This is a genomic window from Mycolicibacterium holsaticum DSM 44478 = JCM 12374, assembly GCF_019645835.1.
Taxonomy (GTDB): domain Bacteria; phylum Actinomycetota; class Actinomycetes; order Mycobacteriales; family Mycobacteriaceae; genus Mycobacterium; species Mycobacterium holsaticum.
In genome coordinates this window covers 4,160,758-4,276,100 of sequence record NZ_CP080998.1, presented here as the reverse complement: position 1 = coordinate 4,276,100, position 115,343 = coordinate 4,160,758, and the positions used below count along the sequence as shown (strand labels likewise).

Annotated in this window: 109 protein-coding genes and 1 riboswitch (2 of these 110 only partly in view); of the genes, 77 read left to right on the top strand and 32 right to left on the bottom strand. The window is 67.3% G+C overall.

Annotated elements, in window-relative coordinates; all coding sequences use genetic code 11:
- From eccCa to K3U96_RS20540, 10 genes are all read left to right on the top strand, one after another.
- Window positions 1-1,239 carry the 3' end of a type VII secretion protein EccCa gene (eccCa, locus tag K3U96_RS20585; protein WP_069406874.1) on the top strand. It extends 2,529 nt beyond the left edge of the window, so 1,239 of the gene's 3,768 nt are visible here — the last part of the coding sequence; the start codon falls outside the window, past its left edge; the stop codon is at window positions 1,237-1,239.
- Window positions 1,236-2,381, top strand: coding sequence for a type VII secretion-associated protein (locus tag K3U96_RS20580; protein ID WP_220690941.1), 1,146 nt, complete (start codon window positions 1,236-1,238; stop codon window positions 2,379-2,381). Before eccCa ends, K3U96_RS20580 begins: the two co-directional genes overlap by 4 nt.
- Before the next feature lie 76 nt (window positions 2,382-2,457).
- Window positions 2,458-2,781, top strand: coding sequence for a WXG100 family type VII secretion target (locus K3U96_RS20575; protein WP_069408256.1), 324 nt, complete (start codon window positions 2,458-2,460; stop codon window positions 2,779-2,781).
- Window positions 2,782-2,791: 10 nt separating this feature from the next.
- Window positions 2,792-3,088, top strand: coding sequence for a WXG100 family type VII secretion target (locus K3U96_RS20570; protein WP_220690940.1), 297 nt, complete (start codon window positions 2,792-2,794; stop codon window positions 3,086-3,088).
- 218 nt (window positions 3,089-3,306) lie between these two features.
- Window positions 3,307-3,750: a 50S ribosomal protein L13 gene (gene rplM / locus K3U96_RS20565; RefSeq protein WP_069407985.1), complete on the top strand. Its 444-nt coding sequence runs from the start codon at window positions 3,307-3,309 to the stop codon at window positions 3,748-3,750.
- On the top strand, window positions 3,747-4,223 hold the full coding sequence (gene rpsI / locus K3U96_RS20560; RefSeq protein ID WP_084223797.1) for a 30S ribosomal protein S9: 477 nt from the start codon (window positions 3,747-3,749) through the stop codon (window positions 4,221-4,223). Before rplM ends, rpsI begins: the two co-directional genes overlap by 4 nt.
- A gap of 535 nt (window positions 4,224-4,758) precedes the next feature.
- A complete protein-coding gene (locus K3U96_RS20555) occupies window positions 4,759-5,436 on the top strand; it encodes a hypothetical protein (RefSeq protein WP_220690939.1) in 678 nt (225 codons plus the stop codon).
- A gap of 148 nt (window positions 5,437-5,584) precedes the next feature.
- Entirely contained in the window at window positions 5,585-6,922 is a 1,338-nt protein-coding gene (gene glmM / locus K3U96_RS20550) for a phosphoglucosamine mutase (RefSeq protein ID WP_220690938.1), read from the top strand.
- Window positions 6,923-6,961: 39 nt separating this feature from the next.
- Window positions 6,962-7,267, top strand: a complete 306-nt coding sequence (locus K3U96_RS20545) for a DUF7162 family protein (RefSeq protein ID WP_220690937.1) — start codon at window positions 6,962-6,964, stop codon at window positions 7,265-7,267.
- 3 nt (window positions 7,268-7,270) lie between these two features.
- Window positions 7,271-8,662: a hypothetical protein gene (locus K3U96_RS20540; protein WP_220690936.1), complete on the top strand. Its 1,392-nt coding sequence runs from the start codon at window positions 7,271-7,273 to the stop codon at window positions 8,660-8,662.
- Window positions 8,663-8,746: 84 nt separating this feature from the next.
- Here K3U96_RS20540 and K3U96_RS20535 read toward each other — a convergent pair whose 3' ends face one another.
- The 5 genes from K3U96_RS20535 to K3U96_RS20515 all read right to left on the bottom strand — a co-directional run bounded on the left by K3U96_RS20535 (window position 8,747) and on the right by K3U96_RS20515 (window position 15,512).
- Window positions 8,747-10,342 (bottom strand): HNH endonuclease signature motif containing protein, encoded by a 1,596-nt coding sequence (locus K3U96_RS20535; protein WP_220690935.1) that lies wholly within the window; start codon window positions 10,340-10,342, stop codon window positions 8,747-8,749.
- Between the two features lie 104 nt (window positions 10,343-10,446).
- On the bottom strand, window positions 10,447-11,937 hold the full coding sequence (locus K3U96_RS20530; RefSeq protein WP_220690934.1) for a dihydrolipoyl dehydrogenase family protein: 1,491 nt from the start codon (window positions 11,935-11,937) through the stop codon (window positions 10,447-10,449).
- Window positions 11,938-11,939: 2 nt separating this feature from the next.
- Window positions 11,940-12,401: a VOC family protein gene (locus tag K3U96_RS20525; RefSeq protein WP_069405223.1), complete on the bottom strand. Its 462-nt coding sequence runs from the start codon at window positions 12,399-12,401 to the stop codon at window positions 11,940-11,942.
- Window positions 12,401-13,210: a DUF427 domain-containing protein gene (locus tag K3U96_RS20520; protein WP_230982223.1), complete on the bottom strand. Its 810-nt coding sequence runs from the start codon at window positions 13,208-13,210 to the stop codon at window positions 12,401-12,403. The genes K3U96_RS20525 and K3U96_RS20520 overlap by 1 nt, the downstream gene beginning before the upstream one ends.
- A gap of 613 nt (window positions 13,211-13,823) precedes the next feature.
- The gene (locus K3U96_RS20515) at window positions 13,824-15,512 is read right to left on the bottom strand and encodes an MOSC and FAD-binding oxidoreductase domain-containing protein (protein WP_220690932.1); all 1,689 of its coding nucleotides are present in this window, start codon (window positions 15,510-15,512) and stop codon (window positions 13,824-13,826) included.
- A 218-nt stretch (window positions 15,513-15,730) separates the two neighbouring features.
- On the opposite strand from K3U96_RS20515, the gene K3U96_RS20510 reads away from it, so the two are divergent.
- Window positions 15,731-16,627 (top strand): alpha/beta fold hydrolase, encoded by an 897-nt coding sequence (locus K3U96_RS20510; protein WP_220690931.1) that lies wholly within the window; start codon window positions 15,731-15,733, stop codon window positions 16,625-16,627.
- A 140-nt stretch (window positions 16,628-16,767) separates the two neighbouring features.
- On the top strand, window positions 16,768-18,126 hold the full coding sequence (locus K3U96_RS20505) for a TetR/AcrR family transcriptional regulator (protein WP_220690930.1): 1,359 nt from the start codon (window positions 16,768-16,770) through the stop codon (window positions 18,124-18,126).
- 39 nt (window positions 18,127-18,165) lie between these two features.
- On the opposite strand, the gene K3U96_RS20500 is transcribed toward K3U96_RS20505, so the two are convergent.
- The 5 genes from K3U96_RS20500 to K3U96_RS20480 all read right to left on the bottom strand — a co-directional run bounded on the left by K3U96_RS20500 (window position 18,166) and on the right by K3U96_RS20480 (window position 24,104).
- Complete coding sequence (locus K3U96_RS20500) at window positions 18,166-18,870, bottom strand: haloacid dehalogenase type II (RefSeq protein ID WP_220690929.1); 705 nt, start codon at window positions 18,868-18,870, stop codon at window positions 18,166-18,168.
- Window positions 18,871-18,976: 106 nt separating this feature from the next.
- A complete protein-coding gene (locus K3U96_RS20495) occupies window positions 18,977-20,248 on the bottom strand; it encodes a DEAD/DEAH box helicase (protein WP_069405228.1) in 1,272 nt (423 codons plus the stop codon).
- A gap of 180 nt (window positions 20,249-20,428) precedes the next feature.
- The gene (locus K3U96_RS20490; protein WP_220690928.1) at window positions 20,429-21,469 is read right to left on the bottom strand and encodes an LLM class F420-dependent oxidoreductase; all 1,041 of its coding nucleotides are present in this window, start codon (window positions 21,467-21,469) and stop codon (window positions 20,429-20,431) included.
- Between the two features lie 54 nt (window positions 21,470-21,523).
- The gene (locus K3U96_RS20485) at window positions 21,524-22,966 is read right to left on the bottom strand and encodes a carotenoid oxygenase family protein (protein ID WP_220690927.1); all 1,443 of its coding nucleotides are present in this window, start codon (window positions 22,964-22,966) and stop codon (window positions 21,524-21,526) included.
- A gap of 283 nt (window positions 22,967-23,249) precedes the next feature.
- Window positions 23,250-24,104 (bottom strand): dienelactone hydrolase family protein, encoded by an 855-nt coding sequence (locus K3U96_RS20480; protein ID WP_220690926.1) that lies wholly within the window; start codon window positions 24,102-24,104, stop codon window positions 23,250-23,252.
- A gap of 55 nt (window positions 24,105-24,159) precedes the next feature.
- Between K3U96_RS20480 and glmS the strand changes: the two genes are divergently transcribed.
- The 4 genes from glmS to gad all read left to right on the top strand — a co-directional run bounded on the left by glmS (window position 24,160) and on the right by gad (window position 29,806).
- Window positions 24,160-26,028 carry a glutamine--fructose-6-phosphate transaminase (isomerizing) gene (gene glmS, locus K3U96_RS20475; protein ID WP_069404767.1) on the top strand — a complete coding sequence of 623 codons (1,869 nt, stop codon included), beginning with the start codon at window positions 24,160-24,162 and terminating at the stop codon, window positions 26,026-26,028.
- Complete coding sequence (locus K3U96_RS20470; protein WP_220690925.1) at window positions 26,028-26,909, top strand: alpha/beta fold hydrolase; 882 nt, start codon at window positions 26,028-26,030, stop codon at window positions 26,907-26,909. The genes glmS and K3U96_RS20470 overlap by 1 nt, the downstream gene beginning before the upstream one ends.
- Before the next feature lie 77 nt (window positions 26,910-26,986).
- The gene (locus K3U96_RS20465; protein WP_220690924.1) at window positions 26,987-28,408 is read left to right on the top strand and encodes an NAD(P)H-hydrate dehydratase; all 1,422 of its coding nucleotides are present in this window, start codon (window positions 26,987-26,989) and stop codon (window positions 28,406-28,408) included.
- 15 nt (window positions 28,409-28,423) lie between these two features.
- A complete protein-coding gene (gene gad, locus K3U96_RS20460; protein WP_069404796.1) occupies window positions 28,424-29,806 on the top strand; it encodes a glutamate decarboxylase in 1,383 nt (460 codons plus the stop codon).
- A 5-nt stretch (window positions 29,807-29,811) separates the two neighbouring features.
- On the opposite strand, the gene K3U96_RS20455 is transcribed toward gad, so the two are convergent.
- Window positions 29,812-30,849, bottom strand: a complete 1,038-nt coding sequence (locus tag K3U96_RS20455) for a PucR family transcriptional regulator (RefSeq protein WP_220690923.1) — start codon at window positions 30,847-30,849, stop codon at window positions 29,812-29,814.
- Window positions 30,850-30,946: 97 nt separating this feature from the next.
- Here K3U96_RS20455 and K3U96_RS20450 point away from each other — a divergent pair, with 97 nt between their 5' ends.
- From K3U96_RS20450 to K3U96_RS20390, 13 genes are all read left to right on the top strand, one after another.
- Window positions 30,947-31,843, top strand: a complete 897-nt coding sequence (locus tag K3U96_RS20450; protein WP_220690922.1) for an alpha/beta hydrolase — start codon at window positions 30,947-30,949, stop codon at window positions 31,841-31,843.
- Window positions 31,844-31,871: 28 nt separating this feature from the next.
- Complete coding sequence (locus tag K3U96_RS20445) at window positions 31,872-32,258, top strand: cupin domain-containing protein (RefSeq protein WP_220693712.1); 387 nt, start codon at window positions 31,872-31,874, stop codon at window positions 32,256-32,258.
- A gap of 92 nt (window positions 32,259-32,350) precedes the next feature.
- Entirely contained in the window at window positions 32,351-33,520 is a 1,170-nt protein-coding gene (alr, locus tag K3U96_RS20440; RefSeq protein ID WP_220693615.1) for an alanine racemase, read from the top strand.
- Entirely contained in the window at window positions 33,520-34,635 is a 1,116-nt protein-coding gene (locus K3U96_RS20435; RefSeq protein ID WP_220690921.1) for an alpha/beta fold hydrolase, read from the top strand. Before alr ends, K3U96_RS20435 begins: the two co-directional genes overlap by 1 nt.
- A complete protein-coding gene (gene tsaE, locus K3U96_RS20430) occupies window positions 34,628-35,095 on the top strand; it encodes a tRNA (adenosine(37)-N6)-threonylcarbamoyltransferase complex ATPase subunit type 1 TsaE (RefSeq protein ID WP_220690920.1) in 468 nt (155 codons plus the stop codon). Before K3U96_RS20435 ends, tsaE begins: the two co-directional genes overlap by 8 nt.
- The gene (gene tsaB, locus K3U96_RS20425) at window positions 35,074-35,679 is read left to right on the top strand and encodes a tRNA (adenosine(37)-N6)-threonylcarbamoyltransferase complex dimerization subunit type 1 TsaB (RefSeq protein WP_220690919.1); all 606 of its coding nucleotides are present in this window, start codon (window positions 35,074-35,076) and stop codon (window positions 35,677-35,679) included. The genes tsaE and tsaB overlap by 22 nt, the downstream gene beginning before the upstream one ends.
- Window positions 35,676-36,128 carry a ribosomal protein S18-alanine N-acetyltransferase gene (gene rimI / locus K3U96_RS20420; protein WP_220690918.1) on the top strand — a complete coding sequence of 151 codons (453 nt, stop codon included), beginning with the start codon at window positions 35,676-35,678 and terminating at the stop codon, window positions 36,126-36,128. Before tsaB ends, rimI begins: the two co-directional genes overlap by 4 nt.
- Entirely contained in the window at window positions 36,125-37,150 is a 1,026-nt protein-coding gene (tsaD, locus tag K3U96_RS20415) for a tRNA (adenosine(37)-N6)-threonylcarbamoyltransferase complex transferase subunit TsaD (protein WP_220690917.1), read from the top strand. Before rimI ends, tsaD begins: the two co-directional genes overlap by 4 nt.
- A complete protein-coding gene (locus K3U96_RS20410) occupies window positions 37,151-37,615 on the top strand; it encodes a nuclear transport factor 2 family protein (RefSeq protein ID WP_220690916.1) in 465 nt (154 codons plus the stop codon).
- Between the two features lie 191 nt (window positions 37,616-37,806).
- Window positions 37,807-38,109 carry a co-chaperone GroES gene (gene groES, locus K3U96_RS20405; RefSeq protein ID WP_046754122.1) on the top strand — a complete coding sequence of 101 codons (303 nt, stop codon included), beginning with the start codon at window positions 37,807-37,809 and terminating at the stop codon, window positions 38,107-38,109.
- Between the two features lie 79 nt (window positions 38,110-38,188).
- A complete protein-coding gene (gene groL / locus K3U96_RS20400) occupies window positions 38,189-39,811 on the top strand; it encodes a chaperonin GroEL (protein WP_220690915.1) in 1,623 nt (540 codons plus the stop codon).
- A 233-nt stretch (window positions 39,812-40,044) separates the two neighbouring features.
- The gene (locus K3U96_RS20395) at window positions 40,045-40,404 is read left to right on the top strand and encodes an Rv1352/Rv1906c domain-containing protein (RefSeq protein WP_230982222.1); all 360 of its coding nucleotides are present in this window, start codon (window positions 40,045-40,047) and stop codon (window positions 40,402-40,404) included.
- Between the two features lie 28 nt (window positions 40,405-40,432).
- Window positions 40,433-41,017 carry an HD domain-containing protein gene (locus K3U96_RS20390; protein WP_069404777.1) on the top strand — a complete coding sequence of 195 codons (585 nt, stop codon included), beginning with the start codon at window positions 40,433-40,435 and terminating at the stop codon, window positions 41,015-41,017.
- A gap of 67 nt (window positions 41,018-41,084) precedes the next feature.
- Here K3U96_RS20390 and K3U96_RS20385 read toward each other — a convergent pair whose 3' ends face one another.
- Window positions 41,085-41,489, bottom strand: coding sequence for a hypothetical protein (locus K3U96_RS20385; protein ID WP_131815074.1), 405 nt, complete (start codon window positions 41,487-41,489; stop codon window positions 41,085-41,087).
- A 505-nt stretch (window positions 41,490-41,994) separates the two neighbouring features.
- Between K3U96_RS20385 and K3U96_RS20380 the strand changes: the two genes are divergently transcribed.
- On the top strand, window positions 41,995-43,050 hold the full coding sequence (locus tag K3U96_RS20380; protein ID WP_220690913.1) for a 3-deoxy-7-phosphoheptulonate synthase: 1,056 nt from the start codon (window positions 41,995-41,997) through the stop codon (window positions 43,048-43,050).
- 30 nt (window positions 43,051-43,080) lie between these two features.
- On the opposite strand, the gene K3U96_RS20375 is transcribed toward K3U96_RS20380, so the two are convergent.
- The gene (locus tag K3U96_RS20375; RefSeq protein ID WP_069404780.1) at window positions 43,081-43,371 is read right to left on the bottom strand and encodes a WhiB family transcriptional regulator; all 291 of its coding nucleotides are present in this window, start codon (window positions 43,369-43,371) and stop codon (window positions 43,081-43,083) included.
- A 425-nt stretch (window positions 43,372-43,796) separates the two neighbouring features.
- Here K3U96_RS20375 and K3U96_RS20370 point away from each other — a divergent pair, with 425 nt between their 5' ends.
- The 3 genes from K3U96_RS20370 (at window position 43,797) to K3U96_RS20360 (ending at window position 46,451) form a co-directional block, all read left to right on the top strand.
- On the top strand, window positions 43,797-44,615 hold the full coding sequence (locus K3U96_RS20370) for a hypothetical protein (protein WP_220690912.1): 819 nt from the start codon (window positions 43,797-43,799) through the stop codon (window positions 44,613-44,615).
- 71 nt (window positions 44,616-44,686) lie between these two features.
- Entirely contained in the window at window positions 44,687-45,268 is a 582-nt protein-coding gene (locus tag K3U96_RS20365) for a sigma-70 family RNA polymerase sigma factor (protein WP_220690911.1), read from the top strand.
- The gene (locus tag K3U96_RS20360; protein ID WP_220690910.1) at window positions 45,261-46,451 is read left to right on the top strand and encodes an anti-sigma-D factor RsdA; all 1,191 of its coding nucleotides are present in this window, start codon (window positions 45,261-45,263) and stop codon (window positions 46,449-46,451) included. The genes K3U96_RS20365 and K3U96_RS20360 overlap by 8 nt, the downstream gene beginning before the upstream one ends.
- A 6-nt stretch (window positions 46,452-46,457) precedes the next feature.
- Here K3U96_RS20360 and K3U96_RS20355 read toward each other — a convergent pair whose 3' ends face one another.
- On the bottom strand, window positions 46,458-46,862 hold the full coding sequence (locus K3U96_RS20355; protein WP_069404784.1) for a DUF5319 domain-containing protein: 405 nt from the start codon (window positions 46,860-46,862) through the stop codon (window positions 46,458-46,460).
- 156 nt (window positions 46,863-47,018) lie between these two features.
- Here K3U96_RS20355 and guaB point away from each other — a divergent pair, with 156 nt between their 5' ends.
- From guaB to K3U96_RS20325, 6 genes are all read left to right on the top strand, one after another.
- Window positions 47,019-48,560: an IMP dehydrogenase gene (guaB, locus tag K3U96_RS20350; protein WP_220690909.1), complete on the top strand. Its 1,542-nt coding sequence runs from the start codon at window positions 47,019-47,021 to the stop codon at window positions 48,558-48,560.
- Between the two features lie 24 nt (window positions 48,561-48,584).
- Window positions 48,585-49,712 (top strand): GuaB3 family IMP dehydrogenase-related protein, encoded by a 1,128-nt coding sequence (locus K3U96_RS20345; protein ID WP_205870998.1) that lies wholly within the window; start codon window positions 48,585-48,587, stop codon window positions 49,710-49,712.
- A gap of 261 nt (window positions 49,713-49,973) precedes the next feature.
- Window positions 49,974-51,320, top strand: coding sequence for a cytochrome P450 (locus K3U96_RS20340; protein WP_069404787.1), 1,347 nt, complete (start codon window positions 49,974-49,976; stop codon window positions 51,318-51,320).
- Window positions 51,317-51,505 (top strand): ferredoxin, encoded by a 189-nt coding sequence (locus tag K3U96_RS20335; protein ID WP_131815075.1) that lies wholly within the window; start codon window positions 51,317-51,319, stop codon window positions 51,503-51,505. The genes K3U96_RS20340 and K3U96_RS20335 overlap by 4 nt, the downstream gene beginning before the upstream one ends.
- Before the next feature lie 34 nt (window positions 51,506-51,539).
- Window positions 51,540-53,273 carry an N-acyl-D-amino-acid deacylase family protein gene (locus K3U96_RS20330; protein WP_069404788.1) on the top strand — a complete coding sequence of 578 codons (1,734 nt, stop codon included), beginning with the start codon at window positions 51,540-51,542 and terminating at the stop codon, window positions 53,271-53,273.
- A gap of 5 nt (window positions 53,274-53,278) precedes the next feature.
- A complete protein-coding gene (locus tag K3U96_RS20325) occupies window positions 53,279-54,502 on the top strand; it encodes an aminoglycoside phosphotransferase family protein (RefSeq protein WP_220690908.1) in 1,224 nt (407 codons plus the stop codon).
- A 37-nt stretch (window positions 54,503-54,539) separates the two neighbouring features.
- On the opposite strand, the gene K3U96_RS20320 is transcribed toward K3U96_RS20325, so the two are convergent.
- The 4 genes from K3U96_RS20320 to K3U96_RS20305 form a co-directional block, all read right to left on the bottom strand.
- Window positions 54,540-55,493, bottom strand: a complete 954-nt coding sequence (locus K3U96_RS20320) for an Lrp/AsnC family transcriptional regulator (RefSeq protein WP_220690907.1) — start codon at window positions 55,491-55,493, stop codon at window positions 54,540-54,542.
- A gap of 157 nt (window positions 55,494-55,650) precedes the next feature.
- Entirely contained in the window at window positions 55,651-56,166 is a 516-nt protein-coding gene (locus K3U96_RS20315) for a hypothetical protein (RefSeq protein ID WP_220690906.1), read from the bottom strand.
- A 7-nt stretch (window positions 56,167-56,173) separates the two neighbouring features.
- Complete coding sequence (locus K3U96_RS20310; protein ID WP_220690905.1) at window positions 56,174-56,767, bottom strand: hypothetical protein; 594 nt, start codon at window positions 56,765-56,767, stop codon at window positions 56,174-56,176.
- Window positions 56,768-56,837: 70 nt separating this feature from the next.
- On the bottom strand, window positions 56,838-57,290 hold the full coding sequence (locus K3U96_RS20305; protein ID WP_220690904.1) for a CAP domain-containing protein: 453 nt from the start codon (window positions 57,288-57,290) through the stop codon (window positions 56,838-56,840).
- Window positions 57,291-57,553: 263 nt separating this feature from the next.
- Here K3U96_RS20305 and K3U96_RS20300 point away from each other — a divergent pair, with 263 nt between their 5' ends.
- From K3U96_RS20300 to phoU, 13 genes are all read left to right on the top strand, one after another.
- A complete protein-coding gene (locus K3U96_RS20300) occupies window positions 57,554-58,150 on the top strand; it encodes a hypothetical protein (RefSeq protein WP_230982221.1) in 597 nt (198 codons plus the stop codon).
- The gene (locus tag K3U96_RS20295) at window positions 58,150-59,061 is read left to right on the top strand and encodes an ABC transporter permease (protein ID WP_271035618.1); all 912 of its coding nucleotides are present in this window, start codon (window positions 58,150-58,152) and stop codon (window positions 59,059-59,061) included. Before K3U96_RS20300 ends, K3U96_RS20295 begins: the two co-directional genes overlap by 1 nt.
- Window positions 59,062-59,165: 104 nt before the next feature.
- Window positions 59,166-59,930: an ABC transporter permease gene (locus K3U96_RS20290; protein WP_220693612.1), complete on the top strand. Its 765-nt coding sequence runs from the start codon at window positions 59,166-59,168 to the stop codon at window positions 59,928-59,930.
- A 10-nt stretch (window positions 59,931-59,940) separates the two neighbouring features.
- Entirely contained in the window at window positions 59,941-61,011 is a 1,071-nt protein-coding gene (locus tag K3U96_RS20285; protein ID WP_220690903.1) for an MlaD family protein, read from the top strand.
- Complete coding sequence (locus K3U96_RS20280; RefSeq protein WP_230982219.1) at window positions 61,008-62,009, top strand: MlaD family protein; 1,002 nt, start codon at window positions 61,008-61,010, stop codon at window positions 62,007-62,009. The genes K3U96_RS20285 and K3U96_RS20280 overlap by 4 nt, the downstream gene beginning before the upstream one ends.
- Complete coding sequence (locus tag K3U96_RS20275; RefSeq protein ID WP_220690902.1) at window positions 62,006-62,965, top strand: MlaD family protein; 960 nt, start codon at window positions 62,006-62,008, stop codon at window positions 62,963-62,965. The genes K3U96_RS20280 and K3U96_RS20275 overlap by 4 nt, the downstream gene beginning before the upstream one ends.
- Window positions 62,965-64,050: an MlaD family protein gene (locus K3U96_RS20270; protein ID WP_230982218.1), complete on the top strand. Its 1,086-nt coding sequence runs from the start codon at window positions 62,965-62,967 to the stop codon at window positions 64,048-64,050. The genes K3U96_RS20275 and K3U96_RS20270 overlap by 1 nt, the downstream gene beginning before the upstream one ends.
- Window positions 64,047-65,039 carry an MlaD family protein gene (locus K3U96_RS20265; RefSeq protein ID WP_220690900.1) on the top strand — a complete coding sequence of 331 codons (993 nt, stop codon included), beginning with the start codon at window positions 64,047-64,049 and terminating at the stop codon, window positions 65,037-65,039. The genes K3U96_RS20270 and K3U96_RS20265 overlap by 4 nt, the downstream gene beginning before the upstream one ends.
- The gene (locus tag K3U96_RS20260) at window positions 65,036-65,992 is read left to right on the top strand and encodes an MlaD family protein (protein ID WP_220690899.1); all 957 of its coding nucleotides are present in this window, start codon (window positions 65,036-65,038) and stop codon (window positions 65,990-65,992) included. The genes K3U96_RS20265 and K3U96_RS20260 overlap by 4 nt, the downstream gene beginning before the upstream one ends.
- A gap of 42 nt (window positions 65,993-66,034) precedes the next feature.
- Window positions 66,035-66,652, top strand: coding sequence for a hypothetical protein (locus tag K3U96_RS20255; protein WP_230982217.1), 618 nt, complete (start codon window positions 66,035-66,037; stop codon window positions 66,650-66,652).
- 41 nt (window positions 66,653-66,693) lie between these two features.
- Window positions 66,694-67,053, top strand: a complete 360-nt coding sequence (locus K3U96_RS20250) for a hypothetical protein (RefSeq protein WP_230982216.1) — start codon at window positions 66,694-66,696, stop codon at window positions 67,051-67,053.
- A gap of 83 nt (window positions 67,054-67,136) precedes the next feature.
- Entirely contained in the window at window positions 67,137-68,873 is a 1,737-nt protein-coding gene (locus K3U96_RS20245) for a GMC oxidoreductase (protein WP_220690897.1), read from the top strand.
- A gap of 68 nt (window positions 68,874-68,941) precedes the next feature.
- On the top strand, window positions 68,942-69,601 hold the full coding sequence (gene phoU, locus K3U96_RS20240) for a phosphate signaling complex protein PhoU (RefSeq protein ID WP_069408005.1): 660 nt from the start codon (window positions 68,942-68,944) through the stop codon (window positions 69,599-69,601).
- On the opposite strand, the gene K3U96_RS20235 is transcribed toward phoU, so the two are convergent.
- Window positions 69,598-71,955 (bottom strand): glycoside hydrolase family 65 protein, encoded by a 2,358-nt coding sequence (locus tag K3U96_RS20235; RefSeq protein ID WP_220690896.1) that lies wholly within the window; start codon window positions 71,953-71,955, stop codon window positions 69,598-69,600. The genes phoU and K3U96_RS20235 overlap by 4 nt on opposite strands.
- Window positions 71,952-72,692 (bottom strand): beta-phosphoglucomutase family hydrolase, encoded by a 741-nt coding sequence (locus K3U96_RS20230; RefSeq protein ID WP_220693609.1) that lies wholly within the window; start codon window positions 72,690-72,692, stop codon window positions 71,952-71,954. Before K3U96_RS20230 ends, K3U96_RS20235 begins: the two co-directional genes overlap by 4 nt.
- Window positions 72,693-72,827: 135 nt before the next feature.
- Here K3U96_RS20230 and guaA point away from each other — a divergent pair, with 135 nt between their 5' ends.
- The 3 genes from guaA to K3U96_RS20215 all read left to right on the top strand — a co-directional run bounded on the left by guaA (window position 72,828) and on the right by K3U96_RS20215 (window position 76,813).
- The gene (gene guaA, locus K3U96_RS20225; protein WP_220690895.1) at window positions 72,828-74,387 is read left to right on the top strand and encodes a glutamine-hydrolyzing GMP synthase; all 1,560 of its coding nucleotides are present in this window, start codon (window positions 72,828-72,830) and stop codon (window positions 74,385-74,387) included.
- Window positions 74,388-74,518: 131 nt separating this feature from the next.
- Window positions 74,519-75,211 (top strand): DnaE2-dependent mutagenesis accessory factor ImuA', encoded by a 693-nt coding sequence (gene imuA', locus K3U96_RS20220; protein WP_220690894.1) that lies wholly within the window; start codon window positions 74,519-74,521, stop codon window positions 75,209-75,211.
- 60 nt (window positions 75,212-75,271) lie between these two features.
- Window positions 75,272-76,813: a DNA polymerase Y family protein gene (locus tag K3U96_RS20215; protein WP_220690893.1), complete on the top strand. Its 1,542-nt coding sequence runs from the start codon at window positions 75,272-75,274 to the stop codon at window positions 76,811-76,813.
- On the opposite strand, the gene K3U96_RS20210 is transcribed toward K3U96_RS20215, so the two are convergent.
- Both K3U96_RS20210 and K3U96_RS20205 read right to left on the bottom strand, forming a co-directional pair.
- Window positions 76,804-77,790: a nucleoside hydrolase gene (locus K3U96_RS20210; RefSeq protein WP_220693608.1), complete on the bottom strand. Its 987-nt coding sequence runs from the start codon at window positions 77,788-77,790 to the stop codon at window positions 76,804-76,806. The genes K3U96_RS20215 and K3U96_RS20210 overlap by 10 nt on opposite strands.
- 33 nt (window positions 77,791-77,823) lie before the next feature.
- Entirely contained in the window at window positions 77,824-79,830 is a 2,007-nt protein-coding gene (locus K3U96_RS20205) for an SDR family oxidoreductase (protein ID WP_220690892.1), read from the bottom strand.
- Window positions 79,831-79,897: 67 nt separating this feature from the next.
- On the opposite strand from K3U96_RS20205, the gene K3U96_RS20200 reads away from it, so the two are divergent.
- The 4 genes from K3U96_RS20200 (at window position 79,898) to K3U96_RS20185 (ending at window position 85,994) form a co-directional block, all read left to right on the top strand.
- Window positions 79,898-80,767: a MaoC/PaaZ C-terminal domain-containing protein gene (locus K3U96_RS20200; RefSeq protein WP_069407815.1), complete on the top strand. Its 870-nt coding sequence runs from the start codon at window positions 79,898-79,900 to the stop codon at window positions 80,765-80,767.
- A gap of 114 nt (window positions 80,768-80,881) precedes the next feature.
- The gene (locus K3U96_RS20195; protein WP_220690891.1) at window positions 80,882-81,769 is read left to right on the top strand and encodes a universal stress protein; all 888 of its coding nucleotides are present in this window, start codon (window positions 80,882-80,884) and stop codon (window positions 81,767-81,769) included.
- 39 nt (window positions 81,770-81,808) lie between these two features.
- A complete protein-coding gene (locus K3U96_RS20190) occupies window positions 81,809-82,645 on the top strand; it encodes an EamA family transporter (RefSeq protein ID WP_220690890.1) in 837 nt (278 codons plus the stop codon).
- A 31-nt stretch (window positions 82,646-82,676) separates the two neighbouring features.
- Window positions 82,677-85,994: an error-prone DNA polymerase gene (locus K3U96_RS20185; RefSeq protein ID WP_220690889.1), complete on the top strand. Its 3,318-nt coding sequence runs from the start codon at window positions 82,677-82,679 to the stop codon at window positions 85,992-85,994.
- Here K3U96_RS20185 and K3U96_RS27060 read toward each other — a convergent pair.
- The gene (locus K3U96_RS27060; RefSeq protein ID WP_220690888.1) at window positions 85,991-87,997 is read right to left on the bottom strand and encodes a cellulase family glycosylhydrolase; all 2,007 of its coding nucleotides are present in this window, start codon (window positions 87,995-87,997) and stop codon (window positions 85,991-85,993) included. The two genes, K3U96_RS20185 and K3U96_RS27060, sit on opposite strands and share 4 nt — an antisense overlap.
- A 455-nt stretch (window positions 87,998-88,452) precedes the next feature.
- Entirely contained in the window at window positions 88,453-88,869 is a 417-nt protein-coding gene (locus K3U96_RS20175) for a TIGR03667 family PPOX class F420-dependent oxidoreductase (protein ID WP_220690887.1), read from the bottom strand.
- A gap of 24 nt (window positions 88,870-88,893) precedes the next feature.
- Between K3U96_RS20175 and K3U96_RS20170 the strand changes: the two genes are divergently transcribed.
- Entirely contained in the window at window positions 88,894-89,553 is a 660-nt protein-coding gene (locus K3U96_RS20170) for a nitroreductase family protein (RefSeq protein WP_220690886.1), read from the top strand.
- On the opposite strand, the gene K3U96_RS20165 is transcribed toward K3U96_RS20170, so the two are convergent.
- A complete protein-coding gene (locus K3U96_RS20165; protein WP_220690885.1) occupies window positions 89,554-90,018 on the bottom strand; it encodes a tRNA (cytidine(34)-2'-O)-methyltransferase in 465 nt (154 codons plus the stop codon).
- A gap of 316 nt (window positions 90,019-90,334) precedes the next feature.
- Here K3U96_RS20165 and K3U96_RS20160 point away from each other — a divergent pair, with 316 nt between their 5' ends.
- From K3U96_RS20160 to K3U96_RS20125, 8 genes are all read left to right on the top strand, one after another.
- Window positions 90,335-92,950: a HAMP domain-containing sensor histidine kinase gene (locus tag K3U96_RS20160; protein ID WP_220690884.1), complete on the top strand. Its 2,616-nt coding sequence runs from the start codon at window positions 90,335-90,337 to the stop codon at window positions 92,948-92,950.
- A complete protein-coding gene (locus K3U96_RS20155; protein ID WP_069406235.1) occupies window positions 92,947-93,357 on the top strand; it encodes a roadblock/LC7 domain-containing protein in 411 nt (136 codons plus the stop codon). Before K3U96_RS20160 ends, K3U96_RS20155 begins: the two co-directional genes overlap by 4 nt.
- 6 nt (window positions 93,358-93,363) lie before the next feature.
- A complete protein-coding gene (locus tag K3U96_RS20150) occupies window positions 93,364-93,735 on the top strand; it encodes a DUF742 domain-containing protein (protein ID WP_069406236.1) in 372 nt (123 codons plus the stop codon).
- Window positions 93,736-93,823: 88 nt separating this feature from the next.
- Window positions 93,824-94,360, top strand: coding sequence for a GTP-binding protein (locus K3U96_RS20145; RefSeq protein ID WP_230982540.1), 537 nt, complete (start codon window positions 93,824-93,826; stop codon window positions 94,358-94,360).
- On the top strand, window positions 94,361-94,924 hold the full coding sequence (locus K3U96_RS20140; RefSeq protein ID WP_220690882.1) for a pentapeptide repeat-containing protein: 564 nt from the start codon (window positions 94,361-94,363) through the stop codon (window positions 94,922-94,924).
- Between the two features lie 108 nt (window positions 94,925-95,032).
- Entirely contained in the window at window positions 95,033-95,515 is a 483-nt protein-coding gene (locus tag K3U96_RS20135; RefSeq protein ID WP_220690881.1) for an RrF2 family transcriptional regulator, read from the top strand.
- Complete coding sequence (locus tag K3U96_RS20130; protein ID WP_220690880.1) at window positions 95,512-96,738, top strand: globin domain-containing protein; 1,227 nt, start codon at window positions 95,512-95,514, stop codon at window positions 96,736-96,738. The genes K3U96_RS20135 and K3U96_RS20130 overlap by 4 nt, the downstream gene beginning before the upstream one ends.
- Window positions 96,739-96,788: 50 nt before the next feature.
- Window positions 96,789-98,069 carry an amidohydrolase family protein gene (locus K3U96_RS20125; RefSeq protein WP_220690879.1) on the top strand — a complete coding sequence of 427 codons (1,281 nt, stop codon included), beginning with the start codon at window positions 96,789-96,791 and terminating at the stop codon, window positions 98,067-98,069.
- Window positions 98,070-98,081: 12 nt separating this feature from the next.
- On the opposite strand, the gene K3U96_RS20120 is transcribed toward K3U96_RS20125, so the two are convergent.
- Together K3U96_RS20120 and K3U96_RS20115 are read right to left on the bottom strand one after the other, a co-directional pair.
- Complete coding sequence (locus tag K3U96_RS20120; protein ID WP_069406241.1) at window positions 98,082-98,426, bottom strand: hemophore-related protein; 345 nt, start codon at window positions 98,424-98,426, stop codon at window positions 98,082-98,084.
- A 73-nt stretch (window positions 98,427-98,499) separates the two neighbouring features.
- Window positions 98,500-101,166: an FHA domain-containing protein gene (locus K3U96_RS20115; protein WP_220690878.1), complete on the bottom strand. Its 2,667-nt coding sequence runs from the start codon at window positions 101,164-101,166 to the stop codon at window positions 98,500-98,502.
- A gap of 239 nt (window positions 101,167-101,405) precedes the next feature.
- On the opposite strand from K3U96_RS20115, the gene K3U96_RS20105 reads away from it, so the two are divergent.
- Window positions 101,406-101,969 (top strand): TetR/AcrR family transcriptional regulator, encoded by a 564-nt coding sequence (locus K3U96_RS20105; protein WP_069406243.1) that lies wholly within the window; start codon window positions 101,406-101,408, stop codon window positions 101,967-101,969.
- Window positions 101,970-102,024: 55 nt separating this feature from the next.
- On the top strand, window positions 102,025-102,456 hold the full coding sequence (locus K3U96_RS20100) for a hypothetical protein (protein ID WP_069406244.1): 432 nt from the start codon (window positions 102,025-102,027) through the stop codon (window positions 102,454-102,456).
- Window positions 102,457-102,463: 7 nt separating this feature from the next.
- On the opposite strand, the gene K3U96_RS20095 is transcribed toward K3U96_RS20100, so the two are convergent.
- On the bottom strand, window positions 102,464-103,684 hold the full coding sequence (locus K3U96_RS20095) for an NADH:flavin oxidoreductase (RefSeq protein ID WP_069406245.1): 1,221 nt from the start codon (window positions 103,682-103,684) through the stop codon (window positions 102,464-102,466).
- Between the two features lie 27 nt (window positions 103,685-103,711).
- Here K3U96_RS20095 and K3U96_RS20090 point away from each other — a divergent pair, with 27 nt between their 5' ends.
- Window positions 103,712-104,569: a bifunctional methylenetetrahydrofolate dehydrogenase/methenyltetrahydrofolate cyclohydrolase gene (locus K3U96_RS20090; protein ID WP_205871060.1), complete on the top strand. Its 858-nt coding sequence runs from the start codon at window positions 103,712-103,714 to the stop codon at window positions 104,567-104,569.
- Complete coding sequence (locus tag K3U96_RS20085; protein ID WP_220690877.1) at window positions 104,566-104,859, top strand: DUF3017 domain-containing protein; 294 nt, start codon at window positions 104,566-104,568, stop codon at window positions 104,857-104,859. The genes K3U96_RS20090 and K3U96_RS20085 overlap by 4 nt, the downstream gene beginning before the upstream one ends.
- A gap of 8 nt (window positions 104,860-104,867) precedes the next feature.
- Here K3U96_RS20085 and K3U96_RS20080 read toward each other — a convergent pair whose 3' ends face one another.
- From K3U96_RS20080 to K3U96_RS20070, 3 genes are read right to left on the bottom strand one after another with little or no spacing between them, the layout of a single operon-like run.
- Window positions 104,868-105,599, bottom strand: coding sequence for a class I SAM-dependent methyltransferase (locus K3U96_RS20080; RefSeq protein ID WP_220690876.1), 732 nt, complete (start codon window positions 105,597-105,599; stop codon window positions 104,868-104,870).
- Between the two features lie 7 nt (window positions 105,600-105,606).
- Window positions 105,607-106,728 carry a homoserine O-acetyltransferase MetX gene (metX, locus tag K3U96_RS20075; RefSeq protein WP_220690875.1) on the bottom strand — a complete coding sequence of 374 codons (1,122 nt, stop codon included), beginning with the start codon at window positions 106,726-106,728 and terminating at the stop codon, window positions 105,607-105,609.
- Window positions 106,728-108,083 carry a bifunctional o-acetylhomoserine/o-acetylserine sulfhydrylase gene (locus K3U96_RS20070; protein ID WP_220690874.1) on the bottom strand — a complete coding sequence of 452 codons (1,356 nt, stop codon included), beginning with the start codon at window positions 108,081-108,083 and terminating at the stop codon, window positions 106,728-106,730. Before K3U96_RS20070 ends, metX begins: the two co-directional genes overlap by 1 nt.
- A gap of 95 nt (window positions 108,084-108,178) precedes the next feature.
- A riboswitch (SAM riboswitch) is annotated at window positions 108,179-108,300 on the bottom strand.
- Window positions 108,301-108,447: 147 nt separating this feature from the next.
- On the opposite strand from K3U96_RS20070, the gene K3U96_RS20065 reads away from it, so the two are divergent.
- On the top strand, window positions 108,448-110,697 hold the full coding sequence (locus K3U96_RS20065) for an NADP-dependent isocitrate dehydrogenase (RefSeq protein WP_220690873.1): 2,250 nt from the start codon (window positions 108,448-108,450) through the stop codon (window positions 110,695-110,697).
- A 48-nt stretch (window positions 110,698-110,745) separates the two neighbouring features.
- Complete coding sequence (locus K3U96_RS20060; RefSeq protein WP_275085810.1) at window positions 110,746-111,966, top strand: NADP-dependent isocitrate dehydrogenase; 1,221 nt, start codon at window positions 110,746-110,748, stop codon at window positions 111,964-111,966.
- Here the strand turns inward: K3U96_RS20060 and K3U96_RS20055 are convergent.
- Window positions 111,963-112,796 carry an epoxide hydrolase EphH gene (locus K3U96_RS20055; RefSeq protein WP_069407502.1) on the bottom strand — a complete coding sequence of 278 codons (834 nt, stop codon included), beginning with the start codon at window positions 112,794-112,796 and terminating at the stop codon, window positions 111,963-111,965. The genes K3U96_RS20060 and K3U96_RS20055 overlap by 4 nt on opposite strands.
- A 59-nt stretch (window positions 112,797-112,855) precedes the next feature.
- Here K3U96_RS20055 and K3U96_RS20050 point away from each other — a divergent pair, with 59 nt between their 5' ends.
- From K3U96_RS20050 to yhjD, 3 genes are all read left to right on the top strand, one after another.
- On the top strand, window positions 112,856-113,650 hold the full coding sequence (locus K3U96_RS20050) for an exodeoxyribonuclease III (RefSeq protein WP_220690871.1): 795 nt from the start codon (window positions 112,856-112,858) through the stop codon (window positions 113,648-113,650).
- Window positions 113,651-113,740: 90 nt separating this feature from the next.
- Complete coding sequence (gene trpS / locus K3U96_RS20045) at window positions 113,741-114,769, top strand: tryptophan--tRNA ligase (protein WP_220690870.1); 1,029 nt, start codon at window positions 113,741-113,743, stop codon at window positions 114,767-114,769.
- Window positions 114,770-114,783: 14 nt separating this feature from the next.
- Window positions 114,784-115,343 carry the 5' portion of an inner membrane protein YhjD gene (gene yhjD / locus K3U96_RS20040; protein WP_220690869.1) on the top strand. 481 nt of this gene lie beyond the right edge of the window, so only the first 560 of its 1,041 coding nucleotides appear in the window; its start codon is at window positions 114,784-114,786; its stop codon lies off the right edge, out of view.

Sequence of the window (115,343 nt, the reverse complement as noted above, 5' to 3'; positions counted from 1 at the left end):
CGCCGGCTGGGCATCGATTCGGTGGTCGACTATCGGGCGCGACGGGCCGCCTGCGACCCGGGGGTGCGCGAAGACCCGTTCGGTGACGTCTTCCTGGTGGTCGACGGATGGGCCACCCTGCGCCAGGAGTTCGACGCGCTCGAAGCGCCGATCACCGCGCTTGCCGCACAAGGGCTTTCCTACGGCGTGCACGTGGTGTTGACCGCATCGCGGTGGGCGGAGCTGCGGCCCGCGCTGAAGGATCAGATCGCCACGCGCATCGAGTTGCGGCTCGGCGAACCGGCCGAGTCGGAGATGGACCGCAAACGCGCCCGCCAACTGGGCGCCGCGGGGCCCGGGCGCGGAATCACCGGGGACGGCCGCGAGATGCTGATTGCGTTGCCGCGGTGGGACGGTCACGCGACACCCAGCGGCCTCGGTGAAGCCGTGGCTGCCCGTGTCGCGCGGCTGCGCGACCGGTACGGCGGACGGTGCGCACCACCCGTCGAGCTGCTGCCCAGCCGCATCGAACTGTCCGACCTCGTAGCACGCACCAGACCCTCGGCCGCGCACCTTCTCATCGGCATGGGCGAACGTGAACTGCAACCCGTGACCGTCGATTTCGCGGCGCAGCCGCATCTCCTGGTACTCGGGGAGGCCGAGTCGGGTAAGACGGCCCTGCTGCGTCTGCTGTGTCACCAGATCGTCTGCGGCGCAAGTTCTGAGGAAGCGCAGGTCGAGATCATCGACTTCCGCCGTGCGCTGCTCGGCGTCGTGGAATCCGAACACCTCGCCGGTTACGCCGCATCGCCGGCGGCGCTGACGTCACGGGTGCCTTCACTGCTGTCCCGGTTGGAGGCGCGGATGCCGGGGGCGAACGTCACACAGCAGCAACTGCGCAGCAGATCGTGGTGGTCGGGCCCGCAGATCTACGTCGTCGTCGACGACTACGATCTGGTCGTCACGTCGACGGGAAACCCGTTGACGCCGCTTGCCGATCTGCTGCCGCACGCGAAAGACCTCGGCCTGCATCTCATCGTCGCGCGCCGGTCCAGCGGCGCCGCGCGGGCGATGTTCGACCCGCTGCTGACCCGACTGCGTGAGCCCGGTTGCACCGGGCTGATGTTGAGCGCGGATCCCGAGGAGGGTGTGCTGCTCGGAGCCGTCCGGCCGACGTCGCTGCCGCCGGGTCGGGGAACGTTGATCACCCGCGGCGACGCCCGTCAGCTCGTCCAGGTCGCCTGGGTCGACCCGCCGTGAGCCAAACCGTCATCGAAGTGGGCCCCACCATGATCAGCGGCCCCAACACCGCTCCCGCAGAATGGGTTTCAGTCGCGCTGGAGTGCATCGACGACGATCTCGCACTGCTCGACGAACAGCTGATATCGGTACAAGACCTGTGGCAGGACGTCATCCGGGTGGTCGGCGGTGACGAACCCGACACGCTGGTTGTCGTCTGCCCGACGTGGTGGCCGTCGTCGCGCACGGGCCGCATCCAAGCGGCCGCGCAGGCAGTGGCCGCGACCGTCATCATGCTGCAGCGCACCGCTCTGCTCTGTCAGGCCGCCGCGCCACGGGCCACGATCGTCGAGTCGGCAGGCGACCTCGTCGTCGTCACACACCCCGATGAGCAACCGCTCGTCCTCGCCCGACAGGGCGACGTGGCCACGACCTCACAAGCGGTGGCCGCGGCGATCGGCAGATCGACCGTTGTGCTCATCGACGCACCGGACCTCGACCCCCTTGCCGCACGGTTGACCCGCCTCTTGCGCGACAACGGGATCGAGGTTTCCGTCGCGAGCGAAGACGCGGTCCGTCGTGCGGGGTCGCGATCGCGGCAGAGCGCCGAGGACACCCCGCCCGTGGCCACGCGGCGCGAGCGGCGCCCTCGGACGGCGGCGACGCTCATCGGTGTGGTGTCGGCAGCCGCGGTGGCCGTCGGCGGGATCGCGGCGCACGACGAGGCGACACCGACCGCGCTGCTGGTGGAGGGTCGGGTGGGCATGGTCGTGCCAGCCGACTGGCCGGTGCGACGGGTGACGTCCGGACCCGGGTCGGCACGGGTGCAGATCGCGTCCCCGACGCACGGCGACGTCGCCCTTCACCTCACGCAGTCCGCCGGTGGGCCCGACCCCGGGCTCGCCGCGACGGCAGACGCGCTGCACGCGGCGCTCGACGAGGAAACCGACGGCGTCTTCGCCGACTTCCGGCCCGTCGATCACCGGGCGGGCCGAGACGCGGTGACGTACCGAGAGATACGACCGAACCACACCGTGATCTGGGTCGTGCTGGTCGACGGCTCCGTGCGCATCGCGATCGGCTGCCAGAGCCCGATCGGAGGCGAACACCTGGTGCGTGAGGTCTGTGACCAGGCGATCCGTTCCGCCCATGCGGTGCGCTGAAGAAAGTTCGGTGGGGATGGAACCGAACCGGCGGCACGTGCGTCGAACTTCATAACCGCACGATGAAAGGAAACCCATGACGACACCCGCAGGCGGCGCGCTCAACACCGACTTCGACCTGATGGCCGCCGTCGCCGACAAGACCGATGCCCGCAACGACGAGATCCGGGCGTTTCTGCAGTCGTTCATCGGGCAGATGAGCAGCGTGCCGCCGTCGGTGTGGGGCGGGGTGGCCGCCCTCCGGTTCAGGGACGTGGTGGACCGGTGGAACACCGAATCGCTGAAGCTGCACACCGCGCTGGCGCGGATCGCCGAGACCATCCGGCAGAACCGGCAGACGCTGGCCGAATCCGCCGACAGCCACGCGCAGCGCCTCGGCGCCGTCGGCACGGAACTGTGAGGGCTCGGACATGGAGCACACGCTTTCCTACAACTTCGGCGAGATCGAGTACACCGTGCGACAGGAAATCCACGCCACGTCGGCGCGGCTGAACGCGGCGCTGGACGATCTGCGCGCCCAGATCGCGCCGCTGCAGGAAATCTGGACGCGGCAGGCCGCACAGGCCTACCGCGTCGAGCAGGCCCGCTGGCAGCAGGCCGCCGGGGCGCTCAACGACATCCTGTTCCACCTGGGTAACGCGGTCCGCGACGGCGCCGACGACGTCGCCGCCACCGACCGCAGCGCCGCCAACGCCTGGGGCGCCTGACCCCGCTAGACTCTGTGCGGTCCCGCATTCGGAGGGGAGCCGAATCGGGACCGCACAGTGCCCCCCGGGGGCGTTTTGACCTGCGATGACGCTCGCGGGTAAGCTGCCTCGTTGGCGTGCGGAACGCCGGGCCTCGGGTCAACGTCGGTCGCCGAGGGCTTACCCACCGCAACCGCCGTGACCGGCATCAGGGAACCCGAGAAGAAGAGGTATGCGCTGTGCCTACGTACACGCCGAAGGCGGGTGACACCACGCGTTCGTGGTATGTCATCGACGCCACCGACGTGGTGCTCGGCCGGCTCGCCGTCGCGGCAGCAAATCTGTTGCGCGGCAAGCACAAGCCGACATTCACGCCGAATGTCGATGGTGGTGACTTCGTCATCGTCATCAACGCCGAGAAGGTCGCCATCAGCGGCGACAAACTGCAGAAGAAGTTCGCGTACCGCCACTCGGGTTACCCCGGCGGTCTGCGCAAGCGGTCGCTCGGTGACGAGATGGAAAAGCACGCCGACCGGGTCGTCGAGAAGGCGATCCTGGGCATGATTCCGCACACCAAGCTCGGCCGCCAGATCCAGAAGAAGCTGCGCGTGTATGTCGGGCCGGAGCATCCGCACACCGCCCAGCAGCCGATTCCGTACGAGATCAAGCAGGTGGCCCAGTGACTCAGCCCGTTGAGACGACCCCCGAAACCGACGCCACCTCGGCCGCGGCCGAGACCGAGGCCGCCCCGCGTGAGCCTGTGGTGATCGACCGCCCGATCCAGACTGTCGGCCGCCGCAAGGAGGCCGTGGTGCGGGTGCGCCTGGTGCCCGGCACCGGCCAGTTCCACCTCGACGGGCGCAGCCTCGAGGCCTACTTCCCGAACAAGGTGCACCAGCAGCTCATCAAGGCTCCGCTGGTGACCGTGGATCGGCTGGAGAGCTTCGACATCTATGCCCACCTCGACGGTGGCGGCCCGTCCGGTCAGGCCGGCGCGCTGCGGCTGGCGATTGCGCGGGCGCTGATCCTGGTGCAGCCCGAGGACCGGCCGGCGCTGAAGAAGGCCGGCTTCCTGACCCGTGATCCGCGGGAAATCGAGCGTAAGAAGTACGGCCTCAAGAAGGCCCGCAAGGCGCCTCAGTACAGCAAGCGCTGATCGACTGTTCGTCAAGCCGCCGGATACGCACTGCGTATCCGGCGGCTTGTTTTTGCGGTCGAACTGCAGAAACGGACGAAGCGTCGAGTTCGGTTCGAAGTCTGAGGCTCGGGCGGCGGAGGCGCGCGCCGCCGAGCAGCCGCTGAAGGCTCAGAACCAACCAGATAACGTCCACCGCTGGCGTCCGTACCCCGGACGCGGGCGGTGCGTCGTTTGGCGGACAGGCCATCGAAAACTTCTTTGCCGTCTCGGTAAACCGTGGAGCGAATGTGCAATCGCGCCTATTCGTGCGACGACGGCAGATCATCAGCCCTATCAGCTAATTAGGTCGTCTCCGCCTACTTACGGATACGAAAATTGATTCGCCGATTTCTGTTTAGCTCCCGCCCCCTGAGGAACCACCTCCGTGGAAGCACGGATGCTGCACGCAGGGCGGTCCATTGCCGCCACCGGCGGGACGTCAGTAGCCGTCGGGGGGCCGGGCCGCTGCTTTCGAAACGAGAATGGAGTGAACATGAAGAGTCACCTGACGCGCTTGCTGGCCGTTGTGGTCAGCGCCGCGATGTTGGTGCTGGTCGGGGGTGTGACTGGCGGAGGGACCGCAGCAGCACAGCCACCAGGCGTCGGCAAGAAGAATGTCGTCCAGGTGCAGGGAACGGGCCCGAACGGAGTGAAGTTCAACGGCCAGTTTGTTGCAACCGCCGCCAAGGAAGTAGCCCAGCAGTCCGGTCCGGCCACGGCCGATGCCAACGGTGCGACGTCGTCGAACACCGGCATCGCACTGACTGGCCAGCTCATCGGCAAGCTGGTCTCGCCGGGGCAGCCGCAACCCGGCAACCAGCCGGGTGACCGCGGCGCCGCCCGAGATGTGAACATCTCGAACTTCGCGATGCCGGTCAACGATATTTCGACGCCGGGTGAAGCCCAGTCGTCGTCGGCCACGACCAGCACGGGCCAGAATGGACAGGTCCAGCTGGCAAGCCAGCAGGCAGTATGCGACGTCCTCAACCTGGTGCTGGGGCCGTTGCATCTGGAGTTGCTCGGCCTGATCGTTGACCTGAATCAGGTGGTGCTGAATATCACCGCGGATCCAGCCGGCGGGCTGCTCGGCGGGCTGTTGTGCGCACTGGCAGGCGGGCTTCCGGTGCCGCCGAATCCGTTGCAGCCGATCATCGATCTGCTGAACCAGATTCTCGGCATCCTCGGAGGCTGACTTCATAAGCAGTGACATCAGCGACCTCACCGCCCGTATCAGTCCAGATGCGGGCGGTGAGTCGCGGTTGGGTACCGATTCGGCGGCGGCACGGGTGGCGCCTTCGCCAATTGGTTTTTCCGGCGGCGTCTGTGAGAAGTTTGTCGGCATGGCTCGACTGTTCGGCACCGATGGCGTGCGCGGCGTCGCCAACCTGGCTCTGACCGCGGAACTCGCGCTGGCCCTGGGGTCGGCGGCGGCGCGCAGGCTGGGCACCGTCGGCGGTCAGGCCCGTCGGGTGGCCGTCGTCGGCCGTGACCCACGGGCCAGCGGTGAGATGCTCGAGGCGGCGGTGATCGCCGGCCTGACCAGCGAGGGTGTCGACGCACTGCGGGTCGGCGTGCTGCCGACGCCGGCCGTGGCATATCTCACCGGGGCCTACGACGCCGACTTCGGGGTGATGATCAGCGCGTCGCACAACCCGATGCCCGACAACGGCATCAAGATCTTCGGACCGGGCGGCCACAAACTCGACGACGCCACCGAGGACCGGATCGAAGAGCTGGTCCACCAGGGCCCCGGCGACCGCCCCGTCGGCGCGGGTATCGGCCGCGTCGTCGACGCCGAAGATGCCCTCGACCGGTACCTGCGGCACGTCGGTAAGGCGGTCACCACCCGGCTGGACGGCCTGACCGTGGTTGTCGACTGCGCCCACGGTGCCGCCTCGACCGCCGCTCCGCAGGCCTACCGGGCTGCGGGCGCCGACGTCATCGCGATCAACGCCGCACCCGACGGCCTGAACATCAACGAACGCTGCGGCTCGACGCACATGGAAGCCGTGCAATCCGCGGTGGCGTCCCACGGCGCGGACCTGGGAATCGCGCATGACGGCGACGCCGACCGGTGCTTGGCCGTCGACGCCAGCGGCCGCATCGTCGACGGCGACGCGATCATGGTGATACTCGCGCTCGCGATGCAAGAAGCCGGTGAGCTGGCGTCCAACACGCTGGTGACGACGGTGATGAGCAATCTCGGATTGCACTTGGCGATGCGTGCGGCGGGCGTCAACGTGCTGACCACCAGCGTCGGCGATCGCTACGTGCTCGAGGAGCTGCGCGCCGGTGAGTTCTCGCTCGGCGGCGAACAGTCGGGCCACATCGTCATGCCGACGTTGGGCACCACCGGCGACGGGATCGTCACGGCGTTGCGGTTGATGTCACGGATGGCGCAGACCCGCAAGCCGCTCGCCGCGCTGGCCGAGCCGATGCAGACGCTGCCCCAGGTGCTGATCAACGTGGCGGTCACGGACAAGGCGACGGTCGCCGACGCGCCGTCGGTGCGCACCGCCGTCGCGCAGGCTGAAGCCGAACTGGGCGATACCGGCCGGATCCTCTTGCGGCCCTCAGGGACTGAGCAGGTTGTCCGGGTGATGGTGGAAGCGGCCGACGAGGACACCGCGCGGCAGCTGGCGGTGCGGGTGGCCGAGCAGGTCAGCGAAGCGCGCTGAGGATGGAACCGAACGCCCGGATGCCGCGTCCAAACCTGTATGGGACAACCTGACACCGCGAGTGTTGATGTAGCGGCGCTGCGCAGTGTGGCCGACGAGTACCAAACTGTCGCCGAACTCCTCGACGGCACTCTACGCACGCACCTGAGCGGGCTGACGTTCGACGGCGCGAGCGCGGGGCGGGCGTACGTCGCGCGGGGCGACGCGGTGCGCGAGGCGGTGGCGCGGACCGTCAATCAAATTCGGCAGTGGTCGCGGGCGTGCAGGGAGATCGCTGCCGTGCTGCGGGTATCTGCCAACCAGTACGCCGCGGCCGACGCCCGTGCCGGCGAGCGGGTGGGCTGAGCGATGGCCGAGAAGTTCGATGCGGCTTCGCGATTGGCTGAGGGCGTGCCGACCGTGGACGCGGTTCAGAACTATGTCTGGGCCTGCCGCATGCTCGGCTATGAACACCCGGATCTGACGACGCATGCGGCACAGGTGCGTGAACGGTACGCCAGCGAGGAGGGGCTGAACCTGGCTGCGCTGGACGAAGATTGCGCAGCACTGCAGGCGGTCGTGACGGCGACCGAAGAGGCGCTGGCCCGTCAAGACAGTCACCTGGTTGCGCTGACGGCGGCGTGGCACGGCCGCGGCGCGGACGCATCGCGGGAGTTCTTGCGCCGGCACGGTGAAGCGTCGGCGCGTGCGACGGCCGCCGTGCGCACCGCCGCGCACAGCCTGGCCGAGTTACGCGACAAGCTGTGGCAGAGCGTCGACGGGAAGGTCTCGACGGTGTTGGCCATCGACAATCGCGATTCGGCGCAGCGGGCCGATTGGTTGGCTGCGGCTCAGACCGTGACGACGGGCGCGGGCGACCGGGCGGTGGCCAGCGAACTGGTTGACCACGAGATAAAACCGTTTGTCGCCAACATTATCGGCGGAGAATGGGTGACGGCGATGCGCGCTGCCGTCGACGCGATCGAGGCGGCATACGATGCCGCGACGGCCGAGCTTGCGTCGGAGGCGGACGCGGTATTCGACGTGCCGGGAGATCTGGGCCCTACGTGGACGCCGCCTGTGGTTGACGGTGGCGTGGCATCGGCACCCGCCGTCGGGTCGCCGGCACCGAACGTGGTGCCCGTCGCGCCAACGGCGTGGAGCGGGCCAGCACCCGCCGCTGGAGTGCCACCCGTAGCGGCGCCGTACCCCGCTTCTGCACCGCCGCCGTTGCCCGCCGCCGCCCCGGCGGGAGATCCGGCAGCTATGGCGCCTGCGCTGGCGCCGCCGCCGATGCCGTCGCTGGGCGGTGGACTACCCGAGATGGGAAGTGGTCTATCGGGATTCGCCCAACAACTCGGCGAGACGTTGGGTGGTCTGTTGGGCGGATCAGACGGCGCGCTGGCCGAGCCGGTGGGCATCGAACCGCCTGAGCTGGACGAGCCGCCGGAATCCGGCGAACACGACGAAGAAGCGGTCGAGGATCCCGAGGACGAACTCGACGAAGATGCCGAAGCGGATGAAGAGGCTGGTGAGGCCGATGGAGCGTGCGAGGCGCCACCGGAAAACCCTGCGCCGCAAGAGGACGAGATGCTCGCCGAAGAGGCTGCGGCCGCGCCTGCGTCCGTGCCGACGCCACCGGAAGCAGTGCCGCCGCCGATCCCCGAGCCGCCGCCGGAGTCACCGCCGCTCGATCCGGGGGCCGACGCGGGTACGCCGTGTGAAATCGCCGCCGACGAACTGCCTCAGGTGGGGGAGTGACCGCGCGGGCGTTCGATTCTATGTTGGGTGTCGTCGTGGCATTGCTTGGTGAGGTCGTTGCCGGCCGACGGCATTCTGTGGCGGTTAGGGGTAGTGGCGTGGTGTTGTCGCGTTGAGTTGGCGTTCGGCGTGGATGCGTGTTTCGTTGTCGGCGGCGCGGGTGCGTCGCCGTCGCGGCATCTTCAGGGCGCGTTGCGCCGAGGGTGGTGGGGGTGGGTTGGCCGGGGGTGGTAGGTCGGCGGTGGTGGTGTTCCAGTCTGGGAAGTACAGCTTGCTGGTGGGGTGGGTTTTGTAGGTGTGGCCGCTGGGGGCGGTCCAGATGATGGTGCCGTCGGGGTGTTGTTGGTCCTGCCAGCCGCAGAACGTTTTCAGCAAGTGATGAAAACGACACAGACAAGCCAGGTTTGACGCGTGCGTGAGACCAACCGGATAGGGCACGGTGTGGTCGATGTCGCAGTATTGGGCTGGGCGGTCACAGCCGGGGAAGCGGCATGTCATATCGCGCAGGCGCACGAACCGTTCACAGGCGCGTGAGGGCCGATACCGCGGCTCGGGGTTCACCCCGGCGGGGCGATACACGCTGCGCACGGTGGCGCCGTTGGTGATCAATTCGGCCAGCAACGCCGGCGGGATCACCCCGCCGCCGACGATCACCGCCGCCGACCCCGCCAGCGGTGCCTCCGGTGCCGGCACCCATAGATTGGCCTTAGCCGCCGGTGTCGGCGCGGCGCTAGCCTCGGCTTCTGTCTCGCTTTCCGACTCGGCTTCCGGCGGCGCGGCTTCTGGCGCGGGTCCGGGTGCGTCGGCATCGGCCTGCAAGTCGGCATCGGTGTTGGTCTTGGCGTTGGGGCGTAGCCAGGCCGGCTTGGGGGCGGGGGCGGTGGTGTCGGTGAGGGCGTAGATGACGAATGCCGCCGCGCGCGGGTCAGCTGCCCCGCCGCGGGGGCATTGCGGGCTGCCGCATTGACAGGCCAGCCGGTCGGCGCCGGCGGACAACGCCCCCAGCGCCGCCGCGCGGAGCTGGCCCGGGTTGCGGGGATCGTCCGGGCATACCTCGGCGGTCATCTGCTCCAGACACCGTTTGAGCAGCGCCGCATCACTGGCCGATAGCCGCCCGTAAACCGAGGCGGTGCCGGTGGCGTCATCGGGTTTGCCGACCTGCACATCACATTGGCGTGCGGCTTCGTGAAAGCGTCGCCGTGCATCGGGATCGTGGGTCTCCACGACCGCATCGATGCCCAACTCCAACCGCTGCTGGCCCAACGCGCCCCAATTGGTCGCGCGTTGGGCGATCTCGGCATCCACCCGCGCCAGCGGCTCGTCGCCGAGCACCAAATGGGTGCGCCAGGTGATCGTGGAGATCACCTCGGCACTGATCTGCCCCTCGGCGAACAGCGCGGCCACCTTGGGCAACCGATCACGCAGCGCCAACCCGATCGCCATCTGCTGACCGGCCCGATACCGGCTGACGCCCATCGCCGTGGCCACCTCGGCTGCGGCGCAATCCCACAGATCGGCCACCCAGTGCTGGCGTTCCTCATCGTGTTCGGTGGCGCGCGCGGCCAACTCGCCGATGGCCGCCAAACGCCGCGCCGCGGTGCGCGCCTCGGCGCGCGTGCACTCCTGGATTTCGGCGACCAACACCGCGTCGTCGGCCGAACCAAACCCCGAAGCGAACATACGTTCGATACTATCGGCATCCACTGACATTGATTCTGCGGCAATCTAAGCCCGGGTCGACGAAGGTCAATTCCGTCCAACATCGGGAGCGAGGCACCGTTGAACTAAGCGGTCGTCTCCTGCATGTCGCGGTTGGCTTCCATCAAGCGCAACCAGACTTCGCTGATGGTCGGGAAGCATGGCACGGCGTGCCACAGCCGGTCGAGGGGAACCCGAGCGGCCACCGCGATAGTCGCTGAGTGCAGCAGATCGGCGACCCCGGGCCCGACGAACGTGGCACCCAGTAAACGACCCTCGTCGAGGTCGACAACCAGGCGGGCCCTGCCGGTGTATCCGTCGGCGTAGAAGTTCGCGCCCGGAACGCTTGCGCCGATGTCGACGTCGACGACCCGGATTCGGTACCCGGCTCGCTCAGCCTGACCGGCGGTGAGCCCGACGGCTGCGGCTTCAGGATCGGTGAAGAACACTTGCGGTACGGCGTGGATGTCCGCGGTGGCCATGTGCGGGCTCCAGGTCGTGCGGTCCAGTGGTTTGTCCGCGGCGGTCGCGGCGATAGCGGCGCCGGCGATGCGGGCCTGGTATTTGCCCTGGTGGGTCAACAGCGCCCGGTGGTTGACATCGCCAAGCGCGTAGAGCCAATCGTTGTGCGCGCCGGTGACGCGGCAGTTGTCGTCTACGGCTAACCATCGACCCGGTGTCAGGCCGACGGTGTGTAGGCCGATGTCGGCGGTATTGGGGGTACGGCCGGTCGCGAAAAGTATTTCATCGACCTCCAGTTCGTCCTCCTCGTCGAGGACAACGGTCACTGTGCGGCCCGATCGGCGTAGCTCGGTCACGGTCACACCGGTGCGCACGTCGACGCCGGCTTCGCTCAGCCCGCTCGCCACCAATTCGCCGACGAACGGTTCCATCTGGGGCAGCAGACCCTTGCCGCGGGCCAGCAGGGTGACGTGTGAGCCGAGGCCTTGCCATGCGGTGGCCATCTCGACACCGACACCTCCTGCGCCGACGATCGCCAGCCGCGCCGGGACCTCGCTGCTGTCGGTCGCCTTGCGGTTGGTCCAGGGCTGCGCCTCGGCGATCCCCGGGATATCAGGCAGCGCGGCGGTGCTACCCGTACATATCGCAACGGCGTGGCGGGCGGTCAAGACGATCAAGTCGTCATCGGCGGTGGCCACAGCCACGCGACGGGGCCCGTCCAGACGGGCCTGTCCGCGGATCAGCTCGGCGCCCATTTCCTTGACGGCGTTGGCTTGTCCGGTGTCGTCCCACAGCGTGACATAGCGGTCACGGCGACCGAAAACGCCCTGCGCCGAAACCGGGCCGGACACGGCTTCCCGCGCACCGTCGACCCTGCGCGAGTCAGCCACCGCAATCACCGGGCGTAGCAGGGCCTTGCTCGGAACGCACCCCCAGTACGAGCATTCGCCGCCGACGAGTTCGCGTTCGACCACCGCGACAGTGAGCCCCGCGGCGCGAGTGCGGGCCGAGATATTCTGTCCGACCGGTCCGGCGCCCAACACGATGACGTCATAGGTATGGTCGGCGACGCTACGTGCAACATCGGGCTGTTGGGGTGGGGTGGACGTGCTCATGTTCAGGTCCTTCCGTTGCTTGATGAAGTTCGTTGCAAGGCTTGGCATCCCCGCTCCTGCAGGGTCCATGTGTTGCCGTCGGGATCGGCGAAGTCGGCAAAGCTGGCGTAGTCGGCCCGGTGCGGGTCAAGGCCTGGAAGGAAACCGCCGCGCCAGCCGCCATCCGTGCACTTGTGCCGGATTTCGCCGACCGCAACGCCACGATCGATGAGGTCACTGCGGGCACCCTCGATGTCGTCGACGACCAGATACAGGCCGCGGGCGGGGCCGGGTGACGTCCCGGTCAGACCGATACCGAACTGGATTGAGGTGGTGCCACCAACGGGTGTCAGCTGTACGACGCGAAAGCCCGGTGCAGGTGCGTAGTCGACGTCGAGGTCGAATGCCACCTTGTCGCGGTAAAACCGCAGGGACGCATCGGGATCTGACACCGCGAGAATGACGACTTCGAGCCGGGCCTCCATCACCGGCTCCGGACTGGCTCGCGAGCGAGTATTTCGCCGGGATCGAGTCCGCGGTCAAGGCCGTGCGGAACCACATTCTGTCCGGGCGGCAGCTGCAGCTGCCGCCCATCGAGATACACGTCGATCTTGTCTGGCTCGAACGACACCAGGTTGCTCACCGATCCGACCTCGGGCCAGGCGTTGGTGTAGGACCAGGCGGCGCGCTTACGACCTCCGATGGTGTAGTAACTGGCCAGCCCCTTGTAGGGGCAGAACGTCTGTCCATCGACAGGTTCCAGCGCGCCCTGGTCGATGTCTCCGCGCGGCACATACCAGCGTGTGGCAAAGCCCGACTCGTAGAGCGCCAGCGGTCGCTGCGAATCGGCGATCACACGCTGGCAGTCGCGCACCACCAAATGCCTCGAGGTCGCACGAATGTCGATGCGGTGGTAGGGATCTGCGGCGTGACCGACGATGCGTTCATCTTCTTCGTAGAAAGCATCCATGGCACGCCACGCAAATGCCACCCTGCCCTGCAATACGGCGGCATGCGGTGGTAGTGCAGCGAGTTGCCAGGCGGCATGCTGGGCTTGGTGACCCGCGGCCTCGACAGTGAACCACTGGGTTTGGCCCAAGTCGCGATGTTGCGTGATGCGCTGTTCGGCGACCAGAGCGCCGTCCCGGACATCGCCGATAGCGAAGTAGGCGACCGGATAACGGCCCGGCTCGTGCAACAGCACGACATCTTCGCTGTCAACGATCCACTCACCGGCGTAGCGCACCCGCATGCGACGGCGTAGCGGTTCGGCGAACAACAGCCGGTCGGGCAAGGGTTGCGCTGTCAAGAACCGGCCCACTGACGCGCTGGCCAGTGGCCCTTGTTGCCATGCCAAGCCCATCGCAATATCCCTTCATGACGAAATACGGTCGAAACCACGAACTTCGGAGCGGAGCACGGAGATCTGACATCGCCGTCGACGAATCAATACCGCGGCGGCCGTGTCCACCGATGACCTGGATGGAAGTCCCCGAAGCTCGGATCGGCTAGCGCTGGTCGTCATGTCTGCTCCTTTGAGGCGTACTGCTTCTTGCAGAAAGACGTGCATGCCGACCTAGCGGTGAGACGGTCCCTCCGCCGATACATTCGGTCGGCCAACGGGAGGCATCGCCAAGCACCAGGACGATCATATTGGGCTGTTCGACCCAATATAGGCCGATCGAGTACCGATGCGCCAGCCTTTTGGCCGAGTAATATCCTCGACGATCTCATCCTTTGGGTCATGAGACCCAAAATTGCAGGTCATCCGACTGCCCGCCTCGCCGAGGTCCGACTTCGTCGACTGAAACCGCCGAGGTCGGCAGCTGGCCGTGGGTTCGACACACGTATTTTCATTTCGGCCAACGCGTTTGGCCTCACCCGGGCGTCGTGATGACGCAGGGCAGTTACAGGTCGAGCACAAGATCGCCGCGTGGCGCGGCACAGCAGATCAGCGCTTCCCCGTCGGCGGGCAGGTTCAACGGTGTGCTGACGTAATCCAGACCACCTGCCACGACAGCGGTCGCGCAGGTGTGGCAGACGCCGCTGCGGCAGGAGTACCGCGTCGCGATGTCGCATGCCTCGGACAACTCGAGCAGGGTGCGGAACCTCGGCGACCACGCCACCGTCAGGCCTGACCGCGCGAATGTCACGGTCGGGCCGATGCCGGCGGGCCCTGCAGGGGGATGGGGATGGGGATGGATCTGCGGTCCGGCGGTCACGGCGCCGGGGTTGATGGGTGAGCGCGCACCGAACAGCTCGGTGCGGATGGCGCGGGGCGAAGTCCCCGATGCGGTGAGTGCGTGTTGCATGTCCTGCATGAATCGGGCAGGGCCACAGAGATATACGGTCGCGTCACGCGGCAATCCCATGCCCGTGATCGTGGCCTGGTCCAGGCGATGCCCGGAACCGCCGGTGTAGAAGATGTGTTCTTCGGCAGCGGGCAGAGCGTCGATGAGCGTGCTCACTTCGTCGGCGAACGCATGCGTGGCGGCGCCACGGGTGGTGTGGATCCAGCAGACCTCTCGAGTGCTGCCGGTTGCTGCCAAGTGATGCAACATGGCCAAGAGGGGCGTGACGCCGATACCGGCAGACAGCAGGACGACGGGATTGTCGTCCTCGGTGAGATAGAAGTCGCCGCGCGGAGCGGCGGCCTCCACGCTGAGTGTGACCGTGGCGTTGTCGTGCAGCCATCGGCTCACCTGCCCGAGCCTGTCGCGTTTCACGCTGATCCGGTAGACCCCCGCGGTGGGCGCCCCGGACAGTGAATAGCTGCGCAGTGGAGCCGGGTCACCCGCCGCCGAGACCCGCAGCGTCAGGTACTGGCCGGGCAGTGCCGGTGCGAGTGGCTCGTCGGCGGCCAACTCCAGCGACATCACCTCGGCGGCCTCGCGCCGAGTCGCAGCGATGCGCAGAGGGCGAAAGCCTTGCCAGGAGATGGCATTGGCGCTGGGACGCGACGCCAGCAGATCTCGGAAAGACTCGACCCATCCTGGGCTCAGCGCCGGATTGTCGACTGCCTGCTCAAGGCACCGCCGATCCGGGTTTGGTAGATACAGCAGCGCGTCGACCTCGGCAACGGAGAGTTGGTGTGGACCACGACGGGTCTGCACGATCGGGTCGCCGGCACACACGTGACCTTCGGTCAGCACACGAAAGTAGAAGCCTGGCCGACGGTGGGCCACCAGCAGCTGGGCCATGTCGGGCACGCCCAAACGCAAGCCGACGCGAAAGCAGGTGACGCGCGGCTGAGTGACCTCGAACTCGGCCGCGCCGATTCGGTAGCGGTCCCCGATGCAGACGGTGTCGTCGGCCAGGCCCGTCACGGTGAAGTTCTCACCGAACTCACCCGGACGGAGGTCATCGCGGCCCAGCTTTGCGCGCCAGTAATCGTATGCCTCGGTCTGATACACCATCACGGCGCGGTTCACCCCACCGTGGCCGTTGAGGTCGCCCTGCGCATCGCCATCGACATTGAGCCGCCGCACCAGCACGGGGCCCTCCACCGGGGTTTTGAAGATTGCGGTACGCACAAGCCCGCCCTGCCAGGGAACATCCCGGGGTAGGCCGACGTTGGCTGAGACCAGCTTCGCCACCCGTTTCCCTTCGGTCTCGTCGGTTCGGGTTCGAGCGGGACACCGAGTTGCCCCGTTTTGGGTGATGCATCCCAATATTGCACCGCCAGGGCATGCGGTCAATACGAAAAACTCGGCCGTTCAGCCGATACGGACTAGCGCTTGGGGCAGATCGCGCGCATACTGGGCGCACCGACCCAAAATCTAGCGTTGGCATATTGCCGTTCTGGAGGTTTGTCATGGCCGTCGTTCACCACCGATATGTCACCGTCGATGGACACCGGTTGTTCTATCGAGAGGCCGGTGACGCTCACGCGCCGGCAATTGTTCTCTTACATGGATTTCCCACGAGCTCATACATGTTTCGCCATCTCATCCCTGTCTTGGCCGACCGGTATCACGTGATCGCACCGGACCATCTGGGCTTCGGCCTGTCGGACGCGCCGTCTGCTGACAGCTTCCAGTACACGTTCGATGCGTTGAGCGCTTTGACGGCAGGGCTGTTGAGAGCGTTGGGCGTGCAGACATACGCGATGTACGTCCAGGATTACGGCGCTCCGATCGGATGGCGGCTGGCGTTGGCCGACCCCGATGCCGTTACCGCCATCGTCAGCCAGAACGGCAATGCCTACGACGCCGGATTCGTAGAGGACTTCTGGAGGACGGTGTGGGACTACCAGTCTGACCCGAGCCCGGTAGCCGAAGCCGCCGTGCGCCAGTTCTTCAGCCTGGAGGCTACCCGTTGGCAATATCTCACGGGCGTCGACGACGCGAGCCTGGTCGACCCGGAAACGTGGGTTCACGACTATGCCTTGCTGTCACGGCCAGGCAACGACGAGGTGCAGTTGGCACTGTTTCGCGACTATGCGACGAATTCCCCTATGTACCCCAAGGTTCACGAATACTTTCGGCGGACCGGTGTGCCGCTGCTGGCGGTGTGGGGCCGTGGCGACCAGATTTTCGGCCCCGCGGGTGCTGAGGCGTTCAGGACAGACCTGCCCGACGCCGAAATCCATCTGATCGACGGCGGCCATTTCCTGCTTGAAACGGCACTCGATGACGTGACCGGCCACATCCGTGCATTTCTCGCCGATGCGCTGCGCACGCCCGTAGCGGCGAGTTCGGTCGGTCGGTGACACCCTGCGGTACGGTCCAAAGCCTGCGCGACAACATGCGCTAGACAGCAGCAACCGGGCCCGTCCAAGGGCGCCAGGGCGGAACTGGCTGGGCTAGCCAGCCCATTTTTTCGGAAGCGCCCCGGTAGACTGGTGGACAAATGGGCGCCGCGGACTCTTCTGGTACTCAGGCATTCACCACGAAAGGGCTTGCCACCCGAGAGCGAATCCTGCGCGCGGCCGCCGAGGTCATCCTGTCCGAGGGCCTCACCGGATTTAGCAACGAGAAGGTGCGCCAGGCGGCCTCGGTCAGCGGGTCGCAGCTCTCGCACTACTTTGACGACAGGCAGTCGCTGATCCGCGCGGTGTTGGAACGCCAGATCGAGGTGGTGCTCGACTTTCACCGCCAACCCGCGTTGCATGGCCTCGATACGTTCACCGACTGGGAACACTGGGCCGATCTGAACATGAGGTACCTCCGCAAGATCGGCTACCGGAGTACGCCCACCTATCACACGCTGGCCGGTCAACTGGCCAAGTCCGACGATGAGACACGTCGAACCTTCGCCAACGGGTACTGGCGTTGGGTCGATCTACTCACCGAGTCTTTTCAGCGGATGAAGGACCGCGGTGTCCTCGTCAGCGCCGCCGAACCGCGGCAGTTGGCGTTGGTGGTGGTGGCTGGTCACCAGGGTGCGGGCACCCTCGCCTTCGCATACCGCCAATCGTGGCCGCTGGCCGATATGACCCGGTTCATCGTCAACTACCTGCGCTTGTTCGCCGTCGACCCGGCCGAGCGAGTTCCCCGCCCCCCGCGTCGACGCCGCCGTCGACCCGTTGACCCAGCCGCCGATACTGAGCCCGGCGACGCGCGATACACCAGTAAAGGCATGGCTACCCGTGCCCGCATCGTCGACGGCGCGGCCGAATTGATACTCCAGCGCGGTGTGCGCGGCACGAGCTTGATCGACGTGCGCAGGCACGTCGGCGTGAGCGGATCGCAGCTGTCACACTATTTCACCGACAAGCACGACCTGACCCGCCAGGTCATCGCGGCGCGCAGAAGGTGTGTCGAGGAGTTTCACACCCAGCCCGAACTACGTCGCCTGGACACGTTGCCTGCCCTGCGCAGATGGGCCGAGTTGTGCTGGCAGGAGTCGGGATCTTGTTATCTCGAAAACGGTTGCGTTTACGGCTCGTTGGCCGGCGAACTGCTGGAAGCAGACGATCTGCTCCTCGACGATCTGGCAGTCGGCTATGACCGCTGGCTGCAGCTGTTCGAAGATGGCCTCACCGCGATGCGTGCAAGCGGAGAGTTGTGCCCCGATGCGCATCCACGGCATCTCGCGGTAGCGCTTGTCGGCGCCCATCAGGGCGGCACCATGTTGACCCACATGACGAAGTCGGCCGACCCCTTCCGAGCGGTGGTCGACGCGGCTGTCGACTACGTCGCCTCGTTTCAACCGGTGCCGCGAAAACGAGCCGTCCGCAAGGTATCTCGATCAAAAGCCAAGCGCTGACGGACACTTCGGCAGCAGCCGGCCTGCGCATGAAATCTGCTACACCGCGTCCGGTGCGTTCGAAGATTTCCGGCGATTGTCCAGTTCAATGGCTAGCTGCTCGATGTCCGACGCGATCAGCGTGGGCAGCGGTAAGCCGGGCGCCGGCAACGGCGCGTTGCCCGTTCGGGTGATCAGCGCGGCGCTGAAACCGGCGGCCCGGGCGCCGATGAGATCCCACATATGAGCGGCAACCATCATGCAATCCGAAACTCCGACGCCCAACTGCCGCGCCGCATCCCTGTACAGTTCGGGGCACGGCTTGAAGACACGCAACGCGTCCACGCTGAGTCGGCGCTCGAAATACGCTCCGAGGCCGGCAGTTTCCAGCGGCGATGGGCCCTGCTGCCGCGGCGGCGAATTGGTCAGCGTCGCGAGTCGGTACCCGAGGTCAAGCAGCCGCTGCAGACCCGGTGCGACGTCCGGATGCGCGGGCATCGTCTGCATGGCATCGACCAGCTCTTCGCGGTCGGCATCGGTGACGTCGATCCCACGGATATCGGCCAGCATGTCGAGAACGGCGCGCCCCAGGGTGAAGAAGTCGGTGTAATAGCCCGCCAACGTCGCCGCCATCGAGTACGTCACCAGTTCGCCGAACCAGGCGCGCTGCATCGATTCATCGCCGAACAGCCGCGCGAAATACGGCTTCAGCGTGTCCAGGTCGAGCAACGTCTCATTGACGTCGAACACGAGCACCGACGGCACCCGCTGGTCAACGGTCACCGTAGCGCCGAATCACTTACCGGTCGGGCGTGCACGAACCTAGTCTGAACCGCGGGACCCGTGATGTCCACGGGTGGGCGGAAGCGCCCTAGCCGGCAGCGGCTGCCGCGGGGCGCCGCTGTCGCGACGGCCGACGCCGACGTGGCCGCCGAGGCGCCGTGGGCTCTGGTCGACTCGCTGTCAGGGGCTGGGAGAACGTGCGCTCGCCCGGTGCGATTTCGTGCAACACCGGGTGCGATGCACCGCTGAACCGCGTGATCGTCGGTTTCACGCCCGCCTTACGGACGAGCTGGCGCACGTCTGACACCTGGTCGTCGAGCATCAGCGTCACCACCGTGCCGTCGGCTCCGGCGCGTGCGGTACGGCCCGATCGGTGCAGATACGCCTTGTGCTCAACCGGGGGATCGGCGTGTACGACCAGGTTCACGTCGTCGACGTGGATTCCCCGCGCCGCGATATCCGTCGCCACCATCACCGTCGCCGAACCATCGGAGAACGCCGCGAGGTTGCGGGTGCGGGCGTTCTGAGACAGGTTGCCGTGCAACTCGACGGCGGGAACACCGCGCGAATTCAGCTGACGGGTAAGAGCTTTGGCGCCATGTTTGGTCCGGGCGAACACGATGGTCCGACCGGGCGACGCGGCAAGATCGGTCAGCACGTTGACGCGCGCCGCCTTGTCGACGTGCAGCACATGATGTTCCATGGCCGTGACGGGCGCCTCCACTGAATCCACGCTGTGCACCACCGGGTTGTTCAGGTACCGCTTGACCAGCACGTCCACCCCGCCATCGAGGGTGGCGGAGAACAACATCCGCTGCCCGTCGCGCGGGGTCTTGTCGAGCAGTCGCTTCACCGGGGGCAGGAACCCCAGATCGGCCATGTGGTCGGCCTCGTCGAGTATCGAGATCTCGACGGCGGACAGATCGGCGTGGCCGGATTTGACGTGGTCCTCCAGGCGGCCCGGGCAAGCGATAACGACGTCGACGCCCGCACGCAGCTTGGAAATCTGCGGTTGCGGTCCGACACCGCCGAAAATGGTCACGGTGCGCAGGTCCGTCGCGGCGGCCAACGGCGCCAGCGACGCAGCGATCTGCGCGACGAGTTCGCGGGTGGGCGCGAGGATGAGCGCCCGCGGACGACCGGAAACCCGCTGGGCACGTTGCGCAGTGAGCCTCGTCACCATCGGCAGCAGGAACGCGTAGGTCTTACCGGATCCGGTGCGACCGCGGCCGAGGACGTCACGGCCGGCCAGTGAGTCGGGCAGCGTCGCCGCCTGGATCGGGAACGGGGTCTCGGCGCCGTTGGCGGCGAGAACGCTGACGACGGCTTCAGAAAGGCCAAGGTCGGCGAAAGTGGGCACGCTTGTGCCACAGGTGTTTTGAGCAGACAAGTAAGAACTCCAGAAAGTTAGAATGGTCGTCCTGCCCGGCGCGGAAAATTCCGCGGCGCTCGGTATGACGATCGAGAAGCGGCAAAAGGCAGAACAGAAGATGCCGCTGGACACCACTCTACAGGGAGGTCGCCCGATTCGGTTAATCGGTTACGGCAGCAGCGAGCGCAATTCCTCGACGAACCGCACCGTTTCGCGCGCGTCGGTGGCCAGCGGATGGACCAGCATCGTCGTGACGCCGGCCTCGGCAAATGCCGCGAGCCGTTCCTTGACGAACCCGCGCGGCCCGACCAGTGACACGTGACGCACCAACTCGTCGGGCACCGCGTTGATCGCTTCGGTCTTCTTGCCCGCGAGGTAGAGGTCCTGAATGTGGTCGGCCACTTCGCCGAACCCGTAACGGGTCGCCAGGTTGTGGTAGAAGTTGCGGCCACGTGCACCCATGCCGCCGATATAGAGCGCCAATTGTGGTTTCGCCCAAGCCAATCGGTCGTCGACATCATCGCCGATCGCCAGCGTCGCGCTGACCATCACATCCAGCGGCCCCAGCGAGGGGTCCCGTTTGGCGAAACCCGCGCGCAGCGACGAGCCCCAGACGTCGTCGGCCTTCTCCGGATAGAAGAACACCGGTTGCCAACCCTCGGCGATTTCCGCGGTCAGCTCTACGTTCTTGGGGCCCAGTGCGGCGATGGTCACTGGAATGCGGTCGCGCACGGGGTGATTGATCAAATGTAACGGCTTACCCAACCCGGTGCCCTGCTCGGCGGGCAACGGGATCTGGTAGTGCTTACCGTCGTACTGCACGTCCTCGCGGCGCCAGACCTGCCTGCAGATCTCCACCACCTCGCGGGTGCGGCCCAGCGGGGCGTCGAACGGCACCCCGTGGAAGCCCTCCATCACCTGCGGACCCGAGGTGCCGATGCCCAGGCGGAACCGGCCACCGGAGACGTAATCGAGGCCCGCTGCCGTCATCGCTAGCAGCGTGGGCGTGCGGATGTAGATCGGGACGACGCCGGTGCCCAGCTCGATCCGGGATGTCCTCGCGGCCAGAAAACCCAGCTGGCTGATCGCGTCATATGAGTAGGCCTCGGCCACCAGGGCCAGGTCGACGCCCACTTTCTCGAGTTCGACGACCTGGTCGACCGCGTCTAGGAAGCCGTCCGTGTAACCCAAGAAGATGCCTGTGCGCATAACCAAACGTTATAGCGCCAACGGCATGATCCACGGGATCCGGGGCCGACGCGCTCAGTGTGGTTGCGCCACCCGGGTGGTGTAGTGGCCGTGAAACGTCAGCGGCAGATGGTGGCGCAGTGCGCCGACATAGACCGGCCCGGCTTCGAGGTCCTTGGCGTCGAACACCATCAGCTTGGCGATGTCCTCGATCCCGTCGAGGACCGGCGCCAGCAGCCAGCCGTCGTCCTCCTCGGTTGCTCCCGGCCGGGCGGCGAACACCGCCTCGTGCGGCAGGAAACCGTCCGGGTACCGGAACACCGTCTCAGTGCCGGTGTGGTTGTCGATTTTGGCGAGCGCGTTGGGGTACAGGTTCCCGTCCAGGCCTGCCGACATGTAGAAGTACCGGTTCGGTTGAGCCATGTGGGCCACGTTGATGCTGGGGAACTCACCGTTGAGCCCGGAGAACTCCGCGATGTCGACCGCCCCGGATGGGGAGATGCGCACCCTTGTCGGCACACCGCCGTACGGCGTCGTCGAGGTTTCCAGCAGGGTCTCCACCGAAGAGAGCTGACCGTTGAGTTGCTCCCAGGTCAGGTGATAGTTGAGCACATCCACCACCACGTCATCGCCGTCGTCGTAGGAGTTGCACAGGTGCAGGTGCATCAGCGGACTGGTGTAGATCACCCGGGTCTCGCCGCCGTCGCGCGGGACCAGCGCGATCATGGTGCCCAGCGAGGCCTCGTAAGTGATGGCGTCGATGTAGTTGCACAGTCCAAATGCGGCGCCGACGAACTTCTTGAGCGGAAACACCAGCGGTGGGATGACGAACACCATGTAGCGATCGGTAAGTCCGACGTCATGGTTGAACATCGGTCTGGGCAGCCGAACGCTGCCGAGCCGCTTCATCTTTCCGGTGCGGTCGACCCGATAGCAGATCAGCTTCGGCACCGGCATCATCGCCAGCCCGAAGTTGAACATCTCGCCGGTGTCCGAGTCCCATTTGGGATGGGCCGAGAATGCGCCCAGCCACTTGAGCTCGCCGTCGAAGTCGTATTCGCCCTTGGTGCGCAACGTGTCCGGATCGAGTTGGGTCGGGCGGCCACCCTCCCACAACGCCAGCAGCTTGCCTGCGTGCATGGTCACACCGGTGTTCGCGACGTTGGCGGGAAGCTGCAGTGCGTTGGCCATCACCCCGCCGGGCCGCATGGTGCCCAGCGCCCGGTACGGTGCGGCGTCGGACACGATGGATTTCTGGTAGTGCTTGGTCTGGATGAACCGGTTGCGGAACCGCACCACGCCGTCGGACATCGAGAACATCGACATCATGCCGTCGCCGTCGAAGAGGTGCTCCAACCGAGTTCCGCCAGCCTCCAATTTGCCCGGACCGTTGCGGTACAAGGTCCCGCGCAGATCAGCGGGTAGCGCACCTTCCACGGTGTCGACGGTGTAGGTGTGCTCGTCGTAAAGCGGTGCGTAGGTGGTGAACTTGCGGCCGGCGGCATGCTGATTGCTCATCGCGAACTCCGATCTGGGTCAAGAGGCTCTGCGGACGCGCAAGGTGCACGAAGGGCATCGCAGAGTGCGCGTGGAAGACTTTCTCGCAGGCGGCTTTACACCCCATCCGACAGATCGAACGCAGCCATTCGTCACGCACGGGGGCGATCGGTCCCACCTGACCGGCCGGTGACGCGGTGCGGGCAAAGTGCATGAAGGATATGCCTTTCGGCTCCGGGCAATCCGACCTTAGCGGCCTTCCAGCGGCCGCCCGCTGTTTTCCATGATCTTGATACGACAGTTCCTAGGGCTTCAAGAGCGCGATGACCTTGTTCTCCAAATCCACCGGATCTTCGGCGAACGGGTCGACCGCCGCGGCCTTGGGCAGCACGACCTCTGGGTCGGCGAAGTCGCGGTAGGTCTTGTCCCCGGTCAGCAGGTGCAGCAGATAGCCCGTCATCAACGCCCGCACCACCTTCTGGGTGCTGCGGTCGGCGCCCGGCAGCCCGACCGCACGGGCCAGCCGGCGCCCCTCGATCAGCCCGCCCGCCTTGGCCTTGTTCACAGTGCGCAGCGTGGCGCCCTTCCACACCCGGCTCAGTTCCACCGCGTTGGACCGCAAGGTCATCGGGTCGCCCGGGGCGGTCAGCACGAGGCCGGGCACCGCAAGCGTCGCCGCCGGCTCCTCGGCCGCCGGCCTGGTGACGCTGGGAAACGCCGCGACGACGGCCTTCGGGGCGGTCGGCCCTGCCGGTATCCCGGCCGCGGTGAACACCGCCGCCGAACCGCCGAAACCGTGCCCGACGACCCCCAGCTTGGTCGGATGCACGCTGATCTTGCCTGGACCCAGCCGTACGCCGCTGATGATGTCCAACGCCGTGCCCAGGTCGAAGGCGAAATTGAGGACCGACGGCGCCAATCCCGTCTCGGTGTCGGGTGCCGCCGCGACGATGCCCCAGGACGCCAGATGCTCCAATGTGCCGTGGTAGCGGTCGGCCTTGGCCACCCAATCGTGACCAAACGCCACCCCCGCGAGGTTCATCCCCGACTCCGGGGTGAACACGACGCCGGGAAGGCCGGCAAATGCCAGGTCACCGCGCAAAACGCGGTGCGGGCCGCGGCGGGTCAACGCGGTGAAGAGCTTCTTCGTGCTGGCCACCACCGAACCGTAGCGCAGCGGGTGTGGCCCAGCTCTTGCACTACCCTTTAAGGCTATGTGCGGAATCGTCGGCTACGTGGGGCAACGTCCTGCCTGCGAGATCGTCGTCGACGCGCTCCGCCGGATGGAGTACCGCGGTTACGACTCCTCGGGGGTCGCGCTGCTCGACGGCCACGGCGGGCTGACCGTGCGCCGGCGGGCCGGGCGGCTGGCCAACCTGGAAAACGAGCTCAGCGCCACCGATGCGCAAGCCCTTGCGGGCAGCACCGGGCTCGGCCACACCCGCTGGGCCACCCACGGCCGGCCCACCGACCGCAACGCCCACCCGCACCGCGACCGCACCGGCAAGTTCGCCATCGTGCACAACGGCATCATCGAGAACTACGCCGCGCTGCGATCCGAACTCGAGCACACCGGGGTGGAGTTCGCCAGCGACACCGACACCGAGGTCGCCGTGCACCTGGTGTCCTGGCAGTACCAGCACGGCCCGACCGCAGGCGACTTCGCCGCGTCCGCGCTCGCCGTGTTACGCCGCCTGGAGGGCCACTTCACGTTGGTGTTCGCCAACGCCGACGAGCCAGGCACGATCGTCGCCGCGCGACGCTCCACACCGCTGGTGCTGGGCGTGGGTGACGGCGAGATGTTTCTGGGTTCGGATGTGGCGGCGTTCATCGACCACACCCGCGACGCCGTCGAACTCGGCCAGGACCAGGCGGTGGTCGTCACCGCCGACGGGTATCGCATCACCGACTTCAACGGCGTCGACGACGGCGCGAGTGCGCGTCCATTTCATATCGACTGGGACATGTCGGCCGCCGAGAAGGGCGGCTACGAGTACTTCATGCTCAAGGAGATCGCCGAGCAACCCGCCGCCGTCTCCGACACGCTGCTCGGTCATTTCGCCGACGGCCGCGTCGTGCTCGACGAGCAACGGCTGTCTGATCAGGAGCTCCGCGAGATCGACAAGGTCTTCGTGGTGGCCTGCGGCACCGCTTTCCACTCCGGGCTGCTCGCCAAATACGCGATCGAGCACTGGACCCGGCTGCCCGTCGAGGCCGAACTGGCCAGCGAGTTCCGTTACCGCGACCCGGTTTTGGACCGCCACACCCTGGTCGTCGCGATCTCGCAGTCCGGTGAGACCGCCGACACGCTGGAGGCGGTGCGGCACGCCAAGGAGCAGAAGGCCAAGGTGCTGGCCATCTGCAACACCAATGGCAGCCAGATCCCCCGGGAATGCGACGCGGTGCTCTACACCCGCGCCGGACCGGAGATCGGGGTCGCGTCCACCAAGACGTTCCTCGCCCAGATCGCCGCGAATTACCTTGTCGGCCTGGCCCTTGCCCAGGCCCGCGGCACCAAGTACCCCGATGAGGTCGAGCGCGAGTACCGCGAGCTGGAGGCCATGCCCGACCTGGTGGCCAGGGTGCTAAACGTCATGGAGCCGGTCCGTGAACTGGCGCACCGGTTCGCGAAGTCGCATACCGTGCTGTTCCTCGGCCGCCACGTCGGCTACCCGGTGGCGCTCGAAGGCGCGCTGAAGCTCAAGGAACTGGCGTACATGCACGCCGAGGGATTTGCCGCCGGCGAGCTCAAACACGGCCCCATCGCGCTGATCGAAGACGGACTGCCCGTCATCGTGGTGATGCCCTCACCGAAGAACGCGCCGATGCTGCACGCCAAGCTGCTGTCCAACATTCGCGAGATCCAGGCCCGCGGCGCGATCACGATCGTCATCGCCGAGGAGGGCGACGAGACGGTCCAGCCCTTTGCCGACCACCTGATCGAGATCCCGGCGGTCTCGACGCTGTTCCAGCCGCTGCTGTCGACGATCCCGCTGCAGGTGTTCGCCGCAGGCGTCGCGCAGGCCCGCGGCTACGACGTCGACAAGCCGCGCAACCTGGCCAAGTCGGTCACCGTCGAATAGTGCAGGGCAAGGTCGGGGGCTTCAAGAACGACCGGGCGCGGACACACTTTCTCGCCGTCTATGACAAGGCGATGGCCGAGTTGCCGCCCGCAAGCGAAACTCGCGATGTGCCAACGCGGTTCGGCACCGTACGGGTCTACCGGTTCGGCGGTGCCGCCGACAAGACGCCGGTCATGGTGCTGCCCGGGCGCAACGCGTCGACACCGATGTGGCGGGCCAACCTGCCGGCGCTGCTGGAGCACCGTCCCGTCCTGGGAGTCGACCTGCTGGGTGAGGCCGGAATGTCCGTGCAGCGCAGGCCGATCACCGGGCCCGCCGACGAGGCGCAATGGCTCGACGACACGGTGGCCGCGCTGAACCTGGCCCGGGTGCACCTGATGGGTGTGTCCCTCGGCGGTTGGACCGCGGTCAACTATGCGGTACGCCGGCCGGGCCGGGCCGCCTCGCTGGTGCTGCTGGACCCGGTGTTCACGTTCGCCCCCGTCGCGGTCAAGGCGGTGCTGGCCTCGCCGGCCCTGTTCCTGCCCGGGGTGCCCGGCGGGCTGCGCAGGCGGGTACTCAGCTGGATCTCGGGCGGCGCCGAGGTCGACGACTCGCAGCCGGAGGCCGCGCTGATCTCCGCCGGTTCCGCCGACTACGCGCTGCGCAAGGCCATGCCCAAGCTGATCACCGACGAGCAGTTGCGCGCGCTGGACATCCCGGTGCTGGCGCTTCTCGGAGGCCGCAGCGTGATGCACGACGCAGCCCGGGCGGCCGCACGGGCGCGAAATCTGTTGCCGCGCGGACAGGTCGAGTCGTGGGCCGACGCCTCCCACAGCATCAACGGCGAATACGCGGCCGAGATCGCGGACCGCGCGGGCGCGTTCTGGGATCAGATCTGAACCTGGCCGCGACCGCCTGCCGAAAATTCCGGCATAACTTCGGTCTCGGCGGTGAGGACCGACGTAGGGTAGCGGTGATGCGGTACTACTACTCGGCTGACGCGATTCGCGCGGCCGAAGCCCCGCTGCTGGCGTCCCTGCCCGACGGTGCCTTGATGCGGCGCGCTGCCTACGGCCTGACGGCCGCGATCGCCCGCGAACTCGTCGAGTGCGCCGGCGGTGTCGCCGGGCGAAGCGTCTGCGCGGTCGTCGGGTCCGGTGACAACGGGGGCGACGCGCTGTGGGCCGCGACGTTTCTGCGCCGCCGCGGCGCGCGGGTGTCGGCGGTGCTGCTCAACCCCGAACGCACCCATGCCACGGCGCTGGCGGCCTTCACACGCGCCGGCGGCCGGGTGGTGCAAAGCGTTCCGGTGACAACCGATCTGGTGATCGACGGTATCGTCGGCATCTCCGGGTCCGGGCCGCTGCGCCCCAACGCCGCAGACGTGTTCGCCGCCGTCGACGCCGCGGGCATCCCGGTCGTGGCCGTCGACATCCCCAGCGGTGTCGACGTGCACACCGGCACCGCCGACGGCGCCCACGTCACCGCCAAGGTCACCGTCACGTTCGGTGGTCTCAAACCCGTACACGCGCTGGGTAATTGCGGTCGTGTCGAGCTCGTCGACATCGGGTTGGGGCTAGCGCCGTCCGACATGTTCGGGCTGGAGGCCGCGGACGTCAGAGCGCGCTGGCCGGTACCCGGACCCCAGGACGACAAGTACACCCAGGGCGTCACCGGCGTGCTGGCCGGATCGGCAACGTATCCCGGTGCGGCGGTGCTGTGCACCGGGGCCGCGGTGGCGGCCACCTCCGGGATGGTGCGCTACGCGGGCAGCGCTGAGCAACAGGTCCTTTCGCACTGGCCGGAGGTGATCGCCGCGCCGAACGCCAGCGCCGCTGGCCGGGTGCAGGCGTGGGTGGTCGGACCAGGGCTGGGTACCGACGACGCCGGCGCCTCCGCCCTGTGGTTCGCCCTGCAGACCGAGCTGCCGGTGATCGTCGACGCCGACGCGCTGACGATCCTCGCCGCGCATCCCGACCTCGTCACCGACCGCGCCGCGCCGACCGTGTTGACCCCGCACGCAGGCGAATTCGCGCGGCTCGCCGGGTGCGCGCCGGGCCAGGACCGCGTCGGTGCCGCCCGCAAGCTGGCCGACCGGCTCGGTGTCACGGTACTGCTCAAGGGCAACGTCACCGTCATCGCTGAACCCGGCGGACCGGTCTGCCTGAGCCCTGCGGGTCAATCGTGGGCGGCCACAGCGGGTTCCGGCGATGTGCTCTCCGGCATGATCGGCGCCCTGCTGGCGGCGGGCATGCCCGCCGGTGAGGCCGCCGCTGCCGCGGCGTTCGTGCACAGCCGCGCGGCGAATCTGTCGGCCCTCGACCCGGGTCCGCAGCCCGCCCCCACCTCAGCGTCGCGCATCCTCGCGCACATCCGCAGTGCCATCGCTAGTTTGTAACGAAAGGTTATGTCCATGTCGCGCAAGCGCACTTCTGTACCGATTGTCGCCCCGGCCTACACCGGGCGCCTGGAGATGGCGCCCGTCCCGTCGCTGCGCATGCCCGACGAGTCGATGAACCCCGATGCGGCCTACCGGTTCATCCACGACGAGCTGATGCTCGACGGCAGCTCCCGGCTGAACCTCGCGACGTTCGTCACGACATGGATGGACCCTCAGGCCGAGGCGCTGATGGCCGAGACGTTCGACAAGAACATGATCGACAAGGACGAGTACCCGGCGACCGCGGCGATCGAGCAGCGCTGTGTGTGCATGGTGGCCGACCTCTTTCACGCCGAAGACCTGCGCGACGACGACCCGGCCAGCGCCATCGGCGTATCGACGATCGGCTCCAGCGAGGCCGTCATGCTCGCAGGGCTGGCGATGAAGTGGCGCTGGCGCGAGCGTGCGGGCAAGAACTGGAAGGGGCGCACCCCCAACCTGGTGATGGGCTCCAACGTGCAGGTGGTGTGGGAGAAGTTCTGCCGCTATTTCGACGTCGAACCGCGGTATCTGCCGATGGAGGAGGGCCGCTACGTCATCACCCCCGAGCAGGTGCTGGAAAACGTCGACGAGGACACCATCGGCGTGGTGGCGATCCTCGGCACCACCTACACCGGCGAACTCGAGCCGATCGGTGAGATCTGCGCGGCCCTGGACAAACTCGCCGCCGACGACGGCCTCGACATCCCGGTGCACGTCGACGCGGCCAGCGGCGGCTTCGTGGTGCCGTTCCTGCACCCCGACCTGCAGTGGGACTTCCGCCTGCCGCGGGTGGTGTCGATCAACGTCAGCGGCCACAAATACGGGCTGACGTACCCGGGCATCGGCTTCGTGGTGTGGCGCAGTGCCGAACACCTCCCCGAGGAGCTCGTCTTCCGGGTCAACTACCTCGGCGGGGACATGCCGACGTTCACGCTGAACTTCTCCCGGCCCGGCAACCAGGTGGTCGGGCAGTACTACAACTTCGTGCGCCTGGGCAGAGCCGGATACGGGCAGGTGATGCACAGCTTGTCGCAGACCGCGCGGTGGCTGGGCGACCAGCTCCGCAACAGCGAGCATTTCGAGGTGATCACCGACGGTTCGGCGATCCCGGTCGTCAGCTTCCGGCTGGCGGGTGACTTCGGGTACACCGAGTTCGACGTCTCACACACCCTGCGCGCGTACGGATGGCAGGTGCCCGCCTACACCATGCCGGACAACGCAACCGACGTGGCCGTGCTGCGCGTCGTGGTGCGGGAGGGATTTTCCGCCGACATGGCCCGGGCATTGCGCGACGACCTGACCACGGTGTTGAGCCACCTCGACGAGCTCAAGCCCGGTGGGCACTTCAACCAGGTGCAGCCCTTCGCGCACTGAGGCGTTCAGCCGTCGCGGAGCAACCGCCAGGCCGTCAACGCGACGGTGGCCCGCACCAGCCCGTCAGGCTCTGTGAGGCCGAACCCGAGTGCCTTGCCGAGCTGGTCGAGCCTGCGCGCCACGCTGCTGTGGTGCAGGTGCAGCACGTCGGCGGCACGGCGCAGCGAACCGGTCTCGCAGTACACGTCGAGGGTGTCGAGATCATCTGGCGCGCTTGCCAATCGGGCGATCGCAGCCACATCGGGGTTCTCGCGGGCCACCGGCGCGGGGACCCGCGCCAGCAATGCCACCGCACCGAGCGCGTCGTAGCGCACCACGGGGCGGCGGACCGTGGTGAACCGCAGGGCCGTGCGCGCCTCGCGCCACGACTGCGCGGCGTGCTCGGCGGCGCCGACCCCTGCGCGCACACCCGCGGGAAAGGCCCCGTCGTCGACCTCGCCGGCCAACAGCACGCCGACCTCGCCGAGGTGTGCGGCCTTGACCGGCCGGGCCGGGCACACCACGGCGCCGATCCGGTCCAACGGGGTTGGGGAACGCACCGCGGCGACGCGGATCCGGGCGCCGGGGGCAAAACCCAGCAGGCGCAACGCGCGGTTTCTGGCCGTGTCGTCGGTGTCGGACGTGATGACCAGCTCGACAAGAGCGGGGTCGGCCATCGTCGTCTGCGCCGGGCCGTACCGTTCGAGGACCGCGGCCACCGCGATCGCCAGGCGCTCCAGGGCCAGTTCATCGAGGGATCGCGCCGGTCCGCAACGCTCCAGCCAGACGGTGCCGATGTCCTCGTCGTCGAGGGTGACGGTGGCTTCAGACGAGGCGGGCGGCACCGGATCGGGCGCCTGCGTGCCGGCCGCGGACATGCGGATCGAGCGTCCGGCGGCGTGCAGGCGCACGCCGGCCGTGCACTCGGCCAGGCCCGCCGCGGCCCGCACCAGCGCTGCCAGGTCCACCCGCCTGCGCATCAGCGTGTCGAAGAACGTGACCACCCGCAGCGCGCCCTCGGCGTCGGAATCCAGCCGCGACAGCCGCGCCACCAACGCCTCCATGCTGGCCAGGGTAGGCGCCGATTGTCGGATGATCACGTGTCTTTTCCCGACGAATGTCGGATGCGCCCGGACCCGGCAAGCGCCGAGCATGGGAGACATGGATCCCGAACTCGAGGCGTTTCTCGCCTTGTTCCCCCGAGCCCAGCTGTCCGACCCCGTCGAAGAACGCAAGAATTTCGCCGCGCTGGCCGCCGCGATACCGGTGCCCGACGTCGCAGGCCTGCAGGTCGAGGACCGCACGGTGCCTGCCGAACCCGATGTGCCGATCCGCGTCTACCGGCCCCAGGGCGCCACGGCCGCGATCGTCTGGCTGCACGGCGGCGGGTTCGTCATGGGCGACCTGGGCACCGAGCATCCGTGGGCGACCAGGGTGGCCGCCGGGTCCGGGGTGACGGTGGTGTCCGTCGGTTACCGGCTGGCCCCCGAGAACCCGTTCCCGGCCGCATTCGACGACGCCTACGCGGTGTTGCAGTGGACCGCAAAGCATGCGGCGGAGCTGGGTGTGGCCCCCGACCGGATCGCGGTCGGCGGCCACAGCGCCGGGGCCGGGCTCGCGGCCGGGCTCGCGCTGCGCGCCCGCGACGAGGGCGGCCCGCCCATCCGCTTCCAACTGCTCAACCAGCCCGGCCTCGACGACCGGCAGCAGACCTGGTCGGCCCGCAATTTCACCGAGACACCGTGGATGAACCGGGACAAGGCGTCGGCGATCTGGGAGCACTATCTCGGTGGTGCGACCGCCACGCCGTACGCGGCTCCGGCGCGGGCAACGGATCTGTCCGGCCTGCCCGCGGCCTACATCGCGACCGCGGAGTTCTGCCCGAACCGCGACGAAGGCCTGGCGTACGCGATGGCGCTGATGGCGGCGGATGTCCCCGTCGAGGCTCACCAGTGGTCGGGCACCTTCCACGGCTCGCAGGCGATCCTGTCAGCGGAGGTGTCGCAGCGGCAGATCGCCGAACTCGCGGACGTACTGCGCCGGGCCTTGGCGCACTGAAACCAACAACGACACAAAGGAGTTCGACGTGACGGTCAGCCCAATCGACCTGTACTCGGCGGCGATCCGCCTTGCCGGGCAGCACCGGGCGCAGCACACCGAACGCAGGTTCGACGCCGCGCTCGACGGATGGCACATCATGGCGTTTCGCGCGGAGACAGACGACGACTCGCACGCCGACTACTGGGAGATGCACCCCGGCGCCGACGAAGTGGTGACGTGTCTGACCGGCGCGATCCGCATGTACTTGCGCGCTGAGGACGCCGGCGACGACGAGGAGATCGCGTTGGCCGAAGGCACCGCGGTGATCGTGCCGAGAGGGCGGTGGCATCGCATCGAGGTGGACGAGCCCAGCGACATCCTGGCGGTCACTGTGCTCGAAAACACTCGACTGCAGGCACGGGCGAACGCGTAGGTCAGCCCCGGTCGACCGAGCGTGCGGCCGCGGGCCGGCGGTCGCGTGCGGCTGCGGAAACCGTGCGTCTGGGACAATCGGCAGTGGTGACCATTCACACGACCGAGCTGACAGCACCCACCGCGGCGCCCGCCCAGGCGGTGGTGGATCTCGACGCCATCGCCCACAACGTCCGGCTGCTGCGTGAGCGTGCCGGATCCGCGCAGGTGATGGCCGTCGTCAAGGCCGACGGCTACGGTCACGGCGCCACCCAGGTGGGCCGGGCCGCCCTGGCCGCAGGGGCCACCGAACTCGGCGTCGCCACCGTCGGCGAGGCGGTCGCGCTGCGACGCGACGGGATCACCGCGCCCGTGCTGGCGTGGCTGCATCCCCCCGGCACCGACTTCGCACCGGCGCTGAGCGCCGACGTCGAGATCGGGTTGTCGTCGGTGCGCCAACTCGATGAGCTGCTCGACGCGGTCCAACGCACCGGAACCACCGCGACGGTCACCGTCAAGGTCGACACCGGGCTGAGCCGCAACGGCAGCAGCCCGGCGGACTACCCGGCGCTGTTGACCGCTTTGCAACGCGCGCGGGTGGACGGCGCGGTACGGGTGCGGGGACTCATGTCGCACCTGGTGCACGGCGACACCCCTGAGCATCCCCTCAACACCCGGCAGGCCGAGCGCCTGACCGACATGCTGCGATACGCACGCCAGCAGGGCGTGGCGTTCGAGATCGCCCACCTGAGCAATTCGCCGGCCGCGATGACGCGCCAGGACCTGGCGTTCGACCTCGTCCGGCCGGGAATCGCCGTCTACGGCCAGACCCCGATCCCCGAACGCGGCGACATGGGTCTGCGCCCGGCGATGACCCTGAAATGCCCTGTGACGCTGGTGCGTTCGATACGCGCCGGCGACGGGGTGTCCTACGGTCACACCTGGATCGCCGAGCGCGACACCACGCTGGGGTTGATGCCGATCGGTTACGCAGACGGTGTCTTCCGGGTGTTGAGCGGGCGTATCGACGTGCTGATCAACGGCCGGTTGCGACGCAACGTGGGCCGGATCTGCATGGACCAGTTCGTGGTCGACCTGGGCCCCGACGCCGACGTGGCCGAGGGCGACGAAGCGATCCTGTTCGGGCCGGGCACCCATGGGGAGCCCACCGCTCAGGACTGGGCCGATCTGCTGGGGACCATCAACTACGAGGTGGTCACCAGCCCGCGCGGCCGAGTGGTCAGGACCTACCGCGGTGACCAACAGACGGGCAAGAATCGTTGATGGACAACGAGATCGAGCCACCGCATGATCGTGGGGCCGCCGCCCGCTGGCTGGCGGGCGGCGCGGGCCTGACGGCGGTCGGCTCCGCTGCGGGGGTCTCGGTCGCCCGTTCGCTGCGCCGCCGGCTCAGCACCGATGATCCGTACGCTCATGAGGATTTCCACCTGCTCGACGCGGACCGCAGCTACGTGGTCACCACACCCGACGGCGTGTCACTGGCCGTGCGTGAGGTCGGCCCCAAAGACGCGTTTCTGACCGTCGTGTTCGCCCACGGGTTCTGCCTTCGCATGGGAGCCTTCCACTTTCAGCGGGCCCGGCTGACCGAGCAATGGGGTGAGCAGGTCCGCATGGTGTTCTACGACCAGCGTGGTCACGGCCAGTCCGACGAGTCCTCACCCGAGGATTACACCGTCGCGCAACTGGGCCGGGACTTGGAGGCGGTGCTCGCGGTGATGGCCCCGCGCGGCCCGGTGGTGTTGGTCGGCCATTCGATGGGCGGCATGACCGTGTTGTCCCACGCCCGCCAGTACCCGCAGCGGTACCCGACCCGCATCGTCGGTGCTGCGGTGATCTCCTCTGCCGCCGAAGGAGTTTCGCGCTCACCGCTGGGGGAGATCCTGAAGAACCCGGCGCTGGAGGCGGTGCGGTTCGCCGTGCGCTATGCGCCCAAGGCCGTGCACCGCAGCCGTGGTGTCGCCAAGTCGGTGATCGGACCGATCCTGCGGGCGGGATCCTACGGCGACGAGGAAATCAGCCCGAGCGTCGTGGCGTTCTCCGAGGAGATGATGCACGGCACGCCGATCACGACGGTGGTGGAGTTCCTGCACGCGCTCGAGGTTCACGACGAGACCGCGGGGTTGGCCACGCTGGCCAAGATCCCGACGCTGATCGCCTGCGGCGACCGCGATCTGCTCACACCGAAGGAGTACTCCGAAGACATGGCGGCCGCGCTGCCCAAGTCGGAGTTGGTGATCGTGCGCGGCGCAGGACATCTCGTGCAACTCGAACAGCCCGACATCATCGACGACGCGCTGGTGCGGCTGGTCGAACGGGCCACGCCCTCCAAGCTCGTCGCGCTCACCCGGCGCGTGCGCGAACGGGTCCGCCATGACTGAACGGGGTTCGGGCACAGCGCAGCTGCCCACCGCCGAGGACACCGTCGCGCTGGGGGCCCGGCTGGGCGCACAGCTGCGGGCAGGAGACGTGGTGGTGCTCTCGGGACCGCTGGGTGCAGGGAAGACGGTGCTGGCCAAAGGAATCGCAGAGGCGCTGGACGTCGACGGTCCGGTCATCTCGCCGACGTTCGTACTCGCCCGGGTGCACCGGGCCCGAAACCCCGATGCACCGGCCATGATTCATGTGGACCTGTACCGGCTGCTGGATCAGCCGGCGGTCGACCTGCTCGGCGAGCTGGACTCCCTGGATCTGGACACCGATCTCGAGGACGCCGTCGTGGTGGTCGAATGGGGCGAAGGGCTTGCCGAACGGCTCTCCGACAGCCACCTCGACGTGCGGTTGGAACGCGGTTCCGACAGCGAGGTGCGCACCGCGGTATGGGACTGGAGCACACCGTGAGCTTCCTGGTCCTTGCCATCGACACCGCCACCCCGGCCGTCACCGCCGGTGTGGTGCGCGTCGATTCGCCGACGCAAGTGCTGGCGCAGCGGGTCACCGTCGATGCCCGCGCGCACGCCGAAGAACTCACCCCCAACGTGGTCGCTGCGCTGGCCGACGCCCAGGTGACCTTCGACGACCTGGCCGCGGTTGTGGTGGGCTGCGGTCCCGGTCCGTTCACCGGGCTGCGGGTCGGGATGGCCAGCGCGGCGGCGTTCGGGCATGCGCTCGGCGTGCCCGTGCACGGCGTGTGCAGCCTGGACGCCATCGGCATCGAGACCACCGGTGAAGTGCTGGTCGTCACCGACGCGCGCAGGCGCGAAGTGTACTGGGCGCGCTACCGCGACGGCGTGCCTGTGGACGGGCCGGCTGTCAACGCCCCCGCCGATGTGCCCGGCGCGGCCGACGTGCTGGCCGGACCCCCGCGTTATCCCACCCCGGCCGGGCTGGTGTGTGCTGTCGCGGACTGGTCGGCCGAACCGGCGCCGCTGGTCCCGCTGTATCTGCGGCGGCCCGACGCCAAACCGTCGGTGGCGATCCGATGAGCGTCGAATACGGGAAGCTGACACCCGAAGACGCCGGCCGGTGCGCTGAACTGGAGTCGCAGCTGTTCGACGGCGACGACCCGTGGCCGGCGCGCGCCTTTTTGGCCGAACTAGCCGCCAAACACATCCATTACGTCGCGGCGCGCACGCAGGGCAAGCTCGTCGGCTACGCCGGCATCGCCCGGCTGGGTCGAAAGCGGCCCTACGAGCACGAGATCCACACCGTCGGGGTCGACCCGGCCTACCAGGGTCAGGGCATCGGTCGGCAGCTGGTCGCGCGGCTGCTCGAAATCGCCTCGGATGCAGTGGTTCTGCTCGAAGTCCGTACCGACAACGCGGCGGCCATCAAACTGTACGAAAGCTTCGGGTTCGTCACAATGGGGCTGCGCAAGCGCTACTACCGCGTCAGCGGCGCCGACGCGTATACGATGAGGCGAGACCCATCATGACCGTCATCCTGGCCATCGAAAGCTCCTGCGACGAAACCGGCGTCGGGATCGCCCACCTCGATCCCGACGGCACGGTGACGCTGCTCGCCGACGAGGTGGCTTCCAGCGTCGACGAACACGCCAGGTTCGGCGGCGTCGTGCCCGAGATCGCCAGCCGCGCGCACCTGGAGGCGCTCGGCCCGACGATGCGGCGCGCGCTGCAGGCGGCGAACGTCGCCAAGCCCGACGTCGTCGCGGCCACCATCGGCCCCGGGCTGGCGGGTGCGCTGCTGGTGGGAGTTGCTGCGGCCAAGGCGTATTCGGCGGCCTGGCAGGTGCCGTTCTACGCGGTCAACCATCTGGGCGGGCACCTGGCCGCCGACGTCTACGACCACGGCCCGCTGCCGGAGTGCGTGGGCCTGCTGGTCTCGGGCGGACACACCAACCTGCTGCACGTGCGGTCGCTGGGTGAGCCGATCGTCGAACTGGGCGGCACGGTCGACGACGCCGCGGGGGAGGCCTACGACAAGGTGGCGCGGCTACTGGGCCTCGGCTATCCGGGCGGCAAGGTGCTCGACGACCTGGCCCGCACCGGCGATCGCGACGCGATCGTGTTTCCCCGCGGCATGACCGGCCCGCGGGACGATCCCTACGCGTTCAGCTTCTCCGGGCTCAAGACCGCGGTGGCGCGCTATGTCGAAAGCCATCCCGACGCCGCGCAGGCCGACGTCGCGGCGGGCTTTCAGGAGGCCGTCGCCGACGTGCTGACCCGCAAGGCTGTCCGCGCCGCCACCGAGGTCGGCGTGAAGACGCTGCTGATCGCCGGTGGGGTGGCGGCCAATTCGCGGCTGCGGGAGCTGGCCGAGGAACGCTGCGCCGCCGCCGGGCTGACGTTGCGCATTCCGCGCCCACGGTTGTGCACCGACAACGGCGCGATGATCGCATCGTTCGCCGCCCATCTGATCGCCGCGGGTGCGACGTCGTCACCGTTGGATGCGGCCAGTGACCCGGGTCTTCCGGTGGTGCAGGGGCAGGTGGTGTAGGTGAGCGCCGACAAGCTCGCCATTACCGAACTGCTGTACCGCTATGCCGAGCTGATCGATGCGGGCGACTTCGAGGGGGTCGGGCGGTTGCTCGCGCGTGCGACGTTCGGCGGGTCGGGTCCGCAGGGCGTGGCCGGGGCCGACAACATCGCCGCGCTGTTCGCGTCGACCACGCGTCGGTACCCCGAGCACGGCAACACCCCGCGCACCCGGCACCTGGTGCTCAACCCGATCGTCGAGGTGGCCGCGGACCGCACCGCCACCGCCAGGTCGACGTTCTGCGTGGTGCAGAACACCGAGACCGTCCCGCTGCAGCCGATCGTCGTCGGGCGCTATTTCGACCGCTTCAGCTGTGACCCCGGCATTCCTGCCGGCTGGCACTTCACCGAACGCAAGGTCGCGGTCGAGATGGTCGGCGATGTGTCGGCCCATTTGAGGGTCGACCCGGGCGCCTTCGGCAATTAGGCAGTGGGGCGACCTTGAGTGCTAGCACTCTCATGTATAGAGTGCTAGGTGGCAGGCGGCCAACCCCTGCGTCGGCACCCGCGACGACGGCGCTTGGAGACGGACGCTTTGCCGAACACCTGGTAACACTGGAATCTCAGATCCGGGGCCTGGCCCCGGATCTACTACCCGAACCACTGGAGGGCTCCATCGTGGCGAGCGTGAACATCAAGCCACTCGAGGACAAGATCCTCGTACAGGCCAACGAGGCCGAGACCACGACCGCTTCCGGTCTGGTCATCCCTGACACCGCCAAGGAGAAGCCGCAGGAAGGCACCGTCGTCGCAGTCGGCCCCGGCCGCTGGGACGAGGACGGCGAAAAGCGGATCCCGCTGGACGTGTCCGAGGGCGACACCGTCATCTACAGCAAGTACGGCGGCACCGAGATCAAGTACAACGGCGAGGAGTACCTGATCCTGTCAGCCCGCGACGTGCTGGCTGTCGTCAACAAGTAAGCGCCCGTGTTCCGCCCCGGAAATCCCCGTCATAGCGGGTGATTTCCGGGGCGGCATGCGTAACTAGGGAAAGACATCCATGAGCAAGCAGATTGAGTACAACGAAACTGCACGCCGCGCGCTGGAAGCGGGCGTAGACAAGCTCGCCGATGCGGTGCGCGTGACGCTGGGGCCCCGCGGCCGGCACGTGGTGCTGGCCAAGGCCTTCGGTGGGCCGCAGATCACCAACGACGGCGTGACGATCGCCCGCGAGATCGACCTCGAGGATCCGTTCGAGAACCTCGGTGCCCAGCTGGTGAAGTCCGTGGCCACCAAGACCAACGACGTCACCGGCGACGGCACCACCACCGCGACGGTGCTGGCGCAGGCCCTCGTCAAGGGCGGGCTGCGCAACGTCGCCGCCGGCGCCAACCCGATCGCGCTCGGCCAGGGCATCGCCAAGGCCGCCGACGCGGTTTCTGAGGCGCTGCTGGCATCGGCGACGCCGGTCACCGACAAGCAGGGCATCGCCCAGGTCGCCACCGTCTCCTCACGCGATGCGGAGATCGGTGACATGGTCGGGGAGGCGATGACCAGGGTCGGTCACGACGGCGTCGTCACCGTCGAGGAGTCCTCGACGCTGAACACCGAGCTGGAGATCACCGAGGGCGTCGGCTTCGACAAGGGTTTCGTCTCGGCGTACTTCATCACCGACTTCGACACCCAGCAGGCCGTGCTCGAGGACGCGTTGGTGCTGCTGCACCGGGAGAAGATCAGCTCGCTGCCCGACCTGCTGCCGCTGTTGGAGAAGGTCGCCGAATCTGGTAAGCCGCTGCTGATCATCGCCGAAGACGTTGAGGGAGAAGCGCTTTCGACGCTGGTCGTCAACGCCATCCGTAAGACGCTGAAGGCCGTCGCGGTCAAGGCGCCGTTCTTCGGTGACCGCCGCAAGGCGTTCCTCGATGACCTCGCGGTCGTCACCGGCGGTCAGGTCGTCAACCCCGACGTCGGCCTGGTGCTGCGTGAGGTCGGCCTCGACGTGCTGGGCACCGCGCGGCGCGTCGTCGTCGACAAGGACAGCACCGTCATCGTCGACGGCGGCGGCACCAAGGAGGCCATCGACGGGCGCGCCCAGCAGTTGCGCGCCGAGATCGAGGCCAGCGACTCCGACTGGGACCGCGAGAAGCTTGAGGAGCGGCTGGCCAAGCTGTCCGGCGGTGTGGCGGTCATCAAGGTCGGCGCGGCCACCGAGACCGCGCTCAAGGAACGCAAGGAGAGCGTCGAGGACGCGATCGCCGCGGCCAAGGCGGCGGTCGAGGAGGGCATCATCGCCGGCGGCGGTTCGGCGCTGGTGCGCGCCCGGGCTGCCACCGACAAGCTGCGCGAGAGCCTGTCCGGCGATGAGCGGCTCGGCGTCGACCTGTTTGCGTCGGCGCTGTCGGCGCCGCTGTACTGGATCGCCACGAACGCCGGGCTCGACGGTTCGGTCGTGGTGAGCAAGGTCCTGGAACTGCCGCAGGGCCAGGGCTTCAACGCCGCGACGCTGACCTACGGCGACCTGGCGGCCGAGGGCATCGTCGACCCGGTCAAGGTGACGCGGTCGGCACTGTTGAACGCGGCCTCGGTCGCGCGGATGGTGCTGACCACCGAGACCGCGGTGGTGGAGAAGCCCGAGGAGCCGGAGGACGACGGCCACGGCCACGGCCACGGCCATATGCACTAGGCGGTTCGACGGAGCGCCCTCGGTCTTTAACGGCCGGGGGCGTTTCGTTTCGGTGAGCGCTCAATTTCGTACTTCCCGTTGGCATAACTTGCCCGCAAGCACCCCTGGAGAAGATGAAGCGGCGCCAAGAGAAGTCGTTCGCCTACCACCTGCCGAAACACACCGAATAGCTACGACAAAGGCCTACGCTGCCAGTGAAGTCGGTTCGCCAGACGATGAGGGAGCATGGCTTGATGCGCTTGTCTTCCGCGGCGGCCGGGCTTGCCGCCGGTGTGGCCGCGATCGCGTTGGCCTCACCGGCGGTTGCCGACCCGATTGATCCCATCCCGGGCAACGGGTTCTTCCTCGTCGGACCAGACATCGCTCCCGGCCTCTACCACTCGGCCGGTACCGCGTCGGCGTTCGGGGTGTGGATCAACGACGTGCCGACGCAGGACTCGATGTGCGTGTGGTTCACCTACAGCACACCCGATGCGAACAAGGACCACGTCGTCGCGACCAACATCTCCATCGGCCCGATGTACGCCAACATCAACGCGACGGTGAAGGCTTTCGAGTCGCGCAACTGCCAACCGTGGACCCGGGTGCCCTGAGGGATCTGCCGCGGCGCACACTGACGTGATGTTTCCGCAAACGCCTGCGGCGACGGCGGCTCATTCGGTGGCCGCCCACTTCTACACGCCGGCGGTGCTGAACCACTGCATCCGTTCGTATCTGTGGGGAACGACGTACGCCGAAGCGCACGACATCGCCTTCGACGACGAGCTTTACTACGTGAGCGCGCTGCTTCATGACATCGGTCTGACCGACCCCTTCGACAGTCACCGGGTGGCCTTCGAGGAGGCGGGCGGGGAGCTGGCATGGGTTTTCGGGGTGGCGGCCGGTTGGCCGGCCGACCGGGCGGCCAGGGCAGCCGAGATCATCGTGCTGCACATGCGTGACGACGTCGCGGCGGACGCCGACCCGGAGTCCCATCTCCTGCAGGTGGCGACCAGCTGGGACGTAGCCGGGCGGCACCCCGAGGAGTTCGCTGCCGAGACCAGAGCACGGGTACTCGCGCGCTATCCGAGGCAAGGCTTCAGTGCCGAATTCGTCGCGTGCTTTGAGGATCAGGCGAGACGCAAACCGCAAGGCGCTGCCGCGAAATCGATCGCCAGCAACGGCGCCCAACGGATCATGGCCAACCCGCTTGACAGCGAGCAATAGCCGGTCACGGAGCATCCCCGGCCCGACTTGGGCCCGGACGTGTCTACGTTATCGCTTACGGTCGGATCTAGCTGCCGCCCCTCAACAGGCCCTGCACCGCGAACTTCACCAGCCCGTTGGCGGCACTCAATGTGGACTGCGTGGTAGGCACCGCCGCCTGGACGGCGTCGTTGAGTGACCCCACACCGGATTGCAGGCCCTTGTTGTTCTGGTCGACGATGCTCTGCAGGCCCTCGTTGTTGATCGCCGTGATGCCCTGCAGGCCCTCGTTGTTCTGGTTGACGACGTTTTGCACCGCGCCGTTCGTGCCGCCGACGACGTTCTGCACCGCATCGTTCGCGCCGTCGACAACCGAGCCGAGAAGACCGCCGAGGCCACCGTCGGCGAACGCCATACCGGCGGGTGCTCCGACCAACATCCCGCCGGCGATGAACCCCACTCCGAGTGCCTTTACCGCCTTGTGCTTAGCCATGTTCTTCCCTCACCCTCCTGTGTGAAGCCTGGTCCGCGCCGAACCAGCCATTTGCCAATGATAACGATCAGCAAGCAAAGATCAAGGGTTTCGGCCCTGCCCAAAGATCTATCGACGCTGGTGAAACCCATCTACCTCGGACATGGGGCCAGCCAATAGCAAATTGATTGCGCAAGTTGATTATTTACTGGATCGTAGATAACCGGTCGACGCGCGTCCGCAAGGGGCGGCCCCGACAACTTGGCTCGACGGACATCGCCTGCCGCACTGTCGTATCGGGCCGATTTGGCCTGCCCGCAAGGGCGGTATAACCTGGGCCGCGTGATCAGCGGTGTGTGTGCCGGCTATTGGCGCTTTATCAAGGCTCCGGGTGGAGCCGATAGAGCGCAGCACTAAGCACGCGTCCACCCGGAGCCCAGGCAGTGACCATCAGGTCACTGCCTTTCGTCATTAAGAGGGCGCCGGACATTCACCCAGGTGCCCAGTCCAGAAAGGCACGTCCGACATGAACCTGGCGCAGACCGCCACCCCGCCTGCCACGTCCGACCGGCGCGTCCGCAGTTTCAGCGAGATCCCCAGCCCGCACGACGTGCTCACCGAGTTCCCGCTGGGTGCCCGGCGCGCGGAGCGGGTGGCCCGCGACCGCGACGAGATCGCCGCCATCCTCGCCGGCCGCGACGACCGGTTGCTGGTCGTGGTGGGCCCGTGCTCGGTGCACGACCCGGTCGCCGCGCTCGATTACGCCAGCCGGCTGGCCAAGGTAGCCGGCGAGCTCAGCGAGCAGCTCAAGATCGTGATGCGGGTGTACTTCGAGAAGCCGCGGACCACGATCGGATGGAAGGGGCTGATCAACGATCCGGGTATGGACGGCACCTTCGACGTCGCCCGAGGTCTGCGCATCGCCCGCCAGCTGCTGCTCGACGTCATCGACATCGGCCTTCCGGTCGGATGTGAATTCCTCGAGCCGACCAGCCCGCAGTACATCGCCGACGCGGTCGCCTGGGGCGCGATCGGCGCCCGCACCACCGAATCGCAGGTGCACCGCCAGCTGGCGTCGGGGCTGTCGATGCCCGTCGGGTTCAAGAACGGCACCGACGGCAACATCCAGGTCGCGGTCGATGGCGTCAAAGCCGCTGCGGCCCAACATGTTTTCTTCGGCATGGACGATACCGGGCGTGGCGCGCTGGTGAGCACCGCGGGCAACGACGACTGCCATGTCATCCTGCGCGGCGGCACCGGCGGACCGAACTACGACACCGATTCGGTGGGCGCGACCGCCGCCAAGCTCACCGCCGCGGGACTGCCCGGGCGAGTGGTCATCGACTGCAGCCACGCCAATTCGGCCAAGGACCACGTCCGCCAGGCCGCGGTCGCCGCCGAGGTCGCACAGTTGGTGCGTGACGGGGTGCCGATCAGCGGGGTGATGCTGGAGAGCTTCCTGGTCGCAGGCGCGCAATCCTCCGAAGCCCGCCCGCTGACCTACGGGCAGTCTGTCACCGACAAGTGCATGGATTGGCCGACAACCGATCTGGTGCTGCGCGAGTTGGCCAAGCGCGGGTAACCCTCGCCGGCCATGGCACGCGCACCGCGACTACGAGGCGCGGCGGATGCCCCGCTTGAGCAGCAGTTCGCGCTCGGACTCGCTGAGACCGCCCCAGATGCCGTAGGTCTCACCGACGGCCAGGGCGTGCGAACGGCACTGCGCGATCACCGGGCACTGGTTGCACAGTTCCTTGGCGCGCCTTTCGCGCTGGGCGCGGGCCCGGCCGCGCTCGCCGTCGGGATGAAAGAACATGGCGGAATCGACGCCCCGGCACAGTCCGGCCATCTGCCAATCCCAAACGTCTGCGTTGGGTCCGGGTAGTTGCTGTGGCAAAGGCATTGGAGAACCCCTCTCTGCGTGTTCTTCGCAAACGTCTGAACACGTGAGTTTTGGCACTGATCCGAGCGCAAGTCGCCGATGACTACTCGTGGACACAAGGTAGGTGGGCTCATCAAATGTCGTCAATAGACCTACGACGTGCGGAACGCCATAACTGCTGGCCAAGAATTTACGTCACGTTCATCCTTGGGTCTTTTCGGCGGTGCGATTCGTGGTAGGCGAACCCCGCATCGGCCACCGCGGGCGGCATATCTCCTGATCGCGTAATCAACAGGGCCTGCAGCAAACCTGGAAAATCGATAATCGGCTTACGTGGACGTAACATTCACGCCACCAAGTGTTAACCAAAGTTGTGCGCCCGGCGGGTCGTGGCGGGTCCGCCGGTACCGGGTATCCGGCCCGGCGTTGATAGCGTCGGCGATTCGATGACTACTTCTGGCTCCGCGGCGGTGTTGGCCGACGCCGCGTTCGGCGCCGACCCCGGCCGCTGGCCCCTGCCCGCCGCCACGTCCCCGCACGAACTGTGGCTGCGCGCGGTCGCCGCGGGCGCACAGGGACGGTACGCCAGCGCACGCGCCGACCTCACGCGGCTGCGCCGGCCTCAGCACGGCGAACCGCTGATGTCGTTGGCGCACAGCACCCACGCGTCGTTCTTGCGTCAGCTCGGCTGGCACACCCACGCGCGGGGCTGGGACGGGCGGGCGTTGGCGCTGGCCGGCGCCGACGCCGAGGCCGGCGCCGACGCATTGATCGGGCTGGCCGCCGACGCGCTCGGAGTGGGCCGGTTCGCGGCGTCGCAGCGCGCACTGCAGCGGGCGGCCGAGCGCCTCCCCGACGCGGTGGCCCCCCGGCTGCCCGTCCGGCTGGCGTGGGTGAGCGCAGAGCTGGCGATGGCGCGAGGCGAGGCCGCCGACGCCGTGCGTCACGCCGAGCAGGCCGTCGCCGCCGCCGCAGCGTTCGACTCGGTCCGACACGCCGTGAAATCCGACGTCGTGCATGCCGCCGCGCTGTGCAGCGCCGGTGACATCGACGCTGCGCGGCGCGTCGCCGACGGCGCACTGACCGAAACCTGCCGCCTCGGAATGATCCCGCTGCGCTGGGCGTTGGCCTGCTTGCTGGCCGACATCGGCAGCGCGGCGTGTTCGTACGACCAGATGATCGCCATCCGCGACGAATCTGCCGACACAGTCCGGTCACGGGGCGGCGTGTGGCCGGTCTCCGCGGAGAAGGGCACGTCATCCTGAAAGTTATTGTTTAGCCTGAGCCGCCCCCGCCGGACTGAACCCGGTTCGTAACGCTGGAGAGATCGCCCACGATGACAATTTCGAGAGAACGTCTCGATGCTGTCGTTGCTGAGGCAGTAGCGGGCAACCGAGACGCACTCCGACAGGTGCTGGAAACCATCCGTCCCATCGTTGTCAGGTATTGCCGGGCAAGGGTGGGAGCAGCGGAGCGCAGTGGGCTTTCAGCAGACGATATTGCTCAGGAGGTGTGCTTGGCCGCCATCACGGCGCTGCCGCGCTACAAGGATCAGGGACGTCCGTTCCTGGCCTTCGTGTACGGCATAGCTGCGCACAAGCTCGCTGACGCACATCGTGCGGCGGCCAGGAACCGTTCCGACCCGACCGACGTCGTGCCGGAGCGGTACTCCATGGACGCCGGGCCCGAACAGATGGCCATGGACGCCGAATCGTCTGAGCAGATGAACAGGCTGCTCGCCGTACTGCCCGAAAAGCAACGTGAAATCTTGATCCTGCGTGTGATCGTCGGCATGAGCGCCGAGGAGACCGCCGAGGCGGTCGGAAGTACCGCGGGCGCGGTCCGGGTGGCCCAGCACCGCGCGCTGGCGCGGCTGAAGCAGGAGATCATCTCGACAGGGCGACACGATCATGCCTGACTTCGGACGCTGGAATGCCAATGGGGGCGATCCGTCCCTCAACGAAATCAACCGCACCGACCGGTTCCTGGACGCGTTGGCGTTCGAGCAGCCGGTGTATGCCACCGACCCCGGTGAGGCCGAACTGGCGCAGCTGCTGGCCGGGTGGCGCGACGACGTTCGTGACGCCCCGCTCACCGCGACCGTGACGCCGCGCGACGCGGTGCTGGCGTTGGATCGTGCGACGGTGTCCCGTCGCCGCACCCGGTCGCTGGCGGTCGTCGGCTCGGTCGCGGCGGCGGTGTTGTGCCTCGGCGGCTTCGGCGCGGTGGTCGCGGGCGCCGGACCGGGCGATGCGCTCTACGGCCTGCGCACCATGCTGTTCGGTGAGCAGCACGCCACACGCGACGATCCGGTGATGCTGGCGTCCCAGCAGCTCGCCGAGGTGCAGCAGCTGATCGACCAGGGCCAGTGGCAAGCCGCGCAGGACAAGCTGGAGACGCTGACCACCACCGTGGCCACGGTCGGCGACGTCCAGCGCAAACAGGAATTCGTCAGCGAGTGGCAGGAGCTGACCGTCAAGGTCCAGTCGCAGGACGCCAGCGCCACCATTCCGCCCGACGTGCCGCCGCCGGTGTTCCCGCAGGTGCCCGTCTCGGTGCTCGACACCACGACGACCGCGGTTCCGACGTCGCCGTCGGACACGACGACGCTGCCGTCGTCGGACATCACGAGCCCGTCGCCGTCGGATGTCACGAGCCTGCCGTCGTCGACGACGTTGCCGTCACCGACGCCGAGCCCGTCTCCGTCGCCGAGCCCGTCGCCGACGCCGAGCCCGTCTCCGTCGCCGACGAATTCGCCCGCGCCGTCGCCGACGAGCTCTCCTGCGCCGCGACCGACGCCGACGTCGTCCTCGGCGGCGCAGGCACCGGCACCGTCGCCGTCGAGCCCGCAGCCCACCCCGAGTGCCGCGCAGCCGTCGCCGACACCGACGGAGGCGCCGCAGGCGATCGATGAAGAGTCAGCGACGCAACTGCCGGCAACAACCGAGCCGGTGACGACCGCGCCGGTGACGACGCAGCCGCAGACCACTCAGCAGGCGAGCACGCAGGCGCCGACGAAGCAGTCACCCACTCGGCAGGCACCGAAGTCGGTGGTCACCACGACAGTCGTGGTGCCGGAGCCGGGCGAAGAATCCGGCTAACGGGGTTCAGCGGTAGCCGTCGGTCTCCGAGGTCGCCTCGTTGAGTGAGGCGTCGGCGTACCCGCGGCAGTAATCCCAGGTCACGTAGGCATCGGGTTCCGGATCGTAGGCCGGCTCGTGAGGCCGTACCGTGCCGTCGACGAGCAGCTGCAGCAGGTTGGCGCGCAGCATGTCCCAGTCGTGATAGTGGTCCTGCTGGCATTCGTCACAGCACACCACCAGGCCGCGAATGCCCTTGTGCGCCAACAACGCCTCGTAGACCGCCAGGTCGGCGAGGTCGGCCTCCACCGCGGTCCGCTCCTGCGGGTCCAGCGGCTGGCCGGGCTCGATCGCATCGAGCGCAGCCGAGGGGTCGCACGGGTCGTCGGCGAACGGGTCGGGTGGCAAACCCGGTGGCAGGTGATCACGCACGACTCCACCCTACGCAGCCGTACTCATTTCGCGCCAGCCGTGGCGCGGCATGGCGCCGGGCGATTCGCAACGCAGTGTGGCGCCGGACCGCCGACATCGATGCCGATAGGATGGACGTCTAGCTCGACGACTGTCCTCGTCACTGGAGGCCCATCCATGTCGATCGCTGAAAGCAGCGTTCCGCTCGCCGTCCCGGTGCCTACCGGCGGTGATGACCCGACGAAAGTCGCGATGCTCGGGCTCACCTTCGACGACGTCCTATTGCTGCCTGCAGCCTCCGATGTGGTCCCCGCCACCGCCGACACCTCCAGCCAGCTCACCAGGAAGGTGCGGCTGAGGGTGCCGCTGGTCAGCTCGGCGATGGACACGGTGACCGAGTCGCGGATGGCGATCGCGATGGCGCGCGCCGGGGGCATGGGGGTCTTGCACCGCAACCTTCCGATCGCCGAGCAGGCCGGCCAGGTCGAGACGGTCAAACGTTCCGAAGCCGGCATGGTCACCGATCCGGTCACCTGCTCGCCGGACAACACCCTGGCCGAAGTCGACGCGATGTGCGCACGGTTCCGGATCTCCGGGCTGCCCGTCGTCGACGACACCGGCTCGCTGGTCGGGATCATCACCAACCGTGACATGCGCTTCGAGGTCGACATGTCCAAACCGGTGTCGGAGGTGATGACCAAGGCGCCGTTGATCACCGCGCAGGAGGGTGTCTCCGCCGAAGCCGCGCTGGGACTGCTGCGCAGGCACAAGATCGAGAAGCTGCCGATCGTCGACGGGCACGGCAGGCTGACGGGCCTGATCACCGTCAAGGACTTCGTCAAGACCGAACAATTCCCGTTGGCCACCAAAGACAAGGACGGTCGGCTGCTGGTCGGCGCCGCCGTCGGCGTCGGCGACGACGCCTGGACGCGGGCGATGACGCTGGTCGACGCCGGCGTCGACGTTCTCGTCGTGGACACCGCCCACGCGCACAACCGCGGCGTGCTCGACATGGTGCACCGCATCAAGACCGTGCTGGGTGACCGGGTCGAGGTGGTCGGCGGCAACGTCGCCACGCGCGCGGCCGCGGCCGCGCTGGCCGACGCGGGCGCCGACGCGGTCAAGGTCGGTGTCGGCCCCGGCTCCATCTGCACCACCCGCGTGGTCGCCGGCGTCGGCGCACCGCAGATCACCGCGATTCTGGAGGCCGTCGCCGCCTGCGCGCCAAGGGGAGTGCCGGTGATCGCCGACGGCGGTCTGCAGTACTCGGGGGACATCGCCAAGGCGTTGGCCGCCGGAGCGTCCACGGCGATGCTGGGTTCGCTGTTGGCCGGCACCGCCGAATCTCCCGGCGAGCTGATCTTCGTCAACGGCAAGCAGTTCAAGAGCTACCGCGGCATGGGCTCGCTGGGCGCCATGCAGGGCCGGGGCGGCGCGAAGTCGTATTCCAAGGACCGCTACTTCCAGGACGATGCCCTGTCCGAGGACAAACTGGTCCCCGAGGGCATCGAGGGCCGGGTGCCGTTCCGTGGTCCGCTGTCCACCGTCATCCACCAGCTCACCGGCGGACTGCGCGCGGCCATGGGGTACACCGGATCGGCCACCATCGAGCAGCTGCAGCAGGCGCAGTTCGTTCAGATCACGGCCGCGGGCCTGAAGGAAAGCCACCCGCACGATGTCGCGATGACCGTCGAGGCGCCGAATTACTACGCCCGCTAAGGGGACACATTGGTCATGCGTGACTTGGTTGAGATCGGCATGGGCAGAACCGCCCGCCGCACTTACGAACTCGACGACATCAACATCGTGCCGTCACGGCGCACCAGGTCGTCCAAGGACGTCTCGACGGCCTGGCAGCTCGATGCCTACCGCTTCGAGGTTCCCGTAATCGCCCATCCGACCGATGCTTTGGTGTCACCGGAGTTCGCGATCGCGCTGGGCCGGCTCGGCGGGCTGGGTGTGCTCAACGGCGAGGGTCTGATCGGCAGGCACGCCGACGTCGAAGACAAGATCGCCCAGGTGGTCGAGACCGCCGAGAAGGAGCCCGAACCCACGGCCTCGATACGCCTTCTGCAGCAACTGCATTCGGCGCCGCTGGATCCCGAGCTGCTCGGTGCGGCGATCGCACGGATCCGCGATGCCGGGGTGACGACGGCGGTGCGGGTCAGCCCGCAGAACGCGCGGGCATTGACCCCGACACTGATCGCGGCCGGTATCGATCTGCTGGTCATCCAGGGCACGATCGTCTCGGCCGAACGGGTCGCCTCCGACGGTGAGCCGCTGAACCTCAAGACGTTCATCTCCGAACTCGACGTGCCGGTAGTGGCCGGCGGTGTGCTCGACCACCGCACGGCACTGCACCTGATGCGCACCGGCGCGGCGGGCGTCATCGTCGGCTACGGCTCCACCCAGGGCGTCACGACCAGCGACGAGGTGCTCGGCATCAGCGTGCCGATGGCTACCGCGATCGCCGACGCCGCCGCGGCCCGCCGTGAATACCTCGACGAGACCGGCGGCAGGTACGTACACGTGCTGGCCGACGGCGATATCCACACCTCCGGCGAACTGGCCAAGGCCATCGCCTGCGGCGCCGACGCCGTCGTGCTCGGCACCCCGCTGGCCACCGCGGCCGAGGCGCTGGGGGACGGCTGGTTCTGGCCGGCCGCGGCGGCCCACCCGTCGCTACCGCGCGGGGCCCTGCTGCAGATCGCGATGGGCGAGCGGCCGTCGCTCGAGCAGGTGCTGATGGGACCGTCCGACGACCCGTTCGGTTCGCTCAATCTCGTTGGCGGCCTGCGCCGGGCGATGGCCAAGGCCGGTTACTGCGACCTCAAGGAATTCCAGAAGGTCGGGTTGACCGTCGGAAGCTGACGGCCGCGCGCATCGCGCATTGCATTCCAGCGGGCCTTCGCCCGGATTTTTCGTGACGGTTTGCGCAGCCTTGGACTCATGTCACAAAACTGCACTGCTGTAGCGTAAGAAAATGACTAATCGCTACGAACTATTGAGGTATTGGCCTAATATACGTTAGTCTTCGCGCAGTAGATTGGCCATGGCCGCTCGTAAACACAGCGCGACGTCTCATGAGGTAGGTGCAGTCCTTTGGCGCTCAGGCAATCGGCACGTCAGCCAGTGGAGCTCGGACCGCCGGGGCCGGTGCGGGCCCCCGGGCCGAGCGTGGCCCGACTGGCCTCGATGTTCGCCCGGGCGCGAGACCCATTCCGGCTGCTGTCGGACTGCGTCGATCGTTACGGCGATATCTACTCGCTGCCGCTGGGGCCCGGCGGCACGACAGTCGTCAACGATCCGGAGTTCGTCGGGAGTTGGCTGCTGGACTACTCGCGTTATCACAAGGGTGTGATGTCGCGGGCCCTTGTCCCCGCGCTCGGCGAGAGCATTCCGGTTGCCGACGGTGAGCCGTGGAAGCGAAATCGCAAGGCGCTCAACCCCGCTTTCTCCCGCCGGAATCTTAACGGGATCGCTCAGATCATCTCCGGGGCGGTCGACGACGTCCTCATCCGGTGGGACACGTTGGCCGATAACGGCGAAGAGGTCGACCTCTACCGAGAACTCTCGATCCTCACGATGGCCGTCGTTCAGCGCTCGATGTTTTCGTCGTCGGTATCCGACGGTGACGTGCCGGATCTGATCGACCTGTTTCGAGTTCAGACCACCTACATGGGCGGCCTGATGCTCACATTCTGGGCACCGTCATGGGTTCCGGTGCCCGGCGCGCGGGCGGGGTCTCAGGCGGTGGTCTCGATCCGACGGCGCATCGAGAGGACCATCAGCGATCGGCGCGCCAATCCCAACGACGCCACCGACATCTTGAACACCCTGCTCGAGGTGCCGATGGAGCACGAGAACCTCGTCGATCAGCTGATGGGCCTGTGGTTCGGCGGTTTCGACACGACCGCGTCAGCGCTGGCGTGGACCGTGGCGATGCTCGCGCAGAATCCCAACACAATGGAGGCGCTGCGTGAGGAGGCCGACGCCTACACCGGCAACTATGACTCCTTCGCCGAACTCAACCAGTTGCCTTATTCCAAAGCAGCTTTCGATGAGGCGCAGCGGATTCAGGGTGCGCTGCTGCTGACCCGTCAGGCACTGGAGGAGGATGAGATCGGCGGCTACCACATTCCCAAGGGCAGCCAGGTGGGTGTCAGTGCTTACACCATCAATCGGCATCCTGCGCTATGGGATCACCCGGATCGCTATGACCCGATGCGCTGGCTGGACGAGCGTAAAGACAACCAGCATCGGTTCCAGTTCGTGCAATTCGGCGGTGGGCCCAGGCACTGTATCGGTGTCGGGATGGCTTACATGGAGGCGCAGTTCGTCCTAACCAAGATCGCCAAGCGGTTTCACCTTCAGCCAAGGCCGGGTTGGACACCGCGCCACGACTTTCATCTCAGCGTCGGGTTGAAAGGCGGGTTGCCCGGTCGGATCATCCACCGTCACCGAGGAGGCAGGCGGTGACACGTATCGCGATCGATGGCGGCCTCTGTATGGGGTCCAAGGAATGCGCCGGGATAGCCCCGCACGCCGTGAAATTCGACGACGACGGCATCGCCTCTCCGACCGGTGTGGAACTGGCCGACGATGTCGCCGAGCGTCTGGAATCGTCATGCCCGGCGATGGCGATCTCCGTGCTAGCCGACTGACCGCATCAGCAACCGACCGAAAACAGGAGCAACAGTGAGCAGCAACGGCGCCGATTACGACGTAATCATCAAGGGCGGCACCTTGATCGACGGAACCAACACGCCTCGAAAGGTGACCGACATCGGTATCCGAAACGGCAAGGTCGCCAGAGTCGGCGGCCTGGGCGCTGCGACCGCGACGCGGGTGGTCGATGCCGCGGGCCGTATCGTGTCTCCCGGGGTGATCGACGTTCACACCCACTACGACGCCGCCATCTTCTGGGATCCGTACTGCACGCCGTCGGGTTATCACGGCATGACGACTGCGGTGGTGTCCAACTGCGGGTTCGGCTTCGCGCCGTGTAAGCAGGATCGGGCCACCCAGGAGCGCTACATGGGGATGATGGAGACCACCGAGCAGATCCCGACCGCTGCGCTGCGGGAAGCGTTGCCCTTCACCTGGGAGTCGTTCCCGGAGTGGCTGGAGGTCGTCAGGGGATTGGGCAAGGGCGTCAACGTGGCCAGCTACGTGCCGCTGAACTCACTGATGATCTTCGTCATGGGGTCGGTCGAGGATGCCCGCGATCGGTTACCCACCGAGGCCGAACTCGCCGAGATGAAGCGGTTGCTGCGCGAGGCTTTGACGGCAGGCGCCGTCGGCTTTGCGTTCTCCAAGCTCAACGACTTCAATTCGCACAAGGATCACGGCAATCCGATGCCGACCGACGCGGCCGACGAGTCCACTGCCTACGCGCTCGCAGAAGTGCTGCGAGAGATGGACTGCGGCATCATTCAGGCTCTGGTGGACCTGCCGATGGCCATCGACAACAACCACATTGCCGAAAAGCTGGCGCGCATCTCCGGGCGACCGGTCGTACAGAACATCCTGGTGCCCTTCGACCATATTCCCGGCGAGGTCGACCGTGTGCTGAACTGGCTCGATCGTTGCGAAGAGCAAGGGCTCGACTGCTATTCACAAGCGCTGGCGTTCCGCACTTGGCAGGAGTCGCGGCTGCTGGACTGGAATACCTGGGATATCCATCCCGTGTTCGCAGAGTTCTCCGCGCTCGACGACGACATCGAGGCGCGGCTGGTCAAGGCGGCCGATCCCGATTGGCGCGAGCGTGTCAAACATGTGCACACCATCGACAACATGACGGCCGCCGGCGGTCTGTTGGATCATCTGAAACTGATTGCGATGCCGGACAACTCAGATCCGCGCGTGGGGAAGTTCTTCGGCGAGATCGCCGCTGAACGCGGAATCGACGTGGTGGACGCCTTCTTCGATGCGGTGATCGACTCCCGCTGCGACATGGATTTCCGTACCCTGCAGTCGATGAGCCAGGATCCTGCACTTTTCGAAAAGATGTACAAGCATCCGCGCGTGATCGCCGGCACATCCGACGGTGGAGCGCACATCCGATTCTTCAGCGGGGCCAACTTCTCGACCGACCTGCTGCAGTGGCTCGCTCTGGAGGAGAAGCGCTTCACCCTGGAGGAACTGCATCACAAGTTCAGCATGCTTCCCGCGCGCATTCTCGGCCTTGCGGACCGCGGGGCGCTGTTGCCCGGGTTCGCCGCTGACGTGATGGTGTACAACCCCGAAGAACTCGGCTATCCCGACCATTACGACGTGCTGACCGACTTGCCCGGTGGGGAATTCCGCCGGGTGATACCGGCGCACGGAATCGATCTGGTCATGGTCAACGGGGAGGTCACATTCGAGGCCGGCATGAAATCGACCGGTGCGACGCCGGGGCGCGTGCTCGTCTCTGCCGGCGCAACCTGACCCCGGTGGCGCAGGTTCCGCCGCAGATCGGCACCGCCCCGTCTGTTGGCGCCGCGATACGACTTGCCGGTGAGTTGGTGCCGTTGGTCGGTTACACGGTGGTCGACCGGATTCGGCGTTCGCCGGTGCCCACCGGAGCGCCTGCCCCGGCCCGGGTGGAGAGCATCACCGCCGAATGGCTCAATCGGGTCATGGCGCCCGTGCTGCACCAGACCCGGGTGGAGTCGTTGAGGATCGAATCGCATTCGTCCGGCACGTCGGTGCGTGCCCGTATCCATCTGCGCTACCACGCACCACACACCGAGCAGCAGCTGCCATCGACCGTCTTTGTCAAGTGCGCGCCGTCCTTGGTCACCAGGCTGGGCAACGGCTTGTCGGGCACCGCGTTCGCCGAAGCGGGCTTCTACAACCAGCTCAGAGATCGCTTCGAACTCGAGGCGCCGTACGGCTATTACAGTGCTGCGCAGCGGCGTTCGTATCGGGCCATCCATCTGCTCGAAGACCTGGTGGCCACCCGCGCAGCGACGTTCTGTGTACCGACCGCGGCGATAACGCGCCAGCAGGCCGACCAGATCGTCGAACAACTGGCCCTGCTGCACGGGCAGGGAGCCGAACTCGCCCTCGACGACCTGCGGCGGCCGAGTTGGTTACGGACCTACCCGCAGTGGTGGCAGGCGACGGGTTCGATTTCGATGATCCGCAGATATCACCTGCGCGGGCAGCGCCGCGCCGACGATGAGGGGCTCACACCGCGGCGGCTTGTCGCGCGTGGTGAACAGCTTTGGCGCGGTTTCGAGGCGTCCGTCGATGCGCATCGAGGGTTGGCCCGGACTCTGATTCATGGCGACACCCATCTGGGCAATTGGTACATCAACGACGCGCAGCGCATGGGTCTTTGCGACTGGCAATGCATATCGGCCGGACACTGGTCACGTGACCTGGCATACGCATTGGCGTCGACGCTGACCGTCGAGCAGCGACGGGACTGGGAGGACGCCCTCATCGACGCCTACCTCGAACGGCTCGCCGCGCAGGGCGGAGCGGTGGAGACCCGTGCCCGCGCGATGGAGTTGTACCGACAGCAGCTCTTCGGGGCCTTGGCCATGTGGACGACCACCCTGCAGCCGCCGAAGTTTCTTCCCGACATGCAGCCGCAGGCGACGTCCGCCGAGATGCTGCGCCGGATCCTCACCGCGATCGACGATCACGACGCCCTGCGCCTGGATTGAACTGCCGGCAAACGCAAACCGAGAAGCGGCACAGCGCTCAGACGATCCAGGTCCACGCGTAGTTGTGCTTGATGCTGTCGCAGCCGTAGGAGATTTCCACCCGCTCGACATCGGCCAGCAGCGCGATCTCGTCGACGACGGCAGATATCAGTGCGTCGTGATGTGCGGCGATGAGAATTGCCAGGAAATCGAATTCACCCAGGACTCGACTGAGTTCGGGCACGTCGTCTCGTTCGGCGAGGGCCGCGGCGACTTCGTCGATCCGCCCCGCGACCGTTTTGATGGCCAGGTAAGCATGTGCCCCGAACCCGAATGCGGCCACGTTGGACACTGCCTGGATCCGGAACACCCGCTCGGCGAGCATCTGTTTGATCCTGCCGCGGACCGTGCCTTCAGACACCCCCAACTCGGCGGCGATACTTCGATTGCTGCGCCTCGCGTTGTGCTGGAGCAGATTGATTATCGCCAGATCCGTCTCGTCGACGGTGTCGCTTGGCTGCGCCTCGGGAGTGGCTCCCGGGTCGGCGAACATGGCCCACTTGCTGTCGAACTTGAGGACATCGAGCGACAGCGCGCCGCGAAGCGACCCGACGCCGGCGATGGAGGGTAATTGGTTGCCGAACATCTCCGATATGTGTTGGCGGTCGCGACACAGCATCGGCGCGATGATGTCGAACCGCCCAGAACAAATGGTCACCCCGATGGCCTCAGGAAGTTCGGCGACTTCGGCGGCGACGTCGCGAACGGAGCGGCCGGCCACTCTGAACGTGGCGAAGACGAGTTCGCGGTGACCGAAGAGCCGGATATCGGTGACCGCGACGATCCGTACCAGGTCGGCTTCCTCCAGGCGGCGCAGATGCGCCGCCACGGTGACTTCGTTCACGTTGAGTTGAGACGCCAACGCCCGATTGCCTTCCCGGCCGTCGAGGCGCAGGATCTCGATCAGGGCCCGGTCGAGGTCACTGAGCTCAGAAACGGAGGGAGAAGCCACAGCTGTGGCTTTCCTACTGGTCTTATGTGGCGTTCCGCTGCGCGAGCGGTCTGTCTGCCGGGCCACCTCGTCATCCTGTCAGTCGTCGGTACGCGGCCGGTTGCGCCGCGACTACCTTCGTCCACCTCACGCACGCTACAAGAACTGTGCCGACCGGTCAGTCGGCGCGGGTGGCGTCCCGCCCGCGCAGCGGTGCGGTCGTCGTGACCATCAGCTGGCTGTCCGGGTTGTCTCCGTGAATGCAGTACACGGTCGACTCCGCGGTCACCGCGCACGTCGAGCCGCGGTAGGAGATGGCGGTGAGGCGGGTCAGCAGCATATGTGCGGACGGAGCGGAAAATCGGGGTGCTTCGGCGTGGTAGATCCTGGGGAACGGGTCGCCGACGAACCAGGCGACCTCGTTGCTGCCCGGGGGAGCGCCGGGAAGGTCGCCCGAGCAGCCGTAGCTGCCGTCGTCCTCGATGGCGCAGCGTACGCCCAGCGGAGACGTGAACCAGACGCCGGTCTTCCCGACCACCTTGTAGTTTTGGATGTCCGACGCCGGCTGATACCCGTCGATCTCCGGGTATGCGCCCGCGGTTGGCGATGCCGACGATATCGCCGCAGCACACAAGCCGGCAACCAGCGCGAAAGCCCCCGTGAGAAGGCCTATCTCGGGTACGCCGGTGATCATCGTCGGCTCAACTCAACCAGGTGTGGGTCGCGGTGATGAGAAAGCGGGCGGGTCCGCGCTCACAATAGGTGTCGTAATCGACGGTCGTGGCGCATTTGGTCCCCTCCACGTCGATGAAGGACAGCGGTGGGATCGCTGCGCTGCCGCGGGGACCCTGCGGAAATCTGACCGCCAGAGTCCAGTCGTAATGGGCTTTGGTATCGCCGGTGATCCAGCCGATCTGGTGCACTCCGGCTGGGGCGCCGGGAATATCTCCACTGCAACCAAAGCTTCCACGAAACCATATACCGCAGTTGAGCCCCTGCGCCGTGGTGAACCAGTAACCGGGTTGCTCTGGCAGCGACACACCCGGAGTGGGCGCCAGATTGTATGGTGCGGAATCGATTTCGGTGAAGTAGCGAAGTTCGGGATATGGCTGGGCGCGCGCGGTGTCGGGTAGGGGTTCGCCGCCAGAGACCGGTGCGGGAAGCAGTGGCGTTCCCAGGGCGACAAGCGAAACTATGACCAACCGCAAGAGAATTCGGCGTGGTCGGGTCGCCGCAACGCCGCGCTGCGCACCCGCCGTCAGGACATCTGGGTGCGTCGGCATTTTCTCCGCCACACGCATACGTTAAGTGCCACGGTCATACGGAGTCAAGAATGCGTAATCGGCTGACGGGCCCAGGCGGTGGCTAGGGCGCGGTCAGCACAACGGAAGCGAAGTACCTGCCGGTGTCGTCCTGCAGGACGGTCCCGCCAAACGACGTGTACGAACAGTCGAGTTTGGATGCCCGGTAGTTCAACAGGACAAAATGCACGGCGTCGGACTGGCTCGGTCCGTAGCCGGACAGGAGAACCGCCTTGTCGGCGGGGTGCCCCACGGTGGCCAGTGCGGGCATCGGGTCGGTGAACGGCACCGCCGGGCTCTGATGGGTGACGTATTCGTAGCTGTTTTGAGACGCCAACTGCGCCACGCGTTCTGCCAGCGGGTCAAGCGTCAGCGCTGAACAATCCGACGCCGAACGTTCCGCGTTGACCGCAGCGGCGAGGTCGGCTTCCGGCTCGGCGGCGACCCGTGCTGCCGGTGCGGTGAGCGCGACCGCCGCGGCTGCGGATACTGCGCCAAGGATTCGCCAGCGGTGCATCGTGGGCTGCCTCGCTATCCATCCGGATGACTGGAAAAATTACGCAGATTGTCAATATCGGGTGCTAGTGCACGTCACAATATACGGTAGAGGCGTCTCTGAAGTGGTAAAACCACGTTGATTCCGATTCATTCGCTCCAAAACGCGTTAAAAATTCGAAAATGACGCATTATTAGTTTCGCAGATGAGGCAGGCTGTCGGGGCTGGTATCCGACCAGTTGCCGACGAGTTGAGTTTCCTGTGACGGCCGGAGGAGACGTGGCATGCGCCGACTGACGGGGCTAGCGTTCGCGCTGACCCTGTTGTTGGTCGCGACAAACACGACATGCGAACCAATCGCATCAGCGCAACCGACCGTTGACGAAATCGCGCCGCCGTTGCCCCCGGTTGTTGTCGGGCCCAGCGACTGGACGCCCAAGTTCCCGTACCCGTTCGACAAGACGCGCAGCGAGGTGACGGACGCGGATATCAACGCCATGCGCGAGATGTGCCAGTGGTATGAAGCGCAGTACGAGCCGTTGATAACGCAGATCGACCGGTTCAACATCAACCTCATCACCAGCAATGGCGACTACAACGTCGCCAACAACCAGCAGATCGCCGATGCGGTGGTGGCCAACATCGATCGATCGGTCGCCTTCCTCACCCCGCGTGCGCAGGCTCTCACCCAGGCCCGCAACTACGTCGGCGACGTGCACTTCCCGGTGTACCAAGGTGAGAGTTTCCATCTTCTGTGGCAACACCTGTCCAACGTCGGTGCCGGGATCCGGGGCCGTCAGCCGGCGTGGTTCGTCGGGCCGTCGGTGCAGCGCGTCCTGCGCTGGGGCAGCCGGATCAACCGTTCCCAGGTGTGCCGCTGATGCAGAACGTGATGGCCGGTTTGCCGCCGACGCCGTCGGTGCTCGGAAAAGATCGGGGTTCGGCCGGCCGCCGGGTCGGCGCGAAAGCCAGGATTTCACGGGCGCTGAGAGCGTTGCTCCGCTGGGTTTTCACGGCCCCCGTCCTCAGCGTCGCGACCGTCGGTCGCGCCGTCACGATGTTCGCCTCCACCGTGCGTTACGCGGTGGTCGACGGGATCGCGCTGCGCATACCGTTCGGCGAGATGCTGGTTCAGGCATGGACATTGCTCAAAGTGACGGCCGCCCCCGCCTTGCTGATGGCGATACCGATCGGTGCAATCGTGTCCATCCAGACGTCGGGCCTGGTCAATCAGATCGGGGCGAGCTCGCTGGTGGGTGCGGCCAGCGGGGTGGGCATCGTGCGACAGGGCGCACCGGTGACCGCAGGACTGCTGATGGGAGGCGCGGCCGCATCGGCGATCGCCTCCGACCTGGGTGCCCGGGCGATCCGGGAGGAACTCGACGCGCTTCGAGTACTGGGCATCGACCCCGTGCGGCACTTGGTCGTTCCGCGTTTTTTGGCGCTGCTCATCATCGCCCCGCTGCTCTGCGCGATCATCATCGCCTCGGCGGTCGGCGCGTCGTTCGCGTTGGCGGTCGGCGTCAATGACGTGACCTCCGGCAGCTTCTGGCAATCGTTCGGGACCTTCGCCTCGGTCGCCGATGTCTGGTTCACGCTGGGCAAGTCAGTGATATTCGGCGCGATGGTGGCCATCATCTCCTGCCTGCGAGGTATGGAGGCGAAAGGCGGCCCGCGGGGTGTCGCCGACGCCGTGAACTCATCGGTCGTGCTCAACGTCGTGTGCATCGCGATGGCGAACCTCGCGATCACCCAGTTGCAAACCATGTTCTTTCCGATGGAGGTGTCGTAGTGGGCCAGAAAACGGGCCATCCTTCACCCGGGCCGAACAAGGCGGTGCAGCGGTTGGTCGACTCCCGCTTGGCCAGAGGAACTTTCGGCCAGATCGGCCAGTTCATGATGTTCTCCGCGCTAACCTTCTGGTTGTTACCCATCACGGTCCGGCGCTACCGGCGCCAAACGTTGCAGGCGATGAACAACCTGGCCTGGGGCCGCGGCTCGCTGCTCGTGGACGGTGGCGTGATCAGCGTCCTGGTCATCCTCGGCGTCGCGATCGGCGGGACCGTTGCCATCGAAGCATTTGCCACGCTCAACATGATCGGGTTCGGGGCGTTGTCAGGCATCGTGGGTAGCCTCGCCAACGTCCGCGAGATGGCGCCACTGGTCGCCGGAATAGCGTTCGCCGCTCAGGCAGGCTGCCGCATGACCGCAGAAATCGGCGCGATGCGTATCGCAGAGGAGATCGACGCCACCGAAGCGATGGGATTGCGGCCCATCCCCTTTGTCGTCGGTACTCGCTTGGTTGGCGCGATGATCTGTGTGGTCCCGGGGTTCCTGTTGACCCTGATCACCAGCTTCTACATCTCGACCACCGTCATCAGCGTCTTCCATAGCCAACCGGCGGGCACCTACAACCACTACTTCGTACAGTTCCTGCCCTTCGAGGACATCGTCTACTCCCTGTTCAAAGCCACGGTCTTCTGTGTGGCGGTAACCCTGATCCATTGCTACTACGGCTATTTCACCACGGGCGGTCCGGTCGGCGTCGGACGCGCCTCCGGTCGTGCGATCCGCGCCAGCCTCGTCGCGATCATGGTGCTCGACGTCGGGCTGACCATCGCAGTCTGGGGCCTGCAACCGGTGTTCGTGTTCAAGGGGTAGGTGAGACGCAGTGTTGCTCCACAAAGCCTCGGCCGAGAAGGAAAGCCGGATCGCCACGGCGATCGGGCTCGCCGTGACGGTTGTCGTCGCGCTCGTCGCGGCGGTGGTCTCGGCGAATCCGTTCGCCGCGGAAACCGACCACTCACTGAGCGTGGTGATCGAGTCGCCCTATGCCGGTCAGGGTGTCGACGCCGGCACCGACGTGCTCATGCACGGGGTGAAAGTCGGTGAGGTCACGGCCATCAGCAGCCTGCCCGCAGGCGGAGTGCGGATATCTGCAGAGCTTGATCGCGGACCGACGACCGGGCTCACCGACGCGGTGGGTTTCGACTTCCGCCCGGCCAATTACTTCGGTGTCACCGGAATCAACCTGCGTCAGAGCGCCGGTGGCACGCCGCTGGCCGACGGCGCCGTGATCAGAACAGAGCCCAGTGGCAACTTCACCCTGCAGGCACTGCTGTCCCGCCTGGGTGACGTCTCCTACGGAACGTTGACACCGCAGTTGATCGACGTGATCGGACGTGGCACCACCTACGTCGACGGTCTGGATCCGCTGCTGGAAACCATGCTGGTGGTGGCGAATTCGTTCGCCACCGTGCAGACAGTCAGTACGGCACGGCTCCTGTCCAACGCCACCGGCCTCAGCGTCGCCTTCCCCGGGTTCGTACACGCCGCGGTGAGCGTCGGAGACAAGTTCCTGCACGCCGGGCTCGACGGTGTCAGTGAGGAGTACTTCCGGCACACTCACGTGCCGTCCATCGACTTCACGGCAACCGGCTTGTTCGGCGCCGCCGGAAAGCTGGTGACCAGTCACAGCACCGAGTTGGCGCCGCTGACCAACATGATCAAGATCCTCACCGATATCGGTCCGGGCCTGGTTCCCAGCGTCGCCATCGCCGACACCGCCCGCGAGTATCGGACGCGACTGGAGCGGCTGTTCGCCGGGCCGCCCGACCGTCGAGCGGTCAACGTCCGGGTGATCCTGGATGACTTTCCGGGCATCGCCGCCCCGATGCAGGCAATCGGCGCGCTGCCGCCGGCCACCGCTGCACTGCCCGGCGAAGGCGGTGAACCCCGGTGAAACCCCTTGCAGCGGCGTGGCGCCTGGCGGTCGCGGCGGTGGTCGGTGTCCTTCTGCTGACCCTGGTGATGAATGTGATCAGCCAGCCCGTGGACACCACCCTCAACCACTACACCGCGGAGTTCACCGATGTCTCCGGATTGCGTAACGGAGCCGATGTGCGTGTCAGGGGCGTGCGCGCCGGGAAAGTGGATGAGATCGTTCTGCGGCGCCGCGACGGTCAGACAGTGGCGGACGTGGCCTTCACGCTGGACTCCCGATACCAGCTGGAATCGGCAACTCGGCTGGCCGTGAAGTATCAGGCACTCACCGGACTGCGGTACCTCGATGTGCAGAACCCGCGCGAAGGCGGTGCCAATACTGTTGAGGTAAGACATATTCCGACTGCCATGACGCAGCCGTCATTTGACATCACCCGGCTCTTCAACGGGCTGCAGCCGGTGCTCGCCACCTTGAACCCCGACGAACTGAATGCCTTCACCGCCAACGTCGAGAACTTCCTGACCGGGGACGGTTCGGGCCTGGCACCCGTATTGGAGAGCATCCACACCCTGACCCGGTTCGTTGCCGACCGCCAGCAGGTGGTCGCCGTGCTGATGCAGAACCTCAAGACCGTCGCGGACTCCATGTCCGGACACGGCAGGGACTTCGTCAACATCATCGAGTGGGCGAACCGGCCGATCGACGCGGCACTCACCGTGCTCGACGAGTTCCGCAAGTCAGAACTCTACGGCCCGGAGTTCACCCGCTCGGTGGTTCAACTGTTGAACAACGCGGGTCTGAAACCCGGCATCGACGTCGACACCGCTCTCGACAAGGCGTTCACCAACTTCGACGATTTGATGGAAGCGGTCAAGGTGGTCCCGGTCGTCTGGGACAACATCCCGCCGCCGTCGGCGCCAGGTGAGGTGATCCCGTGTTCGAAGGGCCGCGCGGAACTGCCGCTTCCCGTCGACGTACTGCTCAACGGTCAGAAGGTGAACCTGTGCAAGCAATGAAGATCCTGAGGGACCCGCGGCTATGGGGCACGGTCACGCTGGCGCTGGCGACTGCCATCGGGATTGTGGCGGCGATGGTGTACATCAGCCCGCCCGGCAACAAGCTCGTCACCTTCTACACCGACGACGCCTCCTCGATCACCCCCGGTATCTCGGTGCGAATCGCCGGTGTCACCGTCGGCAAGATCAAGGATCTGGAAATCGAACCGGATCGGGTGCGGGTCCGTGCCACCGTCGACGGACGCGAATTCGTCGGGGACCAGTCCACTGTCTCGGTGCGAATGCTCACCGTGGTGGGCGGATACTACGTCCACATCGACTCGCTCGGCGATCGGGAACTAGGGCATACGCCGATCCCGCAGGATCGGGTCATCTTGCCCTACAGTCTCATTCAGGTGCTGGCAGATACGACAAAGATCACCGAGAATGTCCACACCTCCCCGGTGCGGCAATCGCTGGACGAGGTGCAGGCAGGTCTGACCGGATCCAATATCGAGACCATCTCGGCGATCGTCGATGCGGGCACGACCATCACCGAGACGTTGGACCGACAGCGGGGGCAACTGTCGGCGATCTTGAACCTTTCCGACGAGTACATCGAGGAACTCGCCACCCGGCGCGGAATGCTGGAGGACCTGCTGGAGAAGGTCGCCATCCTGGAGCAGACGCTGGTCCTGTACGGGAAGGGATTCGCCGCAGCGATGCAGGGCATGGGCGACATCCTGCAAGGCGTCGGCCCGCTCGGCGATTTCTACATGGAACATCGGGACAAGTTCCTCGAGAAGTTCCTCAACTGGCAACGAATCGTGCGCACCTGGGCGGACCGCAACGGCCTGGTGGTGCGCATCCTCAAGCGCACGCGCGACCGGCTCTACACCACCTTGGAGCGACAGAACGCCGCGCCGGAACTGTTGGCCACCGACGTGTGTATCCCGATGCCGGGGAACCCATGCTGATGAGCACACGCAGCCTCGCACATCGAATCGGCCTCGGCGTCATCGCGATCGCGGCAGCCGTGACCTCGACGTCCTGCGCGGCAACGGTGGCGCCACAGGCCACGTCGTACTGTGCGGTCCTGCCCGACTCCGTCGGCCTCTATGCCGGAAATCCGGTGTCGCAGATGGGATATCCGATCGGCGCCGTGGACCGCATCACCCCGGGGGCCGCTGGCGTCCGGGTGGACTTCTCCGTCACCGGGCAGCGGCCGCTGCCCGAGGATGTCAAAGCCGTCGTCCGCTCGACATCGGTGCTCGCCGACCGCGCACTGGAACTGGTGGGCAACTTCGATGGCGGTGCGAAGCTGGCGCCAGGGGAGTGCGTGCCGTTGAGCCGGTCGATGACCCCGCGAAGCCTCTCTGAGGTCATCGGCGCCGCGAACACCTTCGTCGACGGGATAAACCCCGAGACGTCATCGAACATCGGTGACGTGATCGCGCAACTGGATCAGGCCGCTACCGACAGCGGCGCCGGCTTGAACCAGATCCTCACCACGTCGTCGACGCTGCTGGACAACCCCGACGGAGCGATCAGCGATATGTCCTCGATCGTCAGCAACCTGGCGGTCCTCACGGGCAGCCTGGTCGATATGCGTGATTCGATGAAGCAGGTCGTCAACGACGCGGCGGTCACGACCCCGCCCCTGGTCGACGCGATCGAAGGGGCGCAACGGATGTCATGGCCACTTCCCAACCTGGTCACCCTGCTCTCCGACCTCGAAGTCCGCGCCGGCGATGAGCTGCAGCTGACCTTGGATGCGACCGCGGATGCGATGCGCATCCTGACTCCGCACGCCCGGGGGCTGGCCAGCTTGCTCGATCCGCTGCCGTGGTGGATCAACGGGGTGACCCATCACTTCAACAACCGCGAGTTCGTCATGTCGTTCCGTCCCCCGCTGTACCGGATCAGAACACCGAATGGTCCGGCGGTGTGCCACTTCATGAACCTGTCGATGCCGGGCAGCTGCGCGAATGTCGCCGGCCAGCCGTACGGCGTCGACATCAATCTCCTGCAGTACGTCTTTCTGGAAGCGAGCCGCAGATGACCAGGCTGAGGGTCGCCGCAGGCGCAATCGGCTGCGCCGTGCTCGTTTCATCGTGCGCGGCGATCTCGGTCGAGGATCTACCCCAGCCGGGCAACAACTTCCGCGACGGCTATGACCTGGTCCTCGAGTTCGACAACGTGCTCAACCTGCCCGATCGCGCCAAAGTCGTCATGGACGGCACCACGGTCGGGGTGGTGGAAAAGGTCGGGGTGACGGAGGCGGCGGTGGACGTCACGGCGCGGATCGATTCGTCGGTGCAGGTACCCGCGGACGCGCGCGCCACCCTGCAGCAGGCCACGGTGCTAGGGGACATCTACGTGGCGATCGAGCGCCCACCTGCCGGCGAGAGCGTCGCGCCGATACCAGCCGGCGGTCGTATTCCGTTGGCGCATACCACATCACCACCACAGCTCGAGGACACCATCGCCAGTTTGGCGAACTTCGTCAACAGCGGATCCATCCAGCGGATGCAGAACACCATCATCCGGATCAATCGCGTCACGCCCGAACGCGCCGAACAAGTACGTGCCATCGCCGCCCGCGTCTCAGAGAACCTCAAGGATCTGTCGGACAACGTCGACACCGTCGACTACTGGCTCGACGGACTGGCCGGCACCGCCGCGGTGATGGCCGACAGCGACCCGCAATTGCGGTACTGGTTCTCACCGGACGGACTGACCCAGTGGGATCGCATGCTGGAATCCGCCATCGGGGTGGGAATCTTGTTGCCGTCGCTGGGCAGCATCTACACCGGCGGGTACTGGCTGGTGCCGCTACTGGATTCGCTCGGGATCGCGGTCGGTGAGGTCCAGAAGTCGAAGTGGGCCATCGAGGGCGAGTACCGGCCGTGGCGTGACCTGTTCCACGACGTGTTTCTCCCGGCCGACAAGTACCCGGCCATGAACATCACGTCGGTTCAGACATCCGACGGCCGCGAGATCTCCGGCAACGTCGAAGATGTGCTGCGAATGCTGGGAGCGATTCCGTGAAGGTCCGGCATCTGGTGTCATTTCTGGTCTTTGCCGTCATCATCAGCGGGGCGGTGTACTACATCGGTGCGCTCGGGGTACGGATCGGTCCGCCGAAACACCGGGTGAACGTCTCCATGCAGGTGCCCGACATCAACGGAATCGTCGTGGATTCCAACGTGTTGCTGCGCGGCGTACAGGTCGGCAAGGTCACCGGCATCGACACCGCGTTGGCCGGTGCGACCATCCACTTCTACATCGACGGGGCCCATCCGGTTCCGGTGGACAGCGACGTGCGCTTGGAGAACCTGTCGGCACTCGGCGAGTCCTACATCGGGCTGGTGCCACGGCGTTCGGACGGGCCGACGTTTCACGACGGCCAATATGTCGCCACCGAGGACATCACCCAACCTGCCTCGATCTCCGAGTTGGCCACCAGCGTGGTGCGGGTGCTGAACCAACTCGATCCCGATGCGATCAACCGGCTGGTGCGCGAAGCTGACGAGGCGTTGCCTGACCAGCAGGTCGTCCTGCCGAACCTGCACCGCGCGAGTGTGCTGCTACGCAATGCGGTGACGAGCATGGACGGGCGTGGGTCAGAGGTGTTGAAAAACATGGAGATCTTGCTTCAGAACGCCGACTGGCTCGGACCGCGGATCGCCGAGATCAACCCGGCGCTGCTCGCGCTGGGCACCCCGGTGGAACAGATGTTCCTGGCGGCAACGTCGGTGGTCATGGAAACCGGCGCGCCACAGTCACTGCAGAACACCGGCAAGTTGTTCGGACGGATACAGCAGTTCCTCGATACCCGTGCTCCGGACCTGCAGATATTTGCCGAAGCTTTCACGCCGAACATCAAAGGCATCGCTTCGGCCGCCTTGACGTTCGACACCGGGCAGATTCTGTCCAACATGCTCGACGCCCTGCCCGAAGACGGCACCATCACGCTGCGCGTCAAGACGCCCAACCCATGATCACCGAGCTGAGAGGATAGCGCCCAGGTGAAAGGTGCAACCGTGGATGAGAAGACCCCTGAAGGCGACGATCCCGAGGTCGGGACCGACGTACCAGACCGCGACACCGACGCGGAAACCCCGAGCGCACCGCCGCGCCGAGCCCTGGTGATCAGCCTGCGCGCCGCGGTCGTCGGCGCCGTGATCATCGTGCTGGCAGCCGCGACGGGGATCATGACGTGGCTCTACTTCGGCGAGCGCAGCACCGTGCACGCCCAGCTGCAGGCGGCCGAAAACAACCGGCAAGCCGAGCAGATGGCACTCGACTATGCGGTCCGTGCGGCCGCGATGAACTACCAGGACCTCAACACGTGGAAGGGCCAGCTCGTCGAGGGCACCTCGCCCGAATTGTCGAACAAGCTCACCAAGGCCGCGGATTCCATGCAGCAGTTGCTGATTCCGCTGGAGTGGACCTCCACCGCCGAGCCTCTGTCGGCAAAGGTGCGGTCACAGGATGGCGGGGTCTATGTCGTCGACACGTTCGTCAGCGTCTTGACGAAGACCACCCAAGCGCCCGACAATCTGCAATCCACCGCGACCTACAGCGTCACCATCGACAGCAACAGGGACTGGCAGATCACCGATGTCGGCGGAATCGGCGCGGTCGCGGGGGCCAAGTAGTGCGGCAGCCCACCCGGTGGCGGGAAGTCGGATCTTGGGCTGTGAGCCTGGTGCTCGGCGCAGGCATCGCCACGGCGTCGGCCGGTCCGGCGTCGGCGGACGACGTGGTGACCTACGAAATCGTCTCCGACACGATCCCGGTCGTCGACGTCGAATACGTCGACGAGGGCGGTCGTAGGAACTTGACGGGCGTGCCGGTGCCCTGGCGGACGGACGTCATCCTCCAGGACGCGCAAGGTCCGACGGGGTCGGGTGCGCAACTGCGCGCGGACTGGCGGCGGATCCGCGGGCCGGCCCGGTGGGTGACGGTGCGCATCTTCGAGGGCTCGCGACTGCTCTGCCAAAGCACGCTCGATGTCGGCAACATCGCGTGTTACGGCAACACGCCGCACGTGGCATAGCGGTGCGCGACCCGCAGTCGAGGCGTTACCCGTTAGGCATCGCTGTCTGGAAAGTTACCGCCGAGTAGGGTCATACTGGGGCGATGAGACCTGACTATGACGTGCTGATCATCGGCTCGGGGTTCGGCGGCAGCGTGACGGCGCTGCGGCTCACCGAGAAGGGCTATCGCGTCGGGGTGCTCGAGGCGGGCCAGCGCTTCGCCGATGAGGACTTCGCCAAAACCTCGTGGAACCTGCGCAGGTTTCTGTGGGCGCCGAGGCTCGGCATGTACGGCATCCAGCGGATCCACCTGCTGCGCAACGTGATGATCCTGGCCGGCGCGGGCGTCGGCGGCGGATCGCTGAACTACGCCAACACCTTGTACGTGCCGCCGGATCCGTTCTTCAACGACCCGCAGTGGAAGGACATCACCGACTGGCGCGCGGAGCTGATGCCGCACTACGACCAGGCGCAGCGGATGCTCGGCGTGGTCACCAACCCGACGTTCACCGACGCCGACCGCATCGTCAAGGAGGTCGCCGACGAGATGGGCGTCGGCGACACCTGGGTGCCCACCCCGGTCGGCGTGTTCTTCGGCCCGGACGGCACCAAGGCGCCCGGCCAGACGGTGCCTGATCCGTACTTCGGCGGGGCGGGCCCGGCGCGCACCGGCTGCATCGAGGTCGGCGAGTGCATGACGGGCTGCCGCCACAACGCCAAGAACACGCTGGTGAAGAACTACCTGTACCTGGCGGAAAAGGCTGGCGCAGAGGTGGTTCCGATGACCACCGTCACCGGCTTCCAGCAGCGCGCCGACGGGCTGTGGGAGGTCCGCACTGTGCGCACCGGCAGTTGGGTGCGCAGGAAGAGGCGCACGATCACCGCCACCCACGTGGTGCTGGCCGCAGGCACCTACGGCACCCAGAAACTCCTGTTCAAGATGCGCGACAAAGGCAAGCTGCCCAAGATGTCCGAGCGGCTCGGGGTGCTGACGCGGACCAACTCCGAATCGATCGTCGGCGCCGGCAAGTACAAGGTGTCGCCAGGCCTGGACCTCACGCACGGGGTGGCGATCACGTCCTCCATCCATCCCACGTCCGACACCCACGTCGAACCGGTGCGCTACGGCAAGGGCTCCAACGCGATGGGCCTGTTGCAGACGCTGATGACCGACGGCGCCGGGCCGGAGGGCTCCGACGTGCCCCGGTGGCGGCAGTTCGTCCGCAGCGCGGCCGCCAACCCGCGCGGCACCCTGCGCATGATCAACGTAAGGCGATGGAGCGAACGCACGGTCATCGCGCTGGTGATGCAACACCTGGACAACTCGATCACCACGTTCACCGAGCGCACCAAGCTCGGCTACCGCCGCCTGACCAGCAAGCAGGGCCACGGCGAGCCGAACCCGACGTGGATCCCGGTGGGCAACGAGGTCACCCGCCGAATCGCCGAGAAGATCGACGGCGTCGCGGGCGGTACCTGGGGCGAGCTGTTCAACATCCCGCTCACCGCGCATTTCCTCGGCGGCGCGGCGATTGGCGACACCGCCGCGCACGGCGTCATCGACCCGTATCAGCGGGTCTACGGATATCCGACCCTTTCGGTGCACGACGGGGCGGCCATTTCGGCGAACCTCGGGGTGAACCCGTCGCTTTCGATCACCGCGCAGGCCGAGCGGGCGGCGTCGCTGTGGCCCAACAAGGGTCAGGTCGACCAGCGTCCCGCACAGGGCCAGGCATACAAGCGGCTCGCGCCGATCCCGCCGGAACACCCGGTGGTGCCCGCCGACGCCCCCGCCGCGCTGCGCCGGTTGCCGATCGAACCGGTCAGCTCCACGGGTTGATCTTCAACCGATGCGGGTACGCAGTGGCCCGTCGGGGACGACCAGACCGGGCACAGGAAGGCCCTGCCATGCGAACCGGGTATCACAAGCAGCTATCGGAACTGTGCACGCAGTTGAGCGAGATGTGCGGCTTGACCGCCGACGCGATGGACCGCGCCACGCAGGCCCTGCTCGACGCCGACCTGACGTTGGCGGAGCAGGTGATCGCCGACCATGCGCACATCGCGCTGCTCAACCGGCGGGCCGAAGAGACGGCGCTCAAACTGCTTGCGCTGCAGCAGCCGGTCGCCGGGGAACTGCGCACGATCGTCGGGTCGATCCGCATCAGCGCGGACATCGAGCGGATGGGCGCGCTCGCCGTGCATGTCGCGAGCATCTCACGGCTGCGTCATCCCGAATGCGCGCTGCCCAACGACGTGCGTGCCAGCTTCGCCGAGATGGGCACCAGGGCCGTGCAGTTGGCCAGAACCGCGCAGGAAGTGCTGCGCTCACCCGATCCCGAGAAGGCGGCACGGCTGCACGACGAGGACGACGCGGTGGACGCCGAGCACCGACACTTGTTCACGCTGCTGATCGACCACAAGTGGCAGGACGGCGTCTGCTCTGCCGTCGACGTGGCACTGCTCGGCCGCTACTACGAGAGGTTCGCCGACCACGCGGTAGAGATCGGGCGTCGGGTGATCTTCGAGGCCACCGGCGGTCTTCCCGCCAACAAGCAGCTGGCCTAGCTGATCTGGTTGTGGCGCATGGGCGCCCGGCCGGGTGGTTGCTTCGGCGGCGGCAGCAGCGGGCGGACGGGTTTGACGGCGACCGTCGTGGGGCTCTGGGTCTTGAGCTCGAGATCTTCACCGGCATGACGGATCGTCAGTGAGGTGTCGGGGCCGTCGCGAAGGGTGTACGTCACGTCCTCGTGATTGACGTCGACGGTGAGCCGAAAGTTCTTCCACCGCAACCGGAATTTCAGGCGCGACAGCGTTTCGGGCAGATGCGGGTCGAGCGCCAGCAGGTCTTCGTCGTCGCGCAGCCCGCCGAAGCCGGCCACCAAAGCCGACCAGGCGCCGGCCAGTGAGGCCATGTGCAAGCCGTCGCGGGTGTTGTGGTGCAGGTTGCGTAGGTCGATCATCGCGGCTTCGTAGGCGTAGTCGTGGGCCAGCTCGAGGTGCCCGACGGCCGCGCACATCACCGCCTGGGTGCAGGCCGACAGCGACGAGTCGCGGGTGGTGCGCTGCTCGTAGTAGTCGACGTTGCGCGCCATCTGCTCGGGAGTGAAAGCGTGGCTCTCCCAATGCATGGCCAACACCAGGTCGGCCTGCTTGACGACCTGCTGGGGGTACAGCCGCACGTACGGTTCGTGCAGCAGCAGGGGATAGGCGGTGTTGGCTGCGAAGTCCCACTCGCGCAGCGTGGTGAACCCCTCGCACTGCGGGTGCACCCCGAGGTCCTCGTCGAACGGAATGTGAACGGTCGCGGCGGCGTGGCGCCAGGCGTCGATCTCCTCGGCGGTGACGTCGATGGCGTTCGCCTCGTCGGGGTGGCGAACGCAGGCGTCGGCTGCCGCGCGCAGGTTGCGTGCCGCCATCAGGTTGGTGAACACGTTGTCGCGCACCACCGCGGTGTACTCGTCGGGTCCAGTGACACCGTCGATGTGCCACACCCCGTGCCGATCATGCTGGCCGAGGGAAAGCCACATCCTGGCGGTCTCGACCAACACCTTCAACCCGCACTCGGTATCCAGCGAATCATCGCCTGTCACAACGCGATACCGCTCGAACGCCATGGCGATGTCCGCGTTGACGTGGAACGCCGCGGTGCCGGCAGGCCAATACGCCGAGCACTCCTCGCCGCGTATCGTGCGCCACGGGAAGGTGGCGCCTTCAAGGTCGAGCAGTTCGGCGCGCTCCTTGGCCAAATCCAGCGTCGAGGCGCGCCACCGCAGCGCATCGGCGGCGGCGTAGGGCGCGGTGTAGGTGAGCAGCGGAAGCACGAAACCCTCGGTGTCCCAGAACGCGTGACCGTCATAACCGGTTCCGGTCAGCCCCTTGCTCGGAATCGCGCGGCGTTCGGCTCGTGCGCTGGCCTGCAGCACGTGAAACAACGCGAACCGCACGGCCTGCTGGATGTGGGGATCACCTTCGACCTCGACGTCGGCGCTGTCCCAGAAGTCGTCGAGATAGGCGCGCTGAGCGTCCAGCAGGCCCTGCCAGCCGGTGTACTCGGCGCCGCTGAGCGCGGCCGCGACCTGATCGCGCAACGCCGGACGGGAGCGCAGGCTCGACCACGCGTAGGCCAGATACTTGCGGATCCGCAGCCGCTGGCCGGGCCGCAACCCGCAGATGACGGTGGTGCGCGCCCAGTCGTCCGAGGTGTCGGTGGTGACTTCGACGCGGCCGGGAACGTCGATTTCGTGGTCCATCGCGGCGGCCATCATCAACCCGCTGGCGCGGGTGCGGTGGATGAGGATCGCGCCGTCGCCGATGCTTTCCTGATGCACGGCTTCCAGCGGGTGGTTGAGCACGGCCGACACCCGGGGATCAGCGGAGGTGGGCGGCTGGTCTTCGTTGGCCACCAGCTCGGACTGCACGGTGATCCTGGCGAACTCGTCGACCGCCTCCACGGTGTACTCGATGGCCGCCACACCGCGCTGATTCAGCGACACCAGCCGGGCCGAGACGAGTTTGACCTGTTTGCCTACCGGCGAGCGCCACTGCACGGTTCGGGTCAACGTGCCGGCCCGCATGTCCAGCACGCGCTCATGCTCGAGCAGTTCGCCGTAGCGGACGTCGAACGGCTCGTCGTCGACGAGTAGACGCAGCAGCTTGCCGTTGGTGACGTTGACGACCGTCTGGCCGGCTTCCGGGTAGCCGTAGCCGGCCTCGGCGTACGGCAGTGGGCGCACCTCGTAGAACGAGTTCAGGTAGGTACCCGGCAGGCTGTGTGGTTCACCTTCATCGAGGTTGGCGCGCAGGCCGATGTGACCGTTGGACAGCGCGAAGATCGACTCGGATTCGTCCAGAATCGCTAGATCAAGCGATGTTTCGCGGATGTGCCACGGCTCTACCGGGTAAAGCTCGTCGGTGATCATTGCCTCAGGAGCTCCATCAGGTCAGCCACGACGATATCGGCACCGTTGTCGCGCAGCGCTTGCGCATGTCCGACGCGGTCCACCCCGACCACGTAGCCGAAGTTACCAGCCCGCCCGGCCGCCACCCCGGCGAGCGCGTCTTCGAACACCGCACCCTCGCGGGGTTCGATGCCCAGCAGTCGCGCCGCCCGCAGAAACGAGTCCGGTGCGGGTTTACCGGGCAGGTTCTCCTCGCGCAGCACCACACCGTCCACCCGATGCTGAACGAACTTATCCAGGCCCGTCACCTCGAGCACCTCCTCGGTGTTGGCGCTCGACGAGACCACCGCGACGCCAAGGCCTGCGCGGGCCACGGCCTTCAGGTAGCGCCGCGAGCCCTCGAAGACCGTCACACCGTCGGATCGCAGCACCCGGTGAAACATCTCGTTCTTGCGGTTGCCCAGCCCGAAAACCGTCTGCGCGTCGGTGCTGTCGTCGCGATCCCCTTCGGGTAGTTCGATACCGCGGCTGGCCAGAAACGAACGCACCCCGTCCTCGCGCTTCTTGCCGTCGACATACTGCAGGTAGTCGGCGCCCACATCGAACGGCACGAACGGTTCGCCGGTGCGGTCGGCGCGGGTTCGCAGGAAGTCGTCGAACATGGCCTGCCACGCCTTCTTGTGCACGCTGGCGGTGTCGGTCAACACGCCGTCCAGGTCGAACAGGCAGGCGCGGATGTGGTTCGGCAGACCATGCACGGTGCTCCTCGCTTCGAGCTTGGTGGTCGTCGGACAGCTTCTGCTCGTTGTCTGGCTCATTGTCGGTCACGATTCCCACTTTGTGGAGCAGGTAACGAGCGGCGACGGCCCGATCGCGCCAACTAGACTGATGGGGTGACATCGTCATCTCCCAGACCCGTGTTGGTGGTCGACTTCGGCGCGCAGTATGCGCAGCTGATCGCGCGACGGATCCGGGAGGCTCGGGTGTATTCCGAGGTGATCCCGCACACCGCCAGCGTCGAAGAGATCCTGGCGCGCGACCCGCAGGCCATCGTGCTCTCCGGCGGGCCCGCCAGCGTCTACGCCGAGGAGGCCCCGCAGCTGAACTCGGCGGTGTTCGACCTTGACGTGCCGGTGTTCGGTATCTGCTACGGCTTCCAGGCGATGGCCCAGGCGCTCGGCGGAACGGTGGCCAAGACGGGCACCAGCGAGTACGGCCGCACAGAGCTGAAAGTCACCGGGGGACAACTTCATTCCGATCTGCCCGATACCCAGCCGGTGTGGATGAGCCACGGCGACGCGGTCACCGAGGCGCCCGACGGGTTCGACGTGGTGGCGGTGAGCCCCGGTTCGCCTGTCGCGGCCTTCGAGAACAGGGAGCGTCGGCTGGCCGGAGTGCAGTACCACCCCGAGGTGATGCACACGCCGCACGGTCAACAGGTGCTGAGCCGGTTTCTGTACGAGTTCGCAGGCATCTCCGCGACGTGGACGGCCGCGAGCATCGCTGACGCGCTCGTCAACGAGGTGCGCAATCAGATCGGCAACGGCCGGGCGATCTGCGGGCTGTCCGGTGGCGTGGACTCCGCGGTGGCCGCCGCGCTGGTGCAGCGCGCGATCGGGGACCAGCTGACGTGTGTGTTCGTCGACCACGGTTTGTTGCGGGCCGGGGAACGTGCCCAGGTGCAACGTGACTTCGTGGCCGCGACCGGCGCCAAACTCGTCACGGTCGACGCCGAGAAGCGGTTCCTCGAGTCGCTGTCCGGGGTGACCAACCCCGAAGGTAAGCGCAAGATCATCGGCCGCGAATTCATCCGCGCATTCGAGGGTGCCGTCCGAGATACGTTGGGCGCCAATGACGGTGATGTGGAGTTCCTGGTGCAGGGCACGCTGTATCCCGACGTGGTGGAGTCCGGCGGCGGGTCCGGCACCGCCAACATCAAGAGCCACCACAACGTCGGTGGGCTGCCCGCCGACCTGAAGTTCAAGCTCGTCGAACCGCTGCGGCTGCTGTTCAAGGACGAGGTCCGCGCGGTCGGCCGCGAACTCGGTTTACCCGAGGAAATCGTTGCGCGCCAACCATTTCCGGGTCCAGGGTTGGCTATCCGGATCGTCGGGGAGGTCACCGCGGATCGACTGGACACGCTGCGGCGCGCCGATGCGATCGCCCGCGAGGAACTGACCGCGGCCGGTCTGGACCACCAGATCTGGCAGTGCCCGGTGGTGCTGCTGGCCGATATCCGATCGGTGGGTGTGCAGGGGGACGGCCGCACCTATGGCCACCCGATCGTGTTGCGCCCGGTGTCCAGCGAAGACGCCATGACCGCGGACTGGACCCGGGTGCCCTACGAAGTGCTGGAGCGCATCTCCACCCGCATCACCAACGAGGTGTCCGAGGTCAACCGCGTGGTGCTCGACGTCACGAGCAAGCCGCCCGGCACCATCGAGTGGGAGTGATCTAGCCCCTGCGCCGCGCCCCCTCTCGCGCTCGAAAGTGCGCTTGACGGTGTCGGCGGGGAAGTGTTTACTGACGGTATCGAACATACATTCGAACAGCCGATGAATCAGATGATGCGGGAGGTGCTGCTGTGACAGCGGCGACGAACCTGGATCAGCGTGAGCTTACCCGCGCTGAACAGGTGGAACACCTGCGTCGCAGAATCGCGGCGGTCTCCGGCAAGGCGGGCACCGGGCGCAGTGGCGCCGCCCCGTCGACCGCCCCGTTGTCGGCCTCGGAATCTTTGCTGCCGATACCCGAATCCCATGCAGAACTCCTATCGGAGCCGTTGCCGCGCGGGACGGTGGCGGTGGTGTCGGGGGCCCGATCCTTACCGCTGAGCATGGTGGCGGCGGTGACGGCCGCCGGCGGGCATGCCGCGATCGTCGGGCAACCCGATGTCGGCCTGCTGGCGGCTGTGGAGATGGGGGCCGATCTGAGCCGCATCGCCGTCATCCCCGAACCCGGAGCCGACCCCGTGGAGGTGGCCGCCGTGCTGATGGACGGTATGGATCTGGTGGTGCTCGGTCTGGGCGGGCGCACGGTGCCTGCCACCAGGGCGCGGGCGGTGGTGGCCCGGGCCCGGCAGAAGGGCTGCACGCTGCTGGTCGCCGACGGCGACTGGCAGGGCGCGTCGGCCAGGCTGGACGCCCGGGTCTGCGGCTATGAGATCACCGGCCCAGGAGATGTGAGCCGCCCGGGGTTCGGCCGCATCGGACGGGTGCGGTTGGCCATGCGGGCCAGGGGCCGGTCCTTCGGTTCCGCACGTGCCGTGGGCGGATGAGTGTCTCCCCCTGCCCTCCGGGCGGGTGGTACCCCCACGCGCGTTCTGGCCATCTGGTGCATGGACTGGCCTGCGGTCGCCGCCGCCGCCGCGGCGGGGTTACCGCCGACGGCTCCGATCGCGGTGACGTTGGCCAACCGCGTCATCGCCTGTTCGGCGTCGGCCCGCTCGGCCGGTGTGCGACGTGGGCTGCGCCGCCGGGAGTCGCAGGCGCGTTGTCCGGAACTGCATGTGGTCACCGCCGATCCGGGCCGCGACGCCCGCCATTTCGAGGACGTCACGGCCGCGGTGGACGACCTGGTGCCGCGGGCCGAGGTGCTGCGCCCCGGCCTGCTGGTGCTGGCGGTGCGCGGAGCGGCCCGCTACTTCGGCTCTGAGCAGGCCGCCGCGCAGCGACTGATCGACGCGGTGGCCGCGGCGGGGGCCGAATGCCAGGTCGGTATCGCCGATCAGCTGCCCACCGCGGTCTTCGCCGCGCGGGCGGGCCGGATCGTCGAGCCCGGCGAGGACGCGCGGTTTCTGTCGCCCCTGTCGATTCGGCAGCTGGCCGCCGAGCCCAGCCTGGCCGCCCCCGGCCGGCAGGACCTGGCGGACCTGTTGTGGCGCATGGGGATCCGCAGCATCGGGCAGTTCGCGGCGCTGTCGCGCAGCGATGTCGCCTCCCGGTTCGGCGCCGACGGGGTGGTGGCGCACCGGTTCGCCCGGGGCGAGCCTGACCGCGGGCCGTCGGGCGCAGAACCGGCAACCGAACTCGACGCCGTGATGAACTGCGATCCGCCCATCGACCGGGTGGACGCCGCGGCGTTCGCCGGGCGATCGCTGGCCGCCGACCTGCACCGCACCCTGGAGTCCTCCGGGGTGGGCTGCACCCGGCTGGCCATCCACGCCGTCACCGCCAACGGGGAAGAGTTCGAACGGGTTTGGCGCTGTGCGGAGCCGCTGACCGAGGACGCCACCGCCGACCGGGTGCGCTGGCAGCTCGACGGCTGGCTGAACAAGCGCAACCCCGACGACCGGCCCACCGCACCCGTCACGACGATCCGGCTGTGCCCGGTCGAGGTGGTCTCGGCCGAGGCGCTGCAGCTGCCGCTGTGGGGACCCCCAGCGAAGATGACCGACAGTGCCTATCGCGCGCTGGTGCGGGTGCAGGGGCTGCTGGGTCCCGAGGCGGTGCAGATGCCCATGCTGTCCGGTGGCCGAGGGCCTGCCGAGCGCATCACGTTCACCCCGTTAGGTGACGAGCCGGTGCCGCGGGCCGATCCCCGCCAGCCATGGCCCGGTCAGCTGCCCGAGCCGTCGCCGACCGTGCTGCTCGACGATCCGGTCGAGTTGGTCGACGCCGACGGCAACCCGGTGCGGGTGACCGCGCGCGGTCTGTTCTCCACCGACCCGTCGCGGCTGGTTGCGGGTAAGAAGGGCCGCGACGGCCGGCTGGCCTGGTGGGCCGGGCCGTGGTCCGTCGACGAGCGGTGGTGGGATCCCCAGCGGGCCAAGGCGGGACGCACAGCGCGCGCACAGGTGCTGCTCGACACCGAGCCCGCGCAGGCCCTGCTGCTGTGTTACCGGCAGCGACGCTGGTATCTCGAGGGCATCTACGAATAGCCCTTTCTGCACGCCGCAGAAAGGAACGCCCCGACGCGCGTGAGGAACCGGTCGAAGAACGCCGCCGGATCGACGTCAACACCGATGAGCGCGTTGGGTTCCCGCCCCCACCGGTGGCTCCAGTCCGCGATCGTCATCCCGCGGGTGAGCGTCCCCGTCAGCTCGACGTCAACCGTGGTGGGTCGGCACCGGACCAGGTCGGGGTCCAAAGCCACCGCCGCGGCAAGCGGGTCGTGCAGGTGGGCCAGATAGCCCTCGCCCTGGGAGAAGTGGAACTCGAAGTAGAACCGCATCGCGTCCTCGAGCACTCCGACCAACGGATGCGTCCCGGACTCCGCCAACTTCCCCAACAGTTCGGGGGTCATCACGATGTTCTCGGTGAGGTTGAGCCCCAACACGATCGGGAGGTGCCCGGGAGGCCCGTCCTGCCACGCCGCACCCCACCCGTGAAACACTTCGGCTGCGGCTTCGGGGTCCACGCTGATGTTCCACTCGGCCACCGGCGTGGTGTTGCCGCGGTAGTCGAACGCCCCGCCCATGATCACCAGCCGGCGCAGCAGCCGCGGCAGCGCAGGCTCGCTGCGCAACGCCAGGGCCAGGTTCGTCAACGGTCCGGTCGCCACCCCGACCAGTTCACCGGGACGCGCGTGGGCCGCGCGCACCCACGCCTGCGCGGCGTCGTAGCCGGTGAGCGTGCGGTTGCTCGCCGGTAATCGCGCATATCCCATGCCCTCGGGGCCGTGGGTGTCTTCAGCGGTGCGCAGCGGTGCGCTGAGCGGGTTCTCGCTGCCTTTGGACACCGGGGCGTCGACCCCGCACAAGTCGAGCAGAGCCAAGTTGTTATGGCAAACCTGTTGCACCGGAACGTTTCCGGCGGTGGAGGCGATACCGACCACCTCGGCGTCCTCGCTGGCGAACAGGTACACCAACGCCATCGCGTCGTCGACGCCGGTGTCCACGTCAATGAACACAGGCAGCGCAGTCACGCCGCCAACGATAGGACGGCGCGGCTACCAGTGCACACCGGGGACCAGGCGCACTGCACGTTTGATCGGACCGGGTACTCGCAGCGGCACCGGCGGTTGGGTGCGACGTTGAGGGCGCCGCGGCGGTATCGGCGCGGCCGGCGGCTCCTGCGCCAGGCCGCGGGCCGCCGCGGAATCGGGATACCCGAGATAGAGCTGGTGCAGCAGCCGTCGCGCCAGCTTCGGGGTCAGGTAGTTGCCGAAATCGGCGAGCGTGCCAAGCGGGGTGTCGATCCGGGCGGGCTTCTCCACCAGCCCGCGCACCACCATCGCGGCGGCGTGTTCGGGGCTGATCGCCGGCACGGGGTTCAGCCGGCGTGACGGCACGATCATCGGCGTGCGCACCAGCGGCATGTGGATGTTGGTGAACGTGATGTGCTCGGACAGCGTTTCGCTGGCCACCACGTCGGCGAACGCATCCAGGGCGGCCTTCGTCGGCAGATACGAGCTGTACTTCGGATTGCGCGCCTGCACACCGGCACTCGACACGTTCACCACATGACCGAACCGACGCTCGCGCCAATGCGGCAACAGCGCCAACACCATCCGCACCGCGCCGAAGTAGTTGACGGCCATCACCCGCTCGTAGTCGTGCAGCCGGTCGGTGGAGGCGATCACCGAGCGTCGAATCGACCGGCCCGCGTTGTTGACCAGGTAGTCGACGTGGCCGAAGCGGCCGAGGATGTCTTTGACCGTGTGCTCCACCGACGTTGAATCGGTGACATCGCACGTGAACGCGTGCGCCTGTCCGCCCGCCGAGCGGATCTCGGCCACCAGCTCGTCGAGCGCTTCGGCGCTGCGCGCCAACGCGAACACCGTCGCGCCCCGTTCGGCGACCGCAATCGCCGAGGCGCGGCCGATCCCGCTTGAGGCGCCCGTGATGATCACGTGCCTGCCCACCAGCGGTCCCGCCGGGTCGTCGTGGCGGGCGCGGTCGGGGTCGAGGTGCTCGGCCCAGTAGCGCCACAACCGCGGCGCGTACGACGCGAACTCCGGTGCGGTGATCCCGGTGCCGCGCAACGCTTCGGTAGCGTTGTGCGCGGTGAACGTCGGCATCAGGTCGACGACGTCGAGGATCTCGGCGGGGATGCCCAGCTGGGTGACCGCCATGTTGCGCAGCACTTTGGCGCGCCCGGTCGCCCGCAGAAACGGCGTCGCCGTGGCCGACGGCAACGACCCGCGCAGCGGCGGCAACCCGGCTTCCTTGGCAACCCCGCGGTAAATACCCCGCAGCCCAATGGTTTTGGCGGCGGTCAGGTGAAAGGTCTGCCCGTCGCGGTCGTCGCTGTGCATCAGCGCGACCAACGCCTCGACCACGAAGTCGACGGGCACGATGTTGTTGCGCCCGGTGTCGGGCAGCACCATCGGCGTCAACGACGGGAGCCGGGCCAGTTTGGCCAGCAGACCAAAGAAGTAGTAGGGCCCGTCGACCTTGTCCATCTCGCCGGTGCGCGAGTCACCCACCACGACCCCCGGCCGGTACACCCGGTAGCGCAACCCCGGTGCCGACCGCACCAACAGCTCGGCCTCGAATTTGGTCTGGTGATACGGGGTCGGCAACTGCTGGCCCAGGTCGAAGTCCTGTTCGGTGAACTCGCCGCGGCGGCGGCCCGCGACGGCGATCGAAGACACGTGGTGCAGCGTGGCGTCGAGGCGGCCGGCCAACTCGATCACCGCGCGGGTGCCGTCCACGTTGGCGGCGCGCTGGACGGCCTCGGCCGCGGTGATGTCGTAGATCGCGCCGCAGTGCACGACGTGGTCCACGGCGCCGAGCTCGTCGACCGCCTGGTCGGTGAGTCCCAATGCTGGTGCCGTCAAGTCACCGACCAGCGGTTTTGCCCGCTCGCCCCAGTGGACGGCGAGCCGTTCGAACCGCGACAGCGACGCCCGACGAACCAGAACCCACACCTGGGCGTCCGGGTCGCGGGCCAACAGCTGCGACACCACACGACGGCCGATAAACCCAGTACCGCCGGTAACGACATAGCGCATGCGAAGCATCGTCACCCCTGCCGCGGGAAACGTCAATGCATGCGATGGGGCACGATATCGTCCGTCTATGCCCCTCGACCCCAATGCCATCGGCACCAAGACCGACCCCCAGCTGTTCCAATGGACCGACCGCGACACGCTGCTCTACGCGCTGGGAGTCGGCGCGGGAACCGCGGATCTGGCGTTCACGACGGAAAACAGCCATGAGATCACCCAGCAGGTGCTTCCGACGTATGCCGTCATCGCCTGCCTGCCGTTCGCGGCCGCGGGTCTGATCGGGTCATTCAACTTCGCCATGCTGTTGCACGGTTCGCAGGCGATCCGGCTCTACGAACCGCTGCCGCCTGCCGGCAAGCTCAGCGTCGTCGCCGAAGTCGCCGACATCCAAGACAAGGGTGAGGGGAAGAACGCCGTCGTCATGCTCAAGGCCACCGGCACCGACCCCGACACCTCCAAGGTGGTGGCCGAGACGCTGGCCACCGCCGTCATCCGCGGCGAAGGCGGATTCGGCGGACAACCCGGTCAGCGGCCCGCCGCCCCGGAAATCCCGGACCGCGAACCGGATTCGAAGATCGCGTTGCCAACGCGCGAGGACCAGGCCCTGATCTACCGGCTCTCCGGCGACCGTAACCCGCTGCACAGCGACCCGTGGTTCGCCCGTGAGCTGGCCGGCTTCCCGAAGCCGATCCTGCACGGGTTGTGCACCTACGGGGTGGCCGGGCGTGCTCTGGTCGCCGAGCTCGGCGGCAACGACGCGACGAAGGTCAACGCGATCGCGGCCAGGTTCACCTCGCCGGTGTTTCCCGGGGAGACGCTGACGACCTCGATCTGGCGCACCGAACCCGGGCGTGCGGTGTTTCGGACCGAAGCGTCCAACCCCGACGGGTCCGATGCGCGGCTGGTGCTCGAGGACGGCGCCGCCGAGTACAGCGACTGACGCGCTCACGACCTTCGACCCAATCGGTCGATCCGCCGATATCAACGGCGACCGGTTGACAGGATGATCGCGGAGGCGTCTTGTTCCGCGTTGCCAGAGGGCGGTGGTTGTGCCATGAGGATCGTCGTGGGTTACCTGGCCACTCCGGGTGGCGCGGACGCGGTGGCGCTCGGAGTTCGGCTGGCCCGCACGCTCGGCGGTGAACTGGACCTGTGCCTGGTCCTGCCCGCCGACCGGGTGCCGCCGTCGCTGGCGCCGGTCGGCGGCTACCGCGAGCATCTGACCGAGCAGGCCGAGGAATGGCTTGACGCCGCGCGCGCATCGGTGCCCGACGACGTCGTGGTGCGCAGCCGGGTCACGTTCGACGATTCGTCGGCCGACGCGCTGATCAAGGAGGCGGCGCGGATGGAGGCGGAGCTCATCGTCGTGGGCGGCTCGGGCGGCGGGCTGGCGGCGAGCTTCTCGCTGGGTTCGGTGGTCAACGAACTGCTGCACTCGGCCCCGGTGCCAGTGGCCGTCGCGCCGCGCGGCACCCGGCACTCGTCGGCCGAGCGGGTGCGTGAGGTGACGTGCGCCATCGGCGAGCGCGAAGGAGCAGACCTGTTGCTGGACACCGCGGTACGGTTCAGCCAGGCCGCTGGCACTCCGCTGAGGTTGGTCTCGCTGGTGGCGCTGGACCCGAGCTTCGGGGTGCTGCGTGGCGACGACGAGGCGGTCCGTGAGCGGGCGATGGCGCACGCCAGGCATGTCCATGACACCGCGAAACTCCGTCTTCCCGAAGACTTTCCGGTGACGTCGATGATCGTGGAGGGCCGTTCCATCGAGGACGCGGTCGGCAAGCTCGACTGGTATGCCGGTGATCTGATCATGGTGGGATCCAGCCGGCTCAGCGCGCCGCGGCGACTGTTTTTGGGGTCGACGGCGGCCAAGATGCTGCGGGTGCTCGATGTGCCGATGGTGGTGGTGCCCAGAGATCAGCTCGGTGCCGAGGACTTGCCGTAAGCCCGCGCCTGTCGAACGCGACCAGCGGCCGGTAGCGCCGTGACGGGCTGGCTCTTTGCGCTGGGGTCGGCGCTGTTCTACGGCACCTCGGACTTCGTCGGCGGCCTGGCGTCTCGGCGGGCCCACTATGTCGTGGTCGCATTGCTCGGTCAATTCGCGGGGTTGGTGGTCGCGGTGGTCGCGGCCCTGGTGGCGATCGCGCCGTCACCGTCGGCGGTCGATCTGTGGTGGGGAGCGCTGTCGGGTGTCGGCACCGCTGCCGGGTTGGTCTTCCTGTTCCGCGGGATGAGCCATGGCGCGATGTCAGTCGTCGTCCCGACCAGTGCGGTCACCGGTATCGCGCTGTCGGCGTTGGTCAGCGTCGCGCTCGGCGAACGCCCGTCGCTGCTGGCGTGGGCGGGTATCGCCATCGCGGTGCCCGCGTTGTGGTGGGTCTCGAGCGGTCAGCAGGCAACGACGGCCGCGCACTCCGGCGGTGCGGGCGACGGGTTGTTGGCCGGGGTGGGTATCGCCGTGCAGTATCTGGCGCTCGCCCAAGCGTCACCGGCGTCCGGGCTGTGGCCGGTCGCCACCGGGCGCGTCGGGGCGCTGTGCGTGCTCGGCGCGTCGCTGCTGTTCGTCGGGCGGCAGGCGCTTCGACCGTCGCAGGGCCCGGTTGTGCTGGCGCTGGTCTCCGGAGTACTCGCGGCGTCGGCGCTGATCTCGTACCTCCTGGCGACCCAGCATCAGATCGTGGCCGTCGCGGTGGCGTTGGCGTCGCTGTACCCGGTGATTCCGGTGCTGCTGGGCATCCTGGTGTTGCACGAACGCCTCACCCGGCGCCAGACAATCGGCCTGCTGGCCGCGGGCGCGACAACGCTGCTGATGGCCGGCTGATGATCGAACATCAGTTCGATATACTGGCGGGGTGGGTTGGCATACCGGGCCGCCGAGCTGGACCGAAATGCAGCGGGTGCTGAACGGCAAACCGCGCCGTTCCGGCTGGCCTTCCCCCGCGAGCGGGGGGTATCACCACGACGAGCAGGTCGGTGACGGCGGCGACAGCCCCGCCTGGTCGCGCAAGCGCGCCGCCTACCAGGCCGAAGACATCGACCGGCCGCCCACCTCGACACCGTATGCCGAACTGCACGCCCATTCGGCGTATAGCTTCCTCGACGGCGCCAGCACGCCGGAGGAACTCGTCGAAGAGGCCGCCCGCCTGGATCTGCGCGCGATCGCGCTGACCGACCACGACGGGCTCTACGGCGTGGTGCGCTTCGCCGAGGCCGCCAGGGAACTGGACATGGCGACGGTGTTCGGCGCCGAGCTCTCGCTCGGGGGAGGGGACCGCACCGAGGATCCCGATCCGGCGGGCCCGCATCTGCTGGTGCTGGCCCGCGGCCCGGAAGGCTACCGGCGCCTGTCCCGTGAACTCGCCAAGGCGCATCTGGCCGGTGGTGAGAAGGGCAAGCTGAGCTACGACTACGACGCGCTGACCGAGACGGCAGGCGGGCACTGGCACATCCTCACCGGATGCCGCAAAGGGCATGTGCGCCAAGCGCTCTGTACCGGTGGGCCAGAGGCGGCGGCCGTTGCGCTCGCCGACCTGGTGGACCGGTTCGGCGCCGAACGGGTCAGCGTCGAACTCACCCACCACGGCAGCCCCGTCGACGACGAGCGCAACGCGATGCTGGCCGAGTTGGCGCCGCACTTCGGTCTCGGTGTCGTCGCCACCACCGGCGCGCATTTCGCCGAACCCTCGCGCGGCCGGCTTGCCATGGCAATGGGCGCGGTCCGGGCGCGTCACTCGATGGATGAAGCAGCGGGTTACCTTGCGCCGCTGGGTGGTTCACATCTGCGATCCGGGGAGGAGATGACCCGGTTGTTCGCCCACTGTCCTGAAGTGGTGGCCGCGGCGGCCGAGCTCGGCGAGCAGTGCGCGTTCGAACTGGCGCTGATCGCCCCGCAGTTGCCGCCGTTTGACGTACCGCGCGGACACACCGAGGACAGCTGGCTGCGACATCTGGTGATGGCGGGCGCCCGCAACCGGTACGGTCCGCCGGAGCGGGCGCCGCGGGCCTACGCCCAGATCGAGCACGAACTGAAAACCATCGAGCAGCTGAAGTTCCCCGGCTATTTCCTGGTGGTGCACGACATCACCCGGTTCTGCCGGGAGAACAACATCCTGGCGCAGGGCCGGGGCTCGGCGGCCAACTCGGCGGTCTGCTACGCGCTGGGGGTCACCAACGTCGACCCCGTCGCCAACGAGTTGTTGTTCGAACGGTTCCTGTCCCCGGCGCGCGACGGTCCGCCCGACATCGACATCGACATCGAATCGGACTTGCGGGAGAAGGCGATTCAATACGTCTACCACCGTTACGGTCGTGATTACGCCGCGCAGGTGGCCAACGTCATCACCTACCGCGGCCGCAGCGCGGTGCGCGATATGGCGCGTGCGCTGGGATTCTCTCAGGGGCAGCAGGATGCCTGGAGCAAGCAGATCAGCCGGTGGAGCGGACTGGCTGACTCACCCGAGGTCGAGGGCATTCCGGAGCCGGTGATCGATTTGGCTCAGCAGATCTCCAACCTGCCGCGGCACATGGGTATTCACTCCGGCGGCATGGTGATCTGTGACCGGCCCATCGCCGACGTGTGCCCGGTGGAATGGGCGCGGATGGAGAACCGCAGCGTTCTGCAGTGGGACAAAGACGATTGTGCGGCCATCGGTTTGGTGAAGTTCGACCTGCTCGGGCTCGGCATGCTCTCGGCGCTGCACTACTGCATCGACCTGGTGCGCGAGCACAAGGGCATTGAGGTGGACCTGGCGCGGCTGGACCTGTCCGAGCAGGCTGTCTACCAGATGCTGCAACGCGCGGATTCCGTCGGGGTGTTCCAGGTGGAGTCGCGCGCGCAGATGGCCACGCTGCCCCGGCTGAAGCCCCGGGTGTTCTACGACCTGGTGGTCGAGGTGGCACTGATCCGCCCCGGCCCGATCCAGGGCGGCTCGGTGCATCCGTACATCAAGCGCCGCAACGGTGTCGAACCGGTCACCTACGACCACCCGTCGATGGAGCCGGCCCTGCGAAAGACATTGGGCGTTCCGCTGTTTCAGGAACAGCTCATGCAGCTGGCTGTGGACTGCGCGGGTTTCTCCGCGGCCGAAGCTGATCAGCTGCGCCGGGCGATGGGGTCCAAACGCTCCACGGAACGGATGCGCCGGTTGCGGGACAGGTTCTACGACGGGATGCGCCAACGGCACGGAATCACCGGCGAGGTGGCCGACCGGATCTACGAGAAGCTGGAAGCCTTCGCCAACTTCGGTTTCCCGGAAAGCCATTCGCTGTCGTTCGCATCTCTGGTGTTCTATTCGTCGTGGTTAAAGCTGCACCATCCGGCGGCGTTCTGCGCGGCCCTGCTGCGGGCGCAGCCGATGGGTTTCTACTCGCCGCAGTCGCTGGTCGCCGACGCCCGCAGGCACGGGGTAATTGTCCGACCCCCCGATGTCAATGCCAGCCTGGCGCACGCCACGCTGGAGAACGACGGCACCGAGGTGCGACTCGGTCTCGGCGCCGTGCGCCACATCGGCGACGAGCTGGCCGAGCGGATGGTCGACGACCGAGAAGCCAACGGGGCCTTCGCTTCCCTGCTGGACCTGACCCAGCGGGTGCAGCTGTCCGTGCCGCAGACCGAGGCGCTGGCCACCGCGGGTGCGCTGGGATGCTTCGGTATCACGCGGCGCGAAGGGCTGTGGGCGGCGGGCGCGGCGGCCAGGGAGCGTCCCGATCGGCTGCCGGGAGTGGGATCGTCGTTGGCCACCCCCGCGCTGCCCGGCATGACCGAACTGGAACTGGCCGCCGCCGACGTGTGGGCCACCGGTATCTCACCGGACAGCTTTCCCACCCAGTTTCTGCGGAAGGACCTCGACGCCCTCGGCGTCGTCGCCGCGGACAAGCTGTTGAAGGTTCCCGACGGAACCCGGGTGCTGGTGGCCGGGGCGGTGACGCATCGCCAGCGGCCGGCGACGGCGCAGGGGGTCACCTTCATCAACCTCGAGGACGAGACCGGGATGGTCAACATCCTGTGCTCGCCAGGGGTGTGGGCCCGCCATCGCAAGTTGGCGCAAACGGCGGCCGCCCTGCTGATCCGCGGGCAGGTGCAAAACGCCACCGGCGCAGTCACCGTCGTCGCCGACCGGATGGGCCAGCTCACGATGGCGGTCGGCTCGCGAAGCCGCGACTTTCGCTAGGCGGCCTCCGATCCCGACTTCGGCCCACCCCTCGAAGAGCCGTCGTCGTCGCCCGTGTCAGCGGTCCCCGCCGGATCGTCTGCATCATCGGACTCGTCCGAGTCTGAATCGTCTGACGCCGAATCGTCCGAGCCGTCCGAGCCGTCCGACGCCACCTGCCCGGGCCGGGCTACCAGACCGGTTCGCACCGGTTCCCGCGAATCCTCCTGCGCCGCCTCCTCGGCGGCGTCGTCCTCGGTCTCTACCTGTGCGTCGGTTTCGGCCTCGTCGACGTCCACGTCGGTCTCGAGGGGCGCAGGCTCCTCGTCTGCGGGCACCTGCTCATCCGTCGTCGGCGTGTCCTCGACCGTCGTCTCCGTTTCCTCGTTGACCGCATCTTCGACGGTCACCTCGGCCACCTCGGTCACCTCGGTCACCTCGGTCACCTCGGTCACCTCGGTCACCTCGACGGCCACCTCGGTCACCTCCTCGGTCACGTCCTCGGCCACCTCGGCGGTTTTCTCGGACGAAACCGGCTGTGCTGCCGAATCTTCCGACGTTTCGGCGTCGTCGTCAGCTGCCGACGCGCTCCGCCACGACACCGCTGCCATCTCGGCGCCCGCAGCGACTTCGCTTTGCACCTCCGCGGTCAGCGACGTGGCCGCGGCGCCCGAGAGCCGGAAGATGTTGACGATCGCCTGCGCAACCGAGTTCACGAACGCGGAAACGGCGTTGATCAAACCTTGGACCGCCGTGGCGATCGCCTGGAATATCGCTTGCAGGACTTGCGCGACCTGCTCGCCCAGGTTCGGAACACCCGGCTCCTCCGGTTCCTCTGGCTCCTCGGGAACCTGGTTCTCCTCGATGAAGTCCTTGATCACCTGGGCCGCCAGCTTGGCCGTCCAGTCGACGTTGAAGATGCCCAGCGACGTGCCCGGCGTCAGCACGCCGTTGACCAGACGGTCGCGCAACGTGTAGATGAACGACGGACCGGCATAGGAGGTGCCGTCGGCGTCTTTGAGGTCCTTCCACGCGTTGAGGAAGTCCGCGATGAATTCGGCCTGCTGCTCCTCGGTCACCCCGTTGTCACCGAACGTCGGCAATCCGAACTCGGTGGCCCAGATCTTCAGCGCCTCATCGCCGTTGTCGAGCATCAACTGCCTGATCTCGATCACCTGCTCGAGAGGGGACCGCCAGAAGTCGTTCTTGATGCCCTCGGAGAACTTCAACGTGTAGTGATACGGATGGAACGACAGAGCATCGAAATAGCCCTTGGCCCCGCTGGCGTACATCGCCTCGACGAACTTCACCGGATCCAACGTCACGGGGCTGCTGATCACGGCGCCCAGCACGCCGGCCACGACGAGCGGATCGTTGGGGTCGTCGCCGTTGGCGTTCTTGATCGCGGTGTAGGCGGCCTGCAACATCTCGGTGTAGGCGGCCGGATCGATCGTCGGCGCCCAGGCTCGCACGTAGTTCGGTTCGTTCCAGATCTCGTACGCCGCGATCTTTTCGCCGTAACGGGTGGCCACCCGCCCGGCGTACTCCCCGAACAGATCCGGCTGCGGCGGCTCTTCGAACCCGAGCAGCGACCAGTCGGTGTTCGGGTCGACGCCGGCCCAGTCCGGCCCGTGGGCGAGCACCGCGACGATCGCCATGCCACGATCGGCCGCGGCGTTGACGATGTAGTCGCTTCTGGCCCAGGCGGCCTCTTCCACCCCCGGGGGAAAGGTTCCCGGCCGGAACGGTTCGTTGCCCCGCCACGGCAGCACGATGCGCACGGTGTTCACGCCGAGCGCCTGCATCTCGTCGAGGTGCCGGTTGACCGCGGCAGTGTCGAGTTTGCCGTCCGGTGTCGACAAGGCCCACAGGTCCGAGTCGGCGATGCCGACCGTCGTGCCGGACTCCACAATTCCCGCCGTCAGGATGTAGTCGAACGCCACCCGGTTGATCCGCGGTTTCTTCACGGTAGGCGCCGCGGTGAGCATGGCAGCCAGCGGAACCATCACGATCGCAGTTGCCACGGCAACTGCTCGACGACACGATTTCAGACCCCTCATCGGTTACCCCCTCAGTCCCGGACGGGTGACACGGCGACGTGTTCAGGCACAAATTAACGCATTAGCTAGATAGATTGTATGCAAATTAAGAAATTAATTCCCACCGGTTCCAGCTATCGGGAATCAGGGTCCTCAGCCCGGCGCTAAAACTTTGCTGTGATCTACAGATATCCGCAAAATTTACGCTTTAGCAAACCAACGAATGCAGGCCCTCTGATCTGCAATATTCCACGTCCAAACAGCTAATATGCTGGTCGAGGACATTTCCGCGCCGAATGGTAGCGACGTGCTGTGAGTAAAAGTTGCACAAACGTGGCGCTGCTGGCGAATCCAGCAACGTTATAGGCGCGAAGGATGCGAGTATTAGGCGTCATTCGGCAACGTTTGGATGCGTTGTCGAGCGAACGTCTATTCCAAGGTCATCCGCCGGTCGGAGTGGTCCACACTTTGTCGATGCTGATCTTCAACCGGGTGTTGTAGGCGGCGAGGAACTCGTCGGTGAAGCCGACGCTGGCCGCATACTCGCGGTACTTCTTCTGGTACCGCTCGTCCTCCAACGGATTCACGTCCTGCGCGTCGATCGTCGCGGTGCCACCGACGGCGATGATCCCGCCTCCGTTGCCGTCCGAGTCCAGGATGAGGCTGACCCGCGGATGGTTCTTGATGTGGCGGACCTTCGCCGCGTCGGGTTCGCTGTAGATGATCACGTCAGCGCCGTCGAAGTAGAACCACACCAGCCGCGGGACAGGCTGCCCCGACTTCGCCACGGTGGTCAGCCAGCCGAAGTTGTCGGCTGTGAGCCTGCTGGAAACCTCTTGCGTGAATTCGACTGCCATAGAACCGAATGTAGTCTCAGCCACATGACGGCCCAGCAGAGTTTGAACCTTTCTTTCGACGAAGTCGTGACCACCACTCGCTCGGTGCGCAAGCGCCTCGACTTCGACAAGCCCGTACCGCGGGAGGTGCTGCTGGAGTGCCTCGAACTGGCCGTTCAGGCGCCGACGGGATCCAATGCGCAGGGCTGGCAATGGGTTTTCGTCGAGGACGAACAGAAGAAGAAGGCGCTCGCCGACATCTACCGGAACAACTTCACGTGGTACCGCAACCAAACCCCGCCGGAATACGCCGACGGCGACAGCCGTGCTGCCCAACGCGAACGCGTGGTGTCGTCGGCGAGTTACCTGTCCGAGCACATGCACGAGGCGCCCTGGTTGTTGGTGCCGTGTCTGGAGGGTCGCCCCGACGGTGCCCCCGCCGGTGTGAGCGCGGGGTTCTGGGGCTCGCTTCTGCCTGCTGTGTGGAGCTACATGCTGGCGTTGCGCTCGCGCGGGCTGGGCTCGGCGTACACCACGTTGCATCTGGTCGGGGACGGGGAGAAGCAGGCCGCCGAGATACTCGGCATCCCGTTCGACACCTACAGCCAGGGCGGTCTGTTCCCGATCGCCTACACCAAGGGCACCGATTTCCGGCCGGCCAAGCGGCTGCCGGCCGAGCAGATCGTGCACTTCGACACCTGGTGATCAGCCCGCCCCGGCGAACCCGTGTTGGCGCCAAGCCTCGTAGGCGGCGACCGCGGCGGCGTTCGACAGGTTCAGCGAGCGCCGCCCGGCCAACATCGGGATACGCACCTGGGCGGTGATGTGCGCATCGGCCAGCGTCGCAGCATCCAGGCCAGTGGGTTCGGGCCCGAACATCAGCACATCCGTCGGACGGTAGGAGACATCGGCGAACGACGTCACGGCGTGCGCGGTGAACGCGTACACGCGCGCAGGCATCAGCGCGTCCCACGCCGCGGCCAGGTCGGGGTGCACGGTGACCGAGGCCAGGTCGTGGTAGTCCAGGCCGGCGCGGCGCAGCTTGGGTTCGGACAGGTCGAATCCCAGCGGCTCGACCAGATGCAGTTCGGCTCCGGTGGCCGACACCATGCGGATCGCATTGCCGGTGTTAGGTGCGATGCGCGGGGTCAAGAACAGCAACCGAAACATTCGATCATGATTCAACATCGGCCGCACCGAAACTGAGCCCGGGTGGGTGAACGCGCGAAATGCTTTGCCCCCCTCTGATTTCCGGGTGCGCGGTCGCTGGCTTTGCTCCGAAACCACGGGCTGTGCGCACGCCACCCGCATGAACTCTGTCTGTTCAGTAAGAACGGTGGAAACCGCAGCGCATCGCTGTCATACTCGACCAGTTGCCAGGCGTACAACACGCCGCCCTCGCATGGGCAAGTCAGCAGGAAAGTCATATGAACGACGCGCCATTACTGAATTGCGGACACCCCACCGATGTCGCGGACGGACGTCGATGAGCGCGTTCTCACAGCTCAAGCAGGCCGACGGCACGCTGGTCGACTTCGACCGCACGGCTGAGCCGCCGATCAAGCGGCCGTCGCGGTGGTCGCTGGCCAACTGGCCGGTCCGGTGGAAAGTGCTCGCGATCGTATTGGTGCCGCTTGTCGTGGCGGCGACGTTCGGCGGTCTGCGCATCTACAGCAGCGCGACGCAGGCATCGGAGCTGCGGCTGGCCGCCGAGCGCGTCGACATGCTGCCCGCCGTCGACAACTACATGGCCTCGCTCGAGGCGGCGATGCTGGCACGCTCGACCGGCGGTGACACCCAGGCGGCGCTGACGGCGTTCGACGCCAACCGCCAACAGCTGCAGACCCAGTTGTCCGGGACCGACGTCGCCCCCGACGTCGGTGACGGGGTCCGGACCCTGATCGACGGCGGTCAGGCGCTGATGGACAAGGTCACCTCCAACAGCATCGGCCTGCGCGACACCATCCAGGCGTACGCGTTGTTGTTGCTGCCCGCCGAGGACGCCATCAACGGCTCGGTCCGTGTGGACGACGAACGCATCCGTGCCGAGACGGCCGGGCTGTCAAGGGCAGTCGGGGCGCGCGGCCAGATGACGATGCAGCGGCTGACCATCACCCGCGGCGGTGAACTACCCGAACCCGAGCTGCGCACCTCGATGATCGCGCTGGCCGGCACCGAGCCCTCGACGCTGTTCGGGATGAGCCAGGTGCTCGGCGTCGGCTCGCCGGACGCCCAGAAGTTGCAGGCCGAATTCGTCAAGCGGATGGCCCTGTTGACCGACCCGGCCGTTCCGCTGGTCAACAACCCCGAGCTGTTGGCCTCGGTGAACGCCACCGAAGACATCGCCCGCCAGGTCACCGAGAACACCACCGCCTCGGTGACCTCCGCGGTCGGCGAGAGGGCCGCGGCCGCCCGCAGCACGCTCGTGCGCGACGCGGTGGTCGTCGCAGTGGTGATCCTGCTGGCGCTGGTCGTCGTCATCGTGGTGGCGCGGTCGCTGGTGCGGCCGCTGCGCCGGCTGCGCGACAGCGCGCTCAAGGTGGCCCACGAAGACCTCACCCGCGAGATCGAACACGTCCGCGCAGGCGGGGAGGCCCCGCCGGTCGACCCGATCCCGGTGCACACCTCCGAGGAGGTCGGGCAGGTCGCCCATGCCGTTGACGAGCTGCACGAGCAGGCGCTGCTGCTGGCCAGCGAGCAGTCCCGGCTGCAGCTGCAGGTCGGCGACATGTTCGAGACCCTTTCCCGGCGCAGCCGCTCACTGGTCGACCAGCAGCTGGCGCTGATCGACCGCCTGGAACGCAACGAAGAGGACCCCGAACGGCTGGACAGCCTCTTCCGGTTGGACCACCTCGCCGCGCGCATGCGCCGCAACGGCGCCAACCTGCTGGTGCTCGCCGGGGCCAGGGTCCCGCGGGAGCAGGCCGACCCGGTGCCCGTTTCGGCGGTGATCAACGCCGCCGCCTCCGAAGTGGAGGACTACACCAGGGTGGTCACCGCGACCGTGCCCGACAGCGAAGTCGTCGGCGCCGTCGCAGGCGACATCGTGCACCTGCTCGCCGAACTGCTCGACAACGCGCTGCGCTACTCGCCGCCGGTCTCCCAGGTGCGTGTCTCGGCGGTGCACACCGCCAACGGGGGCCTCGTCATCGAGGTCAGCGATATCGGGCTGGGCATGACCGAGTCGGACCTGCGGGTCGCCAATACGCGCCTGCAGTCCGGCGGCGAGGTCACCCCGTACACCGCGCGGCACATGGGCCTGTTCGTCGTCGGCCGCCTCGCCGCCCAACACGGCCTGGTGGTCCGGCTGCGCAGCACCGTTGCCGGCGAACCGAATTCGGGTATGACCGCGGGTGTCTACATCCCGACCGAGCTGCTGGCGCAGACCGAGGAGACCGACCAGTTCAGCTCGCAGGAGTACGCCAGCCCGGCCGATGCACACGCCGGCATCGCGACCGCGCTCGCGCTCGACGAGGACCATTACGCCGACGAGCGCGACCCGCGCAGTGAGCCCGCGTACAACGGTCGTCTCGGTGGTCACCTCGATGGTCACCTCGACGTGCCCGAGACGCTGCTGCCGCAACGCCATCCGGGCGCCAGCGGGATCTCCGGCACCCCGTCGGCCCCTGCCCAACCCGAACCCGAACCTGAACCGGTGCGCGTCGCCGAACCGTCGGCCACGGCGGGCTCAGACGACGCGATTTACCAGAAGATGCTGTCGGAGTGGCTGGTCGATCCGACCGAGCTGGCCAGCAGCACGGACTTGAACTGGGAATCGGTATGGGACCACGGCTGGTCGGCGGCCGCCGCCGCCGAGGAAGCGCCCGTGCAGCACCACACCGAGGAGGGTCTTCCGGTGCGCGAACCCGGCGCCAGGTTGGTGCCCGGCGGCGCCGACGAGCCCGTCGCGCAGACCGAGCAGCCTGACGGCGGGGTCCAGGTAGCATCGGCGGCTGAGCTCGACACCGCAGGGCCAGCGGCGTCCCCAACTGCGCGACACCGTGATCCTGAGGCCGTCCGCGCGAGCATCAGCAGTCACTTCGGCGGGGTGCACGCCGGCCGCTCCCACGCCCGAGAGACCAGAGGAACAGAGAACGAATGAGCCATCAGCCGCAGCGCGACTCGCTTGATTGGCTGGTCTCCAAATTCGCCAGCGAAGTGCCGGGAGTCTCGCACGCCGTGCTGGTGTCCGCTGACGGGCTGCTGATGGCGGCCAGCGCGCACATTCCGACCGAACGTGCCGACCAACTCGCCGCGGTGGCCTCGGGGTTGGCCAGCCTGTCGACCGGCGCCGCGCAGCTGTTCGACGGCGGCCACGTGTTGCAGTCGGTGGTCGAGATGGAGAACGGCTACCTGTTGCTGATGCGCGTCGGCGACGGATCGAATCTGGCGACGCTGGCGACACGTAACTGCGACATCGGCCAAATCGGTTACGAGATGGCGATCTTGGTGGAACGGGTGGGTTCTGTGGTGCAGTCGGGGCGGCGGCGCGCACCCTCGCACTCGTGAGCGCGTATGGACCAATGGGAACGCGATCTCGCCGACGAGCCGAGCCTCGTGCGGCCCTACATCCTGACCGCCGGGCGCACCGACCCGGGCGTCCATCTGCCGATCGAGGCGCCGATCGAGACACTGCCCGACGACAAGCCGATCCGGTGGCCCGGTAACGATGTACGGGGCCAGATCCTGCGGCTGTGCCACGATCACCCGTCGGTCGCCGAGATCGCCGCGCAGCTATCCTTGCCGCTTGGTGTGGCACGGGTGCTGATCGGAGACCTGGTGACGCAGGGTTACCTGCGGGTGCACACCACCCTCGACGATGCGGCGACGCCAGACGAACGACGCGAACTGATAGGGAGGACGCTGCGTGGCCTCAGGGCACTCTGAGGGGCGCCACGCCTCGACGCGGTCTGCGCGCGAGCGCGAGCGCTCATCCTCCTCATGGTCTTCGCGCGAGCGCTCATCCTCGGCCAAGATCGTCGTCTCCGGCGGCTTCGGAGCCGGCAAGACAACGTTCGTGGGCGCCGTCTCCGAGATCATGCCGCTGCGAACCGAAGCGCTGTTCACCGACGCATCGACAGGCATCGACGGCCTCGACGCCACCCCGGACAAGAACACCACCACGGTGGCCATGGACTTCGGGCGCATCACCCTGGCCGAGGACCTCGTGCTGTATTTGTTCGGCACGCCGGGACAGCGGCGGTTCTGGTTCATGTGGGACGACCTGGTGCGCGGCGCGATCGGCGCCATCATCCTGGTCGACGTCCGCCGCCTCGCCGACAGCTTCGCCGCGGTCGACTTCTTCGAGGCGCGTAAGCTGCCGTTCCTGATCGCAGTGAACCAATTCGACGACGCCCCAAGATATCCCGTCGGTGCGGTGCGCAAGGCGCTGGCGTTGTCCGAGCGGGTTCCGGTGATCACCGTCGACGCCCGTGATCGCCGGTCCGCGCGCGCAGCGTTGATCACCGTCACCGAATACGCGCTCGCCAGCCTCACGACATTGCCCAGCTGAGTGGACACCGACGAAACGGTCTGGGCCGAAAAGGAATTCGTCGGCCACGACTTCCGGAACGAGGACCTCAGCCGGCTGCGCACCGAACGCACCGTGTTCGACGAGTGCGATTTCCGCGGCGTCGACCTGACCGAGTCCGAGCACGTCGGCTCGGCGTTCCGCAACTGCGCCTTCGAGCGGGCTACCCTGCACCACAGCAGCTTTCGGCAATGCAGCCTGCTCGGCTCGGTGTTCACCAACGCCCGGTTGCGGCCGCTGATCCTGGTCGACGTCGACTTCACGCTGGCGGTGCTGGGCGGCTGCGACCTGCGCGGCGTCGACCTGTCCGGGAGCCGGCTCAGAGAAGCCGGCCTGGTGGACGCCGATCTGCGCAAGGCGGTGCTTCGCGGCGCCGACCTGGGCGGGGCGCGGGTGCAGAACACCCGCTTCGACGAGGCCGATCTGCGCGGGGCGCGCATCGACCCGACGCTGTGGACCACTGCCACACTGCGCGGCGCCAAGATCGACGTCGCGCAGGCCCTGGCCTACGCCGCCGCGCACGGCCTGGACATCCACGGCGGCTGACCAGCACCGAAGACAAACTCGCTGATCAAAAAACCGCACGTCGCGACGTGTTCAAGCACACATCGGCAACCGTCGCATCGCCGAGGCCGAATTACTACGGTCCGTAGTATGCAGCTGACCCGCTTCACCGACCTCGGGCTACGCGCCATGATGCTGCTGGCCGACGGCGAAGCCGGCGACCAGCGGATCACCACCCGCTCGATCGCCGTGGGCGCCAACGTTTCCGAACACCACGTCGCCAAGGCGGTCGCCCGGCTCGCGGAACTGGGCGTGGTGCACGCGCGCCGCGGCCGGGTCGGCGGGCTCAGCCTCACCGACGCCGGACGTCACGCATCGGTGGGCTGGCTGGTGCGTCGTCTGGAGGACGACAGGGAAGTCATCGAATGCGACGGTGCCGATCCGTGTCCGCTGGTGCCGGCATGCCGGCTCCGGCGTGCGCTGGCGGCGGCCAAGGAAGCGTTCTACCGCGAGCTCGACCACTACACCGTCAGCGATCTGACCAGGGACACAGGGCTTTTGGTGATCTCTGGACCGCAGTCCCGGGTCGGGCAGCAGCCCGACCCGCAACCCATCGAAAGGACCGCCCGATGACCGCGATTGCCGCTGCCCCGCTCGCGCTGGAACCGCAGCATGTCGAGATCGTGTCCGCGACACTTCCGCTGATCGGCGCACACATCGACGAGATCACCGCGGAGTTCTACCGGCGGATGTTCGAAAACCATCCCGAACTGCTGCGCAACCTGTTCAACCGCGGCAATCAGGCCCAAGGCGCACAGCAGCGGGCGTTGGCCGCCTCGATCGCGACCTTTGCCGCCCACCTCGTCGACCCGGACCTGCCCCACCCTGCAGAGCTGCTGTCGCGGATCGGCCACAAACACGCGTCGTTGGGCGTCACCGCCGAGCAGTACCCGATCGTGCACGACAACCTGTTCGCCGCGATCGTCGCGGTGTTGGGCGCCGACACGGTGACCGACGAGGTCGCCGCCGCGTGGGACCGGGTGTACTGGATCATGGCGCAGACGCTGATCGACCTAGAGCGCGACCTCTACCGAGCGGCCGGCGTCGACGACGGCGATGTCTACCGCCGTGCCCGCGTCGTCTCCCGCGTCGACGACCCGTCCGGCGCGGTGCTGCTGACGGTTCGGCCCGACGGTGTTCCGGTGACGGAATTCGTTGCGGGGCAGTATGTTTCGATAGGGGTCACGATGCCCGACGGTGCCCGCCAGCTGCGCCAGTACAGCCTGGTGAACAAGCCGGGGTCACACGAGCTGACGTTCGCGGTCAAACCGGTGGCCGCCACCGCCGAACAGCCCGCGGGGGAGGTGTCCAGCTGGATCGCCGCCAACGTGTGCGTCGGCGACATCCTCGACGTCACCGTGCCGTTCGGAGACCTACCCGCGCCGACCGGTGAGCGGCCGCTGGTGCTCATCTCCGCAGGCATCGGCATCACCCCGATGATCGGCCTTCTGGAAGCTCTGGTGGCCGACGCGCCCTCGACCACGGTGCGGGTGCTGCACGCCGACCGTTGCGACCAGAGCCACCCGCTGCGCGAACGACAGCGCGAACTGCTCGCCGCGCTGCCCAATGCCACGTTGGACATCTGGTACGAGGACGGCCTGACCGGCGGTGCGCCCGGGGTGCATGCCGGGCTGCTGACACTGGACGGCATCGAACTGCCCGCCGCGGCCGACGTTTACCTGTGCGGCAACAACGGCTTCGTGCAGGCGGTGCGAAACCAACTGATGGCCCTCGGGGTACCGGCGGCACGGGTGCACAGCGAGCTGTTCTCACCCAACGACTGGCTGTTGTCCTGAAACCCACGCAAAGCGCCGAATTCGGCGCGGCAGCGCGCAAGGATGGGGGCATGGCTGACACCTGGGACACCATCGACCGCTACGTCGTCATCTCCACCGACACGCACGCCGGTGCCGACCTGTACGACTACAAGCCATACCTGCCCGCGGCGCTTCACGAGGACTTCGATGCGTGGGCGAAAACCTACGTCAGCCCGTTCGACGACCTGGTCATCGCCACCGCGCAGCGCAACTGGGATCACGACCTGCGAATGTCGGAGATGGACGCCGACGGGGTGGCCGCCGAGGTGTTGCTGCCCAACACCGTGCCACCGTTCTTCCCGACCACCCCGAACATCACCATCACGCTGCCGCGCACCCGTGCCGAGTTCGAAAAGCGCTGGGCCGGTGTGCAAGCCCACAACCGCTGGCAGGTCGACTTCTGTTCGCTAGCCCCGACACGGCGGCGGGGACTGATCCAGGTCTTCCCGAACGACGTCGACCTGGCCCTCGACGAGATCCGTTGGGGCGCCGAGCATGGCTGCTTCGGCGGTGTGCTGGTGCCCGCCGTCTCACCCGGCGACCCGTCGGTCGCCCCGCTGTTCCACACCCGCTACGAGCCGCTGTGGGCGCTGTGCACCGAACTGGATCTCACCGTGGTTCAGCATGCCGGGGCGGGAAGCCCGGTGATGCCGATGGACCAGCCGGCGTCCAATGCGGTGCTGGTGACCGAGATGGCGATGTGGGCTCAGCGCACGGTTGCGCACCTCATCCTGGCCGGCGTCTTCGAACGTCATCCCGAACTGCGGTTCGTCGCCACCGAACAGGGCACGTTGTGGCTACAAGGCCAGATGATGATGCTCGACGCGATGGTGCCCAGCATGAAATCCGAGGCCGGCAACCGCACGTACGGAATGTTCGGTGGTTCGTCGATCGACGAGCTGACCATGGCGCCCAGCGACTACGCCAAACGCAACTGCTATCTGGCCTCTGAGCTCACGCCGTTCGAGTCGTCGATGATCGCTTACCTTGGCCCAGAACACCTCATGTGGGGCAGCGACTATCCGCACGAGGAAGGGTTCGCGCCGCATTCCAGGCAGGCGATCCAGTGGGCGTTGCACGACCAGCCCGAGGAGGACTGCCGCAAGATTCTGGCGGGTAACGCCGCACGGCTGTACCGGTTCGACTTGGCCGCCCTCACGCCGGTGGCCACCGAGATCGGCCCGACCGTCGACCAAGTGCACAAGCCGTTGGGGGACACCGGTTATACCGCGCCTGCGGCGTTCGCCTACCGACCCTTCGAAGGCGGGTTGGCCCTCAAGCGGTTGGCGCCGCTGCGCGGCGATGGTTGATGCCGGTGTCGCTCAGAAGTTGTTGCAGGTGCTGGCCACCCGCATGATGACCGGAGTGAACTGGCTGGCGCCCGGCGTCGCCTGCGCCTGCGCGACCATCCCGCGACGCGTCTCGGGCGGAGCGGCGATCAGGCTCTTCAGCCAGCCGGTGGCCGCCGGAGCCGACTCCAACTGCCTGGCGAGCTGGGGCGATTCGGCGTTCAGCGCCGCGACGACCTGTGGATAGGTGCACGTCGAGTACACAATGGTGTCGATGTCCGGTTGCGCGGATGCGATACCTGCCCCCACGCCGGCACCCGTCGCCAGCAGCATGGCCATACCGCCAGAGGCGAAAGCCAATTTCGTCGTCGACCGCATTCGGTATACCTTCCGGGCTGAAGTGAAGGCTTCACGCTAACACTGTCCGCGGGTTGTGTGCGGTTTTCGGTGATCAGGCGCCTTTTAGCCGGATCTTCCAGCGCACGAACGACGCGTAGCCCACGCAGATCGCGGCCAGCATGGCCATGTCGAACAGCCAGGTGCCCGACGAATGCTCCCAGTGCCGGTCGTCGGGCGTCAGCGGGCCCGGCACGAGCCGGATCAGGTCGATCGTCGACGCCGACGCCGCGAAACCCCAGCGCGCCGGGGTGAACCAGGACATCTGGTCGAGCACGATGCGGTCCGTGACGGGGATCATGCCGCCGGAGAACACCAGCTGCGACATGATCGCCACCACCAACAGCGGCATGATCTGTTCGTTGGATTTCGCCAGCGCCGACAGTGCCAGCCCGACCATGGCCGCGGCCACCGTCGTCACCGCGATGTCGACGAACAACTCGATGCTGCGGTTGCCGATCAGCGCCCCCCGCTCCACTGCGCCTGCGCCCCAACCCTTACCGATGATCGCGATGGCGGTGACGATCGCCGACTGGATGACCGCGAACACGGTGAATACGAAAATCTTCGCCAAAAGGTATGCCGTCGTTGACAATCCGACCGCCTGCTCGCGGCGATAGATCGCTCGTTCGCCGATCAGTGCGCGGATCGTCAGCGCGGTGCCCATGAAGATGGCACCGACGTTGAGCATCACCAGGATCTGGCCGGGTTCGTTGGGCGCTGCGCCGCCCTGGATCGCGGGCACGGGCACACCGAAGCCGACGTCGCCGGGTACCGAAAGCGACAGCACGCCCATGATGAACGGCAGCAGCATCAGGAACGCGAAGTAACCGCGGTCCGACACCACCAGCCGCACCTGGCGTCGCGCGATCGTCGAGAACTGCCTGCGCACGCTGGTGCGCGTCGGGTTGCCGAGGTCGGAGGGCCGCTCGGTCGGCGGCGGGGGCGGCGGGGGACCGTGCTGTGCCAGGAACCTCTGGTTGGCCGCTTCCGGATCGCTGGCCACCGCGCTGAAGATGTCGGCCCAGTTGGTGGTGCCCATCGACGAACCGATCTGGTTGGGCGGGCCGTAGAACGCCGTCATACCGCCGGGAGCCAGCAGCAGCACCTGATCGCACACGTCGAGGTAGGTCAGCGAGTGCGTGACGACCAGCACCACACGGCCGGCGTCGGCGAGTTGCCGCAGCATCGTCATGACCTGCCGGTCCAGCGCCGGGTCCAGACCCGACGTCGGCTCGTCCAGGATCAGCAACGACGGGCCGGTGAGCAGTTCCAGCGCCACCGACGCCCGCTTGCGCTGCCCGCCGGACAGCTTGTCGACGCGGGTGTCGGCGTGCCGGGTCATCTCCAGCTCCTCGAGCACCTGCGCGACGACCTGTTCGCGGTCTTCTCGGGTGGTGTCCGGGGGCAGCCGCAGTTCGGCGGCGTACATCAGCGCCTGGTTGACGGTCAGCTGACCGTGCACCACGTCGTCCTGGGGCACCATCCCGATCCGGGAGCGCAGCGAGGCGTACTCGGCGTGGATGTTGTGGCCCTCGAAGGTCACGGTGCCCGACGTCGGATGCGTGTAGCCGGCCACCAGCCGGGCGAACGTCGACTTGCCCGCGCCGGACGGGCCGATCACGGCCGTCAACGTGCCCGGCCGCGCCGCGATCGAGATGTTGTCCAGCAGCGTCTTGTTGTTCTCGATCGTCCAGGTGACCCCGTGCACCTCGAGCCCGCCGGTGCGGGTGGCCGCCTCGGTCTCGGTGCGCCGGACCAGGGTGCCGCCCGAGAAGACCAGGTCGATGTTGCCGATCGTGACGGTGTCCCCGTCGTGCAGCACCGCCGTGTCCACCCGCGCCCCGTTGACGAACGTGCCGTTGATGCTGCGGTTGTCGCGGATCTCCGTACCTGCCGCGGTGGGCACCAGCGTGGCGTGGTGGCGTGACGCCAGCACGTCGGGCACGACGATGTCGTTGTCGGTGGCGCGGCCGATCTTGACGGCGCCCGGCACGCCGGCGTCGGCGGGCCTGCCGGGCCGCAGGATCTTGAGCATGCTGGTCGCGAGGTTGCCCTCGCTGGAGCGGGGTGCGGCCGTCGGCCCCATCGCCGTCACCGATTCCAGCGACGACGACGACATCGGCGCAGGGGCGCGCCGAGCCGGTTGCGGGGTGCTCGGCGGGTAGGTCGTGGCGCCGGGGGTATGTGCCTGCGGCCCGGTGGGATATCGCGGCGGCGGGGGCTGCGTGGGGTAGGTCGGTTGCGGCCGCGACATGTGCGACGGCGGTAGTGCCGAAACCTCCGGAACCTGAGGTCCCGCGGTGGGCCAGTTTCCCGAGCCCGGGCGCTGCTGGGTGGCGATGGGCACCGCCGTGGTCGGCGTGCGGCCCGCGGCGCCTTGATGGCGACCGACCTCGAAGGTCAGCCGCGGACCGTCGGGGTTGCCGATGTTGATGCTCTGCCCGTCGACGATGTCGACTGCGGGCACGCGGCGGTTGTTGACGAACATCCCGTTGAGGCTGCCGTTGTCGATCGCGACCCACCGGCCCTGATCGAACCGCAGCACCAGGTGTGCCCGCGAGATCAGCGGATGGGCGATACGGACGTCGGCGCGCAGGTCTCGACCGACGACCACGTCGTTGCCCGGCGCGAAACTTCGCGTCGAGCCGTCGTACCGGACGGTCAGCGCAGGGGGAATGGATCGGCTCGTCGGAGCCGGACGGCCGGCGACATTTGACATCGCGACCAACTGTATCGGGTAGTCAGCCGCATGGAATGTTCCACCGCGCGGTGTCGGTGATCTGCTGCAGCGCCGCCATCTGGTCGCCGCGGGCGGTGATGATGTGGGCGAAAGCCGCGTCCACGATGGTCTCGCCGGCGCGCGCCCACGTCGTGCGGCAACCGCTGTGCGACTTCGGTCGGGGTGCTCACGGCGACCTCCTCTGATATAGAGGGAACTCTCTATTATAGGGTAGGGCAATGCCGCGGCCCGCGCGATACACCACCGACGAATTATTGGATGCCGCTGCGGCGCTGTTGGACCAAGACGGCCCTGCCGCGGTGACGATGTTGGCGGTCGCCCGCGCGGTCGGCGCCCCGAGCGGTTCGATCTATCACCGCTTCCCGACGCGGGCCGCGTTGTGCGGTCAGCTGTGGATGCGCACCGAGGAACGTTTTCTGACCGGTTTCATCGCCACCGTCGGCAAGCCTCGCGACGCGCAACAGCGGTGTGTGGCCGGCGCGGTTTTCACCGTGCAGTGGTGCCGCGCGCATCCCAGTGAGGCCAAGGTGTTGCTCGTCGGCGCCGACGCGCTGGGCGCCGACGAATGGCCTGAGGAAGTGCGCGCACATCAACGGTGCCTGCGCCGTCGACTGCGGGCGGTGCTCACGGGCATCCACGCCGACGCCGACCGGGTGAGCGCCGCGGTGATCGACATCCCGTACGCCGTGGTGCGGCGCCATCTGGTGGCCGGGCGCGCGGTGCCCGCCGGCGTGGACGCCATCGTCTCGGACTGCGCGAAGGCGCTCATCCCGCCGAGTTGACCGTCGGTGCGGCGCGTCGCCGCAAATCGCGCGCGGTTCGTGGTCACACTGAGTCATGGTGTCTGCGACGCCTGCGGTCCTGGTTTTCGGCGCGGCGGTAGGGGTGAGCCTGGCGACGGCGCTGCTGCCGTCGACCGCCGTCGCGCAGACGTCGTATCCGACCGACGATCGGGGTTTCGTCGCCTCCTCGGTGCGCTGCGACGCCCCGCAGTCAGCGGTCAGTTTCGGTCGCACCGCGCAATCGCTCGTGGCGATCTGCCTGGCGCCCGACGGCCACTACGAATACCGCGGCGCCCGACTGGGCGACGACGCGGTGCTCGTCGTCGTCGCCGAACCCACGGTGCCCGGCGAGTTCTTCGCCCAGAAGGACGGGGCCACCTACACCGTCACCGCCAAGCAACTCGTCATCAAGACCGACGAGTGGGTGCGCGCCGAGCCGATGCTGGACTTCCAGACGCCGCCGATGGTGCCGGTGCCGCCGCAGTAGCGCGACGTCAGCCCGGCGTGCCGACCGCGGTGTAGTCGGGTGAGCCGGTCACCACGCAGCGGGTCTGGCTGTAGATCGTGGCCATGCACTTGTTGCAGTGCGTGCACGCAGAGAACACCGAGTGCCTGTCGCCGTCGGCCTGGATCCGGTTGATCAGGTCGGGTTCGGCGAGCAGCGCGCGGCCCATCGCGACGAAGTCGAACCCCTCGGCCATCGCCAGATCCATGGTTTCGCGGTTGGTGATGCCGCCGAGCAGGATCAGCGGCATCTTCAGCTCGGCGCGGAACAGCTTGGCGTCGCGCAGCAGATAGGCCTCGCGGTACGGGTACTCGCGGAAGAACTTCTTGCCGGTCATCCGGATACCCCAGCGCAGCGGCGGCTTGAACGCGCCCGCGAACTCCTTGACCGGCGCGCCGCCGCGGAACAGATACATCGGGTTGACCAGGGAGCTGCCCGCGGTCAACTCGATCGCGTCCAGGCCGCCGTCCTCCTCGAGCCACTTGGCCGTCTGCAGCGACTCCTCGAGCGAGATGCCCGCGCGCACGCCGTCGGCCATGTTGAGCTTGGCGGTGACCGCGATCGGCGTGCCCGCCGCCTCCACCGCGCGGCGCACCGCCATCACGGTGCCGCGGGCGACCTTGGCGCGGTTCTGCAGCGAGCCACCGAATTCGTCGGTGCGCCGGTTGATCAGCGGGCTCAAAAAGGAACTGGCGAAGTAGTTGTGGCCGAGGTGGATCTCGACCGCGTTGAACCCGGCGTCGATCGCGAACCGGGCCGCTTTGGCGTGGGCGGCCATGATGTCGTCGATGTCGTCGCGGCTGGCCTTTCTGGCGAAGCGCATCGCCAGCGGGTTGAAAAACCGCACCGGCGCGTAGGCCTTCGCCTTGTTGGACCGGGCGTCGGCCACCGGCCCGGCGTGCCCGATCTGCGCGCTGATCGCCGCGCCCTCGGCGTGGATCGCATCGGTGAGCCTGCGCAGCCCGGGAATCGCCTCGGGGCGCCACCAGATCTGCCTGCCCTCGGTGCGTCCGCCCGGGGCCACCGCCAGATAGGCCACCGTGGTCATGCCGACGCCACCGGCGGCGGGGAGCCGGTGGTAGGTGATCAGGTCCTCGGTGACAAGCGCGTTGGGCGTGCAGGCCTCGAAGGTCGCCGCCTTGATGATGCGGTTGCGCAGCGTCACCGGGCCGAGCTTGGCCGGGGTGAACACATTCCGGGGAGTGTCCATGCACTGAAGCCTGCCACAATGACCGATGTGGGTGCGATAACACTGGACGGTAAGGCCACGCGCGACGAGATCTTTGTCGACCTGACCAAACGGGTCGCGGCGCTGACCGCGGCCGGGCGCACGCCCGGGCTCGGCACCGTGCTGGTCGGCGACGACCCCGGTTCACATGCCTACGTCCGCGGCAAGCACGCCGACTGCGCGAAGGTCGGCATCAACTCGATCCGCCGGGACCTACCCGCCGACACCAGCCAGGCCACGCTCGACGCGACCATCGACGAGCTCAACGCCAACCCGGAGTGCACCGGGTACATCGTGCAGTTGCCGTTGCCCAGACAGCTCAACGAGAACGCCGCGCTGGAGCGCGTGCACCCGGGCAAGGACGCCGACGGTCTGCACCCGACGAACCTGGGCCGGCTGGTGCTCAACGAGCCGGCGCCGCTGCCGTGCACCCCGCGCGGCATCGTGCACCTGCTGCGGCGCTACGACGTGCCGATCGCCGGGGCGCATGTGGTGGTGATCGGGCGCGGTGTCACGGTGGGCAGGCCGCTTGGGCTGCTGCTGACCCGTCGTTCGGAGAACGCCACGGTCACGTTGTGCCACACCGGAACCCGTGACCTGGCGGCGTTGACCCGGCAGGCCGACATCATCGTCGCCGCCGCGGGTGTGCCGCACATGGTGACCGCGGAGATGGTCCGCGCCGGCGCCGCCGTCGTCGACGTCGGGGTGAGCCGCGACGACAACGGCAAGCTCGTCGGTGACGTGCACCCCGACGTGTGGGAGGTGGCCGGGCACGTGTCACCCAACCCCGGCGGCGTCGGGCCGCTCACCCGGGCGTTCCTGCTGACGAACGTCGTGGAACGTGCGGAAGCCCTCGCCGGGACGTGACGCCCAAGGAGTTCGCCCGCAAGGTGTTCGCCGGGCAGTGGCCGATCTGGTCGGTGGGCCTGGTGTTCATCGCCGCGTTCGCGCTCGTGGTGGCGGGGTACTGGCGGCGCGGCGCGCTGGTCATGGCGATCGGCGTGGGCGCCGCCGCGGTGTTGCGGCTGCTGCTCGCCGAGGACCGCGCGGGGCTGCTGGTGGTGCGCGGCAAGCCGATCGACTTCGTCACCACCGCGACGGTCAGCGCCGTGATGTTCTACGTGGCCTGGACCATCGACCCGCTCGGCACCAGCTGACGGGTTCGCTATCCGAGGTTTGCGCGGATGCACACGGTGACGTACGGCAGCGCCAGACCGGTTGCGTTGGCCAGCGCCGGGTGGGTGGCCAGCAGCTCGCGGACCTGGTCCAGCGTTTGGACGCGCACCTTCTCCGGTGAGGTGATGCAGTAGCTGCGCGAGGCCACCAGATCGATGAGGGCCTGCGGCGTCAGGTAATTCGTCCACTCCACCTGATGACGCTGCACATCGGTGAACGGCTCAGTCACCGTGACCCGGTTGGTGAACGGGTCGTCCTCGTGGCCGATGATGCGGCCGAGTTCCTTGACCCAGCCCATGCGTTCGTCGCGGGTGTTCCACACCAGCCCGAGCCGACCGCCCGGGCGCAGCACCCTGGCCACCTCGGCGACCGCGCGCTGGGGGTCGAACCAATGCCAGGCCTGCGCCACGAGCACCGCGTCGACGCTGTCTTCGGGCAGCGGGATGTCCTCGGCGGTGCCCAGCAGCGCCGGGGTCTCGGGCAGCGAACTGCTCAGCAGCTCGAGCATTTCCGGGATCGGGTCGACCGCCACCACGTCCAGGCCCCGCTCCACCAGCCGCGTGGTCAGCTTGCCGGTGCCTGCGCCCAGATCGAGCACGTCGCGCGCATCCGGGGGCAGCAGCCAGTCGATGGCCTCCGGCGGATACGACGGCCTGCCGCGTTCATATGCCGCGGCTTCTGCGCCGAACGACAGCGAGCGCTGCTGATCCGAGCGGGTCACCGCGCCGTCATTTCGCGGCGAGGTCCAGCGTCTGGCGGATCAGCTGGCCCACCGCGTCCATCTCGACCAGGAAGCCGTCGTGGCCGTAGATCGAATCGATGACCTGCAGCCTGCCGCAGTTCGGCAACAGTTCGGCCAGCTCCTCCTGCAGCCGCAGCGGATAGAGCCGGTCCGAGGTGATGCCGCCGACCACGGCCGGCACCGGACAGCCGCGCAGCGCGGTCTCCACGCCGCCGCGGCCGCGGCCCACGTCGTGGCTGGACAGCGATTCGGTGAGCGCCACGTAGGTGCCCGCGTCGAAGCGCGCGACCAGCTTGTTGCCCTGGTGCTCGAGGTAGCTCTGCACCGCGTAGCGGCCGCCGGCGCGCGGGTTTTCGACGCCCTGGGGATCGTTGGCGAAGCGGTTGTCGAGTTCGAGCTCACCGCGATATGTCAGGTGCGCGATGCGCCGCGCGACACTCATGCCGACGTCGGGGGACGCCCCGCTGTCGTAGTAGTCGCCGCCGCACCAGTTCGGGTCGGCTTTGATGGCGGCCACCTGGGTGCTCTGCGTGCCGATCTGATCGGCGGTGGCGCGTGCGCCGACCGCGAGCAGCAGCGCGGAGCGGACCTTGTCGGGGTGTCCGACCATCCACTCCAGCGCGCGGGCACCGCCCAGCGAGCCACCGATCACCGCGGCCACCTCGGTGATGCCGAGCGCCTTGAGCGCAGCGATGTCGGCCTCGACCTGGTCGCGCACTGTCACGTGGGGAAACCTTGAGCCCCAAGGCTTTCCGTCGGGATGCAGCGAGCTGGGACCTGTCGAACCACGGCACCCGCCGAGCACGTTGGTGGCCACCGCGCACCAGCGGTCGGTGTCGATCGCCGCGCCGGACCCGGCGATGCCGTCCCACCAGCCGGGTGTGGGGTGGTCGGCTCCGGCCGGGCCGGTGATGTGTGAATCGCCGGTCAGCGCGTGCAGCACCATCACCACGTTGTCGCGCTCGGGCGACAGTTCGCCCCAGCGTTGCACGGCGATCTGCACGTCGTCGAGAACGACGCCGCACTCCAGGGTCAGCGGCCCGATGTCGACGACGCCGATCTCTCCTTCGGCGGGCAGGGTCCGGGTTGCCACGTCAGTGACGGTCATCAAAACGCCGCCGTGGTCTTGGGGTCCGTCGGCCCCGCGGTGGAGAACGGTTTGGCCGCGGCGAAACCCCGTTCGAGGTCGGCCAGGATGTCGTCGATGCCCTCGATGCCGACCGCGAGACGCACCAGACCCGGGGTGACGCCGGTGGCCAGCTGCTCCTCGGGGGACAGCTGCGCATGTGTCGTCGAGGCGGGGTGGATCACCAGCGAGCGCACGTCGCCGATGTTGGCGACGTGGCTGTGCAAGGTCAGCGCGTTGACGAACGCCTTCCCCGCGTCCACGCCGCCGGCCAGCTCGAAGGCCAGCACCGCGCCGGTTCCCTTGGGGGTCAGCTTCTTTGCGAGCTCATGCCACGGCGAGCTGGGCAGCCCGGCGTAGTTCACCGAGAGGACGTCGTCGTGTGCGGCCAGGTACTCCGCGACGCGTTGGGCGTTGGCGACGTGCCGCTCGACGCGCAAGCTCAGCGTCTCCAGACCCTGCGCGATCAGGAACGCGTTGAACGGGGAGGCCGCCGAGCCGAGATCGCGCAGCAACTGCACCCGCGCCTTCAACGCGAACGCAGGCGCGCCCAGGTCGGCGTACACCACGCCGTGGTAGCTGGGATCGGGCGTGGTGAACCCGGGGAAGTTGCCGTTGGTCCAGTCGAAGGTGCCGCCGTCGACGATGACGCCCGCGATCGCCGTACCGTGCCCGCCGAGGTATTTGGTCGCCGAGTGCACGACGATGTCGGCGCCGTGGCTGATCGGTTGAAGCAGGTACGGCGTCGCGATGGTGTTGTCGACGATCAGCGGGACACCGGCGTCGTGTGCGACGGCGGAGACACCGGGAATGTCAAGCACGTCTATCTGGGGGTTGGAGATCGACTCGGCGAAGAACGCCTTGGTGTTCGGCCGGGCCGCGGCGCGCCACGACTCCAGGTCGTCGGGGTCCTCCACGAAGCTGACGTCGATGCCGATCTTGGGGAACGTGTAGTGGAACAGGTTGTAGGTGCCGCCGTACAGGCGCGGGCTGGCCACGATGTGGTGACCGGACTCGGCGATGTTGAGCAGCGCCAGGTGCGATGCGGCCTGACCGGACGCCAGGAACAGTGCGGCCACCCCGCCTTCCAGGGCCGCGATGCGCTGTTCGACGACGTCCTGGGTGGGGTTCATGATCCGGGTGTAGATGTTGCCGGGCTCGGCCAGCCCGAACAGCGCGGCGGCGTGCTCGGTGCTGTCGAACGTGAAGCTGGTGGTCTGGTAGATCGGCAGCGCCCGCGCGTTGGTCGCCCCGTCCGGGGTCTGGCCGGCGTGCACCTGCTTGGTCTCAAACGCCCAATGCGCGGTGGGATCGTCCAGCGGGTTGTCGGTGCTCAAGGGATTCTCCTGTTGTGATGTGGCCGGGGGTCGGGGTTCAGCGACACTTGCGCACGCCGGACCTCCACCTGTCGCTCTGGGGGCCCGTCACAACGGACCCGCGCTTGCCGGTACCACTTACCTGTGGGTACTCAACCTGGTCATCACCCGGGGCACCCCACCGCGGTTGGAGGGTTGCCGGCCAGCAAGCCGGGGCTTGACGCTGGCGCTCATGACCATGGAGAAGCTTATCCCATCGCGGCGAGAAAGTGCCACCAGGTGGGCGTCCCGACGGAGGTGGGCACGCGTAGCGTCGACGTCAACGAGATACTGGTGGCCGACGTTTCACCCGCCGATACCGATAGTGACGCCCGGAAGAGAGATCATGAGTGCTCAGCAGCCAACCATCATCTACACCCTGACCGACGAGGCGCCGCTGCTTGCGACCTACGCGTTCCTGCCGATCATCCGCACCTTTGCCGAACCTGCCGGCATCGAGATCAAGACCAGCGACATCTCGGTGGCCGCCCGCATCCTGGCGGAGTTCGGCGACTATCTGACCGAAGAGCAGCGGGTGCCCGACAATCTCGGCGAGCTGGGCCAGCTGACGCAACTGCCCGAAACCAACATCATCAAGCTGCCCAACATCAGCGCATCGGTGCCGCAGCTGCTGGCCGCCATCAAGGAACTGCAGGGCAAGGGGTACGCGATTCCGGACTACCCCGGAGAGCCCAAGACCGACGAGGAAAAGGCGCTCAAGGACCGCTACACCAAGATCCTCGGCAGCGCCGTGAACCCCGTTCTGCGTGAGGGCAACTCAGACCGCCGGGCGCCCAAGGCGGTCAAGGAGTACGCGCGCAAACATCCGCACAGCATGGGGGAGTGGTCGCAGGCCTCGCGCACCCACGTGGCCACGATGAGGCACGGCGACTTCTACGCGGGCGAGAAGTCGCTGACGCTGGACCGGCCGCGCAAGGTCAAGATGGTGCTCAACACCGAGGGCGGCGAAACGTTGGTGCTCAAGCCCGAGGTCGCCCTGGATGAGGGCGACATCATCGACAGCATGTTCATGAGCCGAAAGGCGCTGTGCGAGTTCTACGAAGAGCAGATGCAGGACGCCTACAAGACCGGGGTGATGTTCTCGCTGCACGTCAAGGCGACGATGATGAAGGTCAGCCACCCGATTGTGTTCGGCCATGCCGTCAAGACCTTCTACAAGGACGCGTGGGCCAAGCACCAGGAGTTGTTCGACCAGCTCGGCGTCAACGTCAACAACGGGCTCTCGGACCTCTACGACAAGATCGAATCGCTGCCGGCGTCGCAGCGCGACGAGATCATCGACGATCTGCACCGCTGCCATGAGCATCGTCCGGAGTTGGCGATGGTGGACTCCGCGCGCGGGATCACCAACTTCCACTCGCCCTCCGACGTGATCGTGGACGCGTCGATGCCTGCGATGATCCGGCTGGGCGGCAAGATGTACGGCGCGGACGGCCGCACCAAGGACACCAAGGCGGTCAACCCCGAGTCCACCTTCTCCCGGATCTATCAGGAGATGATCAACTTCTGTAAGACCCACGGCCAGTTCGATCCGACGACCATGGGCACGGTGCCCAACGTCGGGCTGATGGCGCAGAAGGCCGAGGAGTACGGCAGCCACGACAAGACCTTCGAGATCCCCGAGGCCGGCGTCGCCGACATCGTCGACGTCGACACCGGTGAGGTGCTGCTGACCCAGAACGTGGAAACCGGCGACATCTGGCGCATGCCGATCGTCAAGGACGCCGCGATCCAGGACTGGGTGAAGCTGGCCGTCAACCGTGGGCGGGCCTCCGGGATGACGGTGCTGTTCTGGCTGGACACCGAACGCCCGCACGAGGTCGAGCTGCGCAAGAAGGTCAAGGCCTACCTCGCCGAGCACGACACCGAGGGCTTGCACATCCAGGTGATGCCGCAGGTGTGGGCGATGCGCTACACGCTCGAGCGGCTGATCCGCGGCCAGGACACTATCGCCGCGACCGGCAACATCCTGCGCGACTACCTGACCGACCTGTTCCCGATCCTGGAGCTGGGCACCAGCGCCAAGATGCTGTCGATCGTGCCGCTGATGGCAGGCGGCGGGATGTATGAGACCGGTGCGGGCGGTTCGGCGCCCAAGCATGTCAAGCAGCTGGTCGAGGAGAACCATCTGCGGTGGGATTCGCTGGGCGAGTTCCTCGCGATCGGTGCATGTTTCGAGGATCTGGGCCGCAAGACCGACAACAAGTCCGCGGCCCTGCTCGGCAAGACGCTGGACTCCGCGATCGGCAAGCTGCTGGACAACAACAAGAGCCCGTCCCGCAAGACCGGTGAACTCGACAACCGCGGCAGCCAGTTCTACCTCGCGATGTACTGGGCGCAGGAACTGGCCGCGCAGACCGAGGACAAGGAACTGGCCGAACACTTCGCGGCGTTGGCCGACGAGCTCGCCAAGAACGAAGACACCATCGTCACCGAACTCGCCGAGGTGCAAGGCAATCCGGTCGACATCGGCGGTTACTACTATCCCGACTGGGACAAGACCACCGCGGTGATGCGGCCGAGCAAGACCCTCAACGCGACGCTGGAGTCCGCGCAGTCCGTTACTGCTCAGTAGCCCAAGCTGATCCGGTGCCCCGCAGGCCCGGCTTGTAGTGTGACCCGCATGTCGAAGGTCAAGGTCGAAGGCACGGTAGTCGAACTCGATGGCGACGAGATGACCCGCATCATCTGGAAGCTCATCAAGGACACGTTCATCTACCCCTACCTCGACATCGACCTGGACTACTACGACCTCGGCATCGAGAACCGCGACGCCACCGACGACCGGGTCACGATCGAGGCGGCCGAGGCGATCAGACGCCACGGCGTCGGGGTCAAGTGCGCGACGATCACGCCCGACGAAGCCCGCGTCGAGGAGTTCGGTCTGAAGAAGATGTGGCAGTCGCCCAACGGAACCATCCGGAACATCCTGGGCGGCACCATCTTCCGTGCCCCGATCGTGATCAAGAATGTGCCGCGGCTGGTGCCGGGGTGGACCAAGCCGATCATCATCGGCCGGCACGCGTTCGGCGACCAGTACCGCGCGTTCAACACCAAGGTGGACCGGCCGGGCACGTTCACCGTCACGTTCACCCCCGACGACGGCAGCGCGCCGATGGTGCACGACGTGGTGGCCATCCCCGAGGGCGGCGGCGTCATCATGGGGATGTACAACTTCCGCCAGTCGATCCAGGACTTCGCGCGGGCGTCATTCAACTACGGGCTGCAGCAGAAGTTTCCGGTGTACCTGTCGACGAAGAACACCATCCTCAAGGGTTACGACGGGATGTTCAAAGACGAGTTCGCCCGCATCTTCGACGAGGAGTACAAAGAGCAGTTCGACGCCGAAGGGCTCACCTACGAGCACCGCCTGATCGACGACATGGTGGCGGCCAGCCTCAAGTGGGAGGGCGGCTACGTGTGGGCCTGCAAGAACTACGACGGTGACGTGCAATCCGACACGGTGGCACAGGGTTTCGGCTCGCTGGGGTTGATGACGTCGGTGCTCTTGACCCCGGACGGCAAGACCGTGGAGGCCGAGGCCGCGCACGGCACCGTCACCCGGCACTACCGCCAGTACCAGCAGGGCAAGCCGACGTCGACCAACCCGATCGCCTCGATCTTCGCCTGGACCCGCGGGCTGGCGCACCGCGGCAAGCTGGACAACACCCCCGCGGTGATCGAGTTCGCCGAAACGCTCGAAGAGGTGGTGATCGGCACCGTCGAGGGCGGTCAGATGACCAAGGACCTCGCCCTGCTGATCGGGCCGGAGCAGCAGTGGCAGACCACCGAGGTGTTCCTCGAGTCGATCGCCGAGAACCTGCGCACCGAACTCGCGGCTTAGTCGGCGACGGCGCGGCGCGGCGGCGCGAGGTGGCGGTCGACGAACTCGACGATCACGTCGGCGACCCGTCGCGGCGCCTCGAACATCGGGATGTGCCCCACGCCGTCGAGATGGGTGATCTGGGCGCTTTTCGGCAGGTGCTCGGTGAAGTGCCGGGTGAACCGGGGGTGCGGCAGCACCCGGTCCTTCTCGCAGATCACCAGGTGGATGGGCGCGTCGGCGTCGGCCAGCTCCCGCAGTCCCGGCAGCAACAGCGCCTTGACCAGCAGCTGGTAGTAGGCCGGGCAGTGGGTGACATCGTCGATGATGACCAGCAGGTCCTCGTCGGTGAGCCCGCTCGGGTCGGCGCTGACCGGCACGAAAGCCAGCTGGCGCACGAACGGTAGGCGCAGCGCGCGCGGCCCCAGCGCCTTGGCGCCCAACCAGACCGGCAGGCCGGCGACGAACTTGAACACGATCTCGAACTTGGCGGGGGTGAAGCGGCTCCAGCCGCCCGCGGGGGCGATCCCGGTGAGTGTGCGGGCCCTGCCGCGACGTTCCAGCTCGAACGCCACCCAGCCGCCAAGGGAGTTGCCCACGATGTGGGCGGTGTCCCAGCCCAGGGCGTCCATGCGGCGTTCCATATCGTCAGCGAGCTCGACGGTGTCGAGGAAGAAGCGGCCCTTCACCCCGCCGTTGTGACCGGGCATCGTGGGCGCGTACACCTCGTAACGGCCGGTGTCGGCAATCATCGGTGCGACGTCTTTCCACACGTTTTGCGACATCATGAACGGATGTAGCAAAAGCATCGGTTCGCCGGAGCCGAGGTGAATCGGAGCGCGCTCAGTCATCCTGCCGACACTAAAGGCGATACCGCCGGTACCGCAAGGTTCGAGGCTATGGTCGGTCCGTGATCGTCAGCACCGTCAACGTCAACGGGATCCGCGCCGCGGTGAGGCAACGCTCGCCGGACAACCTCGGGCTGCTGGCCTGGCTCGCCGCCACCCGCGCCGACGTGGTCTGCCTGCAGGAGACCCGTGCCGACGACGACCAGGTGGCCGCGGCGCTGGCGCCGGCGCTGGCCGACGGCTGGCACCTGGCGTCGGCCGAACCCCACCTCAAGGGCCGCAGCGGCGTCGCGGTGCTCTCCCGCCTGCCGATCACCGCGGCGCGGCCACTGGAGTGTGACGAGTTCTCAACGCACGGACGCTATCTCGAGGTCGACGTCGCAGGAACGACCGTGGCCAGCGTCTACGTGCAGACCGGCGAAGCCGAAACCGACCGTCAGCTGGAAAAGGAACGCTTCCTCACCGTGCTGGCCAAACGGATGGCCGAGCTGGCCGACCGCCACGCGGTGGTGTGCGGGGACTGGAACATCGCGCACACCGAAAACGACATCAAGAATTGGAAGGGCAACCTCAAGAAGTCGGGCTTTCTGCCCAGCGAGCGGCAATGGCTGACCGAACTGCTGGACGCCGGCTGGGTCGACGTGGTCCGCGTGCTGCACCCCGACATGGCCGGGCCGTACTCGTGGTGGTCGTGGCGCGGGCGGGCGTTCGACAACGACGCCGGCTGGCGCATCGACTACCAGCTGGCGACGCCGACGTTGGCCGCGCGGGCGGTGGCGGCGCGGGTGGAGCGCGCCGCGGCGTACGCGCTGCGGTGGTCCGACCACGCGCCGGTGACCGTCGAATACCGCGGTTAGCTCCAAGCGAGTGTGGGGTTTGTCGCACGCCCAGCGCGGCACAACGTGTGTCAAGTCGACGTTCGGCCGGTGTGAAATGATCGGGCCACCATGAGCAACGAGCGCGCCGCCGCGCCGGAAAAGCGGGTCTTTTCCGGCGTGCAACCCACATCGGACTCCCTGCACCTCGGCAACGCCCTCGGCGCGGTCCGGCAGTGGGTGGGGATGCAGGACGAGTTCGACGCGTTCTTCTGTGTCGTCGACCTGCACGCGATCACCGTCCCGCAGGACCCCGAGCAGCTGCGCAGACGCACGCTCGCGGTCGCCGCGCAGTACCTGGCGTTGGGCATCGACCCGGCACGCTCGACGATCTTCGTGCAGAGCCACGTCCCCGCGCACACCGAACTGGCCTGGGCGCTGGGATGTTTCACCGGGTTCGGGCAGGCATCGCGGATGACGCAGTTCAAGGACAAGTCGCAGCGGCAGGGCAGCGAGGCCACCACCGTCGGGCTGTTCACCTACCCGGTGCTGATGGCCGCCGACGTGTTGCTCTACGACACCAACCTGGTGCCCGTCGGCGAGGATCAGCGCCAGCACCTCGAGCTGGCACGCGATGTCGCGCAACGGTTCAACGCGCGCTTTCCCGCCACGTTCGTCATCCCCGACGTGCTGATCCCGAAGGCCACCGCCAAGATCTACGACCTGGCCGACCCGACCGCCAAGATGAGCAAGTCGGCGGCCACCGAGGCCGGCCTGATCAACCTGCTCGACGACCCGAAGGTCTCGGCCAAGAAGATCCGCTCGGCGGTCACCGACAGCGAACGCGAAGTGCGTTACGACCCCGACGCCAAGCCGGGTGTCTCCAACCTGCTGACCATCCAGTCCGCGGTCACCGGCACCGACGTCGACAAGCTCGTCGAGGGCTACGCCGGCCGCGGATACGGCGACCTGAAGGCCGACACCGCCGAGGCCGTCGTCGAATTCGTCACCCCGCTCAAGGCCCGCGTCGACGAACTCCTCGCCGATCCGGCCGAACTGGAAGCGGTGCTCGCGGCCGGCGCGCAGCGCGCGCGCGAGGTGTCTGCAACGACGTTGCAGCGGGTATACGACCGGCTGGGATTCTTGCAGCCACGTCCTTGAAGCGGGAGACATCGATGGCCCAGCAAGACACGGCGACCGAGCCGGACAAGCCTGGCGTCATCGACCGGATGCGGGCCCGGTACCCCTGGTTCGACCACGTCATGCGCGCCCAGCAGCGCTACCAGGCCAGCAAGGGCGACTTCTACGCGGCGGGCATCACCTACTTCACCGTCTTCGCGCTGTTCCCGTTGCTGATGGTGGGATTCGCGGTCGGCGGCTTCATCCTTGTGCGCCAGCCAGATCTGCTCGCCCAAGTCGAGGACCGGATCCGGTCGTCGGTGACCGGCGATGTCGGCAACCAGTTGGTCGACCTGATGGAGTCGGCGATCGCCTCGCGCACCTCGGTCGGCATCATCGGCCTGGCCACCGCCGCGTGGGCGGGGCTGGGCTGGATGGCCAACCTGCGTGAGGCGCTGAGCCAGATGTGGGGTCTGCAGCGGCAGAACTCGAAAGGGTTTGTGCGCACCAAGGCGTCGGATCTGTTCGCGATCCTCGGTCTGTTCATCGCCGTGGCCGTCACCGTCGCGCTGACCGCGCTGGGCAACTCGGGCCCGATGCATAAAGTTCTGGAATG

Coding starts and splice junctions, on each gene's coding strand:
- K3U96_RS20160 (WP_220690884.1), top strand. CDS start 90,335: ATGAGCGCGTTCTCACAGCTCAAGCAGGCCGACGGCACGCTGGTCGAC.
- K3U96_RS20525 (WP_069405223.1), bottom strand. CDS start 12,401: ATGGAGGCCCGGCTCGAAGTCGTCATTCTCGCGGTGTCAGATCCCGAT.
- K3U96_RS20395 (WP_230982222.1), top strand. CDS start 40,045: ATGCGCTTGTCTTCCGCGGCGGCCGGGCTTGCCGCCGGTGTGGCCGCG.
- K3U96_RS20385 (WP_131815074.1), bottom strand. CDS start 41,489: ATGGCTAAGCACAAGGCGGTAAAGGCACTCGGAGTGGGGTTCATCGCC.
- K3U96_RS20290 (WP_220693612.1), top strand. CDS start 59,166: ATGATGTTCTCCGCGCTAACCTTCTGGTTGTTACCCATCACGGTCCGG.
- gad (WP_069404796.1), top strand. CDS start 28,424: ATGTCGCGCAAGCGCACTTCTGTACCGATTGTCGCCCCGGCCTACACC.
- K3U96_RS20370 (WP_220690912.1), top strand. CDS start 43,797: ATGACTACTTCTGGCTCCGCGGCGGTGTTGGCCGACGCCGCGTTCGGC.
- K3U96_RS20485 (WP_220690927.1), bottom strand. CDS start 22,966: ATGAGCAATCAGCATGCCGCCGGCCGCAAGTTCACCACCTACGCACCG.
- K3U96_RS20570 (WP_220690940.1), top strand. CDS start 2,792: ATGGAGCACACGCTTTCCTACAACTTCGGCGAGATCGAGTACACCGTG.
- K3U96_RS20135 (WP_220690881.1), top strand. CDS start 95,033: ATGCAGCTGACCCGCTTCACCGACCTCGGGCTACGCGCCATGATGCTG.
- K3U96_RS20125 (WP_220690879.1), top strand. CDS start 96,789: ATGGCTGACACCTGGGACACCATCGACCGCTACGTCGTCATCTCCACC.
- rimI (WP_220690918.1), top strand. CDS start 35,676: ATGAGCGTCGAATACGGGAAGCTGACACCCGAAGACGCCGGCCGGTGC.
- K3U96_RS20195 (WP_220690891.1), top strand. CDS start 80,882: ATGAGGATCGTCGTGGGTTACCTGGCCACTCCGGGTGGCGCGGACGCG.
- tsaE (WP_220690920.1), top strand. CDS start 34,628: ATGACTGAACGGGGTTCGGGCACAGCGCAGCTGCCCACCGCCGAGGAC.
- K3U96_RS20170 (WP_220690886.1), top strand. CDS start 88,894: ATGACGGCCCAGCAGAGTTTGAACCTTTCTTTCGACGAAGTCGTGACC.
- K3U96_RS20150 (WP_069406236.1), top strand. CDS start 93,364: ATGGACCAATGGGAACGCGATCTCGCCGACGAGCCGAGCCTCGTGCGG.
- K3U96_RS20365 (WP_220690911.1), top strand. CDS start 44,687: ATGACAATTTCGAGAGAACGTCTCGATGCTGTCGTTGCTGAGGCAGTA.
- K3U96_RS20305 (WP_220690904.1), bottom strand. CDS start 57,290: ATGCACCGCTGGCGAATCCTTGGCGCAGTATCCGCAGCCGCGGCGGTC.
- trpS (WP_220690870.1), top strand. CDS start 113,741: ATGAGCAACGAGCGCGCCGCCGCGCCGGAAAAGCGGGTCTTTTCCGGC.
- K3U96_RS20390 (WP_069404777.1), top strand. CDS start 40,433: ATGTTTCCGCAAACGCCTGCGGCGACGGCGGCTCATTCGGTGGCCGCC.
- phoU (WP_069408005.1), top strand. CDS start 68,942: ATGCGAACCGGGTATCACAAGCAGCTATCGGAACTGTGCACGCAGTTG.
- K3U96_RS20095 (WP_069406245.1), bottom strand. CDS start 103,684: ATGGACACTCCCCGGAATGTGTTCACCCCGGCCAAGCTCGGCCCGGTG.
- K3U96_RS20115 (WP_220690878.1), bottom strand. CDS start 101,166: ATGTCAAATGTCGCCGGCCGTCCGGCTCCGACGAGCCGATCCATTCCC.
- K3U96_RS20490 (WP_220690928.1), bottom strand. CDS start 21,469: ATGCGCACAGGCATCTTCTTGGGTTACACGGACGGCTTCCTAGACGCG.
- K3U96_RS20205 (WP_220690892.1), bottom strand. CDS start 79,830: ATGCGCTATGTCGTTACCGGCGGTACTGGGTTTATCGGCCGTCGTGTG.
- K3U96_RS20235 (WP_220690896.1), bottom strand. CDS start 71,955: ATGATCACCGACGAGCTTTACCCGGTAGAGCCGTGGCACATCCGCGAA.
- K3U96_RS20130 (WP_220690880.1), top strand. CDS start 95,512: ATGACCGCGATTGCCGCTGCCCCGCTCGCGCTGGAACCGCAGCATGTC.
- K3U96_RS20200 (WP_069407815.1), top strand. CDS start 79,898: ATGCCCCTCGACCCCAATGCCATCGGCACCAAGACCGACCCCCAGCTG.
- K3U96_RS20455 (WP_220690923.1), bottom strand. CDS start 30,849: ATGGAGGCGTTGGTGGCGCGGCTGTCGCGGCTGGATTCCGACGCCGAG.
- K3U96_RS20270 (WP_230982218.1), top strand. CDS start 62,965: ATGAGCACACGCAGCCTCGCACATCGAATCGGCCTCGGCGTCATCGCG.
- K3U96_RS20360 (WP_220690910.1), top strand. CDS start 45,261: ATGCCTGACTTCGGACGCTGGAATGCCAATGGGGGCGATCCGTCCCTC.
- K3U96_RS20530 (WP_220690934.1), bottom strand. CDS start 11,937: ATGAGCACGTCCACCCCACCCCAACAGCCCGATGTTGCACGTAGCGTC.
- K3U96_RS20175 (WP_220690887.1), bottom strand. CDS start 88,869: ATGGCAGTCGAATTCACGCAAGAGGTTTCCAGCAGGCTCACAGCCGAC.
- K3U96_RS20065 (WP_220690873.1), top strand. CDS start 108,448: ATGAGTGCTCAGCAGCCAACCATCATCTACACCCTGACCGACGAGGCG.
- K3U96_RS20300 (WP_230982221.1), top strand. CDS start 57,554: ATGCGCCGACTGACGGGGCTAGCGTTCGCGCTGACCCTGTTGTTGGTC.
- K3U96_RS20165 (WP_220690885.1), bottom strand. CDS start 90,018: ATGTTTCGGTTGCTGTTCTTGACCCCGCGCATCGCACCTAACACCGGC.
- K3U96_RS20380 (WP_220690913.1), top strand. CDS start 41,995: ATGAACCTGGCGCAGACCGCCACCCCGCCTGCCACGTCCGACCGGCGC.
- K3U96_RS20215 (WP_220690893.1), top strand. CDS start 75,272: ATGGACTGGCCTGCGGTCGCCGCCGCCGCCGCGGCGGGGTTACCGCCG.
- tsaB (WP_220690919.1), top strand. CDS start 35,074: ATGGGACTGGAGCACACCGTGAGCTTCCTGGTCCTTGCCATCGACACC.
- K3U96_RS20465 (WP_220690924.1), top strand. CDS start 26,987: ATGCGGTACTACTACTCGGCTGACGCGATTCGCGCGGCCGAAGCCCCG.
- metX (WP_220690875.1), bottom strand. CDS start 106,728: ATGACCGTCACTGACGTGGCAACCCGGACCCTGCCCGCCGAAGGAGAG.
- glmM (WP_220690938.1), top strand. CDS start 5,585: ATGGCTCGACTGTTCGGCACCGATGGCGTGCGCGGCGTCGCCAACCTG.
- K3U96_RS20275 (WP_220690902.1), top strand. CDS start 62,006: ATGAAGATCCTGAGGGACCCGCGGCTATGGGGCACGGTCACGCTGGCG.
- groL (WP_220690915.1), top strand. CDS start 38,189: ATGAGCAAGCAGATTGAGTACAACGAAACTGCACGCCGCGCGCTGGAA.
- K3U96_RS20295 (WP_271035618.1), top strand. CDS start 58,150: ATGCAGAACGTGATGGCCGGTTTGCCGCCGACGCCGTCGGTGCTCGGA.
- K3U96_RS20435 (WP_220690921.1), top strand. CDS start 33,520: ATGGACAACGAGATCGAGCCACCGCATGATCGTGGGGCCGCCGCCCGC.
- tsaD (WP_220690917.1), top strand. CDS start 36,125: ATGACCGTCATCCTGGCCATCGAAAGCTCCTGCGACGAAACCGGCGTC.
- K3U96_RS20265 (WP_220690900.1), top strand. CDS start 64,047: ATGACCAGGCTGAGGGTCGCCGCAGGCGCAATCGGCTGCGCCGTGCTC.
- K3U96_RS20245 (WP_220690897.1), top strand. CDS start 67,137: ATGAGACCTGACTATGACGTGCTGATCATCGGCTCGGGGTTCGGCGGC.
- K3U96_RS20060 (WP_275085810.1), top strand. CDS start 110,746: ATGTCGAAGGTCAAGGTCGAAGGCACGGTAGTCGAACTCGATGGCGAC.
- K3U96_RS20155 (WP_069406235.1), top strand. CDS start 92,947: ATGAGCCATCAGCCGCAGCGCGACTCGCTTGATTGGCTGGTCTCCAAA.
- K3U96_RS20120 (WP_069406241.1), bottom strand. CDS start 98,426: ATGCGGTCGACGACGAAATTGGCTTTCGCCTCTGGCGGTATGGCCATG.
- K3U96_RS20375 (WP_069404780.1), bottom strand. CDS start 43,371: ATGCCTTTGCCACAGCAACTACCCGGACCCAACGCAGACGTTTGGGAT.
- K3U96_RS20100 (WP_069406244.1), top strand. CDS start 102,025: ATGGTGTCTGCGACGCCTGCGGTCCTGGTTTTCGGCGCGGCGGTAGGG.
- K3U96_RS20450 (WP_220690922.1), top strand. CDS start 30,947: ATGGATCCCGAACTCGAGGCGTTTCTCGCCTTGTTCCCCCGAGCCCAG.
- K3U96_RS20055 (WP_069407502.1), bottom strand. CDS start 112,796: ATGACTGAGCGCGCTCCGATTCACCTCGGCTCCGGCGAACCGATGCTT.
- K3U96_RS20545 (WP_220690937.1), top strand. CDS start 6,962: ATGGGACAACCTGACACCGCGAGTGTTGATGTAGCGGCGCTGCGCAGT.
- K3U96_RS20575 (WP_069408256.1), top strand. CDS start 2,458: ATGACGACACCCGCAGGCGGCGCGCTCAACACCGACTTCGACCTGATG.
- guaB (WP_220690909.1), top strand. CDS start 47,019: ATGTCGATCGCTGAAAGCAGCGTTCCGCTCGCCGTCCCGGTGCCTACC.
- K3U96_RS20540 (WP_220690936.1), top strand. CDS start 7,271: ATGGCCGAGAAGTTCGATGCGGCTTCGCGATTGGCTGAGGGCGTGCCG.
- K3U96_RS20505 (WP_220690930.1), top strand. CDS start 16,768: ATGGGCGCCGCGGACTCTTCTGGTACTCAGGCATTCACCACGAAAGGG.
- K3U96_RS20510 (WP_220690931.1), top strand. CDS start 15,731: ATGGCCGTCGTTCACCACCGATATGTCACCGTCGATGGACACCGGTTG.
- K3U96_RS20315 (WP_220690906.1), bottom strand. CDS start 56,166: ATGATCACCGGCGTACCCGAGATAGGCCTTCTCACGGGGGCTTTCGCG.
- K3U96_RS20535 (WP_220690935.1), bottom strand. CDS start 10,342: ATGTTCGCTTCGGGGTTTGGTTCGGCCGACGACGCGGTGTTGGTCGCC.
- glmS (WP_069404767.1), top strand. CDS start 24,160: ATGTGCGGAATCGTCGGCTACGTGGGGCAACGTCCTGCCTGCGAGATC.
- K3U96_RS20105 (WP_069406243.1), top strand. CDS start 101,406: ATGCCGCGGCCCGCGCGATACACCACCGACGAATTATTGGATGCCGCT.